The sequence below is a fragment of the Arthrobacter sp. T572 genome, from assembly GCF_056780115.1.
Window position 1 is genome coordinate 57487 of the sequence record NZ_JBRAZQ010000001.1, and the last position, 111892, is coordinate 169378.

Below are 111892 nucleotides of genomic sequence, written 5' to 3' on the forward strand. Positions count from 1 at the left end.
TGCTCGCATGAATAGCAAATGGAAGTTTCTACACGATGTCGATCCAGGTCGTGTCCGCAGCGAGGGCAAACGATAAAATCGAAGTCAACCATCCATTCGTCTGCCACTATCGATCGTGTGAGACGCTTTGAAAGGCTCACCAATTGACGCTCCAAGTCTAAGAGGTCATGAAGCTGCGCTTCATGTTGCCGAAGCTCGGCTTTATCGGCATCAATCTGCTTGCGTAGGTCCAGGACGCCAGCCCGCAACGCAGCGATCTCCTCTGCTGGCTCATGTTCGAAAGCACTACGCGTGTCACGCTGGCGGCTCTGAAGTGCGACCAGTGTCTCCTGCTCGGCCTCTAAAGTATCCCCTAGTTCCTCTTTGCTCCCGAACTCTGCCTCGGCCAGAAATGCTGCCACGACTTCATGCTCGGCCTCTGCTGCGCGGATGGACAGATCCACTTGACGGACTTGGGCAGACAGCCGCGCAAGCTCCTCGTCGTACAGGCCGTAGGCGATCTCAAAGACCCAACGTCGTTTGTGATCACGGAATGTCTCACGGTGCCCTAACACCTGAACGTCCAACTCGTCGCCGGTAACGATGCAATAGTGCAACCAGTCATTAATAGTTACCGGCGTTTGATCAAGGGTGGGTTCCTTCTTAGCGCGGGGAACAGAGACCACTGGCAAACCAAGTTGTTGCAGTACGAACTCTCCATAGCCCGCGGCACCGGCGGCCGGCAGGCGCAGAGCTATGCCCTCGACGTCTTCAGACAAATCCGCCTCTGCCACCTCAACTGGGACATCCTTAGTGGTGACCGTAGGACGGTAAACCTTCCACAATCTTTCGCCGAGCAGGACCTCGCCCGTTAGTGCCCGCACCTGCTCCATCTCCGGTGGCATGTGCTTAGGCATGTTCCCCAAGAAGCCACGGAGCAAGCGAACGAGTGTGGTCTTGCCCGTTGTGATGTCCCCACGAATGAGGTTCAAACCTGGCTTCAGGTCGACGGTCCTGTTGCCACCCACCAATTCAATTGAGTTGATGCGGAGTGTATGCGAACTCGCATCCCTTACATTCTCCTCAGTTGAAGGCTCAGTCATACCAGTTCCTTGTTCCATGCTGCACCGGCTACCTCAGGCAGTTGATAAATAATCTTTTTGAGACCTTCGCCCGTAAGGTCCAGATGCCGACGTAGTAACTTAATGCGGCCGATAAGATCATCAAAGGCGCCATCCTCTTCAAGAGCGATCGCAAGGCGCCGCCCTTCCCTCGTGGTCCGATATCCAAGTGCATTAGTGCCGGCCGCGGGCACAACTTCGACCAGCCCCCGGCCAATAAGGGAACCAAGAACAGCGAAGTGGCTGGGATCCCAAGGCCCATAACGGTAACGCACCATACGTGATTCAAGCGGGCTGTCCTGCCGTTCTAGCTCAATACGGGCTGCATCCCGAAGACCCCGGCTCGCAAGTATCGTTGCTAAATGCTTCGGATAACGGAGCAGGAAATCGAGTTTAGCGAGCTTTACCCTCCCCTCCAAGCTCCGTGGTCCAGACGTTTCCATACTGAATCCGTTGATTAGCAGGAGAATACGGGACTCTGCCTCGCGGCTACTCTTGAAGCGGTACGTATCCCGCCAACTTGTCGCTGATGGCAGCGGATATGAAGGCGTCACGAGAGACCCCAACTAAAGCGGCACTGATCCGAGACGTTACAAAGATGCCCCACAACCAAGCGGTGGTCACCGCCGTAAACCTGCGCGGCGTCGGTTGCGTTGACGTCAGTAGGCCGACTCATAAGGCTGTGGTAAATGAACTCAGCAGGACGATTAATACCTGTTCCGTTCAGAGCGCTCAGAGCTAAAAGTGAATCGGCCATGGACAGGATCCGTTGGTCCAGAGCATGGAAGCCGTCCTGGCCGGCATCGCCTGCGGCGAGAAAGCCAGTGGCTGCGACTTCTGCGTCCGCTCGGGCAAGCTTCGCGGCGGCGATTGTTCCTTGCTGCGCGCCGGCACGAACCAATTTCAATTCGAGTAATGAGGCTTCGCCCGAGGCGGCCCGCTTCAGTAGTTGCTCATTACTATCCGAACTAAGTGGAGGGCAAAGCGCACGAAGCTGTTCCCTCGTGAGAGCTTGGGCACGGATAGGTTCCCAGTGGTTGTCCTCCTCTGGGTTTAGACGCGCTGCCTCCACGGCAGCACGGACGGTAGGCTGCTGCACAGAGGAAGATTGCGCAGCCGTCGCCGCGCTGAGGAGTCTCTCATACAGGGTTTCAATCTGTGTATAAGCCAGTTGCGGCCAAACGGCACCTATCGCCTTCATTATCACGGCGTCTATAGATTCTCGAGAAGGCTGTCGGCACCGAATTTCCAGTCTGCCGAGGAAGTCTCTAAGCTTGGCACCCGCCAGGCCCATGTCACGGATCTTCTGTTTGATTCGCTCAGGGGCCTTACTTGGGTCCCTGAAGAATGCGACCGTGTCCGTGTCCTCACCCTGGGGCCCCTCGAGCCATACTTCAAATCTCGATATAGCAAGAATGCCCGCTGCTTTTGCCGCCAAGTATGAATTCACAAGGGTATTAACGGCGTGTCCGGGTTTGCAGATTTTCGACGCTGTCCAAGACCCCTTATCTCGAGTTTTGAGTTGAGCGAAACGAAGCTGGTCCCTTTCTACAACCACTAAGTCCTCCACATGCTCACAGACAACCGCTAGCGGGCCATTCGGAGCAAGAGTCACTAGCCAGTCCCGCACAGAAATTTTGGCCTGCCACACGAAGCGCTGGAAGGTTATGGTCCCGGTGGGGTCGGAAGGGAGACCTGCGAAGGCAGCAAGAGTGGCAGAGTCTAAGGACGTAGAAGAAACACCAGGACCGGCCCCGCTCATGTCAGACAAAACCCCACCCCCAAGCAAACAACTCTCGGAGCCAAATCTAGCCGTGAGGTCGCCAAAATGAGACATCCACCACGGAAGTCTCCACAAGGATGGCCTGTTTATACACTCATCGCGTGGCTCCGAGAAGGCATCAGCGTCTCTCGGAAGGATCTCCGTCAAGCATCTAAATGCGAAACGGTGATCTGGGGAGCCCGTGAAGCTCGTTAGGACACGCAGCGCTCCCTTGACTTTCGCTGCGTCCCGCGTTGGATCAAACTATGTTTGGCAGTGGAACTGGACTGACGGGTTTCGCACGTGCGTCCACACGATCAGTCCTTCGACAAGGTCGCGGAGATACTGCAACACGTTCTGTGAGAGGAAACCCGCAGTCATCGATGAAGGCCGCGATATTGCGAGCGACGGTCTCACTCACCGATCGGACCCGTTCCTCGGTTGTTGCCGTTGTGAGAGTTGCTCCTCATGTCATTTGCTTATGCGAAGCTACCACCTCGGATGTTTACGTCTAGCCGGGGCAGATGCTAGGACTCCGATTGTGTCATGTCGCGTATACCGCGGCCCTAGCAAGGATCCGCTACTAGGACGCCTGTCTCGTGACGACTCAGTGGAAGTCGGTCCTCCTGCGTCGGGTCAGTACTCCGCCCCCATGCTCTCGACCAACTTCCAGATATCACTTGAGGGGTTATTGTCCGGAAACTTTGTATCGTCCCCGTGGTGTTTGGCATCGAGTTTCCTGGCTCGATCGCGCGCATCATCAAATTTTCCTTCGAGTTCATCCAAGGTTGTAAGCCGCTTATCGTAGCCAGGGAGGTAACCCTGAAGTCTGCGTTTGGCGTCGTGACGATCAATGAAGCCCTGTTGGGCAGTGAAGTGGATAAGAAACCAAAGTTCGATGCATGGATTCGAGATAGCAAGCCGCACCTGGTTAGATTCTGCCTGCTGACGCGCCTCCTTGATCATCAGGTGCTGGTCAACGTCAAAGGCACACCACATCTCGTCAATCCTGACATTCGGGTCCTTCGTTTGGCGGAACAACTTCTCAGCGTTCTTCTTCTCCCTGCAGGCGCGCTCCACAAGTTGCTTAGGCGACGTAGCCGTTTCGTCGACCACGAGAAGTTCCACGAGCGCAGCCTCAGATTTAGCATTTATGAGCTTCAAATACATAGGCTCCGTTTTCTCGCCTTCACATACAACAACGATGCGCTTCTTCGGCGTGCGCGTCGCAACCTTGCGTTCTAGCCGCGAGCCACCTCTGCGATTCTTAGCCACGGATCTGCCCCTTGGGCAGTGCCTCAGCGGACATAGGAACCAGATGCGGCGTTCCCCCATACCTTCCTTGCAGGTAGCCCCGCACCAGGTCTTCGCCCTTACGAGGTTTGTATTCAGCTAAAGGAACGAGGACAGACCCGCCATCTCGCCCCTTCTCGGTTAGCCAAACTTGCCCACGCGAGAGGTGGTACCGGTCAAGGGCATCGCCAGTTCCACCCAGAAGAGTCACATCGTGGGTTGAGAAAATAAGCTGCGCCCCATTCGGGTTAGTTTCTCTTGACTGGAAGAGGCGAAGTGCATGAGCAAGCAAGAGTGGATGGATGCTGGCATCTAGCTCGTCAATCAGAAGAATTCCCCCGACTTCAATAATTTCCAGAGCATGAGCGACAAAAGATAGCCACGACTTTGTTCCATGACTCTCCTGATCAAAAGGCAATCTAACGGCCCTTCGTCCAGCCCGATGAACTAATTCAAGAGTAGGCTCTTCCTGAGACATTACTTTCATCATTTCCGCAACATGGACTTCCTTATCGTCATCGGAAAGATCATCCGGAAAATCAATGTTTCCAAATATGATAGAACGTAATCTTTCGTGTTCCTCCGGAGACCTGCCTTCGGTCTCCACGTAGGCATCGACGATCCCTAGGTCAGCCATCGAAAGAAGTTCGACAGCCTTGTCCCTTCGCTGCAGTAGACGAGTAACTAAGGCATCGTCCAACTGCCCGCGATTCGCGACATCAAGAACTTGAAGGTTGTTAACGAAGAATTGATAAATCTCCGAGAGAAGCGGATGTCCAGCACCAGCAGCGGAAGAAAGAAAAAGGACTTCGGGTCGCGTGGTATCAGCTAGAAACTTACCAAAACGCCCAAACCCCTCCTTTAATTGAAATTCATCAGTGTTCTGTCGATCAAATATATTCTGGGGGCGCTTATGAGGGAAGGTCTGAAGCCATTCCTCCATCACCCGTCCTTGTCGGACTTCGAAACCGTACTGATAACGCGCACCGTTCAGTACAAAATTAATCTCCATTAGCGTGGGCTGATCGCCGTATCTCGGATCAAGGAGGAAAGGCTCTATCTCGAAACTTCGAAAGACGGGTCGCGCGGCCGAATTCAAGACGAGGTCGCGCATCGCTGCCATGGCACGAAGAAGGTTCGATTTACCTGATGCATTTGCCCCAAGCACGGCGACAATCGGGAGCACGTCAACTGTGCTTCCATCGGCTGCAACAACGACTGGAACGCCGAAGCCCTTGTCTAGGCGCGTTGCAAGGGCTGAAAACTCCGCCTCCTCTCTGAAGGAGCGATAGTTGCTGACTCTGAACTTTAAGAGCATGATGCGGTCCCTTGTGTAGAAGGTGGCACGGACTCGTCCACTCAAAGCATTCTACGCAGAAGAACTGCAGAAACTAGCACCAAACCAGAACTTTGAGCCAGTTGAACCTTGCTGCCAGCTCAACGATGCTCATCCACGGATGACCTGAACCATGAGGAAGACCGAACTCCAAGCGATTTTTCGACACCCAGCCGCGGGACTACGGCAAAGGACACATTTCCTGTCTGCAGATTTCAACAGGTACACCGCCTGCCAGCCCCTCCATGGTCGAAGGACCCCAACCCCAACCCCAACCTGCGAACCTTCACCGTTAGACTTCCAGTCCTGAGAGCAGAAGTATTCGTTCTGAATCATCTTGGGGGGGGAAAATGAAGATGAATTTCCGCTGATGTGCGCGTGGGCTCTTACCGCGCTCATCGTGATATTTGGACTCTTGGTTGGCGCGTCCCTGTGGTCCGAGATGGAACAAGCGCTCGGCACCATGGAGACTGATTGTGTCAACGTGATCGGAGCCCACTAGGACGGCCCGAACGGTACCCACCAGCCGGACAGTGCGGAGGCGCTTTGGTCTGCTTTTTGGCGCTGTGAAACCGCTGCCACGGGTCGGGACGAAGTCCAAGGTCTGGAGGCTGGGAGCTGGCGTCCGGTGGAGGCGGGCGTCAGAGGTAGCTGCAGATGCGTCCGGGATCGCAGCTTGCGTCGGTCCCGGCAGCGGCGTTGGCGTGGAGGCCGGCGACGACGGATCGCAAGGCAATCAGTTCGGCAATCTGGTGGTCGAGGTCTGCCAGCTGGTTGGAGAGCAGGTCCTGGACGTGGGCGCAGGGGGCTTCTCCGGCGTCACGGAGGCCAAGAATTTCACGTATCTTCGTCAGGGCGAGGCCTGCGGCCCGTCCGCGGCGGATGAACTCGAGCCTGGCCACGGAGTCTTCGGTGTAGTCCCGGTAGCCGTTACAGGATCTCTTCGCTGCCGGGAGAAGCCCGCTGTCCTCGTAGAAACGCAGCGTCTTCGTCGTCATCCCTGCCGCTGCCGCGGCCTCACCGATACGCATCATGAACCCATTTCTTAGCAGGCCACCAGGACGGCGATTCCTTGACATTCCAGTCTAGGGGAAGGTTGAGAATGAGATGCAGAGCAGGTCTTCGGCTGAAGGCCCGCAACGGCTGAGCAGCAGTTGTGCTGGCGGCTGCTCCCCCTCGCATCTTTAGGAGTCCCTCATGTCGGCAACACCTTTCGATTATGACCTGGCCATCATCGGTTCCGGCGGGGGTGCTTTCGCTGCTGCCATACGCGCAACTAATCGCGGCAAGCGGGTGTTGATGGTTGAGCGCAGCACTGTGGGCGGCACGTGCGTGAACACGGGCTGCATCCCGTCCAAGGCCCTGCTGGCCGCCGCGGAAGCCCGCCATGTCGCCGTGGACGCTTCCGGGCGGTTCCCCGGCATCAGCAACTCCTCGGCGCCGGTGGATATGCCCGAACTGGTCGCCGGGAAGCGCTCCCTAGTCGAGGCCATGCGGTCAGAGAAGTATGTGGACCTCGCCGCGGATTACGGATGGAAGCTGCAGCAGGGGACGGCGGCGTTCGCCGGAACCGCGGCCGTCCCGGTTTTGAACATCACTTTCCCGGGCGGGACCACTGAGACGGTGAGCGCCGAACATTACCTGGTGGCAACCGGCTCCACCCCCTGGATTCCTGAAGTGCCGGGAATGGACCAGGTGGACTATCTGACGTCCACGAGTGCGATGGAGCTGCAGGAAGTTCCCTCTTCGATGCTGGTCTTGGGCGGAGGGTATGTGGCCCTGGAGCAGGCGCAGCTGTTCGCCCGGCTCGGAACGAAGGTGACCATGCTGGTCCGCTCCAGGCTCGCCTCGGCCGAAGAGCCTGAAGCCGGGCATGCCCTCACGGGTGTTTTCGCCGACGAGGGTATCCGGGTCCTCCGCCGGGCGACAGTGTCCTCGGTCCGGACCGATCAGTCGTCTGGGGATGTGGTCGTGGACGCTTCCGTCTCAGGAGGACAGGAGGAGTTCAGGGCCGCGCGCTTGCTCCTGGCAACAGGCCGACGCCCGGTCACGGAGGATTTGAACCTTTGTATGGTCGGTGTCGAAACCGGGGACCGCGGGGAAGTCTTGGTCGACGGCAGCCTTCGCAGTACTAATCCGAGGATTTGGGCCGCGGGCGACGTGACAGGGCACCGGGAGTTCGTCTATGTCGCCGCCGCGCACGGGGCCCTGGTGGTGGATAACGCTTTCGAAGGTGCCGGGCGCGAGGTCGACTACCGGCACCTGCCCCGGGTTACGTTCACGAGCCCCGCCCTGGCGGCGGTAGGGATGACGGACAAGGAAGCGAACCAGGCAGGGATCCGGTGCATGTGCCGGGTTCTGCCGCTCAAATTTGTCCCCAGGGCGCTGGTGAACCGTGACACCCACGGCTTCATCAAGATCGTTGCCGACGCGGACACGGGCCGGATCGTCGGGATCACTGCCGTGGGAAAGGAAGCCGGGGACCTCGCAGCGGCCGGGGTCTACATTCTGGAGGCCGGGATGACCGTTGATCAGGTCGCGAACCTCTGGAGCCCGTATCTGACCATGGCCGAAGGCATCAAGATAGCAGCCCAGTCCTTCACTACTGACGTCTCAAAACTGTCCTGCTGCGCGGCATGACATGGCAACGACAACCTATGTGTTCGTGGGGCGGCCGGATGCTGCTACGTCAGAGTGCGCGTTCCTCGTCAGGCTGTGGGCGAGGCGGTAGGAGTCCGTGCCGGTTTCGATGATGGTGCCGTTGAAGGTCAACCGGTCAACGATCGCGGCGCAGAGACGCGGGTCTGTGAATGTCTTGGTCCAGCCGGAGAACGACTCGTTGCTGGCGACAGCGATGGAGTTCTTCTCTTCGCGTTCAGTCAGGACCTGGAAGAGGAGTTCGGCTCCTCTGCGGTCCAGCTCCATATAGCCGAGCTCGTCAATGCACAGCAGGTCGACCCGGCCATATCTGGCGATGGTCTTGGCGAGAACTTTCTCGTCGGCGGCTTCGACGAGTTCGTTCACGAGCCGGGTGGCCAGCGTGTATTTGACCCGGTATCCCTTCTCAGCTGCAGCGGTGCCCAGCCCGATCAGCAGGTGGGATTTGCCTGTTCCGGAGTCCCCGATCAGGCATAGCGGTGCGCCTTTGCGGATCCAGTCGCCGGTAGCGAGGGTATGGATGGTAGCGGGGTTGATGTTCGGGTTCGCGTCGAAGTCGAAATCACCGAGCCATTTGTCCCGTGGAAAGTTCGCGGCTTTGACGCGTCGGATTGAGGAGCGACGGTCGCGGTCATCGCACTCGGCCAGCAACAGCTCGGCCAGGAAGCCTTGGTAGGAGAGTTGTTCTTTCCCCGCCACGCCCAGAGCTTCGTCCAGGACCGCCCGGATGGTGGGCAGGCGCAGCCGGCGGCATGCTTGGTCCACGGCCGCGACCGCGGCCTGCTCAGTCAGGCCGCGGCGCCGTCGCAGGGTTGGGGTGATGGTGGTGGCCGGTGCGGTGGGGCTCATGAGATGTTCTCCTTCGACGTGGTTCCTGCGGAGTGTTCGGTGCGTTTGGCCAGCAGCTCGTCGTAGGCGCTGATTGTCGGGAGCGGTCGCTTGTCTGGAGGGAGCCCGGCGATGACAGCGGCCGGGTCCATCAGCCGACGCTGGGTCAGGCTGACAACTCGTTGCACTTTCGCTTCAGCATGAGCACCGCGATGACGGTCAGGACGGGACCCACCAGCGGGGATGCTGGAGGCGTGTCTACGGGCTTCCACCGCTACGACGTCGGCGCTGACAGCACCTACTTCAAGGGCTGCGGTGATCCCTGCCTCGATGTCTTCGGCTTCCATCGAGCGGTGCAGCAGCAGGACGTCAATCAGTTCACGGGTTCCCTCGGCATCGCCGTTGACCCTGCGCGAGGCAGACCAGAAGGCTTCATGGGCGCTGGTGAAAGCACCTGACTCCCGCGCCCTGGCCAAAGCTGTGGAACCAGGCAAAGCGCCGGGCTTGGTCTTGAGGACCTCCAGATAATGGTCCAACTGGACCGACTGCCCGCCCTTGGCAATAATCCGCTGGTGCCGGGCCGCCACCGCGCGGCCGTCGAACACCACAACTTCGGACGCCCGCAAGGAGACCCGGACCCGCCGGCCAATGAACCGTGCCGGCACCGAGTACTTCACCATCCGCACGGTAATCATCGAGGACCGGTCCACCCTCGGGTTCAGCACCAGACCGGGATCGAACTCGTCCGCCGGCAACGGTGCCAGGAGCGGGGCCTCCGCGGCGAAGTCCTGGCCGATGGTGCGGATCCTGCCATCGATTCGCCGCTGATCGTCTTGGACCTCCCGGCTCCGGATCCGGTCGTTGAGGTCCTCAAGGGACCTCGTCACGGGCATCGGCGTAAGCCGGTTGCGGCGGAACCAGCCCACCTCGCCCTCTACCCCGCCTTTCTCGTGAGCGCCGGCAATACCTGGCTGGCAATAAAAGGCATCAAATCCATAGAACGAACGGAACAGCACCCACCGATCGTTCTCCAGGCGGTTCCGTCCCTGCCCGAACACCACGGACCTGACAGCACTGGTGAGGTTGTCATAACGGATGTGTTTGACCGGCACGCCGCCGATCTCGTTGAACGCCTCGATATGGCCTTCGAGAAATGCTTCTTGGGCCTGGGTGGGGTAAATCCGGTGGATGGCCTTGCCAGAGTGGGACAGCCGGAAGATGAACATGTGGCATTTCGTCTTTACCCCGTCCAGCACGATCCAGACTTCGCCGAAGTCCACTTCAGCTTCCGCGCCCGGGGCGTGTTCCTGGGGAACAAATACCTCAACCCGGCGGCCGGCCTCCACATCGATCTGCGCCCGGCGGACCCGAACGTAGTCACGCACCGTCGAATACGACAACTCCTCCGCGCCGTGCTCTTCGATGAGCCGGGCAAGAATCCTCCGGGCAGTGTGACGCTGCTTCCGCGGCGCCGTCGTGTCTTCGACGAGCATGGCATCGATCGCGGATCTAAAAGGATCAAGCCGCGGCGAGGATCGTTGAGGAGTTTTGCGCTCCGGCGGGACCGGGGAACTTAACGCCTTACGCACGGTTTTCCGCGCCACCTGGTGCCTGCGGGCAAGCTCCCGGATTGATGCCCCCTCCACCCGGGCATCCCTCCGAATCTGCGCGAACAACTCCACTCTTGACCCCATCCCGGCCCTCCCGTCGTTGATCCAACACTGGATGGATCAACGCTCACAGGTGGGTACCATTCAAGCCGTCATTAGGTTCGGCATGTCCAGCTGGTGGGTACCGTTCGGGCCGTCCTAGTGGGCTCCGATCAGACTGACATACTCAGGGTTCTGCTACGTTTCCGCGCAGGGATTTGTCACCGACTGAAAATCAAGCTTCGGATTGCTACTGCGTGAGAGTCACTTAGGTTGGCGCTTTATGAAGGCTGCCATCCCCGGGACTGTGAATGCAATGACGCCGTGCTCGGGGGCGTAGACGAGTCCTTTGGAGATGAGGTTCGCCCGGATGGGGCCAAAGCTGGCTGGTCCCCTGCCCAGCCGCGAGGCGATTTCCCCTGAGAAACTGCCGTTGTCGCCGTCCTCCGCCATGGCTCTTAGGTAGTTCTGTTCCGCTCTGGTGGCCCGGTCCCATCGTGCCCGGAAGAAGCCGCTGTCCAATGCCGCTCTGCCGTTGGCTGCTCCAACCCGGGCATCGTCGTATGTGATGGTTCCTCCTGCAGCGGCGTTCCATGTGTCCTGCCCGAATTGCTGCAGGAAGTATGGATATCCCGCGCTTTCATCGACTATCAGGGCGACCGCCGAAGCGTCCCATTCGACGCCGTCGTCGGCAGCGGGCTTGGTCAAGGCTTCGGAGGCCACCGCTCCGCGGAGTTCCTCGATTTTCTCGTAGTTGAAACGCTCCGCGTAGGATTTCGCTTCGGCGAGGACCCTGGGCAGGCTGGGCAGGCCAGCGAATGCGAACAGTACGCGCCAGTCATCTTGTGCAGCGGCGTGGGCTATGGCGCAGAGGGCCACGATTTCGGCTGTCTCGAGGTCTTGTGCTTCGTCGACGAGGATGGCTAGCCCAACATTTTCTTCTTCGGCGGCCAGCGCAAGGTCCTGGATGAGCTTTTTAAGGTCCGTTTCAAGGACACCGGTGTCCGCTCCCCCGCCTGAAGCACCGTCCAGATCCAATCCGAAATTCCAGGCTCCGCTCTGGTCATATGAGGCCTTGAAACTGACGGCGGTCTTCAGGGCCTTCAGCAGCCTCCTGCCCGCTGAGGGGCGGGCGAGGTCAGCAAGGGGGCCGTGGAGCGCTTCTCCCAGCGCTTCACGCAGGGATTTTCCTGCACCTGCTTCGACCTGCGCGACAAGCCAATCCCGGTCGGCAGCTGAACGCCGGAAATCCGAGAGGAGCACGGTTTTCCCGACCCCTCGGAGGCCGTAGAGGACGAACGGTTGGGCCGACCTGCCGGCTTCAACCCGTTGGATCGCGACTTGCCAGTCCCGTCTGGGACGATCCCTGCCGACCAGCGCGGCCGGTTTTCTTCCAGCCCCTGGCGAATAGGGATTGGCTACGGGATCCATGAAACACCACCTCTTAGGGTCTATCAATATCTAACAAAGTATAGGAAAACACTAAATCTTAGTAGATATTGATATTTTCCCACCCAGGGGTCACGTGGGCAGATGTTTGCGAGGACAGGACTGGGCGAGTGGAAGCTCAACAACGGTGGCGCACGCTGCTCGCGTCCCTAGGAGGCGCAGGACGGCTCCTCCTCAGGATCGGGACTCAGTCGGGGCTCGGCAGTCCAGGGCATCGGGGACCATGGTCACGCCCCCCCGATGCCCTGGGGTTACTGCTCGGCGTCGCCGGCCTGGGGGGTGATCCGGGCAAGGAGGGCGTTATGGGCTTCTTCGAGGGTGGATGCCCGGGCTTCGGCGATGGCCAGGGCACGGACTGCGTCGGTGGCCTCGGAGGCTGCGGTGCGTTCTGCTTTTTGCGACTCTTCCAGCTGCTGCCCCAGCTCGGCTATCTGGCGTTCCAGTCCAGCGCGCTGTTCCTGCAGACGGGCGAGTTCTTCTGCATGGGCCGTGGCGGTGGCGTCCTTTTCGGCGCTTGCTGCATCCAGATCCGTCACGAGCTCGGCGATCTCCTGGTCCTTTTCCCGGCGCTCCTGTGCCCACAGGGCCTCGATAGCGGCGTGCCGTTCGTTCGCGAGCGTGACCGCCTCGGCCCAACTTGCACCGGCGAGACGAGCGGCTGCTTCGAGCAAGGCCGGGGGTGTAGCGGCGACCTGCCCCCCAGCGGCCTGCCGTTCCTCGTTCCACTCCTTCAAGTACCGGGTCGCGTCGGCATTACTCACCCCCGCCGCGGCGCGGACCGTCGAGACCGTCGGCCGACGCTCAGCACTGATTTCCTCGGCGGCGGCGTACACACGGTCTTTCGCACTCAACATCATCGCAGCCTTCAGTAGTAGGAGTAGTACCAATACTACTCCTACTACCAGTCGCTTCCTAAGACCGCGCGGACACGGATTGCACCCCTCAGTCGGCTAAACTCTCCCACGGCGTCCAGATCGGCTGTCCCTCCCGCCAACCGGCTAAAACACCACCGATCAGAACTCACCGGGCAGAACTCACCGGGTCCAGCCCGTTGAAGACGGGCCAGTTGCACTTCGGAAGCTCGCATCCTCATCGAGGGTTGGAGGAACCCCTGGCGGGTACAGTGTGGGTTCGGTCCGGATCATGACGGAAAAGCCGGAGAAAACTTTCACCCCCGCAGGCGCGGCATAGACTCGGTTCCGGCCCTGGGAGTTGATGGGGCTCACTGCTCTAAGAATTAGGGGGAGGAAACTGGTCATGCGTGCGCTGGATCCTGAGTTTCTGACGTTCCGGTACAGCTGTGAGTACCGCGGCATTCCCGGCGCCGGTACAACCAGACGGACCCGGTCGAATGGGGTCTGGCCATCGAAACGGGCACGTTCGTGTTCGACGATGATGAGGACCCCGACGGGACGGTGCCTGTCGGTGATGCCCGGTTCTGGGTGGTTCCGGACGCCGGCACGATCGACTTACTCGATGCCTTGGACGCGGTCGACCAGGAAATGTTGAATGTCGCGGAGATGCTTGTCCATGAACGGCCGGACCTGTGTTTCGCGGCGCGGATGGATCTCGGCGGTGACTTGCTGGTCGTTCCCGAGATCACGATTGATCCACGGTTCCGCGGCCACAAAACCGGCCACGCTGTTCTAACGGCGATCCTCTCCACGGTGGCACGTAACACCACCCTCGTCGTTCTGGACGCCGCTCCCCTGCTGGAGGACGGCGTGCCAGAGGGCTCACCACAGTATGTGCAGGCGAGGGCCGCCGTGCGGCGCTACTGGAGGGAGTACGGCTTCCAGGAAGCAGCCGGTGATTACCTCGCCCTGGTCATCGGCGACAACCTCCCCTAAGGGGCACGCCAAAGGATCCCGGCCGGCCACGGTACGGTGGGCCGGACCCGTGTCCTCATTCCCCCGATGTGGGTGTCAGGCCGGCTTCCTGGCCGCTGAACTATACTGCGCGGAAGCACTGTGGTGTGCGGTTTTTTCCGGGAGGGTGAGGGAGCCGCTGTCGGTGGTGAAGGAAATGACACCCTCGGCGCGGAGTTGCGTGAGTGCGTGCCGGGTTTGGCCGCGGTCCCATCCCATGACGGTGCGGATTTCGGACCAGGCCGGTCCATGGCCGCGACGCTCCCGCGAGGCACGGATCAGGGTCGTGAGCTGGTCGACTGTAGCGGGAGTGAGTTCCACCGGTGCCGTACGCGCGTTGCGACGCAGGTAGGCGTTTTTGCGGGACTCGTACCGTGCGGCGACTTTCTTTATGGTGGGGGTTTCGTTGTTTCTGATCATCGCGTCGGCAATGGTCAGGAACTTGCTGTCGGGTCGGTATCTGTCCACGACAGCGGCCAGCTCGTTCACCCGCTCGTCGGTGATCCGTTCCGGCGGCACGAGCCGCTCCAGCCATTGACGGGCGAGTTCCTGCCGACGCGTGAAACTCTTCCGCTTCGGCTTGCTTCTCCGGCCAGCTTTCGCCGCTACCGGCATCGTTGACGTGTCGTCCTCACCCATGTTCCAGCCTAACTTTGAGTTCGCGTTGGTTAGCGGATTTCGCGCTAGCGGCTGGGGCCGTTCTTTGTCCGTTCGGCACCTGCTGTCATCCCGCGGTTGGTTTTGCGTGCTTTCGCGGCCCCTGCTGTAGTGACGGCGGCGCTGGGGTGGGTTCCTTCGCTGCGGGCTGCGGCGAGCCGGCCGCGGATTTGGGGTTCTGTTGCGCCGGTGGTGGTGAGGGTTTCGGCGAATTGCTGGTGGTGTTCGGCGGAGCCGTAGTCGGCCCCGGATGTGGTCTCCGCTTTGAGCCCCTGCTCTGTGAGGCGCGGACTGTCGTTGGTGCCGGTGACCTGCTTTTCGATGTCCCGGCCGAGGCCTTCGATGCGGGCGAAAAGTTCTTTCTCGGCCCGCTCGTATCGCTGTTCCTGGGTTGACCATTTGTCGCCCGTGAAGCCGCCTTCTGCCAGGAGTTTCGCTTCGTGCAGCTTCTTGGCTGCATCCACGAAGGCGGGGTCCTTGAAGTGTTCCTCGCCTGCGCCGTTGACGTTCGCGGTGGTTTCCTGCTTCAGCTGGTCGATGTCGGGTCCGTTGATGCCGTCCTTGCCGATCAGGAACATGCGCTCCTTTACGGCGGCGTCCGCTACCTCCAACGCTTTTGGCGTCTTGGCCTTGTGTACGTGCTGAAGTGCTTTGGTCAGTTCGGGGTTGGCGAGGTATTCCACGGGTACCTGATGGCGTTCCATCTCCGGCGCGAGTTTCACAGCTTGGGTACGGAGTTCTTCGGTGCGGGCAGCTGCAAGCAGTTGCATGGCTTTTTCGTGCTCGGCGGCTGCTTTCCGTGCTTCTTCCTGGGCGCTGGCAAGGGCTTCCTGCCGCGCCTGTTCGGTGGTGATGGTGTGGATGCCTGATTCGAGATAGGCGGCGTCGGGTCCGACGTCGTGGGCGTCGATGCCGTACCGTGTCAGGACTTCCTGACGGATTTTCTCCGACGCCGCCAGGGCTGCCGGGTCGTGGTCCTTCCATCCTTCGGCGACGGTGTAGGCGGTGGCGATGTCGGAGGGCTGGGCTTTGTCCCACCACAGATCTTTCTCGACAGCCGCTAGTGCTGCGCGGGCGGCGCTGCGCTCGACCGCCAAGCGCGCGGCAGCTTCGTGCTCGGCCTGTGAGTCGAGGTGTTCCTGCTGCCGCTGGTCTTCCTGGCGGTGCCGGGCCAGGGCCTCTGCGATGCGGGATGCGATCATCAGTGATTGCCGCAGTCCGCCGTCTATAACGTCGTCGATTCCGTCTGATTCACTCATGAGTGTTTCCCCCTTGCACTAGTGGTGTGTTTCTTATCGGTCGAGGCCCTGGCCGGTATCGCGCTGGCCGGGCTGATGGCTCTTTGCTTGTGTGGCGGGTGCCGGCGTGATTGGTACCACTGTTCCTGAGCGGATGGGCACCAGTCCCCGCCGCGCGATGTCAACCGCCCGGGGCGGCACATCCGCCTCCGGGGTTGTCTGTTCTGGGGCGCCGGGCGGGACTGGTTTGGGCATGGTGGCGGTGAAGGGTGCCAGCTGGTTTTCGACCACGGAGCGGAGGCGTTGGGCTTCGCGTGCTCGTCCGGACTGGGCGTGCATTTCATACACAGCGAAGGCGGTGTTGATCAGCTGGACCATGAGCGCTGTTTGGGCTGCGGTTTTGTTCTTGGAGGATGCTGCCATGAACAACATGGCCGTCCCGGCAATGGACGGCAAAGCCACAGGCCTACTGTCTGCCTTTGATGCGCGGAGCTGGGCTGTCCGGGACAGTTCGGCTGCGGTGGCTGCCAGCGGCCCGGGTGTTGGTTCAAGCCTGTAGGACCATGCGGCAAAGGCACCGGAAACCTCGCGCGCAGCTTTCGCCCAGGTGGCGTGATCGTCCCGGGGAATAGAGCGGAGTTGGTCGGCCAATGCGGTGGCGTTCCGGGTATAGTCCACCCACAGCTTCGGGGCCGGCGGGGCCTGTTCGGGGCCGCGGGTATTGGCTTTGCGTTTGTTGCGTGCCGCGGCGTTCCACTCGGCCGCTGCTTCTGTTGCCGCCTGCGGGGTGTCGGTCCATTCCTGCCGCAGTTGTCCAAGGCGGAGGTCGGTGGCGAGGGTGCCGCCCCCGAACCAGATGGGCCGCTCCCCCGGCTTCGGCCGCTCGGCAACGGAGTAGCCCACGATGACGTCGGTGGTGTTCTTCGCATACCGTGGCCTCACCAGCAGGCCAATGTCCCTGGCGCGGCGAACGAACTCGGCTTCGCTGCTGGAGGCGGTAGCGCTGGCACGCACTTTGCGGGCGAGGGATGCCCGATGCATCTCGCGCTGGTCGCGTGTCGCGGTGGCTTTTTCTGCACGGTCGTACCCGCGGGTGGCGTGCACGGTGGAGAGCTCTTCCAGCCCGTACTTGGTTTCGAGTTCGCGGCAGGTTTTCTGGGCTCTGTTGTAGTCGCCGTGGGTGGAGGCTTTGGTGCCGTCTTCGCGGACCAGGGACACGGCGATGTGGATGTGGTGGTTGCCGTTCTCACTGGTTCCGTGGTTGATCGCGACCCACCGGCATTGGGCTTTGCCGCTGGTCTCGGTAAAGCCCATCGCATCGACGAAGTCGTTGGCGATATCGCCCCACTGCTGATCCGTCAGGGCGCCTTCTTCGGCGCGCAGGCTTAGGGAGCAGTGCCACACGTTGGCGTCCTTGTACCCGGCGAAAACGCGCTGCTTCTTCACCGGATCCCAGACCATGTCCTTGACCCGGACTTCGATGCCGAACGCCTTGCGCGGCTGGTTCAGGTGCTTCGCGATCGCCGCGGCGTCGTCCTTGTCCAAGACACCGTCGTCGTACCAGGCCATGATCGCCGCGTCCCCGGCCACCAGCTGCGGGTCAGTGTGCGCGTTCTTCGTCTTATCCGCATCCGTCGACACCAGGTACACCATCAGGCCTGCCATCCTCGCCCCGCGGGTGATGTTCGGAATCATCCCTACATCAGCCCCTCAATGGTGCGGTCGATCCGCATCGCTACCTCGCGCACATACGCCAGCGCAGCCTTGGCGTCCTGAGGGAACTCGTCCCCGGCGTTGGCATGGCGGGCGATCTGGTTCACGTTGTTCGACACCCGCGCCAGCAGCGTGTGGATCGCCATCAGTTCAGCCATCGCCGCGCGCCGCTCGGTCGGGGTCTCCGAGCCTTCCGACAACGCAGCAGTCAGCAGCAGATTCGGGACCGTGACTTTCTGGCGGGCAGCCTTCGCGATAAGAAGTGCTTCTTCCTCCGCCGTGACCCACACATCACGGCGCTTCTTCGACCCCGCAGGTGCATTCGCCCGGCGCCGCCGGGAAAGGTTCGGGCGGCCAGTAGTCTCCTCTTCCGGCATGCCCAATCCCCTCCCAAAAAGCCCAGCGCAGCGACCCCGAAACCCGGGGACCACACAAGCCAGTGTCACCCACGAACCGCCAGCGGACCGTGAACGACACGCCATTTACACCCGTGTAAATGTATAGCTTGCTCCGCCCCGGACTGTTTTGCGGCACGCCCGCCTATATCCCAGGGTGGGCTGCTTTTGGTGGTTAGGGTGGGTTGCGTCTGAACCAGTCACAAGCCTTTGGGGGGACCATGCTGAACGAAGACACCAACGGCGCTCCGCGCCTGGCCGAAGCCCGATACGGGGAAGCGAACCAAAACCACCCTGAGCACGTCTATGTCAGGTTCGATATCGAACGCGGACCCGGCATGCACCTGCTCGACAAAGCCACCCAACTGCTCCACAGCTCCGACTACCTCGTCGGCGGTATCATCGACGACCTCGCCACCGAACACCTCCGCAACGCCACCGGAACCACGGCCGGCATCGGAGAAGACGGCTACGCCGTCTTCATCACCGCCACCATTCCCACGCACCCCGCGGGCACTGCCGCGCCGTCCGTGGACACCGCCGCCAGGACGGCCCCGGTGCCGTTGACACCGGAACAGGCCGCGGTCCTGCCGGCCATCGAAAAAGCCCTCACCGAAGCGCTTCCCGCCTCGCGTGTACAGCACGTCGGTGTGCTGGCCGAACAGGTCGCCAAAGAACTACCCACCCGCGACCAGGTCACCGCTGCCTACTACCGGCCCACCCTCGAGGAAGTCATCGACAAGTACGCCGAACAATACGACCCTGACGGGCGCTACCTCATGCCCAAGAGCCTCAGGACCGTCGCCCTCTCCTACCCCCAAAAGGCCACAGCAGCACCTGCTGCAGCGGTTTCCGCAACTGCAGCAAGCGGCGCCGCGCATAGACCAGCGATCAGTGCCGGTCACGGCCGCTGAACCAACCCAGCCACAGGAAAGGCAAAACGCAACATGCCCATCGATATCGAACGCACCAAAGACCAAGCCCGCGCCCTCCTCAACTCACGCATCAAAACAGTCGAAGAACTCGTCAAAGCCCGACAGCGCGTCACCGACCTCAAAGAACAACTCGCCAACGCAGAACGCGACGACAAACGCGCCTACGTCAAAGCCACCCGCGACGGCTGGAGCCCGGACGAACTCAAAAAACTCGGCCTCGAACCAGCCGCCGCCGGACGGCGCCGCAAAACGCAGACCAAAACCACCAACACCCCCGCCGCGGACACCGGTCAGGCAGGCAGCGAAACCGCCCAGCAGCCCTGAAGCCCCTAGCCCACCCGGGCACGGCAAAAGCTAAAAACCTCCGGGCTTTTCCCGCACCCACGTGGACGAGAGGACCCACCTGACCGGCTGCACACAACCACCACCACACCACCCCCTCAAGACAAACCTTTGAGGGAGCGGTGGCCGTGCACAGCCTCCACCTACGGGTGGTCACCAAAACGGCCAAGTCACCCATGGTCAACACCCGCCGCCGGCTCCCCCGGGCATCGTTGGCCGGGTTCTTTTCCGCCAGGACAACCACGACAAGAGCGCAGCTGCGGGCCCCCTTCGGACGGAGCCCGGTACGGAAGGGGGCCCCACAACACCATGGGCTGACCAATGTGTGCATGGGGTTCGGGACCGGCACGGTCCATGGCAGAACAGCCCGTACGGGCATTCGCTGGGACGATGTTGTCGGAAGGGATGTTTAGACTCTGCTCATGACGAAGATTGGAAGCGTTTTTCTCCCCGTCAGTGACACCCGGGCATCAGCCGAATGGTTCGCCGAAACCTTCGACATGCACCTCATCAGTGTTGAAAAACATGCCGCAGTCCTCCACGCCGGGGCCTCGGGTCACCGGCTCTCCCTGCTCGGACCAGCCAGCGGGATCAGCTCACCACCCGGCCTGCCCTGGGCGCCATTCAACCTCCTCGCAGAAGACCTGCACGCAACACACGACCGCTTGACCCGAACCGGCGGTAACCCCAGCGACATCAACGGCGACAACCAAACATGCTTCTGGTTCACCGCCACCGACCCGGACCAAAACACCCTGCTGATCGTCGACCGCTAAACACCCTCGACGGGGCAATAACCTGGCCAACCCAACAACCCACTAGAGTGTCAAGCATCAAGCCCCTACACCGGGGACCAATCCCACGACTTCTCAAAGCAAGAATGCTCCGCCCCACAGGGTGGAGCATTCTGACGTGTCGTCCTGCGAGATCCAGGTGCCGGATGCCTCAACTTCATCAACTTCATCCGCCCGTCTGACGCCCGGGCAAGCATCCGCGCACCGTGTGTACGGTGCCGGGTACGTGGGGAGTTAAGGCAGAGAAAGGGCCGGCAACTGCCGGCCTTTCTGTTCTTCGGTGAAGACAAAAATGCCATCTCACTCAAGGTGGCGATGCGTGGGCACCCTCCGGTGCGTCACCGGGGTTTATGAGTGGTCTTCGTGGGCTGCTGTTTCGGCGCGGGTCCGTCGTCCTGGCCGGAGGCCGCCGGCCTTGATGCCCTCCCATTTCTTCCCGCCGTTGTACTTCCGCTGGATCCGCCGCAACTCCCGCTTCACCGCGGCTTCGACGAAATCGTTCACCGAACCATAACCCTCCAGCACGCCCACGTTTTTCACGACAGCGCGGATCTGTTCCGCGTCATCCTGGGTGAACTTGGCCGTGATGGAGTTATCGTCCCGTTTAGCCCGCTGCACGGTCCTCCCGACGTCGTCGTTGTCGGTCACGCTCAACAATGACGCCCTGGAACTTCAAGGACACCGCCACGTCGTCCACGACCAATTCCTTCACTGTTTTGGGCTGCCCGTCTCTGCCTTGGAACGTGCGGGACCTGATTGTTCCGACGGCGATGACCCGGGCCCCTTTCGTCAGCGACGCTTGGGCGTGCCTTGCTGTTGCGTTCCAGGCACGTGCGCGCAGGAATACCGTCTCCCCGTCCGCCCACTGCGCGGTGTCGTCGTTGTAGATCCGTGGTGTGGAGGCGATGGTGAAGTTCGCGACCACAGACCCGCTGCCCAGTTCCGTCAGCCGCGGGTCGGCAACGAGGTTACCGACCACCGTGACCGACTCCCCCGCGGGTGCATCACCAGAGGTCGCCGGGGCCTCCATGGGCTCCCCTGCCGGATCCGCTGCGCCTTCGCTTCCTCTCTCAGCAGGCCCGGCACTGTCGACGTCCGTGGAGGGGTGGTGCGTGGCGGTGGTGTCGGTGAAGGGATATCCGAAAGTGGTGTCCATGGGCCAGTCCGGGAGACCCGGCATCACCAGAGAGTCACCCGCCTCCGCGATGTCGTGCTCGGCAGTGGTGGGCACATCGGTGTAGGGGTTGGTGACGGGGACGTTGATCCGTCCTGTGGGGTTGGCGGTGCGGCCGAACTCTTCGAGGTCGTCCTGCCGGCGTCCGCTGAGCCGGAACCGTTCGTTGGCCTGCCAGGCCTCGAGGGCGCTCATGCCGCTTTACGGCGCAGCGCCGCCTGAGTCAGCTTGTCCATTCGGATCCCGGACCAATGATTTTCACCATCGGCACTAACTACGACGGGCGCCTCCGAGTAGCCAAGCTCTTCGCTGATATACGTCAGCGCTTCAGGAACTTTGGTGATGTCGACGCCCTGGTAGGTGATGCCTTTGCGGTCGAAGTACTCCATCGTCTTGACGCAGTTCGGGCAGCCGGGCTTGGTGTACACCGTGTAATCAGGGGTTAAAGAAGTCATTGTCAGTCCTACGTTTCGTATCAGTTCTGGTTTCGTTCGTCTGGTCGACTTGATATCTCAATTCTACCGTTATTCAGGTAGAAAACAAAGCGTTTTAGCCCGGGTTTTAGAGGTTTTGATACATGTCGATTTCCCCGCAGACAGAACCGATGCTGGGCCCGGCCAGGGTGGACATATCCAAGCAAGCGCACTGCGGAAGCTCAGTTCTGAGGCAAACTCATGGGTGAGTCACGCCCCAGCACCCCACCGCCCGCCGCTCGCAGAGCAACCGCGTAAAGACTTACTGCCCATGGGGCAGTCGGCCAGCTTTTTGGTGGTTAAACACAGCAGGACCGGCGCGGGCCGGTCCTGCTGTGTTCCTCGGACAAAGGAAATCTGTGATCCAGCCTAGCGGATTGTGCCTGTAGCCCGGGTCCCGTCCTCGGTCCGGTGTGCGACAACGGGGACCAGCACGCCGTGCTCTTTGATGCTGGCTACGAACTCCTTCGTGAGTGCGGCGTCCTTGCGGACGTTGATGTCCACGGTCAGGGTGTTGGGGTCGAGCATTTCGAGCGTGGGTGCTGCATTCATGGTGTTGCTCCTTCTTGTCCGAGAAGTCGGTGGGCGGGGCATCGTTGGTGACGGCCAGCTCCCCATCTCCCCCAGTTGTTTTTGTTGCTGGCACGCAGTGCTCAACGGGGCCGACGGAGGCGTCTCCTCCCACCAGGGCAAGGTGCTGGAAACCTTCGAAAGGAAATAAGCGACACAGGAGCGCCATCGAAGAATTCCAGGGCCGCAGGGCCCCGGAGCCTGCGGAGGGGGCAGGAGCCTGAGCCGGAGCGGAACCGTATGATCCGCAGGACCGCCACAAAAAACGTCGTAGACACGACAGGTGATGCCGGGCCGGAGCTCTGCGACTAACCGGCAGCACCCAACAGCCGGCCACGGAGCGAAGCGGAGAGGACGCCCACGGGGGTGCGAGCCCTGCGAGCATGCTTTTCCTGGACCGCCCCCCTATTCCAAGGTCAGCGCAGGCTTGGGCTTGCCGCGCGCGCCAGATGACCATCGCAGGCCCTGACGCGGAAACGGCGGTCCGTCGCCGGCAACCACCCGCCCAGGCAGCCACACGCGGCGGACCGCCCGCCCACACAAGGCGAACGGCCCACCGATGCCAGTCGGCGCCAATGGAACCCCTTGCCGGGCGGTGGGGTTGCCGCCCGGCAACGGCGTCCGGCTGTCTAAGCTGATTGGTAGAGTCCGAAAAGCTGTTGCGCCGTGTCGATCAGATGCTCGGGCACGTCTGCTTCGTCGCCGTCGTCGGTTTCGCCGAGCACAACGACGTCGCCGCAGTACACATCTGCCAGAACCCCGGTTTCTTCCAGGACCAACAGAGCGGCGCGACGGTTCGGTGCAAGCTGCATGATTTTGCCTTCTTCGTCCAGGTAGAAGTGCCAGTCATCGACGGTCACGGCTTCGATGTTTCCGGACACGAGGGTTTGCAGGTTGTCCAGTCCGGCGTCGATGGTTTCGATGCGGGCCGGTTCGGCCAGGTCGGCGGGGATGACCAGGGCGGTGCAGGTGCTCATGGGTTTGTCCTCTCAGAAGATGATGGGGTGCCCCGCCCGTAGGCGGGGCACCGGTTTGGTGGTGGTTAGGTGGCGGCGGAGAGATTGCAGGGGATCCTGTACCGGCCGGGCAGTTCGGCGGCCGCTTCGGGCAGGTCGTCCGGGCCTTGGGCTTGTCCGTTCTTCCAGTGGTAGAACGCCTGCTCACTGATCGCGGTCCAGAAAGCGGCCTTGGTCCGGTAAAACGTGCTCCGTACGTCGCCCTCGCAGTAGGTGGTCATGCCGAACAGGTTGCCGATCTCATCGGCGGTGCGGATACCGGCGACCATGACATAAGGCCACTGGCCAAGGTCCCAGCCGTCACAGCCCCAACTGGGGATCACGGCCCACCCGTGTTCGCCGATGACGTCCATCCAGTCGTAGCCGTCGTTCACGCGGTAATCCACGAGCACAGGCACGTCGTGGATGGTTTCCTGTGTGTCGACGGTGGTCACGGTCATGGTGATGACTGCGTTCATGGTGTTGCTCCTTCTTGTCCGAGAAGTTGGTGGGTGGGGCGCTCGTGGTGACCGGCCAGCTCCCCTCCCCCCGTTCGTTGTTTTGGCTGCTGGCGAAGCTTGCGGAGCTGTGACCGACGCAGGCCTGTCTACCCTTTGGGCAAGGGACGGGAAATTCCCGAAGGAAATCAGCGACGCAGGAGCGCCGCAGGGAAATTCCCGGCATGCAGGCCCCGGAGTTCACGGAGGGGCTAGACGGGCCGGAGCGGGCACGTACAATCCGTCAGGACAGCAGCCAAAAACGGTAATACTGGAACAGTCCTTGAGCCGGCGTGACCCAGCCAAAAACTGACGTACCAGGCGGCACTGTCTTCCCGACGATCTGTCCGCCGGCTCAAGGTCCGTTAAAAGGGGTGTCGAGCCAGGCGGACATGACCTCATAGGAGCCTGATACGACCAGTCCCATTACCGTTTTGTCTGCCCACCTGGCCCGCGCCCGATCAATCAGCATTCGACGCGACTGAGGGGCAATTTCCATCTTGGCAAGCCAACCAACAAAAGTCATTGCGGGTATCGACACCCACGCGGACACACACCACGTTGCCGTCATCAACGAACACGGCAAACCCCTCGCGGACAAGGAATTCCTCGCCGTGGGATCCGGATACCGGAAAATCATCGACTTCATCACCTCTTACGGCACAGTCACCGCCGTCGGTGTCGAAGGAACCGGATCGTACGGTGCCGAGCTCGCGCGAACCCTTCGGGGTGAAGGGCTTACCGTGCTGGAGGTAAACCGCCCGAACCGGGCTGCCCGTCGGCTCAAGGGGAAGTCCGACCCGTTGGATGCGTATCAGGCCGCCAAGTCGGTGCTTGAGGGGCGGACGAAGGCGATCCCGAAGGCCAAGGACGGCCCGGTGGAATGCCTGCGGATCGTACGTTCCGGGCGGGCATCAGCCATCAAGGCTCGGACCGCGGCTATCAACCAGATCAAGGCGCTCCTCGTTTCGGCGCCGGACAAAATCCGGGCGAAATACCGAACACTGGCCACCTCCGCGCTGATTCCTGCCCTGCAGCGCACAAGACCTTCAGGCCATATGGCTGACCCGGAGTACGTGACCCTGATGACCCTCAAGGCGTTGGCAGCCCGCTGCCAAGCACTGGGAGCGGAAATTGAGGCTGCTGACGCGGCCCTCAAGGAAATCCTCGATAGCTACGCTCCGCTGCTCTGTGACCTCCCGGGAGTCGGGACTGAAGTAGCCAGCCAGCTTTTGATCACCTTCGGGGACAACCCGGACCGGCTGGGCAGCGAAGCCCAGTTCGCTTCGCTCGTCGGCGTCGCCCCAGTACCAGCCTCATCCGGCAAGACAACCCGCCACCGGCTCAGTAGAGGCGGCGATCGCAGCGCCAACAATGCCTTGCATCAGGTAGTCCTGGTTCGCATGGGCTCGTGCCAGCGGACTAAGGACTACGTGGCCAAACGCACGACCGAGGGCAAGGGAAAACGCGAAATCATGCGCTGCCTCAAACGCTACGCAGCCCGGGAAATTTACCGCCAGATCACCAACCCCCGGCCCGCACCGGACAACTCAGACCTCCGCCGCATGCGGACCGAACTCGGGCTCACCATCACGACCGTAGCCGGCGAACTCGGCCAATGGGTATCCATCCTCTCGCGTCTGGAACGCGGACACATCCGAAACGACGAGCTCGCTGCGACCTACCGACAATGGCTCACCGAGCAAAAAGCAGCCTAGGCCATTAGGCCCAGTAACGCCGAGAGTCGAACACATAACAGGACGTAAGCCATACTCACCCGTCAACCATTTGAATAACAGACAGCTGGATTTCGAGGACGGATGAATGCCAAGCGAGAGTGCCCGCTCTAGCCAGCGTCCCGGACCCGCTGGAGATACGTGACTAATTCCTGGAGCCGGTCCGCGGGCCACGGCAGCCGGGCGCTCAGCTCTGGGCTGTTGTCCTGCCACATGCCCCGCGCAGCAGCCTTGGTCGCGTCATTGCTGTGGAACTGGGAACCGAGGCCATCCCAACGCTTCGCAAAGTCCCGTACCGCGGGGTCGTCCACAGCCGTATTTGCCGACAGATAGCCCAGGCCTTCTTCGACCAGGCTTGCAAACGTGGCCTTGGCATCTTCGACCGCGGCTGGGCCGAGTTCAGCTCGGCGTTGCGCCAGTTCGATGCGCTGTTCCTCGGTGAAGTATTTCTCGTACATGGTCATCCCTTCCAGAATTGATATGAAGTGATCCACGCCCGGCATGGTGCTGCCCATGTTGTCCAGCAAGGTTTGGATCTGGTGCTGAAGACGCAGCGCCTGTTCGGCTTGTTGATGTAGTGCCGACAACTGGGCGGTGAACAATTGCCGCACGGCGCCGACGTCGTTCGGTGATGACGCCAGGACCTCGCGAACCTGATCCAGAGACAGGCCCAGCGCCCGGAGCGCCCTGATGCGGTAGAGGTGGCGGACGTCTTCCTCCGAATACCGCCGGTGCCCGGAGTCGGTTCGCCCTGTCGCGCGTAATAGTCCGATCTGGTCGTAGTGGTGCAAGGTCCGCACAGTGACCCCGCACAACCTGGCCAGTTCGCCAATGCTCCACAACTGCCCGACCGTCTCCAACATGTTTCCCAGCCTAGGACCTGACGCAGCGTCAGGATCAAGCCCCGTGCGCACTGGTCCTGATAGAACCGCCGCCCAATTTGACGCCTATAGGAGCATCGTCGCAGACATTACGAAGGGCCAGGCCGTGCAGGAGCCCTGCGACGAAACGGCCTGGCCCCAACAGCCGGCCACGGAGCTTGCGGAGTGGACGCCCGCTTCCCGGTTCACCCCGGCGAACCGTCCCTGCCGCATAAGGTGGGGGCATGAGTTATCGGGCAGACCGGTCCGGACCCCGTCGGGTTCCTCATTCCGGATGGTTCCGCTTCGGTGCGGTGCTGTTCACGGTTGCCGCGGCTGCGTTGTTGGTGGTCGTTGGCGTTGATCTGTTCATTGGCCGGCCCGCGGCGGGCGACCTGTTCAGCGCCTGTCTCAACGCTGTTGCCGCTGTGGTGCTGTGGAGATTGGTGGCCAAACAAACCGGCGCATGAGGAAGGACCGATGTCCTGAAATCGGCTCAAGGTCGAGGTCCCACCACCCCTCTCAGTCAGGGACAACGGCCGGTGCGACGCGCGGCCAGGGCCGTCGGGGACAACCTGTGCGGTGGGGGTCCGCCGTTGGTAGCCACACGCCCGGGCGGCCTTGATGGTGGGCCGCCGATCCCCTTGGATGGCGGAAGAGCCGGCACTCGGTGGTGTCGGCTCTTCCTGTTTTTCCCTCAGCAAAAGGAAAACTTGGGGGGCAGCGTCGTCGCTGCGGGGGGTTAGAAGTCTTGTGGGGTTTTCTCCCAGGAGATGTCCACGACGGTGGCTTTCGGGTCCATGGTGAGCATGCTCAGTTCCAGGTGGTCTTCGGCGTGGGTGTTGCCCGAGGGTGCGTCGTCTTCGGTGAGGACGTAGTCGTGGCTCATGGGGTGCTGCTCCCTGGCGTTTGTGGAACCGGTGGTTCTTCCACTGTAGCCCGGCGGCAGGATTGCTGGTGGTTGGTGGGGGGCTTCGCCCGCGGCAGCGTTATCGGCGGCCGGAGGAGCGCCAGCGGGGGAGGCCGCCGCCGCTGGCGGTGGGGCCGGAACCGTTTGCCGGTCCCGGCCCCTTGCTGGGTTAGCGCTTCTTGTAGCCGGTGGCCTCATCGGCCGCTACGGGGGCGATCTTTCCGTGGCTGATGAGTTCTTCCATCAGCCCGGCGAGCCGGTACCCGGGCACGTCCTCCAACGCAGCGGTGAAGTGCTCGGCCGCGACCGAGGATTGGCCTTTGAGGTAGTAGAGCCAGCCGATCACCGTCAGCAGCGGTGCCCGGTAGGTCTCCGGGGCTGCGGCGATCAGTTCACGGGCCGCTTCCTGGGCGCCGTCCACGCGGGTCCAGTCCGGGCGGATTCCTTCCCCGACGAGCAGGTAGCCGCTGCCCTCGGCGGTGGTGCGTTCGGGTTCGATCACGGTGCACATCAGCACATCCCGCAGGGTCGGGTACTGGAAGCAGGCCAGCAACTGCACGGCCGATTCCGGGCTGATCCGGCCGCTGCAGGCGATGGCCTCTGACCAGAGTTCGATGGCGTTAATCTCTTCGCTGTACTGCAGCACGTGCCCGGCGTATTCGATCTTCTCCACCGTGTCGGTCGGGCCGGTGAACGGGGCGTAGGTGGTGCCCGGTGCGTTCTTGTAGCTGCTGCCACGGAAGATCATTTCGGCGTTCAGCTGCCCGTCCGTGATCGACTCCAGCGACTCGATGGGGCAGCACCGGGGGTCATCGCAGAGCAGGTTCTTCCAATGCCCGGAGGTCACCAACCATGCGTCTTTGAGCGGGACACCGGCGGCGTCGAGGGTCTCGATGATCGCCTCGACGTGCCCGTGGAACGGGCGCGCCGTGCCCGTGGCTGCGGGCTGGTCGGAGTAGACGGCCAGCACTGCGGCGTTCGCTTGGGTGTCCAGTGCGATGTAGTTGGCCATGGCCCGCGCGAATTCTGCCGTGTTCGCGTCCTTGGGTGCGTCGACGCGCAAGGTAGCGCCGAGCATGTTCCCGCGCATGGTGATGAACACGAAGGATTCACGGGGTGCGAAGCCAAGGGTGTGCGGGATGAAGCTCAGGATGTCGGCGGGGCTGCTGATGCGCAGTTCGTTCGTCAAGAGTCAAGTCCTTTGCTGAGGATCCGGTGGGTGGGGCGCTCGTGGTGACCGGCCAGCTCCCCTTCTCCCCCGTTCGTTGTTTTGGCTGCTGGCGAAGCTTGCGGAGCTGTGCCCGACGGAGGCCTGTCTACCCGCAGGGCAAGGGACGGGAAATTCCCGAAGGAAATCAGCGACGCAGGAGCGCCGCAGGGAAATTCCCGGCACGCAGGCCCCGACGAAGGAGGGGCTAGACAGGCCGGAGCGGGCACGTACAATCCGTCAGGACAGCAGCCTAAACGTCGAAGACAAGAACAGGGCCAGGGCGTGCAGGAGCTCTGCGACGGAACGGCCTGGCCCCAACAGCCGGCCACGGAGCGAAGCGGAGTGGACGCCCGCTTCACGGTTCGCCCCGGCGAACCGTCCCCTCCAGCACCCCACGTGCGCCTAGGGGAGAAAACGGGCCGGTGCCACGCGCCACCCGGGCAACCCAAGAACCGTCCTGTGCTGTGGCGGTCCGCCTCCGGCAACCACGCACCCCAGCCGCCACGACGGCGGACCGCCCGCCCACCAGAGGCGATCAAACCATCAAAGCAGCTACCCGTGTTGGTGGCCGGGACCTCCGGAGGTCCCGGCCACCGTGGGGTTAGCTGGCGAGTAGCTCGGCAAGTTCCTGGGCTTCGGTGACCAGCGCGGCGCCGCCGTCGCGGATCAACCGATGACACCCTGCAGAGTTGGCGCTGTGGACGGGCCCCGGTACCGCCGCCACGTGGCGGGCGATGGTCTCGGCCTGGTGAGCGGCGTGCAGGGCACCCGAGCGCCAGCGGGCCTCCACGACACAGGTCACACCGGCCAGGGCGGCAATAATCCTGCCGCGCTGCAGGAACCGGTACCGGGTAGGTGCCGTGCCCGGGGGCTGTTCGGAAACGATCAAACCGTGGGCCCGGATCGCTGCTGCGAGGTCGGCGTTCCCGGCCGGGTAGTCCCGGTCAAGGCCACCGGCGACGACCGCGATCGTCGCCGGTCCCTCACCAGCAAAACCGGAGAGCGCTGCCCGGTGGGCGTGCGCGTCGATGCCGTAGCCGAGGCCGGAGACGATGCAGATGCCACGGCCAGCCAGCTGATGGGCCATCTGACCGGTCACGGCCGCGCCATAGCTCGTCGAATCCCGCGACCCGGTCAACGCCACAGCACGCTGCGGGGCCGGGATCCCGTTCGCGATGTCGCCCCGGTACCAGAGCCCGTACGGAGCATCAGGCAGGTCATCCAACCCGGTCGGCCAGTGCTCATCCCCCGGGATGAGGAACCCGCCGCCGAGGCGCTCAATGGTCGCGAGGTCCTTCTCGGCGTCGATCTCGGGCAGACGCTGGCGCCAGCGCTGCAAACCCTCTGTAAGGTCGGTCTCGGTGATGTGGGCGAACGTGTGGAGTGGCTGTTCCCCGGTGACGATGCGGAGGGCGGCATAAGCGCCGAGGGTGCCGACAAGGGCGCGGCCAGTGGTGTCCTGCGGGTCGAACAGGCGGGTCAGGGCTGCGCGTGCGATGCGGTCGTTCATGATGTGCGTCCTTTGCTGAGGATCCGGTGGGTGGGGCGCTCGTGGTGACCGGCCAGCTCCCCTCCCCCGTTCGTTGTTTTGGCTGCTGGCGAAGCTTGCGAAGCTGTGACCGACGGAGGCCTGTCTACCCTTTGGGCAAGGGACGGGAAATTCCCGAAAGGAAATCAGCGACGCAGGAGCGCCGCAGGGAAATTCCCGACCCGCAGGCCCCGACGAAGGAGGGGCTAGACCGGCCGGAGCGGGCACGTACAATCCGTCAGGACAGCAGCCAAAACAAGAAAAGAGGCTTTTACAGCCCGAGCGCAGCGAGGACCGGTTTCGGTGCGGTACGCCGCACCGAAAACTCTGTCGGCCCCTGCGCGGCGCCAGGCGACGCCCTGGAAGTGATTTCTTTGACTCCTGAGGCAGTGCGTGGATAAGTTGGCCTTCCGCTGCAGCAAACCGGCGATTCGAATGACGCCAGAGGTCTTTGCAGTGACGACAAACCACCACGACATCCCAAGCTTCCTCGAGCAATGCGTCTCCCTGAACGACACCAGCGACAAGGGCCTGGACATCACCACCCTCTACGGGCGGTACCAGTCCTGGGCCCTGACCGCTGGCGCTGAGCCCATGGACGCCAGTGATTTGGCCATCGCCCTGCGGCACGCAGGCATAGCCCACGACGACACTCAGGGCCCGGTCCGGTTCTATCCCGGACTGGAACTGAAGGACGCCTCCCAGCCCAACATCTTCAAGCACGCGAATTCATGACAAGAAATAGACGGGCTTCTAAAATTGATGGCGTGGAAACGGTTGAGCACCGTGACGTCCTCCAAAGGCTCCACCAACTCCTAGAGTCCGCACCCCATCTCGGGGCATTCCTGGAAGGGATGGCCCAGCAGGCGGCTGCCACTCTGAGCCGGGCCTCTGATGCGCCGGTCGAGTGCGCGGTGACACTGCACCGGCCTCAACAAGCGGGCCTGATGGCGGCGACCACCAACAACCTGCCCCTGCTCGACCGCGCCGTGAGCGTTCCCCTGGATCCAGGGCCGGATGCGGCCGCCGTGCTGAGTTTTTTCGCACCCGGGAACGAGCTGTTCCCCCAGGCCGTCACCGACCAGGCACGGGCCTTCTCCCACGTGGCAAGCCAGGCCCTTGGCCTCGCCCTGCGCGTCTACACTGCAGAGACGCGATGCACGGAACTGAAAACCGCGATGGAAGCCCGCACCGTCATCGGTGTGGCCTGCGGGATCATCATGGCCAAAAACAACTGCACTAAAGGCGAAGCCTTCGCATACCTGCTCCAGACATCACAAGCACAGGACAGAAAACTGCTCGACATCGCCCAGCAGATCGCCCAGACACCCTGCCCCGGAACAGCACCGAAAACATACTTCGACGACTAACCAGCAAGCCCCGGTAAGTGCGGGCACACACGGAATTGTCAGGCGGGACGGCTACGGTGGGCGCGTCCCGCCGGAGTCATCCCCATGTTCCCGGCGGGACACCTGTTCGAAAATGAAAGGCCATCTGCCGGGACCGGGAGCGGGCGGCCACCATCGACGGCCTTTACGGGGGGGACAATCCAGCCATATGTAAGGCAAAACAGGCTTTGACAGGCCGGAGCGCAGCGGAGGTCCGTTCTGGTTGTTGGTCCTTTAGGCTGGGCGCATGGACGAGTCCATTCCCCAGGCGTTGCAGCCACCGGTTGCTGTTGCCCTGGCCAAGCTCGTCAAGACATTCCCCGGCCCAGGAGCGTTGCCGGGCACGTTATATTCCGAGCCCAAATGGGATGGCTATCGGGCCATCGTCCTCAATGATTCAGGCCGGGTGACGCTATGGAGCCGCCAGGGCAAGGATTTGTCGAGGATCTTCCCTGACCTCTGCGCCGCGGTTCGGGACCACGTCCCACCCGGTGTAGTGCTTGATGGTGAGGCGGTCATCTGGAAGGCGGGCCGGCTGGACTTTGAGGCGCTACAGCGGCGCATGGTCACCTCCAGGGTGGCTTTGCCGGCCCTGGTCCATGAGCTGCCGGCCGCGTATGCGGCTTTCGACGTGCTGGCCGTTGCCGGACGGGACGTCCGGTCGGTGCCGTTCACGGGACGGCGCCAGCTGCTCGAGGAACTGGCCCGGGACTGGACCGCCCCGCTGAACCTCTCCCCCACCACCACCGACATGGACCTGGCCAAAACCTGGCTGAAGGACCTGGCCGCTACCGGGGTGGAGGGGCTGGTGTTCAAGGGAGGCTCACAAACGTACGAAGCAACACGTTCCTGGTTGAAGCTTAAAAGCAAAAACACCTTTGACGTGGTGTGCGCGGCCGTCATCGGCCCGATAACCCAGCCCCAGGCCATCATCGCCGGCCTGCCGGTCGATGGTCAGCTACGGATCGTCGGCCGGTCCACGGTGCTCTCCACCCGCGTAGGTCGGGAGCTGGCCCGCCACCTGCGCCCGGCGCAGCCAGGTCACCCCTGGCCGGAAGAAATCAGCGAATCATCGCTGAACAGATTCAGCAAGGACAAAGGCCCGGTCCGCCTGACACTGGTGGAGCCGATCGTGGTCGAGGTCGCGGCCGACGTCGCGTGGACCGGCAAATCCTTCCGGCACCCTCTTTCCTACCTTCGTTCCCGGCCCGAGCTGGATCCCTCCGCTGTGCAACTCCCACAGCAGTTATTTCGTCGTACCTCTCCCCCATACTGATCGGCGGCGGCATCGGTTGGGTACCGCCACACTTTTTGTGTGTCATTCGAACATATATTCGGATAGGTGTGGTAGTGGGTCCTGAGCAGGCCAAGGCTCTGCACACTCGGTACTCCAGGCGTGCGCAGCCCTTTGGGCTCACGCTCGAAGAGCTTGATTTCGGGAACAACCCTGTCCACAACGAGTTTCCGGGGATCCCGGTTAAGGCGTGGTTGCGGTTCCCGAACTGCGCCGAGCTCGTTGACGGTGAAGTGTTCGCCTGGACCGCGAAAGCTGTTGAAGTGCGATGGCAGGACGGGCCCATGACCTACCGGACATGGGTGTGGGCTTCAGCGGTCACCCGCCGCGATGAAGCCAACAGCAAGAACTTAGGAGAGCGTGTAAACCGTGACAGTAACAGCAGCCAGTGAAACCACCCAGACCGTGGTTGAGGTCAGGTTCAGCCCCACCGGTCGGCCCCTGGCCGTCAGGCATGAGGGCCGGGTGTGGGTTGTGACCGAGGAACCGGTGCACTGGTTCGAACGGGATTCCTGGTGGCAGACCCGCTTCACCGCCCCTCGGGGGATAGGAAACATCGTTGACATCGAGTTCTGGCAGGTCCAGGCCAAACTGTCCGCCAACGCCGCCCTACGGACGTTCCTACTGCGACGCAATCCCACAACCACCCAGTGGGTGCTGGATTCGATCAGCTGATGCCAGCGGACCTGTACCGCTCCCCCGTCCCGCCCAGGCTCTGGGAGCAGATCCGGGCAGAATTCGGCCTGCCCACCCTTACACAGGTGCAGGACAAACTAGCTGCTCACGTCGAGAAAGGCGATGGAGTTGCGGATCCCACATAACTACTTCGGGCTATGGATGATGGTCCCGTCCCCCGCCAAGGAAGTCATCCAAAGGAAACCACCACTAGTCCGAGAGGTCCTCTCCTTCGGCCCGATACTAGTGCCCGAGGCTCTTCCCCTGCGGCGTCAGCCGCAGCCAAAAGCCCTCACCCATTGGTCGCTACTCCAGCGCGTCAAGTGCCATCTCTGACCGAATCACCCATAATTCTCGGACATCCTTTTCCGACAGCTCCTGCAAGCCGTGGACGAAGGCTTCCATATTTGCTCTGCAAGCGGATCCTCCGTCTGCCCAGAACCTGATCCACAGGTACAACAAGGCGAAGCTACCATTCCAAGCCGCTCCGGATCTTCTGAGGTAGGTCATTGATTTCCGTCGCCGGCGGCCGAACGCTACGCTTGGCGTTTCTCATCCGCCACGTGCGCCTGCCGCGTGGGCCCCCGAAAAAATGATGCTAAAAGCATTGCTCAGGCATCCGTCTTTACAGATCCACATTCAGGGCAGAGAATTCGACAGAACTGCTGGGCCTGCCCGTCCGGTCGTCCCTGCACTGTCGTCTGCTGCTTCATCCTGGATTCATGGGCTTGGATGCGTTGCTCCCCGTCTGCGGACAGGCTATAGATCATGTGCCGTCCAAGTTTCTCGGTATTGACGAGCCCGTGAGCGTTCAATTGAGCCAGCCGGTTGCTGATGTATCCCTGTGATAAGCCGAGTTTCTCGGCGAGGGCTTTGGGATAACTGGACCCGTGTTGCAGGATCCGAATTATGGATTGCGTCGTTCTTCCGTCCAGCAAAGGGGAAACTTGTGCCTTCACGTGGTTTCCTTACCAACAATCGCTCCCGACAGGGAGCAAACCTTTGTCCTTGATAATGACCGGGAGTGTGTCCCGGCCCGTGATTGGGCCGGGACACACTGACACCGCTGGTGTTATCCCTTGAGCATGGTCTCCAGGTCCGTTTTTGCTGCGGCCATTGCAGCCTTGGCGGTGACGGTGCCTGATAGTGCCGCTTCGACGTGTTCGTTGAATCGGGTTTGGGCTGATGAGGCGCTTGGGAAGTTCCAGAACGGGTTGCGGGTCGCCGTGGCAGCGATCTGCTTGTCGAATTCGCTATGGAACGAGTTGTTTTTGAACCAGTCCGATGCCAGGTTCGCCTTTGTTGTTGGAGGTTGCCCTGCAGCCTCAAAGAGCTTTTGGGCGGCTTTGGTGTCGGTGCTCATGAACTTCATGAATTTTGTTGTGGATTCCTCATCGCTGAAGCGCACCAGTGGCTGGCTCCAGACCAGAGCGCGCGGCTGATTCCCCACAGATTTCGTAGGACGTGCGGCTGGCTTCATCTTGGATGCAATATTCGGGTCCTTGGACTGGCCAGGAATGATGCCGACAGCTTGGGGAGCGTCATCGTAAATGGCGGCTTTTCCTTGGGCGAAGAGGGTCCGGGCGGAGTCGCGGACGACTCCGGCCTGGATTAGCCCTTCATCCAAAAGAAGCTTCCAGTAATCCAACGCTTGGATTGACCCGTCGTCACCCAGGGTTACCGTTTCGCCGTCCACAACCGGAGAGCCGAAGGTCCACATCCAGGGAATGATGTCCTTGAGCTGTTCGACCTTGGTGCAGGGGGCGTAGGGGATGAGATTGCTGTCGGCTCTCTTCAACGCCCGAAGCGCCGCTGTGAATTCATCGGTCGTCCGAACCGGGTTTGAGACTCCAGCATGAGCGAGGATTTCGGTGTTTGTGATGATTCCGATAGCAGACTGCGTCCAGGGCATGGCATATCTCTTGCCCTTGTAAGTGCCAGCATTATTCACCGATTCCGGGTACAGAGACTGGTCGAATATTCCTGAGACTTCTTTGAGTGCACCGGTCAGGGCGAGGGTGGAAAGCCATTCTTCGTCGATGTGGGCTACTCCAGTAAGGCTCTTGCTTTTGGCTTTAAGGACCAGCTGGTTGAGGTACTGCAGGTATGGATAGGTGTTCTCTTCGGTTTTGATTGAGGTGGATGTTCCGAAGTCCGCCACGACAGTTTTGAGTGCTGTTCCTGAGTCCTGCCCAAAAACCCAGGACGTGACGGTCAAGGGTCCGTTGGCCGCAGGGCCGCCTGATGTAGAAGCGCAGCCAGTCATGGTGAGGAACCCCAAGGCCGCGGTGCCCGCCCCGGCTCTGAGAAATGTGCGTCGGGACAGGCCGGTTGTTGAACTTGGCGTCGTTGCCATCTCGTTTTCCTATTCGTTAGTTTTCTTGTTCGGATGTCATTTGACGGAGCCGGCGAGGGCTCCGCTTACGAAGTGTTTTTGCAGAAGGAGAAAGACCGCGACCACGGGCAATGAGGTCACCAGAGATGCGGCCATCATCTGGCCGTAGGAGTTCTGAAACTCACCTAGGAAAGTCAGTGACAGGCCAGCTGGCAGAGTTTGGAGGGGCGTGTCTACCAGGGTGAGCGCATAGGCGAGGTCATTCCACGCCCTAATGAAGGCGAAGAGTCCGACGGCGATCAAGGATGTCCGGCAGACCGGAAGCAAGACCGTAATCATGATTCTGAATTCGCTTGCTCCGTCGATGCGCCCGGCTTCCATGAGGTCGTTGGGGATTGCGTCAAAACTGTTCTTCATCATCCAGACCGCGAGCGGGAGCGTGAAGGTTGAATACGAGAGGATGAGTGCCCCGTAGGTGTTCAGCAGACCAAGAGCGTTGAAGGACGCATACAGCGAGAGTAGGAGTAGGACCTCAGGAACCATCTGGGCCACGAGTATGAGGTACATCAGGGGGGTGCGGCCATAGTAGCGGAACTTGGAAAAAGAGTATCCGGCCGTAAACCCGAGGAAGAGACTGATGATTGTGGTGGTGGTCGCCACTATCAGGCCGTTCACCATGAATTTCAGGAGCGTCCCGTTGGTGAGGACTTCGGTGAAGTGGTCCAGGGTGAACGAACGCTGGAGCGAGGGCGGGAACTGGAAGATGTCTTCATTTGAGGTGAAGGCCGTCAGTGCCATCCAGGCCACGGGGAAGAGGGCAAACAGCAGCAGTACTGCGACGGTGACATGCGCGGTTGTTGATCGCCGCTGCCCTGGAGCGGAACCGGGGGCTGATTGGCCGGGGCGCGCCCTTACTGGCGTTTTCAGGGTTGCAGACATCTACTTAGTCCTTTTCCTGCTTGATGGTATATACGACGTAAATGGCCACGAGGAGGCTCATGAGGATTGTCCAGATGGCGCCGATAGCGCCGGCCTTCCCGAGGTCGAAGTCGCTGAAGGCAGCCTTGTAGAGAGCGATGGAGAACGTCGTCGTGGATCCGACCGGTCCACCGCTGGTCATGACGTAGGGGATTTCGAATTGCTGAAGGCCCCAGATCGTCTCGAGCAACAGCGTCAGGGCCAATGCCGGTTTGATCTGCGGAAGAATGACGAAGATCTGTTTCTTCCAGGCGGAGGCCCCGTCCACGGCTGCCGCATCGTGAACCTCTGAGGGGATCCCCTGCAGTGCCGCTAAGATCAGGATCGTCATCCACGGGAAGGAGTGCCAGATCTTTGCCATGATGATCGCCGTCATGGCGAGGTGGGGGGAGTCCAACCAGTTAGTGTTTCCCTCTCCTAGGCCGAACATCTTGATCGCGCCATTCAGCACACCGTAGTTGGTGTCGAAGATCCACAGCCAGACGAACGAGACGACAACACCAGGGAGGATCCATGGAATGAGGAAGCCAGTTCGGAGCGCTCCAACTGCTGCCATCCGTGTGTTCAAGGCCAGCGCGAGGGCAAGTGCGACAACAAAGGCTCCGAGCGTGGACGCCCCGACGAAAACGATGGTTTGCCACAGGATCGGGCCAAATGAGGGTGCCGAGATGAAGGCTGCGATGTTCTCAAATCCGACGAAGTTCTCCTCTGTTCCGAGCAGGCTCCGGTCGGTGAAGGCGAAGGCCAGAGACTGGACAAAGGGGTATCCGATGACGAGGACAAAGAGAGCCAGGGCCGGGAGTACCAGCAGATAGGGAAAAGACGTCCCGCGCCTGGCTTTGCGGTTCCGTGCAACCAGACCCTTGCTAGGCTTGCGCCCGCTAATGCCGGGGCCAACCTCAGAAGGTGCTCGGGTATGAAGCGACATGATCTAGCCGACCGTTGAGCAGAGAGGGGACTCGTAGCAGCGGATCTCATAGACTCCTGCCGCGGGATCGCCGTTGGTCGCGAAGACCGTCAGGCGGATGCTGTCGGCCGTGGTACCTTCGGGGAGATCGTGCACGACTCGGGTCGAATAATTGCCTTCAACCCGTGCGACTTCCTTCCACTGACCCCCGGCATCCACTTCGATGACGTAGTCCCGGGCACACTGGGGATCACGATAGAAGGCGGGGTAGGCGTGGTATTCGCGCAGTAGGTGTCCGGCAAACGTGATCTGGATCTGGCGGACGCGTTGGGGCTGTTCCCAGGACAGTTGGAGCCACTGAGGAAGCGGTGCAACCGGATCTGACCTCCACTGGTTGGTGCCCTGATGCGGACGTGTGACACCCGTGAGGACGTTCCCGGCGGCATAAGCCTCTTGAGCCGGTTCGATCTGGAAGCTCAGCGTTGAGCCTCCACCGAAGCGGCGGTAACGACCAGGACTGTATTCATACCCTGCAATCTGGCCCGGCAGGACAGCGCTGGAGACGTGCCATTCAACGTCTGGTGCCGCGTCAAGGTCTACCCGAATGTACCCGCCTTGCGCCAAATCCTCCCCGGGGATGTTTACGGACCATTCGACCCAATGCGGCCCACCGGGCGGAACGACAAGGACCTCTTTGCCCAAAGCTCCCCCCGGTTCCGTCCTGTAGTCCCAAATGTCGTCGACCTTGTGGACAGTGGCGGTCACTTCGCGGGCTGAATCTCCTTCATTGGTCAGCGCGAGACGAAGAACGTCAACACCTTGCCCCGCGCCGACGGCGACCCACTGCGCCGTCCTCCGCTCTAGGCGTCCCGTGAATGGGTGAACAGGGTGGTCCCGCCAATGGTCGATCCCACCGAGCCAGTTCGCACTGTTCGGCCCGACACCGCGGACCTTTTCAGAACTGCTGGCGGCGACAGTAGCCGTGAGGGAGAGGTCGTCCGGATCCGAGTTCCGCACATGGGGCAGGAAGCAGCCGTCACGCAGCAGAGTCTGCTGGAGCTCCCTTACCTGCAGAGCGAGCACGGCCTCGACCCCTTCCGTGTCCTTGGCCATGGCAGCGGCCGTGCCTGCGGCCTGGCCCATGACTGCGGTGGTTCCCATTACACGTAGGGCCCCCAACGCCGCATGGGTGGAGCTGACGTTCCTTCCGGCAAACATCAGGTTGGAAAGATCCTTGCTCATCAGCGCACGAAGTGGGATGCCAAAAGGCCCGACGTACTTGGAAGAGCCGAAACTTGACTTCGGATTAGCGAAAAGGGCAGTACTTACGGGCTCTGCATCCTCGGCCAAAAGTCCGCCGAGAGTGTGTAGATCGACGTACCACCCACCGAAGGCTACTTCGTCCTCGAACTCCCCGTTTTCAATGAGGTGATTCTCAGTGAGCACCAGTTGCCCGAGCAGCCTCCTGCTTTCACGTTTTCCGGGCACTTGCCCGATCCAATCCAGCGCCAGGTTCTGGGCCTTGTCGGACCAGTAGGGGTCCCTGTTTTTCAGGTAGTCCCAAATCCCCAAGACATGCCTCGTGAGTTCGTGCCGGATAGCCTCGTTGTCATGGATCGAATCCCATGGGGTACCGATTTCGATCCACCAATAGCCGCTGGAAAGGGTCTTGGGGAGCCTTGCACCCTTACGGAAGAAGGACGGGTCGTCGTATTTGACCGCCCAATCAGGCGCCTTGAAGGGCACCGGGCTGCCAGTATCAACGGTCTTGAAATGAAGGGAACTTCCCATCGTTCCATCCGTCGCTTCATTTGGCGCATCAGGTTCACCATACTCCGAAGCTGACTCTGTGCCGGAAAGCCATTCGGCCCCTGCCAGTGCGCCAAGCGTCCCATCACCGGTGCAGTCGATGAACGTCTTTCCAGTGATTTGGATAATCGTTTCGGCATTGGCCACTCTGGCCCTGACCCTGGTGATTCGCTGTTCGGTGACGTCGACTTCCTCAAGCGCTGTATTCAGATGCAGAGTGAGGCCCTCGGTGCGTACTGCAATGTCATAAAGAACGAGGTCCCACACACTGTTGGTCCAGCCGTTCTCCTCAATCTTGGCGTGGTTTATCGCCCGTTCCTGGATCAACGCTTCCGAAATAATCCCTGTCTCCCGGGCATAACCGTGGAAGGCTGCGGCACCATGCGGGGTGACCCGTACCTCGGATGAGGAATTTCCGCCCAGAACCGGACGGTCCTGGATTAGTACCGCTTTGGCTCCGTGCCGGGCTGCCGCAACTGCTGCGGAAAACCCGGCTAAACCGCCGCCTGCGACCACTACGTCGTAGTCTTCTTCGACAAACTTCACTGATTTATCCCTTCAAGCTTCTTGTGCATGGCGCAAGTTCACGTCTCTTGCGATGTTTGCGTGATGCCGCCGCTTCGCAGAACTTAAACGTTCTAGTAGAATAAGTATGTGATCGGCATGGAACCATGTCAATACATAGTTTCCAAGAGAGGCAGATAATGGCATCCCCAAATCCGAACGGTCGACGTCCGACCATCGTCGATATCGCCAAACAGGTCGGGGTGTCACCGGCGGCCGTTTCAATGGTGCTCCGGGATCTGCCGGGCATTGGGGAGGAAACGAGACAGAAGGTGCTTGCCGTCGCGGCGGAACTGAATTATCGGCCGGATTCACGAGCCAGGTTGTTGCGCAGCCGCAGATCCAAGATGCTCGGAGTCCTTTACTCGCTGATGTCGCCATTTCACGCCGATGTTGTGCAGTGGCTATACGAATCGGCAGCTGAACGAGGCTACACCGTGATGCTCGGCGCCTTGACGGAAAACATCTCCGGATCGCGCGCGGCAGAGACTCTGCTCAGCGCCCGCTGCGATGGCATCATATTGATTGACCCCGAGTCAACTATGGACGAAGAGGCGATTTCCGTGGCATCTCAAGTTCCTACTGTGGCTATCGGTCACATGCAATCCCGTGAGGGAACGGATCTCGTCCAGGCTTCGGGTGCCGAAGGCGTTGCCCAGGCGATGGGGCACCTCGTCAGTCTCGGGCATCGACGAATTGTCCACGTCTCGGGCGGAGCATCGCTTGCGGGGCTCGAAAGAAGCCGTGCATATATGAACTCGATGGAAAGACTGGGGCTGGCCGAAGAGGCCAAGGTTATCGAAGGAGATGGTTCGGACCTCGCAGGCGTTCTCGCTGCCCGGATGTTTCTAGAAAGTGAACTACCCACCGCCGTCTTGACGTACAACGACACCACAGCCGTTGGTCTACTGTTTGAACTCCTCAGGGCAGGTATCTCCGTACCCGCCGATGTGTCCATCGTTGGCTATGACGACAGCCACGTCGCATCTCTGCCCCACATCGGACTAACGTCAATCGCACAGGGATCGCGTCGACTAGCGAAGGCAGCAGTTGAACGAATGGACTATAGGTTGAATGACATCGCCAGCCCTATCACTCCAACGCTTCCGTCTATCGACGTGCTCACACCGCATCTAGTGGTACGGAGTTCAACCGGCCTTCCCCGCGAGATGCCAGACTAGTCCCTTTTCCCGGCGCCGGCGCACTGAACAACGGGTGCTCTGTCTTGCTGGAGAACCTGGCCGCGATCGACCCCGCTGCCAGGTTGGCAGGATGCACTGTCCCACTTCCTTGGAACTGGGACACTCAGGCATGGACCACTGTTGTCATACAGCTGATACGCACCATCTGTATGAGGGTTTCCGAGCCGATTCGGCCTCGCGCGCGCCTATCCTGATGACAAAAGGCTCGGGATCATTAACGGTGAGATCCCGAGCCATTTGTGGGTCTAGACGGTGACGCCGAGGCGACGGTTCGCGAGGACGGGGATAACCTGCCGGGCCTTTTCGACGGCTTCGATGTCCGCTGTCACCACGAGTTGGCCGGTCTTTTCGTCGAGTTCTTCGAGTACAACGCCCATGGGTGATACGACGAGGCTGTGTCCGACGCCGAAGCGGGGTCCTGCTGGTTCTTCGATGCCTGCGGTTGAGGCGTCAGCTTGGTCGCAGGCGATGATCCAAGTCGTGGAGTCGATGGCGCGTGCTTGATTGAGGAGCCGCCAGGCGTCGACTTTGCCTTCGCCGGCGCCCCAGTGTGCGGTGACGATGATGATTTGGGCGCCGTGGTCGGCCAGTTCTCGGAAAAGTTCGGGGAAGCGTACGTCGTAGCAGGTTGCGACGCCGACGGTGATGCCGTCGACTTGGAAGGTGAAGGGCTTGTCGCCGGGCTCGACATCTGCGGATTCGGAGAATCCGTAGGCGTCGTAGAGGTGGATTTTGTCGTAGCCTTCGTGGATTTCTTCGCCGGTTACCAGAATCGTGTTGCGGACGCGGCCGCCAGCGGCTGGTTGAAAAGTTCCGACCAGGACAATAACTCCGAGTTCGGTAGCAAGTTGGCGGACGGCAGAGGCCCACGGGCCCTCGATTAACTCCGCAGCGGCCGCCGGCGAGACTCCGAAACGCGACAGTGAGGCTTCCGGGAGGACAACCACACGGGCGCCGGTAGCCGCGCCTTCGCGGACTGCGCCCAGGACGAGTTCCAGGTTCCGGGCGGGGTCTGTGGTCGTGGCAATTTGTTGGACGGCGACTTTGAGGCTTGCAGAAGTCATGGGGGTTCTCCTCTTTCTAGTGATTTTGGGGGCTCAGTAGATGGTGTGGTGGGCGGTTTCGCGGGCGTCGGGGTTTTTGGCCAGTGCGACGCCGATCAATGTGATGACCGAGACGAGGACGATGTACAGGGCCAGCGGCACCCAGGAGCCGAAGGCGCCAAGGAGCCAAGTGAACAGCAGTGGTGCGATGGCTCCGCCGAATACACCGCCGATGGTGTAGGCGAGGGAGCTTCCTGCGTAGCGCAGCCGTGGGCTGAACTGCTCAGAAACGAGTGCTGCTTGAGGGCCGTACATGAGGGAGTTGCAGAGCAGGCCGAAGATCACTGCGAGCACGACACCGATGTATCCGATGCCCATGAGTGGAAAGAAGATGAACGGGAAGGCGATGGAGCAGGCGGCGCCGATGGCTGTAACCAGGCGTCGGTTCATGCGGTCGGAGAGGTAGCCTGCGGCCGGGACCATGAAGGTTTGAAACGCGGAGCCGATGACGACGGCCAGGAGTGCGCCTCCGGCAGGGAGCCCGAATTGGCGTGTGGCGTAGGTGAGGATGAACACCGTTGACAGGGCGTACATGACGTCCGGGGCGATGCGGGACATGGTTGCCGCGAGGAGTGCCTTGCGTTCGGTGCGGAAGACGTCGGCGATGGGCGACTTCGGAGTCAGGCCCTGTTCCTTGATGGCCTCAAAGACGGGCGTCTCTTCAATCTTGAAACGGATGATCAGGCCGATGACGACGAGGACAGCAGAGAGCAGGAAGGCGACCCGCCAGCCCCAGGACAGAAAATCCTTCTGAGGCATCAGGGCCAGGAGCGCCAGAGCGCCATTGGCCATCAGGTTGCCAAGGGGCGGGCCGATCTGGGCGGCTGAGCCGAAGAGGCCACGCTTGTTCGGATCGCCGTGCTCGCTTGAGATCAAGACCGCACCGGCCCATTCGCCGCCGACGCCAACACCTTGGCAGAGCCTGAGGAAAACCAGCGCAATGGGGGCCGCGACCCCGATGGTGTCGTAGCCAGGCAAAAGGCCAACGGCAAACGTGGCCACTCCAATCAGAAGAAGGGTCCATACCAGGACCTTTTTGCGGCCGATCCGGTCACCGAGCCGGCCGAACAGGACACCGCCCAAGGGCCGGGCCACATAGCCGACGGCATAGGTGGCGAAGGCTGCCAGTGTTCCGGCGAGGGGGTCGTCCGCGTGGAAGAAGACCTGCCCAAACACCAAAGCCGAGGCTGCCGAATAGATGGCGAAGTCGTACCACTCCAAGCTTGTACCGGTGAGGGCGACGATGAATCCGCGTTTGCCTTGCGCTGGACGTTGAGATGCGGCTTGCTGTGCCGCGGAGATTTGTTCAGTCAACGTGTGCCTCCTGAATGAACGAAGTGTGGATGATGCCAAGGACCGCTGCAGGCGGGTGGCTTAGACAGTGCTGTGACGATCAATGAACAACTTTTCGGCTTCGTATACAGAAGCGTATGGGCTGTGTATACTCACACTATACTGTGATGCAGATCGCAGCAATACCCCCTTTTGAAATATCTAGGAGCTCCCATGTCACTGAAGTTCAGCCTCCCCGATGGTGAAATCGTCGACGTTGAGGTCACCCACCTGTTGAACGGCGGATATGCAGGCCGTCATCAGGAGCACGTCCGGGCCCACATCGAAGAACTGGCCCTGCTGGGCGTGCCGGCCCCGACGGAAACCCCCACGATGTACCCCGTTTCCCCCTACCTGGCACAACAGACCACTGTCGTGCCCGTTCAGCACGGCAAGACTTCCGGCGAAGTGGAATGGGCCATCGTGGTGGCCGAGGGCGGCCGCATCCTTCTGACACTGGCCTGCGACCACACGGACCGTGAGCTGGAAGTACACGGAATCGCCTGGTCCAAGAACGCCTCTCCCGACGTTCTGGCAACAGATGCCTGGCTCCTTCAGGAGGTCGAGGACCATCTGGACCAACTCACGCTTACGGCGTGGGTCACCAACGACGGCGCAGAAGAGAAGATCCAGACCGCCACCCTTGGCGATCTGCTTCCGCCTTCGCACTGGGTGGAAGTCCTGAAGGAACGCGAGCTGCTCAGCCCCGGCACGGTGCTGATTTCCGGGACCGTGAACATGATCGAAGGCGTCAATCAGTTCGCCGATGGCTGGCGGGCCGAGCTGGGAGACCCGGTCCTGGGGCGCACCATCAGCCTCGCCTACGACGTTGTTCCCATGGCGACGCCAATCGGGTAGTCCGTGGATAGGGCGGGGCGCGCCCACTAGGCGCGCCCCGCAGTTCCCCAGTTCTATGTATGCGGAGCGTATACTGAAACCATGCCCACGCCAACACAGTCCAATCGTGACCGAGTCTACGACTTCATCCGAGATGTCATCCTGCCCGATCCCGCCTACCATGGCAGCTTTCTGACTGAGGAGCAGGTCGCCGAGCAGGTCGGCGGCACGTCGCGGACTCCTGTGCGGGAGGCTTTCCTTTTGTTGGCCTCGGAGGGGTTGCTGCAGTTGGTTCCCCGGCACGGCGCCTACATACCTCCGGTCACGCGCCAGGAGATCAGTGAAGCCCTGGAGTTCCGGACGGTCCTTGAGACCACCGCAGCAGAGGCCGTCATCCAGCGCGGCAGTGTGCCTCTGGACGCGATGAAGCTTGCGCTGAAACATCAATCCGAGTGCTCTGATGCAGGTCATGAACGTGAGTTCGTTGACTGGGACAGCGAGTTTCATATCGCACTGGTCCGGGCGGTCGGGAACACCTTGATGACGAAGGCCTACACGGACCTGCGCGCCCGCCACGTACGTATCGGCGTCCGCGCATTGATGAACACCCCGGCGCGGCAGGCAGCAGTCATCACCGAACACCAGGCCATTGTCGATGGTCTTGAATCGGGCGACATCGAACAAGCGAAAGCGGCACTTGTCAGCCATATCCGCACCACCGCCTCGGGTTTGTCTGAGATCTGAAGCACCACGTACCAACCGGCATCCGGCGCTCGTTTCCGGGTGAGAGATGGGCTTTTGTGCTCCGTCTGGAGAGGCATGCATGCATCAGGACCGCTCCCTCAATGTGGCCTCCGCGGACGTTGCCTACCGCTGGCTGACCAACTTCATTGCCGGGATCCCCGCCGAGGAAGAGAGCTTCCTCAACGAAGCGGCCCTGGCTAAAGCCACGGGCACCTCCCGAACCCCCGTAAGGGAAGCGCTGTTGAGACTGGAAGCCGAAGGCCTTATTCGGCGTGTTCCCCACAAGGGGGCCTACGTGCCCCTTGTCACCGATGCGGAGATCCGCGCGAACCTGCAGGCACGTGGCCTTGTTGAAGGTTGGGCGGTTACCGCGAAACCCCGGCTCGACGCACTAACCCTTGAGCGGCTCCGCGGGATCCAGCAGGAACAAGCAACCGCAATCACCGACTCCCACCGGTTCATTGAACTTGATACCGACTTTCACACCATGATCATCGCAGCCGCCGGCAACAAGGTCCTCGCGGACTTTTATGCCTCTCTAAGGAACCGGCAGCTCCGCATCGGCGTGCGGGCTGTGAAGGACGGGAGTCCCCGTGCCTTGGAAGTCATCTCCGAGCATCAGACGATCCTTGATGCACTGGCCAGTGGCGACTCCAATGCCGCCCTGGCGGCCGTGGAAGCCCACCTGGAATGCACCCGCAAATCGCTGCTGGGCGATTAGTGCAAAGCGCGCTAATGAGAGAAGGCCGGCGGCGGGCAACGCCTGCCGCCGGCCTTCATGTCAGGGCCGCTCAGCGCAGTCGCCCCCCGGATGTTCAGCTGTTTTCAACTCCAGCTTCCAAGCAACCTGGCGGCCCCGGAGCGGCGGCATCAGCACTCCTTCAGGCACATGCCGAAACGGTGTGGTCTCACCATCGGGCCGCCACCAACCGCTGACCGGGGCGTGATCACCGGTGCGAATGAGAACTGTCGATGGCCGCAGCTTTTCACGCCCCAGGCCTTTCATCACCGTTCCCTGTTGGCTGCATGGTCCATGACCGGACGGTTGGCGATCACAGGGAGGCTGCCCGTATATCCGTCGCGTTCTTTGGCTGCTGCACGGATGCCGTCACGGGCAGCAAACCACCCGATGACCAGTGCCGGGATGAGGACAAGCAGCGAGGCCAGCACCCATCGGCCGGTCTCGGAAAAGGCCATGGAACCCAGTACGAACAGCAGGAAGGCCAGCGTCAGGTAGGCGGTGTAGGGCGCGCCGAAGAGCCTGAACGCCGGGCGTTTGATAAGACCATCCCGGGACATCCGGTGCAGCTTCATCTGGCAAAGAATGATGGTGGCCCAGCACCCGATGATGCCCAGGGCGGAAATCTCCAGCACGATCTCGAACGCCTGCGAGGGCACCAGTGCGTTCAAGCCGATGCCGAGCAGTGCAACGACCGTGGTGAAGAGGATTCCCCCGTAGGGCACTCCCCTGCTGTTCATTCTGCCGGAGAACTTGGGTGCGGAGCGGTTGACGGCCATGGAACGCAGAATCCGGCCGGTCGAGTACAGCCCTGCATTGAGGCTGGATAGGGCGGAGGTGAGAACGACGAAGTTCATGATCGTCGCCGCGGTGGCTCCTGCGCTGGGGTCCCCAAGGTGGGAGAAGAACGTAACGAACGGGGACTCACCCCCTTTGTAGGCGGTGAAAGGCAGCAGGAGGGAAAGCAGCAGCACCGATCCCACGTAGAAGACAGCGATGCGGAAGACGATGCTGTTGATGGCTTTGGGCATGACCTTTTCTGGGTCTTTGGTTTCACCGGCTGCAGTGCCGATCAGCTCAATGCCTGCATAGGCGAATATGACCCCGCTGGCGGCGAGAAGAGGAGCGAGGCCTCCATTGGGGAAAAAGCCGCCATTGTCGGTGAAGACCGCAAGCCCTGTGGGTCCAACATCGGTCGCGGCACCGCTGAGAAGGAACACGACACCGACCACGAGGAAAGTCACCAGTGCGATGACTTTGACCAGCGCGAACCAGAACTCCATCTCGCCGAACAGTTTCACCGATACCAGGTTCAGTGACAGCACCACGACAAGGGCAATCAGGGCCAGCAGCCACTGGGGTGTCTCACGGAGGGGCTGCCAGTAGGGCGCCCAGAATTTCAGGTACAGGGCCGCCGCGGTGACGTCCACGATCGAGGTCATGGCCCAGTTCAGGAAGTAGAGCCACCCGGCTGCGTACGCCATTTTTTCGCCGTAGAACTCCCTGGCGTAGGAAACGAAGGAGCCCGACGAGGGCCGATGGAGGACAAGTTCACCGAGGGCCCGAAGGATCATGAATCCGAAGAAACCACACAGGGCATAAACCAGAACCAGGGCAGGGCCACTGCCATTGAGGCGGGCGCCGGCTCCCATGAACAGACCGGTTCCGATGGCCCCACCGATGGCGATCATCTGGATTTGCCGGGGTTTGAGCGCTTTGTGGTAGCCGTGCTCTTCGCTTGAGAAGTCGCGGACAGCTGCGGCTACGTCGCCGGTGCGCTCTCTTTCGTTTTCGAGCTCGTCGGCGCGGTCGCGTGAGGGTATTTTCATGTTTTCTCCATAGGAACAAAGCCGCACCCCTTCGTGCGGCTGGATGAGCAACTCCGTCACGATCGGGACGGGACGGGAGCGCGGGTTAGATGCTGGAAACGCCAGCCCGGGGTGTGCGGAGCTGGAGGTCCCGTGGGCTGATCCAGACCTCGTATCCCTCGTTGCGGGCGAAGGCGCGGCGGGGTTGCACGCCGTTGCTTTGGAGCCAGAGTGTTGAGGAGTCAGCCATGGCGTGCTCGACGATTCCGTTTTGGACAGGGACTCCGTTGTGCCGGACCTGGACATAACCGCCGATCAGGGCCGTCCAGTCATCATGGCGACGGAACTGCCGCGGCGGATCATCACGGCGCTTCATGCCTGCTCGCTCGAGTGAAAGAATGCTTCAAGCCGTGCCCACATCTCCGGTGCGTTCGAGTACATGGGGAAATGACCGCTGTGGGAAATCTCGGCGAGCTCGACGCCTTTTTCGGCAAGGGCCGGCAGATAAGACAGCGTGTTGTTCTGCACCCCGTACATGTACATCCGGGGAAACGGCAGGGCCAGGAACCGGTCCAGGAGGTTCCCGTTGTCGGACAAATCCACCATGGACTCGAAGATGGGACGCACAGCGCCGGGCCTTACCTTGTGGGGAAGACTGGCGGCGTAAAGGGCGCTTGAGTAGAAGCGGGATCCCCACACACGGTCTTGGAAGTCCTTGAAGAAACCTTCCGGGTCAGGGTGGGAGTGACTGATGATCTGCCGGCTCAGGAAGCAGTCCTCGGGCGCGACGTTGCCTTCGATGTCAGCGAAACTGACAACCCTGGCCGGGTCCCGATCCGCCAGCAGCAGTGAGGTAAGACCGCCCATGGAGTGGCCGATGAGATGGAAGCGTTCGATGCCCCGGGCGGCAAGGACAGCCTCGGCGACGGCCACGAGGAAGCGCACGGAAATCGCGTCCAAATCCGAGCACACGGTTGCTCCGCAGCCCGGGGCGTCATAGGCCAGAACGGGACGGTCGGCGAGTCCCGGCTGTTGGATTACGTCGGCGTAGTCTTCCTTGGTGGAACCAAAACCGTGGAGAAACACCAACGGCACGCCTGTGCCGTTGCGGAACATACCAGCGACTTCGACCTGAACGTTTTCGATGGTGAGCGGGAGGGTGAAGGGTTCAAGTTTGGTCAACCCGGGCACGTGTCTGTCTCCTCTGTTGGGGTTTTGCTTCAGGGGCGCGTTGGCGTCTCAGCTGAGACTGCCCACGCGTGGTGGTTGGCGACATGGCGCCGGTTGGTGCTCGCCATAGCAAGCTGATACAGCTTCGCTGTATCGAGTGCGGCCAAGGAGAGTCCTCTATTCCTCAGGGCCCCTTCGATGAGGTCAAGTGAGTTGTTGCCCAGGCCAACGACTTGGGCCAACAATTCCTGACGGGACCATGTGGCCAGAACTTCAAGGGTTGTGATGCCGTGCCTGGCCAGTGCATTTTCGGCGCGGGCGGGCAGGCCGAGACCGGACACCGGGGTGCCCGGACGCGGCGGGGTTGTCACGGGAAGGCCTTCACGGCCGCAGCAAACCGGCGCAGCCCTTCTTCAAGGCTTGCGATGTCGGTGGCGAAGGACAGCCGTACGTGCCCTTCACCGGAGGGCCCGAATTCGCTGCCCGAGCGGACCAGCACGCCAGCTTCGGCGAACCGGGCCACCATCTGGTCTGAGGTCAGCGAGGTGGTGACGCGCGGGAAGGCGTAGAACGCTCCCTGGGGGGCGAGCATCCGGACACCGGGGATCCCGCTCAGTGCATTTTGGACCAGGTCACGGCGCTCCTGGTACGAAGCCGTCAACATGGCAAGGTCCGCTTCAGGGGTTTCCAGTGCGGTAAGCGCCGCATCCTGGACAAAGGTGTTCAGAGGCCCATTGAAGGTGCGGTGGATGAGGTTGATTTTCGCCGCAAGCGCCGGTGGTGTCACAACGTAGCCCAGCCGCCATCCGGTCATGGCGTAGGTCTTGGAGAGTGTGCTGCAGTACACCACCTGCGACGAGACGTTCTGAAGGTCCAGAGCGGAGACGAACGGAAGTCCGTCGAAGACGATGCTTCCGTAGGCTTCATCGGAGAGCATCAGCAGCCCGGGATGGTCGGCGAGAACAGTCTCCACCCCTGCCAGTTCGGCTTCGGAGTAGACCCGTCCGGTCGGGTTTCCGGGGTTGCACAGGATGACCATCCGCGCCCCGGGTGCTTCACGCCGGAGTGCTTCGATATCGAGCGAACCGTCCGCAAGGGGTGCGATCCAGACAACGTCGGCGCCGATCATCGCTGCATGGTCCGCATACAGGGAGTACGTCGGCTCCGGGATTAGCACTTTCTCGCCCGGCTGAACCAACGCCAGCATGGTGGCAGCGAGCCCGGCGCTGCCACCATGGGTCAGCACCACCTCCTCCGCAGTGGTGGGACGGGGGTGCCCGGCGGAGATCTTCCGCGCGAGCACCTCCCGTAAGGCCGGGGCACCGGTCATCGGCGAGTACCGGGTGCGTCCCTTGGCCAGGGACTGCACGGCAGCATCGATGATCGGGGTGGGTGTTCCGGCGTCGGGCTCTCCCATGGCTAGTGAGATGGTGCCCTGGGGTGCCGCGCCCAAGGTGGCGGGGCGGCGGCTTGAGGCGGCGATCCGTTCAGGAGCGCCCAGCTGTGGTGAGTAGGTGATGGTCATGTGTACTTCCGGTCAGAGCGAGTAGAGCTCAAGTGTGGACTTGCCGTCGCGGATCTCTGCGAGGATGCGCTGTTCATCGGCGACCCGTTGGTCGGCTTTGTCCAGGACCGCGTCGACTGCGTCGCGTGGCAGGACCACAACGCCGTCGGCGTCGCCCACCACCAGGTCCCCTGGGCGGACGGTGAGACCCCCGACGCGGACCGGTGAGGTGAAGTCGCCCGCGTAATCCTTGGCTGTGCCAACGACGGTGACGCAGCGGGAGAAGACGGGGAAGTCCATTTCTGCCATTTCGTCGGTGTCGCGAACACCGCCGTCGATGACCAGGCCGAGGATGCCCCGGTGCTGGGCTGCGGCCGCGAGGATCTCGCCCCAGTGGCCGTGTTCGGCCCCTTGCATGTCCACGACCAGGACGCTGCCGGCAGGTGCGTTGAGCACGGCGTGGTGCAGGGCCAGGTTGTCTCCTCCAACGCCGCGGACGGTGAAGGCGGGCCCGGCGACTCTGGCGCCACGCCAAGCCGGTTTGATGCCGGGGTCGCAGGCACACGGCAGTTTGGAGGCTTCGTAGAGGGTCGCGGAGGAGTGCCCGCGGGCTGCGTTGGTCACTTGTTGCCCCACTGGAGGTCGTGGTAGCCGAGGTCTTTGCGGGCCTGGACCAGGGTCGATCCTGCCTTGACTGCGGCGACGATGCGGTTTTCGGTGTCCTCGATCTTCTCGGCAAGGGTTGCTACTTCGGCAGCACGGTTGGCGGGAACGGCAAGAGCCCCGTCGGCGTCTGCGCAGATGATGTCGGAAGGTTTGACGGTGACGTCGTTGATGGTCAGCTCGGTCTGGACGGCGACGAGCTGGACGCGGTCTTTGCCGGTACGCATGAACTTGCCCCGGCTAAAGAGCGGGTAGTTCTGCTGCAGGGATGTGGAAATGTCACGGCAGACGCCGTTGATGACGGTTCCGGCGATGCCCCGGTTTGCTGCGACTTCGGTCATGATTCCGCCCCAGACGGTGACCTCGGTGCGTGCCTGGTTGTCGATCACGATGACAGCTCCCGGCGGGACGTCGTCCAGGAAGTCGCCAACGCTGCCCCGGGTCTCCCCTGCCGGTGCGTACTGGACAGTGAAGGCAGGTCCGGTGGCACGGAAGTCGTAGGTCAATCCGGCGATGCCGTGGAGGGTGCCGTGGATGCCGAGGGCGTCCATGGCGTCGGAGATGGACGCCGTGGGCAGTGCTGCCAAGCGTTCGATGACGGTGGTGTGGGTAGTGGTGCTCATTAGTGTTCCTCGGTGATTCCTGCCAGGCGCGCATCGCGCATGGCTTCATGGAGTGCGACACCGTCGCGCAGGTCGGCGGCGATGGCTTGTTCGCGGGCGGCGACTCCTTGGGCGTGTTCGAGAGCGGCTTCGAGGTGGCTGGCGGGGACCACGACGACGCCGGTCTCATCAGCCAAGACAAGGTCTCCGGGGCTGACTGTTACTCCGCCGAGTTGGACGGGCTGACCGGTGGAGCGTTGCTGCAAGCGGCCACGGGCTGTGGCGGGAATGCTGCCCTTCGCGAAGACGGGGAAGCCGATTTCGCGTGCTTCGTGGACGTCGCGGCAGGCACCGTCGGCCACCACACCGCGGACCCCGTTCAGGGATGCGCCGAGGCTCAGCAGCCCGCCCCAGCACGAAACATCGGTGCGGCCATCGTTGGCGACAACGATGACGTTCGTGTCATCGGCTTCGGCGACTGCGGTGGCTCCGATGTGGGCGCCGGACGGGCCGGGGACATGCGGTTCAAGCTGGACGGTCACGGCGAAGCCGACGATCTTCGGAGTCCCCCACACCGGGACGAAGCCTGCCTGTCCAGGGGGCAGGCCGAGGGCGTCCAGCGCGTCCGAAACGGCGGCTGCATCAAGGGCCGCGTAGTGCTCCAAGAGGTTTGTTCGGGAAGTCATGCTTCCAGTACAACGGACCGCGTCTATATAGTGAAGGTCTGATTAGGTTTAGCTGAAAGAGGTTTTACGACTCGATGATTGAAGTGCGACAGGCCAGGTACTTTCTTGCGGTTGCTGAAGAGCTGCACTTCGGCCGCGCGGCGGAGCGCTTGTCGATGTCACAACCGCCGCTGAGCCAAGCGATCCTCCAATTGGAACGACAGATAGGAACCGAACTGCTGACCCGATCCAGCCGATCAGTCGCGCTGACGGAAGCCGGCAAGCTCTTCATTGAGGAATGCCGCCGCCTGGTGCAGGCATCCCAGCGGGCAGAAGAAGTAGCAACACAAGCCAAGTCCGGTATGGCCGGCACGCTGCGCGTGGGGTCCGTGACGTCCGCGTTTCAGCGCGTTCTGCCGGAAGTCATCAGCTTATTTATGAGTGAATGGCCAGGGGTGGAGTTGGAAGTCTTCGAAATCGATAGCCACCTTGGCCGTGACAAGCTACTCAGGCGGGAGTTGGACGTTGCGATCATCCGGCAGGGCGGATCCGGCAAAGGGCTGAAGTCCATTCCGCTGCGGCGGGACCGGTTCGTTCTGGCTTTGCCACCCACCCATCCTCTGGCCTTGGAAGGCGGGCCGGTGGAATTGGCCAGTGTTCAAGATGAGAATTGGGTGTGGCTTCCCCGGGCGATTTCGCCTGACTACCACGACGAAATGGTCGCGGCCTGCCGCCAAGCAGGTTTCAGTCCGAACGCTAAGCACTTCGCAAACTCCATCCAATCACAGCTCGCGATGGTTGGTTGTGGATTGGGGGTTACTCTTGCCCCGAACTCCTCCACCAATGCCGATACCAGCGCCGGCTACATCGCACGGGAGCTATCCCAGCCCGTCGACCTGGTGGAGCTATCGATGGTCAGCCGCGCCGGCGGCACGGAAACCATCACCGAAAACTTCATCCGGTGCGCGAGGGAGGTTGTCCGAGAAGCCCGGCATCACCAAGGGTTGGCGTAGAGGCCTGCCCCTTACCGCATACGTGCCTATGGTGTCCCACTTCCTTAGAAGTGGGAAACTGCCCTGGGACACCTCCACCCATCCGAATCCGCGAAATCCCGCGAACTTACCCGACCCGTATGTAGTCCCAAAAGTCATGCAACAGTCCCTGTTACCGAGACAACTTTGGGTACGGTTCAGACTCTGATTTTCGGGGGTAAATGGGACCTTTTCACGGCACCATTTGTCGCATCGTGCAGCCTGCTAGGGGGTCGGTTGTCGGTCTTCACATGCTGCCCCACAACATCTCCGGCAGCGTAAGACGGACACACCGACAGCGATCGAACATCCCACACCTTCAATTGAGAATTCTCGAGAATGTGGGAATGAGCGCATACATAACAACAGAGGAAACACGCCGGCTAGTGAAGGTCATTGGGAGGGACGAGCTGGGAGAAGTGGTGCATCCAGGCCACAACTTTGGATCCGTGCACGCCGTCTATTGTGTAGGCGTTCGGTTCCCTTCGGACGGGTTTTGCGGTTTTTACGACCAAAACATGGTGGAGTTCGTTAGCCCAGGAAGCCAGGTTTCCGGGAGCTGAGAACTCAGTATAGACACTGAAGTGCAGGTTAGCTCCGGCCCGCGGGCGTCGTTGTCCGTGCACACGGCCAGACTGATGGGCAGAGACGAGATGGCTGGCTCCGGTTGTCGGGAGGAGGCTAAAGAAGCCTTCTCCCGATCAGCGTCTCTTACTTGGTGCTCGCCACCGTGTTTTGGACTCAGTCCTGAACCCCGATTTCTAGGCACCAGTTCCGTCGTAGTCTCCCGGACCCGACCGCGATTCAGTATCGGCCTGTTGGATAGCCCACTGATGCATGACGTCGGCGTATGCCTGCTCGCCAATGCGCATCGTCACGATACTGCTCGCTAAAATCTTCTTCAGATGCTCAAGTGTGAATTGTTCGATGATCTGCTTTCTATCGCTCTCGGGGACGTCTTCGATTGAAACCGTTGCAACGTCACCAGGTGTGTTCTGCCTGGTTTTGTAACGCAGAGCGAGTATGACGCCAGGGTTGGTCTCGTGGGCTCCGAACACCCAGCGGGAATGAACGATCGTATTCCTGGCGGCTTGCTCTGAGCGGACCCTGCAGCGGAACTGTTCAACTTTCCTGACTCCCATCGTTTCATCGGCCGGAAGGTGACTGAGGCGTTCCTTCAGATACTCGATCCTCCCGTGAGCCGAAAGAATCCGGCCAAGAACCTCGTAGAAGCCCGAAGGGACGCGATCGCCAAAAGCAGCAACCGGCATCCCGTATGCATCGACTTCCGTCTCATAATCCATCAGTGATCCTCACGAAGCAGCTACCGGCATCGGACTAGGCCACCGCGGGCTCTTACTCTTGGTTGTCTGGCTCTTTGGTTGATAGAGCATGCAGGCTTCTGCCCTGCCATTGCTTGGTCCACCAGCTTGTACCGTCTTCGTTGAGAGCGTCATATTCTGAAGCCTGTTCCGCAATTGATGGCCTCAAAGACGGAATCACAAAAGTCCCTGAAGATTCCCGGGCAGTAAAAGAAGGAGACCCCTCCGGTCTCCTTCTTTTACGTTGGATAGCGGTTAACTTGAGTGCCGCGGGCCATCAGTCAGAACCGGCGCTCAACACTGCTGTTTCGCGTTACCCCTTTGGCGGGTTGGGGTCGTTTCCGTATGAATTCTTCCCACCGATCTGTCCGTTGAGATTGCGGATTGTGTGCTCAACTCCGCGATGACGAGCCATGTCTCTCCCTATGGCCTGTTGTTCTGCTTTTGTGCCGCCCGTGTGAGCGGCACGCGAGCTCCCCTCGACCTTGGATTTCCAAACGCCGTCCTCGTTATATGTACTGATGTCACCCTTTGCCATGCTGCTTACCTTCCTAACCATCTTTGATTTGCCTACTTCAGTGCGCTTCCGTTCGCGAACGGCAGCCAGGCTAACTAGGTCCTTTGAACTGGACGCCTCTGGACTCCAGTCCATCCACGAATGAAAGTACTTCCTGTCTAGACCACTGTGGTGAGCAGCGGCACCGACTAGATCATTGGAACCTGGGAATTGTTTGTCGATTGCCCGCCGGATCCAGACAGCAGATTCGTTTGCCACGCTGACGGGTTCTTGCTTGTTCCATTTGCGCGCAGAGATCTGTTTGTAGAGGCTTCGCGCCTGATCGTCATCGATCACTCCGAGCTGCTGGAATCGAACGACGAATGCTTTGATCGAAAGTCCCCACTTCTCCTTGAGTCTTGCAAGGTTGGAGAGGGTGACTCTGCCGCCTAACGCTGCGAGATCATCGACGACCGCGTCCCCTGGTGTCAGAAACGCCGACGCGAATCGATGAGCTTCGCGTTCCATCTTCGTTGCTGCCGCGGGGTTGGCTGGCTGGGGGGAAGCATGATGAAGGACCAGATGGCCAAGCTCGTGAGCGACCGTGAATCGTTGGCGGTCACCTGGGACCGCGTGTTCATGGCTCAGAGAAGATCTACTTACGCGAAGCACGGGCACGTCGTCCACCCGCATCGACATGCCAAGATGGCGCCCGAGTTCACTGTCCATAGGTAGGACTAGACAACCGAGCCGCTCTGCTGAACGAATTGCACTATCGACGATCCCGTGTGCAGACAGCCCTGCACGGGTTCTGATCTCGCCAGCAAAGCGCTCAATGGCGTCATCGTCGTTCAAGTCCTCGTCATAGTAAAGAAGTGCGTCAGGGACGCGCTTCAGCGAGAGATCCTCTATCGCCTCAACAGCGGTAACTATGTCCGAAGACAACGTGTCGACCAATTTCTTTGGCGCATCGGCGTAGGCGCGCAGTAATGGGCGAGTGGTTGCTGGCTCAGCTCGATGCCGAAGAAGGTAAGACTCCGTCACCCCTAGGGTGTGGGCAAGTTGGCCCACATGAGCATCAGGAAGTGGTAGCGCCCCGGTCTCGATCATCGAAACCGTGCCAGACGCTATTCCAATACGCTCGGCTAATTCCACTTGCCCAAGTCCGGACGCTAAGCGCAGCCGCCGAACTCGATTTCCCACACTTTGAATATCCATTACCTGACCACTCATTACCTTGACCACACTACAAGTCGCCCCAAGCACCGGATCATGCGGCACCTGAAGCTGAGTCGTCGGATTCGATCTCGTCGAATCCGGGAAGGTCGTCATCCACTACAGGCTCGAACGATCCACCACCGATAGGGCCCCGGCCACCGAGAAGCACTGCACGGCCAAGGACAAGTTCGCCCGGATTGCCTTCGGTTACTCCGTTGACCTTGGCGAAAAAGATGTCGTCAATCTGGTTATTGCTGAGCGTGTACCCAAGTACGTAGGGCTCTTCAGCAATCAGGGTGTACTCATCAGTTTCTCCCCACGAAGAAGAACTGCTGGTGACGACCCTGTAAGAACCGTTTGCTGTCTTTTCTGCCTTCTTCAGGCGGAATAACCCGAACGAGTGGCCCAGGGTTGCCCGGAACTGCTTAGCTCCCCAAGCCCCGGAGTCGAGATCGAACCCCACGCGAGACGCGCCAGCGACAAATGCTTCCGCGATGAGATCACGGCTGAGCGAAGAACGGCTACGTCCGGATTCCCTAAATGCCGAATCCTGACCCAAGGCCGAGTCCACGTTGTGGCCGCGTTCTTCGTAAACTTCGCGGATTTCAAACGCAACCTGCTCAAGCATCTCGGTGACAGAGTCAGTAATCATAGACTGAGAATATTATCTAAAATGTCACACTGTCAAAGCGCTGCGCATGTACCCAGGAAATTCCGCTAGGAGGACACCGGCAGTCTGCCACCAGACGACTCTTGACCACCCAATCACCGGTGGAGGATAACTCAATCCAGTGATGTTCATTTGGTGGAAGTACTCTTGGTAGGGGGAGTCGCAGACGCTAAGACTCCATGGCCAGGTAGCGGTATACGGTGGCACGGCTAGCTCCGATGATCTGTCCGATGTCCGATGGCATGAGGCCCCGAGCTTTCAGTTCATGCGCCCTCTTGACCTTCTCGTGGTCTGTGGTGATCTCCCGGCATCCTGCTTTCCTTCCGTTTGCAGCTGCTGCCGCCATGCCGGCTTTAGTGCGTTCGGAAAGCTAGTCTCGTTCAAGTTGGGCGAAGGCGGAGATGATGGTGACCATTGCCTGGGCCATCGCTCCCCCGACCTCGCTTGCCGGGTGAGCGGCGATGCCAACCCTTAGGGAACGGATCTTAATTCCCTTCGCCTTGAAGTCATCTAGGAGCTCGAGCAAGTGACGAGTATTGCGGCCCAAACGGTCCAACTTCCACACCACGAATTCATCGCCCTCACCGAGTCGGTCCAGCATCCGATCCAGCTCTGGACGGGTGACCGGGGTCCCGCTGATTCCCTGGTCCTTATAGATTCGTTCTTGATGCAACGGCGCAGTGAGACTTTGCCCGACGGGCCGACCATCAAAATGCATCGAGCCTCGAGACGCGCAGATCCCTAGCCCGACAAGTACAGTCGCACCATGGATCCGGAATTCTGGGTAGCTGTTGCAGCTGTGCTCCTATCGGCCCTTGCGCTCGTCCGGGGCGAGCTGCATCAGCGACGCCGACTCTCGCAAGACGCGCAGGTTCGTGCTGTCGATAAGGTGATTGAAGCGCTGCAGCCCGTGCGGCTCCTGCTTGAACATGCAGATACCCGACTTCACTCTGCTTCTGAGATTAGTGACGTCATGCATGATTTCGAACGGGAATGCCAACGTTGGGAGCCCACACTGCCCCCGGGGACCAAGCACCTGCGCATCAGTGTCCGCCAGGCTCTTGCGAACTGCTTCGGCTCCCCGGCAGCAATTGCCGTGGATCCCGAGGCCGAAAGCCGACCCATGCGTCCCTTTGATGGATACTGGTGGGATCTGGCCCGCACCTACATCGAACATGCCCTCCACAGTCTGGGAGCATGGCAAGTTCAAGAACGACGGCAGCCCATAAGACTCGTGCATTTCGCACAATGGCGCAAGGAAGAAGATGACCTTCACTGGCGCGTCCAAAACGGATGAACCTGTACCGAACTTTCCTCGGCATCAACTGAACGTATAGGGCACCCCGGCGTACATTTTCAGCGTACGGGCTAAACGTACATGAACACTGCCCGTCCCAAATTGAGTTGTGAACCGCAGCGCTATTTGGCTTGGAACTTGTTGAGCTTAGTGGCCGATCAGGAGTGTTTCTCGTGCTGCGTCGACGACCTCGGGGGTTAGCGCGTCGACGTGGTTGAGTGTTTGGATGCGGTGTACTTGGGTTAGGAGCCGGTCGACGAGTCGGAAGTTGCCGCCCGTTATTCTGGCGATTGTCGCGACTGCTGTTGTGTATCCGAGGTTTTCATCTGGGTTTTGGGGGCCTGAAGGGATCCGTTGTGAGAGTACTGCCGTGAGCTCGTCGGTGGTAAGTGGCCGGAATTCGTGGGCGAACCCGATTCGGCTGTAGAGCTGGGGGTAACGGGCAAGCCGTTTTTCGATTCCGGGCATGCCGATGAGGATTACTCCCATGGTGTGGCGGTCGTAGTAGTCCCGTACTTGTTCCAGGCCTGTGGCTTTGAGGCGGTCGGCTTCGTCGATGATGAGGAGTTGGGTGTGTGCGCTGGATCGGGATTCGGTGTGTAGGAAGGGGTCTATGACTCCGTGTTCGGCGTAGTCCACTGCGTAGGAGATCTGTTGGCAGGCAGTGGGTAGTCCCTGGTCGATCTGCCGCACGGTCGCTGCGACTGTGGGTGTGTAGAAGGCAGTCCGCGCGTCAAGGATTCTTTGCGGGACGGGTTGGGCTTCCTCGGTGAGTGTGGCTTGCCAGGCATCCCATTCATCCACTGCTGCGTAGTGACGTGCCGAGAGTGTTTTGCCGACGCCGGCTGGTCCCCAGCAGAGACCGATGTAGCGGTGGCGACGGACCGTGTTGGCGAACTCGGTGAAGCGTCGGTGTTCTCTGGTGGCCAGGAAGGCAGGTTTATCTGCTGGCGGCGGTGGGGCTGCGCTGTTGATTTCACCGAACTTGTCGGAGAGGAACCTTCTGCCGTCGTCTTTTCCATCCAGCAGTGTCATCTTGATGGGTCTAATCGGTTTCATATACACGCAGCTTGTGTTGTGGGGTGGGTTCGGTGGCGTGTGCCGGGTCGTCGGCGATTGGAATGACCGCGTTGGTTGAAGGGGTGTAGCGGGTATCGGCTGGGAGGGCATCGGCCAGGCTTCGTCGTTCCCGTAGCTGCTGTTTGAGCTCGCGTCGTCTTTGTGTTCTGGCGTTTTGTAGTTGCTCGAGTGTTATCGACTCGCTCGCCAGCTCGGGGGCTATGGCGCGGCAAAGAAATTCGTCGTTGAAGTAGACACGGATTTCACCTGCGTCGCGCGGGTCGTATCGGACAGTGACGTTTTCGCCGACATAGGCGGCCAGTACTGGGGAAACGTAGCGAGTGGACGCGAACCGGATGCCATCGCGTTGCACCTTTCTGGCTGCAGCCACGGTCAACAGCAGCAGATCGAGGTCTTCCGGGTGCTCCGGTGTTCTCGGGATGAATCCTGATGCAGACCATCTTTCGGCCGGGGCCTGGTTCGTGGATGAGTGAGGGCGATGGTTGTATTCGGTGACGATGAACTTCTCAAGGATCTGATCGAGATGCTCCAGCGTCAGCTCAGCTGGCCGGCTTGGTCGGCCACGTGTGCCGTGCGGGATGTAACCAGGAAGGTACGGCAGCAGTTCGGTAGTGATGGTGAGCTAGAAGCGTTCTATCTTCCCGCGACCTTGGGGTACACCGGTTTTGGAATGGATCAGCTGGATGTGGGTATCGAGGCAGACGCGTTCCAAACGGGCAGAGGTGAAATCGCTGCCGTGGTCGCTGTAAAGCATGTCCGGTAGTCCCATCACTGGCCATGAGGGGTTTGTCTTTCCTCGGATGGCTTGGTGGAGTGCCAAGGCTGTTCGCTCCGCACTGGGTGCGCCGACGAAGACTGTGTAGCCAGCGGCGGCCCGGGAGTAGTCGTCAAGGATGATGGTCAGCCACGGCCGAACGGCGTGGCCTTTTGGGTCGATGATTTCGAGATCGAGGAGTGTGTGGTCGGCCTGCCATTGCTCGTTGGGCCGGGTCGCGTCGCGGCGGTAGACCAGTTCGAAGGTGTCCCGGTACGCGGCGTCTCCGTGGTGGGCGAGCATCTTCAATCCTGGATCGATGCCCGCAATCACAGCCCGGACGGTGGAGTATCCAGGGACGGGGTGGCCGCGGGCTGAGGCTATGTCGGCGATCCGGCGATGGATGAACGCAGCTGTCGGAGCGGGTCGCCGGAGCGCCAGTCCTTCGATTGCTTCAATGAGGTCTTGCGGAATGGCACGTTTGCCACGATCCGACCTGGGCCGGCGTTCCAGGCTTTCGACAGTTCCGTTGGCGCGATATTGGGACATCCAGCGGCTGAGTGTGCGGACGGGAATGCCGAAATCGGCGGCCAGCCGGGTGAGCGGGATCCCCTCATCCAAATGCCGGCGCAGCAGGATCGCGCGGTCTTCGGCTGTGAACCTTCGCCGTGACACCGCGCATGCCCCTTGCTTACCGCACCGCTCCCGGCGCGCCCGCCGAGGACTGCAGATGCCGGTAAATGGTTGGCCGGGAAACGCCGAACGTGTCGGCAATCTCTTGCACCGTGTGGCCGCCAGCGTCGTACATGGCCCGAGCCTGGGAAATCTTGGTTGCCGTCATCTTGAACTTACGGCCACCTTTACGACCGCGTGCCCGTGCGGCGGCAAGACCATCATGGGTTCGTTCCACGATCAGATCATGTTCGAACTCTGCGATCGCTGCGAGCATGTGGAAGAAGAGCCGGCCGCCGGGTGTTGTCGTATCGATCCCTTGAGACAGTGCGCGCAGACCGATGCTGCGTTCTTGAAGTTCCTCGGCGATCTGTTTCAGATTCCTGACCGAACGACCCAGCCGATCCAGCTTTGTCACAACCAAGGTGTCGCCCTCACGGACATACTCAAGCATCTGGTCAAGAGCCGGACGCCGCGCGAGCGTACCGGAGGCGTGGTCAACAAAGACCTTCTCGCACCCGGCAGCCTCCAGGACGTCCGTTTGCGCTTCCGTATGTTGATCCCGTGTGGATACCCGGGCGTATCCGATCAAAGCCATGCTCAAATGTAACGCAAACGCAGCTCCTGATACATAGATTGCGGACACGGCTTACGAGACGCGAAACGCCGTTCTTGGCGGATTGTGCTCGATCTGTCTCATGAACGGTGGTTTGTGGCTGCCACAGATAAGGAACCTTCCCAAGCGCACACCTCCACCACAATGTCGCTCCAAGCCCCTGGAACAGCTGCCTAATCATCGACGAACGGGGTGTAGTCGGCGGACCACCGCTGCTGATTGAGTGGGCTGTGTGCGGTGAAGGACCGGCTTACGGGCATCAGATCTGGTGGGCCTCAACCCTATCTTTGGCGATGAGTTGCTTTATCTGGTTGAGGTGGTCGTTTTGGTGCAGTCTCTGGCCGTGACAATTTCCTCGTGGATAATCAGGGCATGCTTATCCGAGAAGCCAAGGACCGATTAGAGCGGATGCTCGCGGAAATAGAGGCAGGCGAACGCAGCGGCGCTTTAAACCCCAGAGCGGTGGTGAAGGCCTTCCAGTCGTTCACGTCCATCCCAGTCAGCGACTGCGCTCCCATAGACGAAGACGGCGACGGCGTTCTGGCCCAGTTCGGAACTTACGCGTTGCGTGGCACACAGGAATTCAGCGCGGACCTCTCGCGTCAGTTCATTGAGGCCGGCGACGATGGTCCGACATGGCAGCTGTCGTGCACCCTTTACTGGGATCCAACACCCGATACCACGGCACTTGGTAGCGGCAGCCTGTGGTCCTTTGACACTTCACCCGAAGACTTCTTCAGGAGCGCGGTCCTCCTTCCCGGATGGAAATGGGCGCTTGGCACAAGCCAGCGACCCAACTCACTGGACATCACGCTCGACCAGGTTTGAGAAGGCAGCTGTCCGTAGAGGATGGATACCCGCGCGCTCCCCGGCTACAGTTCCGAGTCCGTAACCAACAGACTTTAGCATGTGGTGTCGAGCGCGAACCCTAGGATTCCTCTATGGACTGGGGAACAGCGAAAGACGCTTTAGGCGTGATAAAGGACATTGCGACGATCGTGTTGCCGTTGGCAGGTGTGCTGGTTGGCGCTCAGCTAGCTCGCCGCGCTGCTGACGAACAGTGGCTAAAGAAGGAACGATTGGCCGCATACCTTGAATTAATTAAGCAACTGCGGGATATGGTCCAACGCTTTGCTGTAGGGCTTCGTGTGAGCAAGTTCCGCGCTGATGCAGCTGACCATGGGCATGACTTCGAGGGAGTGACGCTGGCTTGGCAGGACTCGATGGACGAGTTGGAGGACATCGAGATTTCCGTGCGGCTGCTGGGTGGCCAGCTGGGGAAGGTGTACGAAAGGAACGCCCACGGGATCATTCTCGACATGCTTGAAGCAATCGAGGATGAGGAGATCAACGAAGACGAATGGAACGAGCTGCTAAGTCGCGCTGAGCACTTAATCACAGCCCTTGAAGAATCGGCAGCCCGAGACCTACAAGTTCCCACAGCCCGCGAGCCCTTTTTTCACAAGGTCCGAAGAACAGCTCGACTGTAGATTCACGGGTAAGACGCGCCCGAGCCTATATGCCCATTGGTTCTGGTAAATGCCATGACCGCTACCGGCCTGGATCTGCCCCCCGATGCGCGGGCTCGTCAGCATGCGGTGCGTTCCTTACCCTCCATGATTAAGGCCTTGGCGCCCGGTGGAGGATCCTCCAACGCGCATCAGATCAACACGGTCTACCTTGTCGTTTGGCAGGAGCTGGGCGGAGTCCCCGATCGCTCCCGTAGAGCGGTGGTCCTCCCGGACCTGGCCTGGCTCGAACAGGCAACCACCCTCACCAAACTACGGGCAGGACACGCACTTACCGGGTATACGCATCTTGGGCAGGTTCGTACTGAGCCTATGTTGCGTACTTGGAGATGTGAAGTGAGCGCCCCAGTGGCACAGGGAGCAGTCAGGTCGATAGTGTCGACCAGAGTAAGCAAAAGCCTGGGGCAGAATAGTTCTATGGCACACAACGATGGATCAGCGCCGACTCTGGCCGATGTGATGGAACAACACCCGCAGCTCAACAACGTTGGGATCGGCGCATTTGACGCCCAAAAAAAGACCCAAGCGCAGCGGAACACGGAGATCGCAGCGGGACGCGATGCTCTTCTGCGCAACGAACATATCGTGAAGCAGATCGTCGAGTGGCTGGAGGAGAACGTCTCATCAATCCAGACACCGACGCAGGACAGCTACAGAGTCAAGGGTCTCATCGAGCGATCGCGAGGTGAGTACATCACCAATGGTGATCTGATCGCCGCGGCACTCATAGTCGGTTATCCCTACGAGTACGACGCCCCGAACGTGCTGTTCGGGATGAGCCAGCGCGACTTGGACCGGGCCGTAAAAGCTCAGTAGCAGTTATCAACTTACGACGCGCATCTGTGAGTTCGGATCTGTGATTCGAGCTTTCGAAATTGAAATACAACCGCGCACATTCGTAAGTCGGTAGTGAAGCGATAGAACTGAAGCTTTGGCCGGACTATCGGCCAGGTCAGCTGTGGACGACTCCGCTCGATGTCGTCGTTCTCGCGCTACTTCGCGATCGGCCCGCGTCACACAAGCCGGTCGGCTAACGGGCACGTCATGAGGCGGCATCTGCCGTGACTGTTATGGTCAGACCATGAAACGCGCGTTCGCGAGAGGTGGGCTGCTTCTGTTGCTGACCCCACTGCTAGCTGGCTGCGTGGGCGACTACTTCGCGTCCGACGACTGCGACGGTCTTGCGAACGAGCTCTCTCCGGTCATCGAGAAGTCCATCGGGTCCGCGCCATCCATAAACAGCACTTGGGGCGACGGCGGGATGATGCCTTGGTGCCGAATCGAATTCTCGACGAACAAAGAGTATGCGCCCGACGATGAACGCCTCAGCGCGCTGAAATCCGAAGTCGGGGACGGAATGGCGGACTGGTCAAGCGGCGTCGTTGTGACAATACATTTGGGCACCAACCGCAGTATTGAAGTCCTTTCGCCTGACGATAAGCGCTGAAACAACGCGTCATGCGATGCAGTTAGAGCCCCCGGGAGCTCTAGCCCTATTGCTTCCCACAATAAAATGGCTTCACATCGTCTTCGCCGCGATCCTAAGGCGCAAGCGGAGGCCCCTCGGCACCCGAAAGCCCAAACGGAGGACACTTAAGTGTCCGGTAAGGGATCCCCTTGCGGGCTACACGTGCGCCAAATAGCGCTGTGAGAAGACCGCCATTTACCGCTGAAAGTCACAAAATTGAGTCGCTTCCACGGCCGTGAGTGTACGGTGAGGGACCGGCTTACGGGCAATTACCCGCAGATGCCCGAACGCCTGGAGCTCGGTAAGATCCGCGGGCGGATGCCCAGATGAAGAACCTCGGGCGTTTGGCATGTACCGGCGTGCCTGTCGCCTTACCTGCAAACCGCCATCCGCACATGTCATATGACAGCGTCTTACAATTACGTAGCAGGTTTTGTAACGAAATAAACAAGATGGGAAAGTGCGGCCCCGGCAACAGTCAGCAACATATAGCCTCAAGTAGGGACATCCTTTGGTCCCCGTTAAACCGGTCAGCGACAAAAGCAAGTCGCCTGACGATTTTTTGTAAATTGGGGGATTCAATGAAAAAGGGCTTAAAGAAACGTGCCGTCTGGGCAATCTTTGCCGCAATGGTACTCTCGCTACTCGCACCCGCAGCGGCAAATGCCTATTCCTATCGCTATTACAGCGGCTACTCCGTCCAAGGAGAGGTCCGGTACTCCGCTGGGAGTGGGCCCACTAGCGGAGGGGCCGCTCTCCTGTTCACATCAAGTGTGTACCCTGTGTCAATCGCGATGAACATTGGCACTTACGGCAGCGTCTCCGGATACAAATACGGAGGTTCGAGTGGTGCCGGGAAGCAATGGATCTATCTCAATCACGTTCCTGTCGATGGCACTCATAGCCGGTGCTGGTGGAGTTCCAACTACGCCGTCGCGGGAGCACCCGAGATGTGGTGCGACCACTACGTTCCGTAGACCTGACCGAACCAACGACCACAGGATTGGAGAATCCATTGAAAAAGACTCCAAAAACCATCGCTCTACTAACGCTCTCCACGGGACTCCTGGTACCAGCAGTTGCAATTGCGGCATCACCAGCCTTTGCTGAATCCGGCGGGTCAGTACAGGCTAGCCACCTAATCCCTGAGATATCACGGGCTCAAACAGCCGATGATAGGTCCCTACTGGCGACTAACCTTCGGAACCTGGGCGGCAAAATCGACAAAGATTCCATCAGAAAGATTGACTCCGACTCGGCTGGCACTTTCTACACATCCACAGGGTCGGCGGGCAAACAAATATGCCTCATCATCAAACTAGACGGCCCAGATGAAGTAGTAGGAGCCAGCTGCGCTGAACCCGCAGATTTCGCCAAAACAAGGGCTGTCCCTGAAAGTTGACCAAGCCGCCGCGGTAACCAACGATGCTGGAGCATACCTCCTTCCAGCAAACGTGGACATCAGCAGCCTTCAGAGGGATGCCAAGGCCGGCCAATCTAAGCTGGTTATTGATCGTAAGGAATCCAAGTTGCCAGAGAAGGCCGACTTGAAGCGCACCGACGCCCCTGCCCCCTTCACTTTCGTGAAGAATCTGAGCGCCGCGGGCTAAGCGTGGGTGCAAATCTGAAAGCCGCTTGCGCGGTCATTCTTCCAGTCATCGCGACATCAGTTATCGGATACTTGGGCATCCATGCATCAGCCATAGTGGCTGGTCTGCAAATCGACCCATTAGGTGCGCCAGTATCTGTAATCACGCCTCGCTCCCCCTGGGAGTTGACCGCAGCTATGGTCGCCGTCAGCTTCGCTCTTGCATTTGCAGAGTTCGTACTTCTAGAGCGATTTAGCCCCAAAAGACGATTGGTGACCCTAGGGGCTCTGCTTATTGTCCTTCTTGCGAGCGTAGTGGCTGGCCTAAGCAGTGGCGTCCTGTTGGAAGATAGCGACTTCCCGCTACTCGTGCGTGCCTACCTCACCGGCTCGGCATCGACTTTCGCCTACCTCTTGGTCGGCTTCGTGGCCGCTGCCATCCTCTTCCTCCTCCGCGAGGATGCGGTCTCCCGGCCACGAGTGCGCGAGCAAGCTCTATAACGGTAAGCAGGTTGCTCAAAGGGTATGAGCCTCTAGCACGAAGGGTGCGGGCCTTACGGGACCGCACCCTTCGTCTTGTTAGCAGGTCTTCTACTGAGACACCTTAGTCCGACTCTTCGGCGACGTTCTGTCCATAGACGCGGCCTAGTCGCCTCATGCTGGCAGCTGTGGGGTCACGCACGGTGGAGGATCCCCTACCGGACAAAGGTCACCTGTAGCTGGTCATGCGTGTCCCCTCTCCCCTAGCACAAACCTAGGCAGGAGTGACAGAACCCGTGAGATGCGGTTGGGGCTCTCTTCCACGGGTGACTCACGTTTAGGTCGCACTTTTGCCCGGCGTGTCGGAAGTCGTTCCGGTAGCGGGTCCTCGCCGCGACGGAAACGACCGTTTCTGAGAAAGGCTCTTGCAGCGCCCCTAAGTGGTTGGCGACATCAGGACGAAGCTGCTCTGGTGGGCTGGTTATCTTTCTGCCAAGGCCAGCGCCCGGTGATTTCCAGTTCAAGGGAGAAGCTGAGAAATGTCCTGATGACCACGATGACGGCCAGTACTCCCACGCTGGTGAAGGTAGGGGTAACAGCAACGGTGCGAATAATGTCAGCGGCAACAAGAAGTTCCAGGCCCAGCAGGATGGAGCGGCCAAGCAGTTGACGGTACTGCCGGTAAACCGATGATCGTTCGGCCCCTCCACCGCTTCGTGGGAAGCTCTTGCCCATGACCGCTAAGGGTATGGAGACCACTGCTCCGATGACCATGATGGCCACGCCTGCGAAGTCCATGTACTGCCCGGCCGTCTCAATGAGTTGCTTAAAATCCACTGGTCCTCGATCCCTTGACCACCGCTTAGTGCTCGACAGTCTAACTGCGCGGTAAGAAGCAGCGTGATAGACCAGCGCGGCCGTGTTGCTTGCCGGTGACAGGCCCCTACGGTGTGCCAGTTGCGGTGACCGGTTTGTATACGTGCGGGAGCAGAAGCGATACTGAGGCGGTCGTGTAGCAGAGCGCGGGCAGTGCCTGGGGTTCCCGACGCTGCGGCTACCAGTAGCCAAGCGGCTGGCCCTGCAATTCCGAGGCCTCGTTCTGGATCCGTTGCCGCTTCCTGGATACCCTCGCCGTAGTCCATATGTACGAGCACCGATTCGGTCCGCCCCAGCAGCCCACAAGCTTCCGCGCCTAGGACGGCGCGTGGATCGGGCAGTAAGCCTGCGCCTAGTAATTTTGTCTCGGGCTCAAACCGTGCATTTCGTGCATTTCGTTATGGCCCTCCGTGGCAGCGCCGCAAGGACTCCCGCCCGAAAACCTGAGATACCTGACCGCGTTCCTTTCAAGGAATCACTCCGGTAAATTACGAGATTCCGGATCGGCCACGGTCGGCACGCCTTGGGTCGGGCAACGTCCCAATTCGGAGGCGGTGGCGTTCCCTCGACCTCGTTGGTCTCGAACTGGCTCAACAGGTCGCTCGTCGCTTTGGACATCATGTAACGCCGGCACAAAAGCCCATTGTTACGTATTCGCTACTGTCTGTCCCAGCGAGGGCATCTTTTCCTTTGGCCTGCGTCTTAGTGTTTGGTGTCTTTTGCTGCGGACTCATTCCTGGATCCTGAGTCGCTGTCGCCGAACTTTCCGTCCCGGTTCTGGATCCGGGTCTCACCGTGACCCCGTCCCGTGTTTTCGACGATTTCCTTGGCCCTTACCTCGGCTTCCTTCTTCGTCGGTTTGTGGGCAGAGGCCCGTTGGGCGTCTTCCTTCTTTACGTCCCACCCACCGCGGTCCTCGTTCGGAACCACATAGCGGTCGTTGTCATTGCCCCTAACCATCATCGGCCTCCCTCTCGCGACTTTTGCTCTTAGCGGTAGCTTCTATTGTCCTGATCTGTTCCCGAGAAGAAGCCGATCAAACAGGCCACTGTTGTCCGTTCACGTAGGGGGCTGAGAGATTTAACCGGGGTTTTCCTTCCTGACTACCGAGCACCAATCAGCGTAACTTCAGCTATGGGGCCGGACTAAGTGCCTGACAAGAACGACCTGGTCATCGTTACGGGCGTACCTCAGGGAAAGCGCATGACCGTCGATCCAGGACATGCTGAGAGCCTCGCCGATGCCGGTCCAGTCGTGGCCCTTATGGCCAGGCGGATAGCTGAGGCTAGTTCACGGCGTGCTTGGTCACCCCGGGCGGCCTTGTCTCTTACCAGTGCCAACGGGTCCTCCAAGTGGAAGCCAAGGCCAAACACTTCGTCATCGCCGCGGTCCTCGAATGCGTCTGCCAGGTATCTGTAACTGGTGACGAGCTCCGAGGCTTGCTCGGGATTTAGCCCCTCGAAGTCATTGCTGTTGTCCGGGCCGGTGTAGGGGTGATCTCTCATGGAATGAAATGCGGAATCTCGAGTATTACATGCTTACAGGGTTACAAGCTTACGGAGGAGCGGAATTCCTCTTCGGTTGATCCCGTGAGTTCGTCGTGCTGAGCAAGGAGAGAGTCCACGGCTACCCGAATGAGGGTGTTGTCGGTGATCCTCCCCCACGCCGGGTCTCCGTGCGCGCCCGCGGAAAGCGACACCAGAACTACCGAAGGCCCCGCGCGACCGCGCTACCTCGATAAGCAGGCCAAAGGCCGGACAGGCTTCTGGTTACCGCTGTCCGGCCTTGCCGGCAGGTAGAGCAGCTACAGCAATTTGGGGGTTATTGCCGTCTGCCGTGACCCGCTGCATTCAAGTGAACCCGTCCGGACGGGTTGATGACACGAGTAGTCGGTACTCGACTTTCGCTCGTTGCTCTCCCCCGCTACTTGGTTTGGGCGTGCGATCCTCCAGGAAGCCCACCCCGTCCCCTTCGCGCGGGTAGGTAACTTTTTCCTTCAAGTCATACTTCCGGGGAGCGACCCGATTGCCGACCATCGGCACCCTGCCGGTCTAGTTACTAGTTACCGCTCGGCGGAGCCTCCAAACTTCGGACTAATCCTGAGGCAACCTTTATTGCGGCGAGAAGCGGACCTTCCAACTGTCAGCTCAGGACGTCATCACGGTCCACGTACAAGATCAGGGCACCTGCATACCGTCTATATCCGGTCCATAGCCTTGACCCATCCGTTAGGGAACGGTGTGCCTTAGCGTTCGCCGTGAACCGCTATTGGTGTACGTAGCATTGAGGCTGAACGAGTATTGGGGGTAGCAATGAATTTGAGTCCGGCCTTCGGAACCATCGGAATTCTGTATGTCATCTTCGTAATTGTGGTGGCCGTCCCGGCGGTATATGCGTTGGTTTTGTCCATCATCTTCCTACGGCTGCGGATCGCTGAATTGAGGAGAACTGCACGGTCGGGGGAAAGGTGACCGCCGCCAGAGTCTGAGCGCCCGTTCAGGGATCCCTCAGCGTGCAGCTCGTCAAAATCACTCGCTACACCCTTTCGACCAGTCCTTGCGGGGTTTTCCATCCCGTGTCTGTTGAGGGTTCTGCTGCTCGGCTGTCTATTCCGACTGAATGAGGGAATACTTCATAGGACCGTTGCATGTGCACGGTTCATTGTCCTTCAGGGGCCTCCAGCCAACGGGGTGTTTGCCAGGGCCCTGGGAGGAATGAGGCCGTTGTGGCTGATGTAGTGCGTCCGTTGCCCTCGAGCGTTATCGTTGACCAGTTGCAGGACCTTGTCCTGAAGACGGCGGACGTGAAGGAGATGCTCGATCACCTGGCGGAATTTACCGCCGTGACTCTCGCTGACCCGACCGCTGCTTTCTGCAGTATCACCTTGATTCAACGGAAAAAGCCGGTCACCGTTGCCAGCAGTGAAGACAGCGCGGTCCGGCTTGACGAAACGCAGTACAGAGCCGGGCATGGTCCATGTCTGGCTGCGATCCGTGAGGAGGCACCGGTCCATATCCCGGATGTGGATGGTGAGCGCCGCTGGCCCGACTACACAGCAGCGGCACTGGCGACGGGAGTACGCTCGAGTCTCTCCGTACCGCTCCTTCTGGAAGGGGAAGCAGAAGCGGGCCTGAACATGTACTCCACCCGCTCCCATGGTTTCACCGCCGAGGACATTGAAAAGGTTGAAGCCTACGCCTATCACGCATCGAAGGCCCTTCGCCTGGCGGTAAGGATCAGCCAATTGGCCGAAACGAAATCCCATCTCACCGCGGCCTTGGAATCACGGACCACCATCGATCTCGCGACCGGAGCGATCATGGCCCAAAACCGCTGCAGCCAGGAAACAGCGGTCAAGATCCTCAAAATCGCCTCCAGCACCCGCAACGTGAAACTTCGGGACATTGCAGCATCCATCGTCGCCTCAGTAGGAAACGATCCCCAAGTGCGAACACACTTCGAGCCGTGATCTTCAAGCGGATCCTGCGCAGCCTCAACCTCGGACCGAGGAACAGCTGCCACGGCGATAAAGGTGTTTCGGGTGCTGAAATCTGGGCACGGTTCAGTAAGACCCGACCTGATTAGGCCCGGCACTTAGCGGGCTTGTTCACGTCGGCATGCTGGAGAGCGGAGAGACACATGACGGCGCTAAACGTGGCGAGGTTCCAAGGCAGCCTCAACGTCGCCAGCGGGCTGTGGCCGCTGGTTCACATGCCCAGTTTCGAGGCTGTCAGTGGCTCGAAGACGGATAAATGGCTTGTCCGAACTGTTTCTGGCCTTTTGGTGACCATTGGGGCGGAACAGCTCCGGGCAGTATCCGGTGCAGGAGGACGCGCCGCGGCGAAACAGCTGGGCATTGGGACAGCTGCCACCTTGGCTCTGATAGATCTGGTGTACGTGGTCAAAGGCCGGATCAGCAAGATCTACTTGGTGGACGCAGCCGTTGAGCTGGCGATTATCAGGGCTTGGCTGCGGACGCGGTAGCCAGGGATCGGGGGTGGAGAGGTGCCGTCCCTATCTTGTTATGACCCTGCTGGTCGTGGGCTACCGCCCCGGCGGCCCTTGCGGCGTTGATCAAGTTTGTCCGTTCTGTTCGGGTCCGGCCCTTGGGTTTGACGGCCTCCGGATGCGGGTCCCCCGCTGTGATCTCCTGTTCGTTCCGGTCGGTTGTCCCGTGGGTAGGCTTGAGCGATGGAACGGGTGCTTTGGGAATGCGCGGCAGGTAGACAGGGTCGCCGGTTTGGGAGGAAGCCGCTATGAGGAACGGGCGCCGTGTTTCGGCTGAGGATGTCCGGGTCTCGCTGTGGTTTTGGCCTGTGGTCTCAGCGGCTGCTTTTCTGTTTCTGACCCTGATCCTGCTGTTGGTTCGTCCGGGGGCCGGGATGGGGTGGGCTGAGGTTATTTGGCCGGCCGGGACTGATGCTGCCAGCGCGCTTCTCCAGACCGTGGCAACGGCGATCATGTCCGCGGCGACTGTAACGGTGTCGTTGACTGTGGTGGCCCTGCAGTTGGCCTCGCAACAGTTTTCTCCGCGGCTCTTGCGGCAGTTCGCGCGTGATCGGTTCACGCAAACAGCCCTTGCGCTGTTTATTTCCACTTTCGTTGTCGCCCTTGTGGGTCTGCAAGGCTTGGACCCGGACCAGCCGGTCCCTGTCCTGGTCGTACTGCTTGCCCTGCTGATGGGCTTGGCTTCCGCGGCAGGGTTGGTGGCGTTCGTGGGCCATATCGTCAAAGCCCTCCGGGTCGACACGATGATGGTGTCTGTACATGAAGAAGCGGCAGGGAGCATCAAAGAGTTCTACCCTCCGTACGGGGACAGGTCGAAGGACCCGCAGGAGGGCTTGCCTGGCCCGGCGGGAGGGACGCTGATTTACTCCTCACGCAGCGGTTTCGTCCGCACGATCGATCCTGTGCCCCTGGTCACCGCTGCGGCTGAACGTGGTCTTTTCATCCGGTTGGGTATCAGGCCCGGTGACCATGTGGTCGCCGGCTCCCCGCTCGGGAGCATGTGGGCCACGGAGGGGACACCACCGGCAGCCGGGTTGGAAGGGACGATCCAAGAATCCATAGAGATGGGCTTCGAACGCACGAATGAGCAGGACGCGGCCATGGGGTTGCGGCAGCTGACGGACATCGCCGTCAAAGCGATCTCCCCCGCCATCAATGACCCTGTCACGGCAGCGCACGCTATCGGTTACTGCGCCGATCTCCTCACTCAACTCCAAAACAGGCATCTGGGCCCTCAACAACACAATGATTCCAGCGGGCAACCACGGCTGGTCCTGCCGGACCGGGACCACCGCTATTACCTGGACCTGGTATGCGCCCCGATCAGGCGCTACGGCCAGGCCGAGCCGCTGGTCCTGGCGGCACTGCTGCGCATGCTTCGAGACTGTGCTGCCGCAGCCCGGGACGACACCCAACGGCACGAGGTTTCCCGGCAGACCCGTCTGATACTCGAGAACGTCTCAGAGGACCTCCTTGAATACGATCGCGAGGCAACCATCGAGCTGGCTGAGAGGGTGGAGGCGGCCCTGAGAGGCAACACAGACGATGCCTACCGCGACCGGGCCGGAGAAACCAGATCAGTCTGAGCTCTCCGTCACGCTGACAGCCCCTGCGCAGGCCGGTGGCAAAGCCGACCGTCACCGGGCAAGCAGCCCGGGACTTCCGCGCCGGTCCCCGATGTTGTTCCCCGTCACTTGCCGGTGGTGCAACAGACCCAGGTTCAAGAGGTTCAGTTCCAGGGCGTCAGCAGCTGCGGTGTCACCGGTGAGGTGTTCGCCGTGGCTGACGGAGGCGCTCTGGCCAAGTGGCAGTTACTGTCTGGTTTGTTCTGTTCAGTAGTAGCGTGAGGTGAGATCTGCTCCCGGCACGCGGGCAAGAAAGGGCGGGGTTGGGCATGGGCATCACAGAGGTCTGGGACGGGCTTGAAGCCGACGTCCGGGCGTGGTTGGTTTCAAACACAGGCTGCGTTCTTATTCCAGCCGCAGTCTCCACCAGAATCCAGGCGCAGGCCCGGGGACATTTCGACGTTGACACCCATGGTCAGATCATGCTTACTGCAGCGGACAGAAGTTTCATCCGGGAAAAGGCAGAAGCGGCTGGCATGATCCACGGGCCCGACCAGGCAGAAACACAGGAGTTCTTTGGTCCTGCCGGCCCCTGCCGCGGCGTCGATGAGTGACGGGGGCCCTACCAGCAGGTACAGCCAGCAGACGGCGCGGTGTATGTCCTCTGCTCGTCAGAGCTGACCTTCGTGGGCGTCAGGGGGTTCCGCCCGTCGGCCAGCCTGGTTGATGATGTCTGCGGCGACGAGGTGAAGCTTCTGGTTGCGGGTACTGGAGGCCCGCCGGAGAATGCTGAACGCCTCCTCCTGGCTGCAATGGTTCTGCAGCATGATCACTCCACAGGCCCTGTCAATGGTCGTGCGGGTTTCCGTAGCCGATTTCAGGTCGGCAAGCATATCCGTCGCGGCAGCCATTTTCACCGCTATTTGAAGGGCACGCCCGGCCATACTGATCAGTGCTGCCAGTTCCGTGGTCGTTTCCGCGGTAAGAGTTCCCGGGCTCCCAGCGAAAAGGACAAGCAAGGCCTCACCACGATCTCCCAGACCGATGGGCACAGTCAAACCGTTCGCGTACCCCGCCAAGGCCAGCGTTTCACTGCGAAGATCCTCCCCTTCCCCGGTTCCTGAGCCGGTCAACAAAACCTGCACCCCGGCGACCTGGGCTTCCAGATAAGGCCAACCGTTCAATTCCTGCTCAGACCTGACCAGTTCAGTAGCCATGGCGCTGCTTCCAGCGAGCAACGGCGGCCGCTTGAACCGGTGCACGGACACTGCACAATCAACCAGGTCACCGGTCTCACGGGTGGCGGCCCCGGCAACCACCCCGCTAAGCCCATCCAGGAACACCTGCAGGGCCCCGCTGCTGATAAGCAGGTCCTGGATCCGCTCGATATCCCCGGCGTAATTGGGTGGCACGCTTACAAATCTAGAAAACCCAGGCCAGATCCTCAACAGCTCCAACAACCAAACCCGGCACCAGCGCATCCGCCCATGCACCCGGACGATAAGACACTGCACTAGTCCTCACGCTGCGCCCGGGAGGTCGCGGAGAGCAAGGGAAAAACGGCGCCAGTCCCTGAGAAAAATTCACGGCCCTTCCAGAACCTATCGTCACTGTTTGGCAGGATGGCTCGACATCGCCTTGGTCTCCTAAGACAGCCCACCGGTCAGGAAAGGTCCGTTACGTCCGTTGCCGGATCAGGTGAAGGGGATGGGGCCGGTCGTGCGCGCGCGTCTACAGGAATCCTTTGGTCCTTGGACTCTAGGGGTTCACCTCCGGCCAAGATCGGCCCGACGAACATCCCGGCCTCTGCGCCTCACCGGTACGGTGTGAACGGGCCGGCGCGTGCTTGTGAACTGTGAGGTTCAGCCCTCGAAGTGGATAACGGGGGTGGTTCCGGGAGTTTTCTTCTTGACGATTTTTTCGGCAAGGTCGCTGATTTTTTGGCTCCGGTGTTGTGAAGCTGTCAATAACGCGGTGAAGGCCGGCTCCTGGCTGCAATTGTTTTGTCCCATGATGATCCCGCAGGCCATGCCGATAAGAGTGCGGCTTTCGAGGGCACATTTGAGGTCCGCTACCAACAGCTCGGCCGTGGAGATCCGTACCGCCAGGTTCAGCACTTGGGCGGCCATGCCCGCGAAGGCGGTTGCTTCCTCGATGACTTCGTCCGTGAACAGCCCCGTTGCGGGAGCGAAGAAGTTCAGCGCGGCTGAGGAATCATCACCGAGCTCGAGCGGGACTCCGAGGACGCTCTTGGACCCGGCCGCCGCGAGGGCCTTCAAATAGGCCGGCCAGCGGTTATCCGTTACTGTCTCGGTCAGCAGAACCGGTGAGAAGGTTTCTAGTGCTTCCATGCAGGGCCCGTCGCCCAATTGCTGCTCAATGTGGTCAAGTTCCACCGCCGCCTCACTGCTGCCAGCGATAGTTGCCCGACGTTTGCGCCGGCGCAAAGTTACAGCGCACTCAATCCGTGCACCTGTCACCCGGCTCAGGATCTCAGCAGCGTGACTTGTCATGACGTCAAGGAAGCCTTTGACGTCCCCGGTACTGACGACCAGTTCCTGCAGTCGCTGATAATCCTCGCTCTGCTCCCCGGTATCCATCACTTCATCCTAGAAGGACCACTGTTGTCGACCACGGCAACCAGCACACCGGGAGCCAGGTGTGACCGGGCCAAGCGCCCCGTCATACCCCGCTGGTATCAACGGCCGTTGACCGTCCATTGATCGTTGGCTGGCCGCCTGACAGCTCAACGGCTTTAGCCGCGTGCCCTCCGAAGAGGCCAGTGCGGCCGATGCCCTGCCCATAGTCTTAGTCCGTGCCCGACCAGTACCCCGGACGTGGTTGTGTAGCCTTAAGAGAGTCCCGCCGGAGGCAACCCCCAAAGTCACCGGCGGGACACCGTTTCTGTCCTCCCCTGTTTTATTCGGGCAGGTCCCCGGTGGCGATGCGTTCGGCGGTGCGGCGGTATGCCTCGGTGATGAAATCTTCAACGTCCCCTGTGCCCATGCGTCAGATGTTCCTCCCACCGATCTGGCTGCCGTTGAGCTCACCGGTTTTCAGCAGCGCCTTAACCTGGATCACGGTGACGTTCAGTTCCCACGGTGACGTTCAGTTCCTCGGCTGCCTGCTCGACGGTCAGGTATCGGGGTTTCTTGCTCTCATCGGCCACGACACCATCCCAGGGCTGGTCAAGGTGCTAGGGGTTTAGTCTTGGCCTGGTTCGGGCGCTTTGGCCGGTTCGATGAGTTCGGGGCCGTTGTTGCGGACACTGTTGACCCGGTCGCTGACAATCCTGGGCGTCAGGGTCGGTTCGGGCAGGCAGTCCAGCAAGTGCTTGACCTCGTCCTTGCTCGTCAGGTCCGGGTTCAGCCAGTCATTGAACAGGTCCTTGGGAATGATGACCGGGGACCGGTCGTGAACATGGCCCAGCGCGTCTTGCGCGGTCGTGGTCAGGACCGTGCAGGACAGCAGCCAGCGGTGCGGGTCATCCTCGGGCAGTGCCGGGTCGGGCCAGAACTCGTACAGCCCGGCGAAGCCCAGTAACGGCTCTTCCTCGGAGAAGAGGTAGTTCGGGATTTTCTTCCCGTCCCCGGTTTTCTGCCACTCGTAGTACCCCTCGGCGGGGATGATGGCTCGGCGGCGGACGGCGGCCTTCCGGAAAGAGGGTTTCTTCAGGATGCTTTCGCTACGGGCATTGATGAGCTTGTTCCCGATTTTGATGTCCTTGGCCCAGGACGGTACCAAGCCCCACCGGGCGATCAGCAAGTGCCGCTCGATCGCGCCTTCATCCAACCGCTCGGCCACGATCGGCACGCCTTGGGTCGGGGCAACGTTCCAGCTCGGAGGCGGCGGAGTTCCCTCGACCTCCTTGGCCTCGAAATGGCTCAACAGGTCGCTCGTTGCCCTGGACATCACGTAACGGCCGCACATGTGCCTATTCTTCCCCCGCACCGTCATCCGAAGCCCCACTGTGCGCAGGGCGTCCGCTATTTGCGGTTGGATCGGTTCCCGATGGTCCAGGGTTATATCCAAATCTGAAGCCGATCTAGCTGGCAGAAAAGCGTTTGTTCCCTTCCTCGGGTTCGCCACTCCCCCGCTATCGGCGGAGGTCGTAATGAATGAGGAGTGGTTGCTGCCCGCCCGTCAAACCGTCGCGACGGAGGCCCTGCAAGCGGCCCAGCGTCGGCTTGCTGCCGCCGGAATAGGACTTTCCAGCGCCTGTGGCTTTAGGACGATCTGCCGGGCCTCTCGTGGGCGTCTATAGCATCAGCGCTAGGAATCACTCGACAATCAGAGCCATGGCCGATGGGGCGCCCAGAAGTAGTAGGTGGCCCGACCGTAACGACATCGGGTGTGGTAGGACTCCGCACTACACCTCAAACGGCAGCTAATGCCATAAATTATGCCATAAGTCCTATGTGATAGATTACGAGGAGGCCAATAGCAACCACCGCCATTTACCCCGCCTGTCGAACCATGATTAAAACAACCTTCAGACTGGCTTTACTTCCCATTTACCGCTCAACGGTGTCCCCGGCAGGACCCGCAACATCTAGCCTCATAGGCATACGAGCCAGCCAACCCATACGGCGCCGAACACTAAGCGCAACTTTACCTGCGGCATGACCACTGGTTTATGCGCAGGCAAGCGTCCTCACTTCACTTGAGGCGTGACGACGCACTGAACAAACAACAACAAGTCAGGTAGAACAAAGAACTTGACACCAGGCATGACTAAAAACGCGTGTCGTAACAGCAGTACAAATAAGACGGGCCATAAGCTGACCTACAGAAAGTAAAACCAGTAGGGGAGTCAGAACCAATGGCACGATCGTCGCTGCAAGCCACGGGTAGCCCGCACGTGAACCAAGCACAAGCCATAGATCGAGTAATTTCGTTTGCCAATGGCAAAGGGGGAGTGGGTAAAACCACTACAGCAGCCAATGTGGGTGGCTACGTAGCACTTGCTGGCTCACGTGTCCTCATGGTTGACCTCGATCCCCAAGGGGATCTTGCCAGGGACCTTGGTTTTGAACGCCAAACGGGGCGTGAACTGTTTCAGGCACTTATTGCCGGTACCGCGCCTTTAGTTCTCCGGAACGTCAGGGAGAACCTCGACGTGATTCCTGGGGGACAGGACTTGGAGGACATCCAAGGTCTCATGGTTTCCAGGTCAAGTCGTTCAGACGCCGCTGATTTTGGCGACATGCTTTACTCCGTACTGGCACCTCTTGCAGATGACTACGACTTGATCCTGATCGATACTCCGCCGGGGGAGAGGACGCTTGTAGAAGGCGCCTTTGCCATATCAAGCGCCGTAGTAATACCGACCAAGTCGGACGACGCGAGCATCGACGGCGTTGAGCGTATCGCCCGGAGGTTCATGGCAGTCCGGGATCGGAACCCCTCTTTGCAACTAGCCGGCATAGTGCTCTTTGGCGTTGGACCCAGGTCGATGCGTCTAGAACGCAGCGTTCGTGAAACTTTGTCCGAGATGCTGGGCGAGGTCGCCCCCGTCTTCGAAACACGGATTCGAAACCTCGAAAGCGCCAGCGCAGATGCACGCCGTAAGGGCCTGCTCTTCCATGAGCTAGAAGGAGCTGTCACCGACGCCCAGAAGAAGCGTTTGAAGGCACTACGTGCCGGAGAGAAACCAGCCGACGGCTTTTTCTCCCGGAATGCTGGCGGTCTAGCCGAAGAGTTCGAGCAGCTGACAGGCGAAATCCTCGCTCGACTGAACTCCATTGAAAGCGAATAAACCTGATGAGCAACGACCGTCCTAATCTTTCAGGAGCGTTTGCCCCTGTTTCTCCGCGAGGGGCAAAGCTGGAAGGGCTCCTGGCCCCCAAACGCAGGAAAACTGACGAGATCCAGCCAGACGCCTCAGCAGCTCCGGCTCGCCAACCCATATCTGTCGTCCCCGATTTGCCTGAGGCGACCACTCCTGTAGTCACCGATGTCGAAGCGCTTGGCACGTCTAGTGCTAAATCGCAGAAAAGGAATGACCAACCACAGCGGAAACAGGGGAACCATTCAAAGTCTAAAGCTTCCGATTCCGTCCCTGGCGCACTACGCAACGTAGGTGTCTACTTGGCACCAGACTTACTACTCACGGTCAAGGAAGCAATCCACGCCGAGCGAACAACCTATGCCGACTTGCTCCTGGATGCCTTCGAGGCGATATCAGCCGAAACTATTGCTAAAGAATTTAGAGCTGAGAGCATCCCTTCAACGTCCGGCATGCCACGACGGGCCCCCCGCCGAAGGGGAGAGGCCGGCATTCAGATTCAGGTCCGTCTAGACGGACATCAGGTTTCTTGGCTTGATGAGAAAGTCAGCGAGTTCAATGCGCCCTCACGTAGTGCTCTCGTGTCGGCTGTCTACAGGCTATACCTCGCGAAATAAACTGGCCTTTGGGTGGGGGAGAAGCATCTTCTGACCTCTGCTGCGCTTCCACTCCCTAAGGCCTGATGGTCAATAGTAATTATGGCATCGCTTATGGCACGACTTATGGCTTTATTGTCAGGCGGGGAAACCTGTTGGACAGCTAGTTGAAATATTCTCCAAGGTTTTCAAGATGCATGTGAGAAAGCCATATTTGCGAGGGCCCACTCATCTGGTGGGCCCTCGTATTCTTCCCATGGGTAATCATCGGTGGGGGAGAAGAGCTCGGAAACCGTATTAACATTCTTCGAGAGCCATTCTCGCCAAATCGTCCGTTCTACTCGGTATCGCTGAAGCTGAGCAGCCACTGCCTCCAGAACCCCAAATACCTCGGCAAGTTCCCTCAACGACGTTGTGGAGACCACTGACCATGAACGCCGTGAATCACGCGACACCATATTCCACGCTGCCATTAGGTCCAGGGCCTCACTAACAGCTGTTCGTGACAACCTAGTAACGGCTACGATTTCTGCGGTAGTGAGACCCCCCGCGATACGTTCCAGAGCCTCGTAAACAAAAGCGGCAGGCAAGCCCAGCTCCCTGAAGACTGGGCGCAAAGCATGGAGCTTTCCTTTCCGCCAGGACAAATCCTCAGCAGCCGATTGAAGGGCCTGGGGGATCGACAACATGTAAAGATCGCCCTTTGTCCCTCTGCCGCGTTCCACCAGCGTAACCAACGGATCCGCCTCAGTACGCAGCGCCCTTAAGTGGGAACCTACAGTCGTGTGGTCGAGTCCCGTAGCGACTGCCAAGGAGCGGTCTCCAAACTCGATGAATCGTGATGCCGTCATATGAGCGGCTTCACCTAGCGCCCGCAAGACCATCCTTCTGGCAAGTCCATTTCGGGAGTCAGCGTAGCTCTGTTCCCTAAGTGCAAGAGCACTTCTCCAGGTCCGAATGTAGCGGTGCTCTGCACTTGAGTCAGAACTTAGAGGCCTAGTTAGCGGGGGCTGTGTATTTGGCTGGCTTGTGGGGGATATACGGGCATTCTCATTCGTCTTCCTAGAGCCCTGCGTTTTTTGTAGGTAGAGGAGAGCGTTCGTCCAGTCGCGTTTCATCGCCGGCAGTCTGTGGCGCGCCGGGTACCGGGCGTAGAATGACGCCAGTCCCGGCCAGATTCCTTGGAATATCCGGCGTTCAACGTCTACGAGCTTCATGCCCGCCGCTGCTGCTGCTGTCAGGATTGCCTGACGAGCCTCGGAATCTGAGGCGTAGCGGTTCGCATCGTAAAGGCCGGACTGCGCTATCTGCTGCATAAGACGAGACATGCGCTTGAGTGGTTGGGGGCTCTCAAGTCCTTCGTCGGAAGCTGGAAGCGACTCATTGCGCCTAAGGGCCTGGATGCCGGCGATCTCGTGCTTCAGCTCCAAACGCATGGTTTGCCATACACGCTCGCTATTCGGGCGGCGTGCGACGTCGTAGGCCATACTCAGACTCATGGCCAGTTCTTGATACCCGCCACGTTTGTGAGGAGAGCCTGGTGTTCTCATGCACCCGTGCATCAGGTTCTGGTGCGGTGTCTTGTCCAAAGTCCGGTAGCGGGTACCAAGGGCCTCAACAAAATCCCTCGCTTCGGAAAAGGAAACACGCTTCTTGAGCGGAACGTAGATGTGACGGCCGCCATTTGGAGATCGGTCCTCGATCCAGCGAGCACCACAGTTGTGCAGCCAGGACTGAAGTGCACGCACTTCGGCATCAACGGAATCGATACCAGCTACGGAAGAGTCGAAGTCGAGGAAAATGGCCGCGCAGGTGCCATCTTTGCCGAAGATCTTCACGGCAGCTGGAAATGTGGGAAGCGTCTCAGTTAGGCCGCGTTCGTGCTTTTGCGGATAGGTCTTTCCTCCGTCGCGCGACAGTCTAACGCGGGGTTGACCTGCGAGAAGAGGCGCAAGTGCTGCCCACGCCTGTGCGGCATCGGAGCCGGGGGAGGAGTCGCGAGACACGCCAGCAGGTATGAGTGCTGGCAGCACGCGAGCGTGCTGATGTACGATGATTTTGTTCCTGCCAGGGAATACTTAGGGACCGATCCTGCAAGATCGGTTTTTGCAACAAAAATGGAGACCTGTCCAAGGTCTTTGATTTCGATTTACGATCTGTTCGCCGGCAAGCTTTCCGGATCGTGAATCTACAGCTTTGAAGGCCCGCTTCGTGCGGGCCTTCCTTGTTTATGAGGCCATGCGTATCGGTAACTCGTCTTGCTGGCTGAACTGATCCAGCAGTGCCAAGTCCTCGCGCAATGATCGGTCGACTGCAGAAGCGACATAGTCAGTGACAGTCATGCCTTTGGCGGCAGCGATCTTATGAACATCCTCCGCGGTCTTGGCCGGGGTGCGGAAGCCAATGTATTTGCGGAGGCCCTTGCTGGGTCTACCGCCTCCACGATTGATTACTGCGCTCATTGTCATGTCCTTTGAATCTCGTGCAACGCGTGGTTGCAACTGGTTCATCGTTAGTGCCACATGCAGCCGATGGGTGCGGAGTTTCTGTTTACAGCTATCGACTGCCTTGAACCTAGCATCGTTCCGAGGTTGTTTTTGGGATTTGTTTACAGAAAACCAGTCAGCGTGTCGTGCATAATCGGGTCGGCATGCGGCGTGTGCCGTCGACTCTTCAGCGCTCCTGAGACGTGGGAAGCAATTTTAGTGTTACGGCACCCCCGCGGGTCCGCACGCGAACGTCCCGGCGCGGCCGGCGTGCTCACTTCCCGGCCGGCACACGTCAAGGCCGTCCCGCAAGTACCAGAGCAATCCTTTCCAGGTTCGTGACAAGCGCGAGTGGGGACGCCTTGATAAGGTTGCCCCGATTTGCTCGCCGCAGGGAGGCGGACCTATCACTAAACTTGTTTGAAACATGTTTCAAACATAGCCTAGCTGACCCAAAGATGTTAAGGAGATGTCTCCTGTGACGCAGATCCCGCCTGGACTGTCCCTAACGACGTCCCAGCGAGCCTTCCAAACAGCGTCGCTAGCCTTTGAAGCCCTGGGACTCCCGGAACGGCTAGATCTCGAACTGGTCGTGCGCGCTGTCGAAAAGATTCGGGGACGCCGAATAAGCATCCGCGCCACCGAAAGACTAGTTGGCACTTCCATCTGCGGGCTATGGGTACCGGGGGAGCGCCAAGAATGGGTCTTTTACCCTCCTACTTCTTGGGAACTGCAACGGCAGCAGTTCATATTGCACGAATTGGCGCACATGGTTCTACGGCATGATGCTCATCCTGGCGCAGGAGCTCTTCTCCATAAGAGCCTTCAAAATTTGTCGCCAGAACTTGTCCGAAAGGCTCTTATGAGAACCGAATTCAGGACCGTAGAGGAAGCATCCGCGGAGTACTTGGCGGACATGATGGCTGAGGCACTTAGAAAGTCGCCGGAAGAACCGGGCGCGTTCGAGGAGGTTTTTGGTTAGTGGAGACTTTTACTGCAACCATCATGATCGTCTTGACGCTCGTCATGGGCGTGACTCGGCGTCAAGGGAAGGACACCAGCATCCTTTGGTCGTCCGTTCTCATTACAACCTCTCTAGTCCTTAACCTGGACCAGGTATACAGATACGTGGACGAGAGATCCGGTGGACGGAACTATATTGATCTGGCAGCTAACCTTCTGCTGCTTGGGGGCGTCTACTTCCTAGCAAGGGCGATTCACAGGGCGGCAAGTCCTGCGTCAGCTAGAGCGTCATCCCCACGTCTATTGGGAAGGAGCGGCGTGGTAATAGCGGGCGTCCTAACGGCTCTTTTCTTCATGCTTATAAACGCCCCTTCCACCTCTACGGCCTTCATGCGCGACTACGGAGCACAACCTTCAGCGGCACTCTACTCGGTCGTCCAATATGCGTACATCGGTTGTGTCATGGCTACCGCCGGATTCACTTGCTTGAAGTTCCGAAAATCTTGGAGCACTGGCGTCTACACTTGGGCGTTCGGCTTGATAGGTTGCGGCTGCCTCTCTGCCCTCCTCCTTGTTCTACAAGTTCTGGTGTTCGACGCATTACACCTATTGGGTGAGTTGCAAATGATGTCCGCACTTAACGGCCTGTACAGTGCGCTGAACGCCACAACTTTTGCCCTATTGTGCACGGGTCTGGCACTTCCCCCGGCTACTCGAAGGATTCTTGCACTCGTCCGGACCGCCAAGACGAAGTCCGTGCTGAGGGGCCTCCAACCCGTCTGGACGAAAGCAATCCAGGGCAACGGAGGGCTGACTCTAGATCTACGAGTAGTACCTGATCATCCTGACAAGCCGCGTCACCAATTGCATCGGATGGTAGTGGAAATTCAGGACTCCTTGGTCCGGGATCCATCCGCTTATGTCCGAATAGGTACGCCTGGGGTGGAAAAGTTATCTGAGGCGGCTGCCTTTCTGGAGAGCTTGGCATGGCGCCAAAAATGACAGCCCCCATCACTTTGCTCCTCGGATCAATATCAGCTGCGGTCGGGTTGATGGCCTGGGCTTTGCGCCGAGCTGTCACACCTGGCTACAAACGGCGCTACGACCTGATTCCAATCCGAGTCTCAAGCGATGAGATTGAACTTCCGGCCACAACGCGCACGACATTGCCGGGTACCTTCGGGCTTCACTCTCGCGAAGGCGATGAACCAGCCGTTGTTGGTGAGATCATCTCTACCACCCCATCCGTAGTAAGGCGGCGGCTACTTTATCGACCCACCTCTCTGTCTGAAAACTCGCAGTGTTCTTGGAGCGGCATAACCAGATTCACACCCGAGTCTAAGTACGAGGATGTAGTTGTTGAGACGGCTCTCGGGCCAGCTCCCGCATGGATCGTTAATGCAGGCTCAGATTTTTGGGCGATCCACATCCATGGTCAGGGCTCGGACAGGCGTCAGACCCTGCGCGGAGTGACAACTGCAAGCTCCCTTGCTCTCACGTCCTTGGTCATCACCTATCGAAATGACGGCGAAGGACCTCGCAGCCATGACGGCCATTCTCATCTTGGCGAAACTGAATGGCAGGATCTGGAGGCAGCGCTTCGATTCGTTGCAGAACAAGGGGGAACACAGTGCATTATTTTCGGGTGGTCCCTAGGTGCCGCAATTGCTGTAAATGCCCTCCAACGATCAAATCTCGCAAGCATGATCAGGGGCCTGGTCATGGTGGCACCCGTTTTGAGCTGGGAAGCAGTCTTTCGAGCTAACGCGCGCCACCAAGGGATGCCCGATATCGTCGGATCCTGGGTGGCAGCACTACTTGCTTCGAGGGGAGTAAGCCGGCTGATAGGCCTAAGGGCTGCAATCGACGTCAAGACATCGGATGCCTCAAGGGTGGCAATGCAGTTTGATGTACCAACGTTGATCCTTCACGGTGCCAATGACTGGTCGGTCCCCATCAAGACATCCAGAAACATCGCCGATGGGCACAATGGACAGATCGAACTCGTTGAGTTTGAATGCTCGGGCCACACGCAGGAGTGGAATTCGAACCCGGTAGGGTGGGATTCGGCAGTTCGTCGTTGGTATGGAAGGTCATTCCCTACCTTCACGGCTCAAATCAAGTCGGCGAGACCTACCGACTAAGTTCCGAATGGGGTTTAAATAGTGGCTGGCGGTGAGACTGCTCGAGATCGGCTTGCTCGAGCAGAAACCCTTGCGCGCAAGGTGAATCTGTTGCTTGACGTCGTTGTAGCCGAGGGCGGCAAGCCGTACGAGTTCGCGGACATCCAAGCTGGTGTCCGGCAGCACGGTTACGAGCTGTCAAGAACTAGGTGGTGGAGGATTAGGACCGGAGAGTCTCCGGAAACGGTGCCTGCTGAAGCGCTAGTGGCACTCGCAAAGTTCTTCGAGATTGATCCTGTCTATCTCACTAATGAGACCGGGGAGCTACCAGAACGCATCGAAAAGGAACTACAGCTCCTTAGAAGCATGCGGCGTAACAAGCTGAAAAACATAGCGGCGAGAACCCTAGGTGATATCGACGCCAAGACCTTGGATGCAATTAACGCCCTATTAGACGATGTTGAAGATCTCGAGAAGGACAGTTCAGAAGAAACCTGAACCATGTTCGAAACATGTTTCAAGGCTGCTAGTCTTGGTCCATGGCTATCAGGCTGAACCGATCAGACCCGTCGACGTCAACGACCCTCCACGTAGTCCAGGTATGCTCGCGACAGGCTTCGGATTCTCGATTGCTGCACTTCGTAGGTCACCTCGCGCCCCTGCCGCAAACCCTCGGGAGGATCCGTCACGACGAGGCCCAGCAGCGCAAGGCTTTCCAAGAGACGATTCAGGCTCGGCCGACTGATCTCAACTACGGTCTGCAAGCGGCCAATAGTCGAGGGGCCGAGGATGGTCAGCTGACGCACGACATCTGCCTGCGCCCGACTACCCATGAAGCTAATCGCCATCTCTACGTCGGATGGCAGCTTCGGTCTAATCAGTCGCGGCATGCATCCATATTGCAGGACAGTGCACGCCCCCAGCGACAGCAAATTTACTTAACTCTATTACTAAACAATAGAGTTATCATCGGTCTGCTTTTGGCTTCAGACTCAGAGACGGTCGTCGAGTCCTGATGAGACCCCAACAAGTCATGGCCTTAGCCGCTGTATTTCTAGGCCTCACGAGTTCGCCTCTCACCCTCTTGTTTCTCATTGCGCCTCAGAGTCCGGCGTCGACCGCCTGCCAACCTAGGGCAGGGTCATCTTCTTCGTACACGACTGTCGAGGGTTACTCACGGGAGCAGTTGCAGAACGCAGCCGCCATCATGGGCGCCGGGAAGGCCCGGAATTTGTCGGTGAAGGGCCAGACCATCAGCATCATGGTGGCCCTAGGGGAGTCAGGGCTTCGTGTTTTGGACCGTGGCGACGGCCCCGGACCGGACTCACGTGGCTTGTTCCAACAGCGCGTCAACGGCGCATGGGGCTCCTACAAGGACCGGATGGATCCGAGCATCAGTGCCACGAACTTCATCAAAGCGCTGCAGGCTGTACCGGGCTGGGAGTTACTGGAGCCGAGCATTGCCGGGAACAAGGTCCAGCGCAACGCTGACCCGTACCACTACCAGAAGTACTGGCCCGATGCGGTCAGGATCGTTCAGGCCCTCTCGGACGGCAAGTTTTCTGTTGAAGGCGGCGGCTGCGGGATGCCGGGGGAGTCCGGCGCGGGGGATGACTACCCGTGGAAGAATTCTCCGACCTGGAGGCAGGTCGGTGCAGGATCTGCCGCGGCGTCGCCTTTGGGTATGTTCTACCGCGAATGCGTTGACTTCGCCCTGTGGCGGGTCAACCAGCAGATGGGGTCCACCAGTGCCCCCTTCAAGTTCCTCAACGGGAACTTCCGCCCGGACGGGCAGGGCCTTGGCTCCGCTGTGACGTGGAAGGCCGGCTGGGACGCCAAAGGCTGGCCCTCCGGGAAGACACCCCGCGTCGGTGCTGTGGCCTGGTACGCCCCCGGTGTGGGCGGATCGGACGCGACGTTCGGGCATGTGGCCGTGGTCAAGGAAGTCAGGGATGACGGGACCTATGTCGAGGAGGGCTACAACGGCAACCCGCCCCCGGATGACCACAACTACTACACCCGGATCGTGAAAAGCAGTGTTCCCTCCGCGTTCCTGTACCTGCCCAACCACGAGGAGAAGAAGTGAAAAAGCCCCTGGGCCTCATCGCAGCAGTGGCTCTGCTGTGCGCCGGATGCGCACCGGCGTCGAACACCACACCGGCACCCACGGAGACAAGGGCCACGCCTTCCGCTCCGGTTTCCCTCAGTGCGGACAGTGGTCCGCAAGCACCGGGCGGGACCGTTCCTCCCACTATTGGTATCGCGTGGGATCAGGACAGCAGGGATCAGGCCGTGGACGTCGCGCAGAAGGCCATGGCGGACTTCGCCCGCCCAGCGGTCGGGGACCAGCAGTGGGCCAACGATCTTGCCCGTTGGCTCACCCCCCAGGCCACCGCCGAGTACTCAGCGGTGGACCCGGCCAACATCCCGGCCAGCCGCGTCACCGGCCCGGCGAAGCTGACCGTCGATGAATCCAATGGCTACGGCGTCACGGCCGCCGTTCCGACCAACGCCGGGACCTACACGGTGCAGTTGCTCCGCACAGGCAAGGACGCCCCGTGGAAGGTCAACCGGCTGGCACCACCAGCGTCCTAATCGCCGGCCCCCGTTACTCGCACACGTAAAGGAAGAAGTTCATGAGTAGTCCATCAACTGAGGTCCTGGCCTTTCCCAGCATCAAGGCCACCGTCCGTGACAACGGAACCGCCGAAGTCGTCGTCGCCGGCAACTCCCGCGTCGTCCCCGACGGGGGATCCCTGCAGGACCTTCGCAACAGCGCCCTGGCCGTCGTCGTGGGTGAGGCGAAGACGCTGCAGCGACCGGTCCGGGTCCACATCGAGGATCCCGAAGGACACGGGGAACTGATCGTGCACCCGAACAACAAGATCGAATCCGTCTCCTACGAACCCCGCCCGGCCCGCCGCCGTCCGCAGGCCCCGGCGACCACGTCCAAGACCGCGGCCCCGGCTGTCATTGAAACCGTCCCGGTAGCAGCTCCTGCGCCGACAGCCACTCCCACGCAGCCGGTCCAAGTCGACGGGGCTGCCGTGGCAGTGGACCGCAGTCCGTGGCCGCCTACTCCTGTAGAGGCTGAAGGGACGACGGATACCCAGGGCAGCTCCGGGCATGGCGGTCCACTCAAGCAGCGGATTATTGATGCAGACGAAGCGCAGGCGGCTGTGGCTGGTCTGGAGGCACCTGCAACGCGGCGCAGCTTGAAGGAAACCTCGTTCCTGGTCAGCGCCCCGGTACTGGAACCGGCCACCCAGGGCTGGCGCGGGACACTCACCCGTCTCGGGTTCCGCATGGATCCCTCGGCCGAAGAACTTGCAGAGCGCGAGGACATCCGCACCGTGAGCCAGCACTGGCCCGGCCCCCGGACCATCGCCGTCGTCAACCGCAAAGGCGGTGCCAACAAGACACCCACCGTCGTGATGCTCTCGGCCATCCTCGCCCGCTACAGCGGCGCGGCCACCGTCGCCTGGGACAACAACGAATCCCAAGGCACCCTCGGCTGGCGCACCGAAAAAGGCGCCCATAACCGCAGCGTCCTGGACCTGATCGATTCCTCCACCGAACTTCTCTCACCGTCCACGAACGCAGCCGAAATCGCCAAATTCGTGCACCACCAGACCGCTGACAAGTTCGATGTGCTGCGCTCAGATGAGAACGAAGAAGGCGACCACGAAGTCACCGCCGAGGACGTCGACATCGCCCACCAGGTCCTGACCCGCTACTACCGGCTGGTGGTCATGGACTCCGGCAACACCGCCAGGGCCGCGAACTGGCGCAGGATGATCGAGCACACCAGCCAACTCGTCGTCCCCGTCACCGCCATCGAAGACCGGGCCGAAGCCGCCCGCCTGACCCTGCAGACCCTCGAATCCCGCGGCGGGCACGACGCAGAACTGGCACGCAACGCCGTCGTCATCGTCTCCGAATCCACCGACGCCAAACGCAGCATAACCGGCGACGCCCTCAAACGGGCAAAAGCCGAAGCCCAGCGCATCGCTGACGGTTTCGAACCGTTCGTCCGCGCCGTCGTCCGGATCCCCTACGACCCGGCACTGGTCAACGGCCCCATCCGCTACGACACCCTCCAACCAGCCACCCGACGGGCCTGGCTGGCCGCAGCAGCCGCCGTCGCCCAAGGCTTCTAAACCACCCACCACACAACCACGGACAGAAAGGAGGGGCTATGCAGGTGTCGTTGAACCCTTGGATCAGCAGCCCCACCGAGGACGACGAACCCGCCACAGGCCTCGTACACGTCCCACCGGCTGCCGTGATCAGTGCCCCGCTCAAGGGCATGGTTGAACCCGACACCGCCGACCGGCTGGCCAGCCGCACCATGACCGGCCCCGCAACCCTCTGGGTCGTCGGCACCCACGGGGGAGCAGGGGAGAGCCGGACCGCGGACCTGTTGAAAGGGGCACGGCCTGCCGGGCACTGCTGGCCTGTCCTGCAGGACGGCACCAGGCCGCGGGTGTTGCTGGTCTGCCGGACCGACACGCGCGGGCTCACCACCGCCCAAAACGCGCTGACCCAATGGGCGTCCGGCGCCGCACCTGCCGTGGACCTGCTCGGCCTCGCCGTCCTCGCTGACGCGCCCGGCAGGACACCCAAAGCCCTCCGCGACTTCACCGCCATCGTCGGCGGGGGAGCACCCCGCCTCTGGGCCCTTCCCTGGGTTGAAGCCTGGCGACACCAAGGCCCGACGATGACACCACCGGCACGCGACTACCAACGCTTCATCATCAACATCACCGCCCTGACCACCGAATCCAACCCAAGCACCACTGAACTGAAAGGCCTCTCATCATGAACCTGGTCACCGCTATCACCACCAGTGTCATCCCCGACCCGACCCCCGTCGTTCCGCCCGAAGCCGGCGGTCTGCTCACCGTCCTGAACTGGGCCTCCGGTATCGGCCTCGTCCTGGGGGTGCTCGGCGTGATCCTCGTCGGCATCGGCCTGGTCATCCAGCTCCGCCGCGGCGAAGGCGGTGAATCAATCTCCAAACTTGGCTGGGTCCTGCTGGGCTGCATCATCATCACCGGCTCCTCCGGCATCGTCCGCGCCTTCGTCTAAACCAGCACCAACAACGGGAGGTCCACCCATGAACCAATCACCAGAGACCACCACCGAGACCAATCCCTTCACCACACCCGGCTTCATCATTGCCACCGCACTGGTCGTCGCCTTGATCGCAGCAACCGTCATCATCTTCCTAATACCCAAAGAACAAGGGAACGCCCAACCAGCCCAAACAGGGTCGAACATCCCGGCCACGGCCAAACCCAGCGGTTCAGGTGCGGCGGGCAAGAGCGTCTGTGGGCTGCCTTCCTCGACCGAGACGGCCTTGGGAAAGGCTCCGGCGACGAAGTGGGAACTCGTTGGCACGATGGCGGCCCCGACAGACCCCAAAATCGGTCCGGGCAAGACTGACAGTCAAGGCATAAGGTCGTGCTTCGCTCACTCACCGGAAGGAGCGCTGTACGCAGCGGTCAACCTCTGGGCCCTTGGCAGCGACCCTGCCAAAGAACGGGCCATCGCTGACCAGCTCGCCGCTAAAGGCCCAGGCCGTGACGCCGGCATGAAGGCACCGCAAACGGCTGCACCGGCGAGTACCGTCAAAGTTCAAATTGCCGGATTCAACGTCTCATACACGGCGAATCAGGCCGTTGTTGAGCTGGCCTTCAAAGCAAACACCGGCGCCCTTGCGTCCGTCCGTACAACCCTTCTCTGGCAAGACGGGGACTGGAAAGGTGTCGTCGCCGACAGCGGCGCGCCACTGGAGGAACCGAGGCAAATCCGTGACCTCTCAGGGTTCATCCCCTGGAGTGGTGCATGAGGCCGGGATGGAACCCGGTCGGTGATTGGATCTCGGGCCTTGCAGACGACGCCATGGGCAACATGGCCAAGGCCATCCTTGAGGGCATGAGCCAGATGGTAACAACGTTGTCGACCTTCTGGGTCTCCACACCGACGGTGAACCTGGCCAGCCACAACGGAACGGCAAGCCCCGTTGTATCTGTCGTGAACAGCGAACTGATGCCGTGGACAATGGCCCTTGCTGTCTTGGCAGTCATTCTTGGCGGCACCCGACTGATCTGGGAGCAGCGCGGCGCGCCCCTGAAAGACCTGCTGAGATCCCTCATCACCCTAACCCTGGTCTCCGGGCTGGGACTCGGCGTGATTTCTCTACTGGTGATCGCCGCCGACGCCTTTGCTGCGGAAATCATCAAGCGCTCCACGGACGGCAAAGGCTTCGCCGAGTCGATGAATCTCCTGGTCATGACGAATCAAACCGGCGTCGGCGTATTCATCCTGATCGTCCTTGGGCTGATTGGCCTGATCGCCTCGCTGGTCCAGATCATCTTGATGGTGGTCCGCAGCGCCATGCTGGTGATCCTCGCAGGGATCCTGCCCACCACGGCGGCGTTCACCAATATCGAGATGGGCAGACAGTGGTTCCAGAAAGCAGTGGGTTGGACCATCGCTTTCATCCTCTACAAACCAGCCGCTGCCGTCGTGTACTCGGTCGCGTTCCTGCTAATGGGCAAGGGGGGCGGCGACAGCGCCAATCTGGTTCAGCCCATCACCGGATTCACGTTGATGGTCGTGGCCTTGTTCGCCCTTCCTGCCCTGATGCGGTTTGTCACCCCGATGGTCGGTGCCGTGGCCGCCGGTGGCAGCGCCGGGGCAGGAGCAGCTGTCGGGGCGATCGCCACCGGTGCCGTCTCCCTTGGCCCGGGCGGCAGCGGCAAGGGCAACGCCTCACCCACGCCTTCCTCGTCTGCGACCACCCAGAACACCAACAGCCCGCAGGGCGGCATATCACCGAAGGGCACCGATGGACCCGCAGGACCCCGGAGTAGGGGAAGGCAACCAACCCCGGGAAGCACCGGCCCCGGTGGAGCAGCAGGAAAGACCGCAGCAAACAGTGCCAGTCCGGCAGGAACAACCAGCACGGGAACAGCTGCAGCAGCCAAGACAGGCGCGGCAGCCGGGCCGACCGGCGCGGCGGTAGCTGCCGGAGCGCAGCTCGCGTCGAAGTCGTCCCAGGCGATCGAGAAGACAGTGCAGGATTCAACGGGGGAGGTCCCCAGTGGCAGCAATTAACACTGAGTACAAAGAACCGTCCTATGGCAACTGGCGGGTGCCGCGCTCGGCCGGGTTGGCCAACCTCGGTGCGATCGGCACTGTCATTGTCTTTGTCGGACTCCTGGTGGGCATCGTGAGCTTCGCGGTGTGGGGTTTGCTCGCAGGTCTGGTTGTGCTTGCCGTTGCCGGTGTGATGGCTTTGCTGTTGACGGTTAAGGACAAGCATGGCCAGTCCGCCGTGGACCGGTTCGGTACCCGGATGGCGTTCAGGCTTTCCCGGTCTTCCGGGACGAACCTGTATCGTGCGGGCCCGCTCGGAGTCACTGAGTGGGGCATGTACCAGTTGCCGGGTTTGGCGGCGAAGTCGACCCTGTACGAGTTCACCGACTCCTACAAGCGCCCCTTCGCGTTGCTGCATGTGCCCGCCACGGGCCATTACACGGTGATATTCTCCACCGAGCCTGACGGGGCCTCGCTGGTGGATCCCGAGCAGGTCGATGCGTGGGTGGCGAACTGGGGCGGTTGGCTCGCCTCCCTGGCCGACGAAGCAGGCCTGGACGCCGCAGCCGTCACGGTCGAAACGGCCCCGGATTCGGGGTACCGGCTGCGGAATGAGGTCATGGCCAACATCGACCCGGCAGCACCGGCGTTCGCCCGGGACATGCTGACAGAAGTGGTGGAGACGTATCCGGAAGGATCGGCCACGGTGCGGGCGTGGGTGTCGTTGACGTTCAACGCCGCGATCCGGGCTGGCTCCAGGAAACGGGTCCCGGAGGATGTTGCCCGTGACCTGGCTTCGCGGGTCCCTGGTTTGTCGGCACGGTTGCAGTCCACCGGGGCCGGGATCGCCCGGCCCATGACGGCGCAGGAGTTGTGCGAGGTCGTCCGGGTCGCTTACGATCCTCCGGCTGCGTTGATCATCGACCAGGCCCATGTTGCCGGGTCCCCGGTGTCCCTGACGTGGGGTGAGGTCGGTCCGACCGCGGCTCAGGCCGGCTGGGATGATTACCGGCACGATTCTGCGTTTTCTGTGTCGTGGACGATGACCGGCGCCCCGCGCGGGTCGGTGAACTCCTCGGTGCTGTCCCGTTTGCTGGCACCGCACGGGGACATTGACCGCAAACGCGTCTCGCTGTTGTACCGTCCGATGGACTCGGCCCGTGCCGCCGCGGTGGTCGAACGGGATCAGAACAACGCCAACGTCCGCATCACCGCCGGCACCCGGCCCTCCGCGCGAGCCTTGGTTGATGCCCGGTCGGCGGCGCAGACCGCCCAGGAGGAAGCTCAGGGTGCCGGGTTGGTGAACTTCGGCATGGTTGTCACCGCCACCGTCGTCGATAAAGCACGCCTTGCTGATGCCGTCGCCGCGATCGAGCAGACCTCAGGCACCGCGAGGGTGTTGTTGCGCAGGGCCTACGGATCCCAGGACACCGCCTTCGCCGCGTCCCTGCCGCTTGGTTTGGTGTTGCCGAAGCACAGCATGGTTCCCTCCGAGATCAAGGACGCCCTCTAATGCCCCGTCTCAGGTTGTTGACAGCAAAGACGTCAACAACGGCAAAGACAGTAAAGCCCGCAACAACGCCCGCCTCCAAGGAAGCCAGGAGGCAGGTCCGTGAGGTGGGTCCGGGTGCCCGGGGCTGGCAAGGTCGCGGAGGGGGCATGGCCCGGCTGGTCCCGTCGGTGAGGGAGTACCGGGGGACGACGGTGCAGGTGTGCGGGTTGTGGCCGTTCTCTTCCGGGGCGTCCTCGCCCATGGTCGGTATCCCGCTGGGACGGCACGAGGAAACCCAAGCCACGGTGTGCTGCGACCCGGTCAGCTGGTTCCAACGGGCCCGGCTGATTTCCAACCCTTCGGCCTTCATTCTGGGCAAGCCCGGGCTGGGGAAGTCCACCGTGGTGCGGCGGATGTTCATCGGGCTCTCCGCCCAAGGAGTCCGCCCGCTGATCCTCGGTGACCTCAAAGGCGAACACGTCAAAGCCGTCAGGGCGTTGGGTGGTCAGGTGATCCGGCTCGGCCGCGGCGTCGGGTACCTGAACATCCTCGACCCTGGCCAGGCTGTCGAAGCCGCCCACCTTCTGGAAGAGAACGGCCACCATGAGGACGCGGCCCGGGTCCGGGCCGATGCGCACGGCCGTCGCCTGGCCATGGTCGTTTCCCTGATCACGATCAGCCGCAACAGCCCGCCCACCGACCAGGAACAAACCATCCTCGACCGTGCCCTGCGGATCCTCGACGAACGCTTTGAGGGCGTGCCGGTGTTGAAGGACCTGCTGGAGGTGATCGTCTCCGCCCCCGATGAGCTGCGGCAGGTCGCCCTCGACCGCGGGGACATGAACATCTACCTGCAGGAGACCAGGGCGTTGGAGGCCACCCTGCTCGGGCTGACTGGGGGCGGGAAGCTCGGAGAAATCTTCTCCCGCCACACCTCCGAGCCGATGGTCCGGGACCGTGCCGTGGTCTTCGATGTCTCCTGTATTGATGAGACCGAAACGGACCTGCAGGCCGCGGTGCTGCTGGCGTGCTGGTCCTACGGTTTCGGCACCGTCAACGTCGCCAATGCCCTGGCCGACGCCGGGCTGGAACCGCGGCGCAACTACTTCGTCGTCCTGGACGAGCTCTGGCGGGCGCTCCGGTCGGGGAAGGGCATGGTGGACCGGGTGGACGCCCTGACCCGGTTGAACAGGTCCGTGGGGGTGGGGCAGATCATGATTTCCCACACCATGTCCGACCTGCTGGCCCTGCCGGCAGAAGACGACCGGATGAAAGCCCGCGGCTTCGTCGAACGCTCCGGCATGGTCATCTGCGGCGGCCTGCCAGCCTCGGAGATGCGGCAACTGACCTCCGCCATCCCTATGTCGCGTCAGGAGCAGCAGAAACTGATCGGCTGGCAGGACCCACCGGCGTGGGACTCCCGCGGGGCCGATGTTGAGCCCCCGGGCAGGGGGAAGTTCCTCATCAAGGTCGGCGGCCGCCCGGGGATCCCCGTCCAGGTCTCCCTCACGTCCTTGGAGACGGGCCCGGAAGGCATCAACGACACCAATGCCAAGTGGAGCACCATCCCTGAAACCCCGCTCGAACTGGCGGCCCCGGTCCTGCACAATGAAGGAGCACCAGAATGAGTGCACCCAACCGTAAAGGAATGGGCGTCGGTGATGCGGTGTTGGTGTGGCTGGCCATCGGCGTCATCGTTGTTGTCGGCGGTGGCACGTACGCTGCGGTGCATCTCGGGTCAAGGGTGGCAGGCATCCCCTCCCCGCCGGTACACCCCATTGACCTGGTGGCGGACCTGGTCAAAGGCCGGGTGCCATGGCCTACCGAAGCGACAGTCATCCTCTGCCTCCTGGCCGGGGTCGTGCTCACCCTGGGGATTGTCGTGCTCATGGCGTGGCGGAAGGGCGCTTCCGGGCGGGCGCGGGTCGATAAAGCGGCCCGGTACCTCGGACGCGGCAAAGCCCTCGACGCTTTCTCAGAAAAAGGCGCGGCGGCCAAAGCCGAGCGGCTGGGCATCGCGGACAACCCCGGCATCGTCGTGGGCAAGGTTGTTTCCACGGGGCAGAAGTTCGTCCAGTCCTGGGAAGACCTGTCCCTGGACATCTGGGGGCCCCGGACCGGTAAGTCTACGTCCCGGGTGATGCCGGCGATCCTGGACGCACCCGGCGCGGTGGTGTCGACATCGAACAAGCGCGACGTTGTGGACGGCACGCGCGGGGTCCGGGAAACCGTGGCTCCGGTGTGGGTGTTCGATCCGCAGAAGATCGCCCAGGAGGAACCCACCTGGTGGTGGAACCCGCTGTCCTATGTCACGGACGAGGAGAAGGCGTACAAGCTCACCCAGCACTTCGCGGTCGGCTCCCGTCTCCCCGGGTCCAAACCCGATGCCTACTTTGACCCCAAAGCCGAAGACATCCTCTCCTCCTACTTCCTCGCCGCAGCACTCGGTGGCCTGCCGATCACCAAGGTGTATTTGTGGGTGACAGAGCAGGTCAGCCAGGAACCCATCGAAATCCTCCGCGAGCACGACTACGAACTGCAATACAAGGGCCTGGAGTCCACGCTGAAACTGGCTGACAAGCAACGCGACGGGATCTTCGGCACCGCCGAGAAAATGATCCAATGCCTCAAAAGCCGCAACACCCTCCGCTGGGTCGCCCCCACCCAAGGCGCCACCGTCGCCACGGACGGGCGCCGGCAGTTCAACCCGCACGCCTTCGCAGCCTCACGGGAGAGCATCTACATCCTCTCCAAGGAAGGCGCCGGCTCCGCCGCCCCACTGACCACGGCACTGACCGTGGCCATCGCCGAAGCCATGGAAGAACGGGCCGAACGCTCCGGCGGCCGGCTCCCCAAGCCAGCCTTGTTCGCCCTGGATGAGCTGGCCAACGTTGTTCGCTGGGCCGGGCTGCCGGACCAGTTCAGCCACTACGGCTCCAAGGGCCTGATCGTCATGGGCATCCTGCAGTCCTGGTCCCAAGGCGTCGAACTGTGGGGCGAGGCGAACATGCGGAAAATCTGGTCCGCGGCAAACGTGAAAGTCTACGGCGGCGGTGTCGCCGAAGAAGGCTTCCTCCGCGCCCTCTCGGACCTGATCGGGGACTACAGCTACATCAACGTCTCCGTCTCCTCCGGCAAAACCGGGTCCAGCCGCTCCCGGCAGGAATCAAAGGAGCGTATTTTCGACGTCTCCAACCTCGCCGAACTCGACCGCGGCCGCGCCGTCGTCCTTGCCTCCGGCGCACCCGCCACCCTCGTCCGCACCATGCCCTGGTACACCGGCCCCCACAAGGACGCCGTGGAAGCCTCCATCACCACATACAGCCCACAACCAGAGCACAACGAAGAACCCGCACCCGTGGCAACGGCGGCGGCGGCGAATCCGTGGGTGTCGGGGTAGGGGAGCGGGGCATGACGATCGAGATCGGACGCTTCAACGAGTCACCCGGGCCGGAAATAGAAGACACTGCGGCTGAGGGTGGTGAGCAGCCGACGCCTCCGCAGCTGGTGTACGGCTCCGCTGAAGAATTCCTGCACGAACAATTGCTGCCCTTGTACGTCCGCGACGTCGACGGCCGGTCCGCGAAGTGGTGCACCGAATGGTACTTCCACCCTGAAGCCGTCTGCCGTGTAGAGGCGCTATGGCGAGCCTGGGAACACCTCCGCCTCGACGGAGCCACCGGCATGAGCGTCTGGTTCAGAGACCACGCCGACCACCACATGCACGTCCTCCTCGACCCCCACGGCCCCTTCTACAAATGCGACATGCAAAAACACCGCGACCCCGAACACCTCGAACCCCGCAAAGCACCACACGGCTGGTTCCCCGACGCCAGAACCATCCAGCCATAACCAAGCTCTGCCGCTGGAAGTGACAGGAACCCAATTGTGCAACAGCTTGTTCTCGGTACCGGTTTCTGTCGGAGCCTTGGGATTGTGCGCCCGGGACGTGCGCAAGTGGTCTAACAAACGATGAACCTATACGGATTGGCGGTAGGTTCAGTCGGTTGAGGCTTGCTCGGGGTTGTCTCGATGCTCAGTCGTATTTCCGAAGTCGAGCATTTCCAGCAAGTCGCGGAGGGATTCCAAGAGATCCCAGTAGTGTGCCGCGTAAAAGAGTTCGGTCATCTCCGCGGGGCGGGTTGAATCCAGCGCCTCAAGGACCTGGGCTGCATCTTTTATTCTGATGAGGTCTTCGTCGGAGAGGATGAAGTGGTTCTTAGGTTTGGTCATGGCGCGCTCCGTTGAGTTGTTTGAAAAGGTCGCTGTTGACTCGCCTGACGGCCTCAAGTTGTTCGTCGCGTTCAGTGAGCGTGTCTTCGAGTTCTCGTATCCTTTGCTGGAGCGCGGTCATCTCCGATTCGTCGATCGTGTTGCCGGTCAGAGTGCCGATTCCAAGGTTCGCTTCGGCTTGGTAACCGAGGATGGTGGATAGTTTGCGTTCGAGTTTGCGGATCTGTTCGCGGAGTCGCCGGTTGGCTGCCGTGCTGTTGGCGAGGTCTGCTTTAAGGGAGAGCGTTGTCGTGATGGCTTCATGAGCGTTTCTCTGCTCATTCCCGGTGGTGGTGCGTGCTGTGGCCCGCCGGTAGAACGTCAGGGGTCCGCCTCCAAATACTGTTTGGCAGAGGTCGCAGTCCTGCTTCTCGTGGCGATAGAGAAATGTTTCCGAGACTCCAGCTGCCCGTGCGATGCCCGCGGCCGAGGTCTGTTCAGCACGTGCCAGGGATCGTTCAATGGTTGTCCGGACGCTTTGGTGTTTGGTGGAGCTTGTCGCGCGGCGAGTGGCGCGCATTGCCGCCGTTCTCGTGTTCATCGGACTGTAACTCCTGCAACCCCGCCCGCCCTAAGGGCGTTGGCTTCTGGCCCGGTAGGTGCAAAGTCTGGGTCGCTGACGCGAACGGTCTTGGAGAGCATTAATGGCACTGCCTTGCTCATGGAACCACGGCTCCGTCGCAGTTGGGAGATGTAGCCATCGATTTCCTCCCGTTCGTCAGGGGTCAAGGTCGCCAGGGATTCTTCGCATCGTCGGATGAGATGGCGGACTCGCTCGATTTCCTCTGGCCGCGGCGTCGCAGCTTCGACTGCCCATGGCTCAAGAATCCCGGTTTCGGTGTTGATCCGTTCGCGGCTGACGAGGAGTTGCGTGAGGTATTCGCGGAGGTCCGGGAGGTATGAGGGGTCCGTTCTGAAGTGGGAGCAGCCCAGACATCGCATTCGGTAAGGGCAGCTGTGTCCGCCGGACTGGACGTTGCTGGGCTCGACGCACTGGCCAAAGGGAACAGCAGTGGCGCCGATGATGGCCCGGTTGGATTCCTCGCGGCTTCCTGCCGCGGTGCCGGCCTCGACTAGCCCGCCGAGGTTGTCCACACGCATCCGGGCCAGGCGGGAGACCGCTTCGTGGCGCCGTGCACTGGTGATCCGGTAGTAGATCTGCGTCGTTCTTGGACTCGCATGGCCCATGAGGTCTTGAAGCACCTCGAGCGGCGTTCCTGCGTCGGCGTGGTTTTGGGCCCAGGTATGGCGGAACGCATAAAGATAGATGCGATTCTTTGGGAAAGCGCGCGAGCGACCTGGCTGCGCGGACTGGTCCGGCTTTGCCCGGCCGTCCTGATCAATTCCCGGCGCCGCCAGCTCCGGCAACCGGTCAAGCCATTTCCTTAGGCATACTCCGAGCTGGTTCGAGTTGATCGGAATCCGCCCGTCGGGATTGTTATGAATCGAAGGAAAGAGCGGGAGCTGTTCCTGCTGGGTGTGCGGAAATGCCTGCAGCACCCACGTTTGCTGCTCGGATATGGCCGATGCCGTCAGAGCATCGATCGGCAGACGATACCCAATAATCCCGACCTTGGGCATGTTGTGAACGAGTACGGCATGTTCGCTGTGTTCCCCTGTGCTGTCGCGGTGCATGTTGTAGTCCAAGCAGTTGGAGGCCCTTAGTCGCAGCAGTTCGCCGGGACGCCGACCAGTCCCAAGGCCGATCTTGACGTAGTTGACCGCGGTAGGCCCGCCGACGGAGATCAGCTGTTTCAGCGAAGTGTCCGAAAGCAATTGACGCACGACCGTGTGTGGAAGAGCATGGCTCGCGCGGTCTGGGGAGTCCGGCCGCGCTCTCGGCGTATCGGATCTTCTGAGGGCGAACTCAGACGGCAATGACACCGGTAGCCCGTGAACCTGACGAATGGATCCGGAGTGGACTTCATCGAGCACCATGGAGACCAACCGGATAATTCGCGCTGCGCCTTTGTCGGAGATCTTGCCCGCTTTCTGGAGCCGTCCGACGCCGATAATGAATCCGCTCATGTCGGCGCGTTTCAACCGGAGGCAATCATCCCCCCGATCCGGCCGGCCCCGCAGGGACGATGACAGCAGGGCCAGTCCCATGACGACATCGTCCATATAGCTGCCGCTGAGTTGTCTGAGCGCACCTCTGAAGACCCATTCTCGGGCGATGGCTCCTAGCCATGGTTGGCTGATGTGCGTGGCGCCCAATCCGTTCATGTCACGGCGGTCGGCGAATCTGGCCCACGTCGGGACCTGGTAACCGAGGGGCCGCAGGTCCCACCTGTCGTGATCCCACTGGCGAAGGAACGACGCGGCGAAACCGTCGTCAATCTCTTGACCGTCCGCTCGGACTAGGTGAAGCGTCATCGTTGGCTCTCTGCCAGATTGGCGGCCACACGTTCCACGGCTGCGCGTTTAGCCTCGTTAGACACATGGATGTAGGGTTCCGCTGACCGCATAGTGCTCCAGCCGAGCAGGACCTGCAGTTCATCACGGCTTGTTCCCTGGGCAAGATGAGCCGAGGCCGTGAAATGCCGGAGCATGTGGGGATGAATGTGCCTTATTCCGGCTCGCGCGGATGCTCGCTCAAAGAGTTTGTTTGCGTTGCGGGCAGTCATCGCCCTGCCACGGGTGTCGCCGACGAGGGCCACCACGAGCATGTCGTTACAGTCGGCTTCGCGGCACGCCTCACGCTCAGCCGCGAAGTCGTCATAGAGGGGAAGCAGTCCGGCCGGGACCGGCACGGAGAAGTCGAATCGGCTCTTGGACCAAGCACCGTTCGGATTGGACCGCCGCACCACGTGAAGGTGCTCTCCAGGAATCCGGCAAAGGACGTTGGTGACGGGGTCGGCTAAGCCCAAGAATGAGGCATCCGGAACCAAATGCACGTCTTGACGTCTCAATCCCAAGAACTGACCTATGCGCAAACCCGTAACGGCAAGCGCAAGGACCATGAACCTGTCCCTGGCCGTCGACATCTGCCGCATGAGCGAGACTACTTCGCCGGCCGCTGCGGCATCAGGAGATTCCGTCCGCTGCGGCTCGCGACGCCGGTGTCGTACTCTCGGGCTGACCCAGCGCCGGGCTTCCGGGTCGACTGCTTCAAACAGATGACCCAGCACAGCCGTGGGAAGTCTTTGTTCGGCTACCGCCCATCGAAAAAACTCCCTCACGGCAACAAGGATGCGGTTGATTCTTGACGCAGCACGAGGCTGCTGCCCGCATCGCTCGACGGGTGTCGTGGCAAGGAACGCTACGAAAATATGGATATCCGCGGCTGCTTCCACGGCGGTCCGCCGGGTCCGTTCAGCCCAGCTCAGAAATAGGGAAATCGAACTCGCGTACTGGGCACTTGTGGACTCGGAATGTGCGCCTGAAAAAAACCGTGATTCCAGCCATAGGCTCGCCAGCTCGTGCTGCTCATAGTCGTCATCGATGACGCAGTAATAGCAACCCATGCCTGGTGTCCTGACGGCCTGACGGCGGAACGGCATAAACCCAAGCTAGGTGACGAATGCCACAGGTTCCGGGAACGGCTGCCGCATGTCGTTTATCGGTGGAAAAAGCCAGTACTTGCCAGTGATTCTGCGGTACCGAGAACAACCTGTTGGACAATTGCCCTGGGGCCACATCACAGTGCTGTTGGACAAACTCGACAACCGGCGCGACAGGGACTGGTACGCCGCTGCCGCCGTTGAATACGGGTGGTCCCGCAACGTGCTGCTGAACATGATCATGAACCGGACCCTCGAAAGGACCGGCGCGGCACCATCGAACTTTGTCCAACGGCTTGTTGGACCAGATTCCGAGCTGGCCCAACAGGTCGCCAAAGACCCCTACAACTTTGAATTCCTTGGCCTGTCCGGAGAGGTCGCCGAACGGGACCTGGAACTGGCTCTGACCAGCCGGATCACCGAAACTCTGCGGGAGTTGGGGCCCGGGTTTTCCTTCGTCGGCCGACAGGTCCACTTCGACGTCGACGGCGACGACTACTACGTCGACATGCTGTTCTTCCACATGGACCAGAACCGGTACGTCGTCATCGAGCTAAAGACCGGAAAGTTTCAGCCCGAGTATGCCGGCAAACTGAACTTTTATGTCGCTCTTGTCGATGACATGCTCCGCCGGGAGCACCACAACGAAACCATCGGTATCCTGATCTGCGGCACCAAGAATGACCGCAGCGTACGGTACAGCCTGGGCCGCTCCACCTCTCCGATGGCGGTCGCCGCTTACACCTACGACAAACTCCCCCCAGCAGAACAGCAGGCACTGCCCACTGAAGGAGACCTGGTTGCAGCCCTTGAATGGGCTGAAACCGACAACGAGCACAACGGCGAATAGCTGCCCGGAGCCAATTGTCCAAAGTTCTTTGGACCAAGCCCGGGCAGCGTCCACCCGAATTTGTTCAGACAGTGTCTGGTTAACGAGGGCGGCCGCAACCTCGCTCCCGGCTTAGCCTGGATATCGCGCTTGCTCCATCTCTTGAGATCCCCTTCGCGTCGCCGTACTCTGCAGCGCAAGGTGATCGGGATACAACTCAAGGCGTGGAGGCAGGTTCATGAATCTTCTGAGTCAGATCTTCGCCGGGGCCACGGCCTTGACGCTGATCAGCGTGGGTCTACTTGAGATCTTCTTCCACGCAGACCAGCGCTTCCACCGAATCTTCCTCATCAAACCCTCGGATGTGCGGGCCGTTCGCATGTGGGCTATGAACGTGGGCGCCTACAACATCGTGTTTGGGGTTGGTCTGGCTATCGGCCTCTGGATGTTAAACACTGGAAGCGCTGCCGGTGGTGTTGCTCTTGTGCTTTTCTGTTGCGCAAGCCATGTGTTCCTAGGCTTTTGGCTCTGGGTGACAGAAAAGCGTCTTTGGACCAGCGCGATCGGCCAAGCACTGGTCCCTGGGCTGGCAATCGTCTTTTACCTGCTGCTTCACTGAACGTGAGCTGTTGCGGGAGGAGCGCGCCACACGTTACCGCTTCGGGACCGGGCAACCGACCTGTTCACCCGTGTGCAAACCATCGGTGGGTGGCGGCGGTACCGGTGTCAGAGGTGGCTGGGGCCCCTCCAGCTAACAACGCCGGCCAAGCTGCGTCCCTTCATTTCGAGTGCTGAAGTCCTGCAGCGCTCTACACCAGCATCGGTGAAAATGTAGCAGCGGGACACGGCCTGCAACACGAATAACGGCGGCAGCCAAACGACCATGGCGCCTAAACGACCCTGGCGACTCTAATGGCTGCGACGATAAACCAAACCAACTATTGCCGGTTCCATCATCGCTGTCCGCTGACACAGCTACTTCGGTGCTCATCTCACGAATAGCCGTAAAATTAAGTCAGAGGTGCATGGCGATGTCTGTGGCAGCCGTTGTTGTGTTGTTTTTGCTGGGTCTGGCGTCCCTGACTGCCGCGATCGGCGCCGTGGTCATGGTTATCCGCGACGGCCATGGACGGATTCCGCTGGAGCCCTCCGACCATCCGTGGACCGCCTGGCATCTCCCAAGCCGCCCGTACTCAACACTCCGCCGTATCTAACGCCGATAAGCGCACGTTCGTCAGCCTGGGGGAGCGGCCCCCGTTTGTCTTGATGGGATCTTGAGGAGCAACTGGCATGGTAGTGGGGTCTCGCATGGGCGCGTTGGAAGGCCTGTTCTGCAGTGTGCGAGCCTTCCGGGTTCCCTGGATCTCCCGCTGGCCTTTAGTCCTCCGAATTGGGTGACAGCACCCTTCTTGGTGGCGTTGTGCTCGGATACGATGCTCGGTGCAACATCATGCAGCTTCTGGTTGCGGTTCTGCGATGCCAATGGAGTAGGCGAAGCCTGCGACGGGTTGCAGTTGCGTTCGGCCATGATGACCCCGGTCGAGGAATCGATGACGGTCCGGCCTTCCATGGCGGTCATAAGGTCTTCGGCCAGCAGGTCGGCTGTCGTGATGCGTAGGACGAGCCTTAGCGCCCGACCGGAGGCATCTTTGCCGTTCTTCCGACGAAGTTAGTCACCTGAAAATGATCCGTGCTGCCCGCTTCATACAAGAAGGGCCGATGGAACCAGCATCCGCCCAGGGCGGTTCCCAAATTGGGCACACTGATGGACGCCAATGCGGAAATCAAGGGCTTCACCCTAGTGCGGGGCTGTGCGAGACGCGGTTCCTGCCGAGTGATTTTGCCGTGTACATGGCATGGTCGGCTGCGGCGATGACGTCAGCGACCTGTGAGGCTCCGACCCGGTAAGGGGCGATGCCGTAGCTCGCTGTCGGGAGAGGAAACCCGGCCGGTGGTGTTGCAGCGAGGTTCTTGCTGATTTCGGCGGCGATGGTTTCGGCCTGTCCGGGGGTGGTGCCGGGGAGTAGGAGGACGAATTCCTCTCCGCCGTAGCGTCCCACCAGGTCCGTGGGGCGGACTGTGGTGTTGCACGCCTGCGCGAAGGCTTGAAGGGCCGTGTCCCCGGCGGCATGGCCGTAAGTGTCGTTGATGTTCTTGAAATGGTCTAGGTCGACCAGGATCAGCACCCCGGTTCCCGGAGTGACGGAGGGGTCCGCAAAGTGCTCTTTGGCCAGGTCGAGAAAGGCTTTACGGTTCAGCAGCCCGGTCAGGTCATCGCGGGTGGCCACCACGCGCAGGGCGCGGGTTTGCTGCTCGCTGCTGAGCGCGGACATGCTGAAGGACACGACCACCAGCAGGACCATGGTGACCAGCGTAGTGATGGCAGAGCCGAAGACTGTGACGAAAGCAAAGCCGTCTTGGCCTACTGCGAGGAACGCGATCCAACGGAAAAGATAGAACGTGGCCAGTGCCGCGGAGGCTATGACCATTGGTACCCGGACCCGTGAATAGCCAGGCTCCAGGCGCCATAGTTCAAAGGAGGCCAACCCGATGCCGGCACTCATTGCCGCCAGGAACACCGGCCCGCCGGCCCAAGGGTTGGTCGCCGGATCATCCAACAAGGAGCTGATCAGGGTCAAGGCAGGAAGGGCTGCTGCAGCCCAAACGGGAAGATGCAATGTCCGCAGCGACCGGGCGCCCGCCCAGACAGCCACCGCCCCACCAACGAGCAACGTATTGCCTAATGGGTTGGCCCAGCCCTGATGGTTGCTTCCGGCCAGCAGGTAGAGCAACGCGCCAGACAGGAACCCCAGCAATGCCACACACCACCAACCGCTGTACGCAGACCGCGTAGGACGGTAAGCGGAAAAGTAGAACAGGACCGCCAGAACCAACGTCATCACTCCGAAGACAACCCGGAGGCTCGTGGTATCGAGGACCATACTGCGCTACCCCTTCTGCTCGCAGACCTGAACGATTAGTATCGCACCGGACGCGTGGCTCTGCCGGTCATCAGCACGATCTACCACCATCGACCCCGGACAGAAATCCTTCAGCCACCGCGGGAACGAAATAGGTACCCATGTGTGATGTGAGCACTGGCCGTCGCCTCGATCGAACGCCGATAAGCACCCATACGTGGTGTTTGCCTATTGACCCGGCATTAAGACAGAGCAGCATTTGTCAGGAAGGCGCGGCATGCCGGAGGTATTGATACACCGTTTCCCGGCTGATCCCATAGTCCTTCGCGAGGGTAGATTTAGGTGTTCCGCTAGCTGCCCTTCTTGCCAATTCGTTTGCTTGTTCCAGTGTTAGCGCCCTTCTCCGACCGCGGTAGGCGCCGCGTTGTTTGGCCAGAGCGATGCCTTCCTTTTGGCGTTCTCTGATGAGTGAGCGTTCGAACTCCGCGAAAGCGCCCATGACGGAGAGCATCAGGTTGGCCATGGGGGAGTCTTCACCGGAGAAGAGTAAGCGCTCCTTAACGAACTCCACCTGTACGCCCTTGCCGGTGAGAGCTTTGACGAGAGCACGAAGGTCATCGAGATTCCGAGCCAGCCGATCCATGCTGTGCACCACGACAGTGTCTCCCCCGCGGGCAAAACGCAACGTCTCGGTCAGTGCCGGGCGATTGGTGTCCCTGCCCGAAGCCTTATCCGTGAAGGTTCTGTCGAGGGCTTGCCCATCGAGCTGGCGTTGCCCGTTTTGGTCCAAGCTGCTGACCCTCTCACATACCCGATCCGCTGACCACCCATGGCACACCCCCAAATAAGTGTCAGGTTTGAATCTAGGAGCCGTGCAACACGCCGTCAAGAAGGTCGAAAAATGATCCTATTCTGACGCATCTTCGCCATCAGGCTGACGTCAGGTTGAGGTGTGCCCGAATTGCACGGACCTTTCCAGGACTAAGTAAGGCAGAAGGGCCTGCCACGCTGAACCTCGAGTTGGCTCGGCTATAAGCCGTCGTATAGGGAGGACCCGGGAAGGAGCTGGACCATCGCCGCAGTGCCAACACTGGTTTGAAGTCATCTCTCGCGTTCCTACCGAGACCTTCGCAGATCCGCGATGGTTGGTCGTCAGCTCCTGCTCAGGACAGTCAATTGCACGGCGGTCGTGGAAGCTCACGTGGCAGGCTCCAGCCGCTTTATGAAGTAGACCCGGCGAAATCCATCTTCAATGTCTCGGTGTGTCTCTTGATAGCCACGGCGCCGGTAAAAGGTCAGGTTTTCGAGCATCGCCTCGTTCGTGTAGAGGCGGAGTTCATCACGCCCTGCGCGACGGGCGAGCTGCTCGGCTTCGATGAGCAACGCTGATCCCAAACCCAGGCCCTGAACGTCGGGGGATACGGCGAGGTTATGAATATGAAGTGCCGCGTCCTCTACACGGGTGATAAGCATGCCGACCAACTGGTCATCGCTCCAGGCAAGGAGGGCGTCCCCGGAGGCTGCAATCGCAGCATAATCGAATGTCATCGGAGCGGGTTCCTTCCCAATCCGCTCAACGTAGATTGCGGACGCCCTGCGGGCGAGGACACGCATGAATGAGCTGTCAGAGGCACTTGCAGCCGCCAGTTTTATCCCTGATTTTCGGAGCATGTTGGAAGTGGGCATAGCCAGTGCTGGGCCCCGGCCTTGCCTTTTCTTTCTGTGACGGTGCGACCGCACCAGGCTGACCAGACGGCTTAGCCGTTAACTCGCCTGGACGGCGGCGTCTACTCCCCCATTGGAGTGTGCAGTGGCGGGGAGATAGGCAGCAACATGATGGGTCAGGGCATGCTCGGCCAGCTCAGGATCGCCAGCTTCGAGGGCGTCAACAATTGGTCGATGTGATTCGGCTGCGTCATCTAATGGGATGTCGCTGGAGGCCATTGCCAAGATCGTCATGACCTCGATTCCCAGGGCGTTCCAGGCGCGCAGCAGAGAGGCGTTTTCGGCCGCCCGTACGACGGATCGGTGGAACGTGGTACTGGCTGCAGCGAAAACCCTGCGGTCACCCCCTTCCGCTGCTTCCTTCATAGCCTCGAAGCTTCCACGAACCTCCTCAGCGTGATTGTGATAGTTATTGGCGGCTAAGCGGCCGGCTATGCCTTCAAGGGCAGAACGGATGGGCACCGCCTCAACCAAATCCTTTTCGGCTAGTTGTCGTACACGGGTGCCGACGTGGATACGGGATTCGAGCAGGCCAAGGGCGGCGAGTTCACGAAACGCCTCACGCACCGGCGTCTGACTTGTCCCGAGCTGTGCCGCTATTTCCATCTCACGAACGGGGGCGCCCAAAGGTAGCCTTCCCTGTGCAATTTCCATGACGATGAAGTCTCGCACTTGGCTGGCGACGGTCGTTCTCGTCAGCCGCTTAGAGGTAGCGTCCATGGTTCCTCGGCCTTTCTTGGTGCGCCCGGAAGGCAAGCACGAGCTTTCTGGTCTCGCCGGGCTTTGCACTCACCCTACGCGGGGCAAGGAAAAAAAGAAAGTTTTAGGCATTATCGATAATGCTTGACTTGTGGGTGATCGCGGTCATACAGTTGCTGCTCGAACAGGCCGCCGAGACGGTGCGGTTTCCGCTTCGGCGGGCGTCACAACGAAGTGAGATGAGGCTTTCGTGTTAGCACTTGAAGTACGGGGAGTGAGCAAATCATTCTTCGGATTCCCGGTACTGACCGGCGTAGACCTTGAGATAAGGCCGGGAGAGGTGCACGGGCTCGTAGGAGAGAACGGCGCCGGGAAATCTACATTGATGAAGATTCTTGCGGGAGTCTACACAAGGGACGAGGGCAAGGTTGTTCTAGGTGGCAAGGATGTTATGTTCAGCCATCCTGTGCAAGCTCAGCTGGCAGGCATTTCCACGGTATTCCAGGAATTCAACCTGTTGCCGGACCGGTCCGTAGCCGAAAATATCTATCTCGGCCGCGAACCGCGTGTGCGAGGTTTCATCTCGCAACGAAAGATGAACGCAGCGACTGCAGAGCTTTTTTCATCCCTTGGAGTTGACTCCATTAACCCGGCAGCGCATGTGCGGACACTATCTGTGGCGCAGCAACAGCTCGTGGAAATCGCCAAGGCCCTCAGCTTTGACGCCCGGGTCATCTCCATGGACGAGCCAACCGCTGCGCTTGCGGATCACGAAGTGGAGCTCCTGTACAGCATCATTGAAAACCTCAAGAAGCGCGGCGTTGCCGTTCTCTACGTATCCCACAGATTGCGGGAAATTTTTAAGCTTTGTGACCGCATCACGGTTCTCAAGGATGGCGCCCTTGTAGCCACGAAGCCGGCAGAAGAACTCAACGAGCAGGAACTGGTCCGGCTTATGGTCGGGCGCCCCCTGTCCTCATTCTTCCCGCCCAAGACCGAAGGAACAGTAGTTGGAGACACAGCGCTCTCCCTTCAAAACGCCGGGAACCATGTAGTAAACAACGTGACGCTGCAACTCCGTCGCGGGGAAATCCTGGGAATAGCCGGACTGCAAGGGTCAGGCCGCACAGAAGTTTTGGATGCTATCTCCGGATCGGCACCATTCACCCGCGGCGAGATACACGTCAAAGGGGCACCCACGACCATCAAAACAACCCGCCAAGCAATTCGAGCCGGGATTGCTCACGTCACGGAGGACAGGAAAGCTACGGGACTGCTCCTGAATCAATCAGTCATCGATAACGCTCTGACAGTAATCCGAGCCTGCTATCCCAAACGCACTTCAACTGCCCGTCAGGCTGCAACCGACCTGTTTCTGGAGCTGCAACTCTCAGCACGGGGACCGGATCAGGAGATCAGGTACCTTTCCGGCGGCAATCAACAAAAAGTGATTCTCACCAAGTGGCTGCTTATGGAACCACAAATCGTCCTTCTCGATGAGCCAACCAGAGGGATTGATGTTGGTGCGAAGTTTGCCCTGTACGTCCTAATGCGACGTTTGGCTGCCGCCGGACACGCCATCCTCATGGTTTCCAGCGAATTGCCTGAACTCATCGGGATGGCCGACAGAGTTCTCGTTATGCGTGACGGGGAACTGGTCTCCGAGCTTCCTGCCGGGTCCAGCGAAGAAAGCATTTTGCAGGCAGCGGCCGGCATAACCGACGCGGCGGTGGCAGCATGAACGCTCACAGATACAAGTCCACTTTGAACAACACCCTCCGGTCCAATACAGGTTCGGTATATCTGGTCTGGATCCTCGTCCTCTGCTGCGGTGCGGTTCTCACAGGGCTCTCCGGCCGCAGCTTTTTTACCGAAGGGAACATCACCGACCTTCTGACCAGCACCACCGTCCTTGGCCTGGTTGTCGTCGGACAGACCCTCGTCATTCTCCTTGGAAGCCTTGATCTGTCCGTTCCATTCGTGCTCAGCCTTTCCAGCGTCCTGGCCGCAGGAGTCATGGCAGGACGATCAGAAAACTTTACCGCCGGTATCGTCACAGCGATTTTGGTATCCCTCGCCATTGGACTCATCAACGGCCTGCTCGTCGGTCTGGTCAAGATCAATGGCTTTATCGCCACGCTCGGTACAGGTCTCGTGGTTTCGGGATACCTCTTCACCAACTACCGCGGAAGCACTGGCAAAGCATCCCCTGAGCTTGCCGCCATCGGGTCAGCCTCCTGGGGAGTGGTGCCATGGACGACAGTTGCCATGGTCCTATGCCTGGTGGCCACAGCCCTGTTTCTGAACAGGACCCGGACAGGGCTCCACATTTACGCCGTGGGCGGGGATCCCGCCGTCACAAGGATGTCAGGAATCAGGGAATCGTTACCCGCAATCGTGGCTCACTCCCTTTCCGGACTCTTCGCGGGCCTCGCCGGACTGGTCATCGTCGCGCGTCTGGGCGTCGGCAGCCCCGAGGTCGGCACCCAGGGTGGTTATGACCTGCTCTCCATTGCGGCCGTCGTGGTGGGCGGAGCAGTCCTAGCCGGCGGAAAAGGATCGATTTGGGGCTCGCTCGGCGGCATCCTCATCTTCGCGACCATCGACAGCCTGCTGGGAATCATGGAAGTCAACCCCTACCTGAAGGAAGTAGTCAGGGGCCTCATCATCATCATCGCTGTCGCTGTCTATGCGAAAAGAAACCAGCTCAAACGATCCGCGCGCTTCGACTCACTGCGGACGACATCAACCAGTTCAATGAAGGAGGGAAGCATCCGATGACCACAATCAGGTATTCCGCCCAAAGGCAGCCCCTGTTTTCACGAACCCTGCGTTCCTTCGCCACACCTGGTGGAGCGATTTACTTGCTCCTCCTCGCCCTCCTTATCATCCTGACCTTCTACAATCCATCCCTCGCAGAACCGGACCAGATGACCCGGTTCATTGGGAGGTCAGTACCAATCGCGGTCGTGGCAATTGGCCAGTACTTCGTCATCGTCGCAGGGGAATTCGACCTGTCAATGGGCGCCGTCATCTCGGCTCAGGTCGTTCTTGCCGGAAATCTGATTGGCCAGGAGCCATCCCGCATCCCGCAGGTTATGGTACTCATGATGGTGCTGGGAACCGTCGTAGGCATCGTCAACGGCGTACTGACCTCTCTGCTCAAGGTACCCAGTTTCATCACAACGCTCGGAACGGCACTGGTCCTGTCCGGACTGACTTTCTACTTCACCGGGGGCGCTCCCAGCGGAAACCCGGCCGATGCATTCCGCGCCATTGGCCGCGGCGGACTGCAAAATGTCCCCCTTATAGGATTCGTGCCCTACTCCGTTCTGATTCTGCTCTTCGTAGCTATAGGCGCGGCCTGGCTCATGAAAAAACCGTTCGGACGAATGCTGATTGCAGTTGGTGACAATCCTGCGACAACAGCCCTTGCTGGCGCCAGCCCCTGGTGGATCCGTACTAAAGCCTTCATCCTTTCATCTACGGCAGCCACCGTGGCAGCAGTTCTCATGGTCGGCTACGCCGGTGTCAGTCCGGTTGTCGGACAGGGCTATGAGTTCACGGCCATCACGGCCGTCGTCCTCGGCGGCGTCGCCCTGGGAGGTGGACGCGGCGCAGTCCTGTCCGCGGTAGCAGGGGCATATGTCCTGGAAACCCTTGTCAGCATCCTCAACTTTGCCGGCGTCCAATCGACGTGGCGCCCTTCAGTTCAAGGCGCAATTATCATCCTCGCTCTCGGCATCCCACTGCTGCGCATGAAGCGCCCAGCATGGCTGACGAGAAGGCCGATAAACCGCAACACCCCGGATGACCAGTAACAAATAACAACAACCCCTGGCCACAGCAGGCCACTTCGAAAGGACCAACGTGCCTACACAAGGGACCAAAACAAAGATGTTTGCGGTACTAGGTGCAGCCGCCATGATGATCACCGCGTGTGCTCCCGGTTCGACCGCTGGTGCGGAAACCTCTCCGGGTTCCACCACCACAACCAACGACTGGTTCGACCAGGCACAATTCGATCTGGAAAACTCGCAACGGACTGCAACCTTTGCCGGGGACCCATCCACCCCCTATCTTCAGCACCTCGACGGGCCAATGGTAGACGCCACAGCATTCAAAAAGAACGCGCCGGCCAAGGTCTGTTTCTCCAACGCTGCACTCAGTAATACGTGGCGGCAGACCGGCTGGATCACCATGAACGAACAGCTCAAGGAGCTGCAAAAGCAGGGTGTCATCTCGCAAATGGAAACCCGCAACGCCCAAGACAGCGACAACACACAGGTTGCTGACATCGACTACTTCGTGAACCAGCAATCCTGTGACGCCTTCATCATCGCCCCCAATTCGCCACAGGCAACGGCACCGGCAGTGGAAAGAGCCTGCAACACAGGAAAACCCGTCATCATCTTCGACCGTGGGGCCG

The 111892-nt window shown here is 60.6% G+C and carries 111 protein-coding genes and 4 pseudogenes (2 of these 115 running past the window's edge); 48 read left to right on the forward strand and 67 right to left on the reverse strand.

The genetic code is table 11. The features are described from left to right. The 7 genes and pseudogenes from ACUYMZ_RS00250 to ACUYMZ_RS00280 all read right to left on the reverse strand — a co-directional run. Positions 1-1082, reverse strand: the 5' portion of a protein-coding gene (locus tag ACUYMZ_RS00250) for an ATP-binding protein (protein WP_481601668.1). 856 nt of this gene lie to the left of the window's left edge; only the first 1082 of its 1938 coding nucleotides appear in the window; its start codon is at positions 1080-1082; its stop codon lies off the left edge, out of view. After that, entirely contained in the window at positions 1079-1543 is a 465-nt protein-coding gene (locus tag ACUYMZ_RS00255) for a hypothetical protein (RefSeq protein ID WP_481601669.1), read from the reverse strand. The genes ACUYMZ_RS00250 and ACUYMZ_RS00255 overlap by 4 nt, the downstream gene beginning before the upstream one ends. A 107-nt stretch (positions 1544-1650) precedes the next feature. Then, complete coding sequence (locus ACUYMZ_RS00260; RefSeq protein ID WP_481601817.1) at positions 1651-2301, reverse strand: hypothetical protein; 651 nt, start codon at positions 2299-2301, stop codon at positions 1651-1653. Positions 2302-2544: 243 nt separating this feature from the next. Then, positions 2545-2937, reverse strand: a pseudogene (locus tag ACUYMZ_RS00265) (dsDNA nuclease domain-containing protein); the annotation flags it as partial. A 561-nt stretch (positions 2938-3498) separates the two neighbouring features. After that, complete coding sequence (locus tag ACUYMZ_RS00270) at positions 3499-4137, reverse strand: RloB family protein (RefSeq protein WP_481601670.1); 639 nt, start codon at positions 4135-4137, stop codon at positions 3499-3501. Continuing rightward, entirely contained in the window at positions 4130-5473 is a 1344-nt protein-coding gene (locus ACUYMZ_RS00275; RefSeq protein WP_481601671.1) for an AAA family ATPase, read from the reverse strand. Before ACUYMZ_RS00275 ends, ACUYMZ_RS00270 begins: the two co-directional genes overlap by 8 nt. A gap of 659 nt (positions 5474-6132) precedes the next feature. Beyond that, on the reverse strand, positions 6133-6522 hold the full coding sequence (locus ACUYMZ_RS00280; protein WP_193593627.1) for a heavy metal-responsive transcriptional regulator: 390 nt from the start codon (positions 6520-6522) through the stop codon (positions 6133-6135). A gap of 166 nt (positions 6523-6688) precedes the next feature. On the opposite strand from ACUYMZ_RS00280, the gene merA reads away from it, so the two are divergent. Continuing rightward, positions 6689-8131, forward strand: a complete 1443-nt coding sequence (gene merA / locus ACUYMZ_RS00285) for a mercury(II) reductase (RefSeq protein WP_062096303.1) — start codon at positions 6689-6691, stop codon at positions 8129-8131. Positions 8132-8146: 15 nt separating this feature from the next. On the opposite strand, the gene istB is transcribed toward merA, so the two are convergent. The 4 genes from istB to ACUYMZ_RS00305 form a co-directional block, all read right to left on the reverse strand. Next, positions 8147-8998 carry an IS21-like element helper ATPase IstB gene (gene istB / locus ACUYMZ_RS00290; protein ID WP_481601672.1) on the reverse strand — a complete coding sequence of 284 codons (852 nt, stop codon included), beginning with the start codon at positions 8996-8998 and terminating at the stop codon, positions 8147-8149. After that, a complete protein-coding gene (gene istA, locus ACUYMZ_RS00295; RefSeq protein ID WP_062096294.1) occupies positions 8995-10671 on the reverse strand; it encodes an IS21 family transposase in 1677 nt (558 codons plus the stop codon). The genes istB and istA overlap by 4 nt, the downstream gene beginning before the upstream one ends. A 219-nt stretch (positions 10672-10890) precedes the next feature. After that, positions 10891-12057, reverse strand: coding sequence for an ATP-binding protein (locus tag ACUYMZ_RS00300; RefSeq protein WP_481601673.1), 1167 nt, complete (start codon positions 12055-12057; stop codon positions 10891-10893). Positions 12058-12326: 269 nt separating this feature from the next. After that, positions 12327-12929, reverse strand: coding sequence for a DNA-binding protein (locus tag ACUYMZ_RS00305; protein ID WP_481601674.1), 603 nt, complete (start codon positions 12927-12929; stop codon positions 12327-12329). Positions 12930-13457: 528 nt separating this feature from the next. Between ACUYMZ_RS00305 and ACUYMZ_RS00310 the strand changes: the two genes are divergently transcribed. Further along, on the forward strand, positions 13458-13925 hold the full coding sequence (locus tag ACUYMZ_RS00310) for a hypothetical protein (protein ID WP_481601675.1): 468 nt from the start codon (positions 13458-13460) through the stop codon (positions 13923-13925). 75 nt (positions 13926-14000) lie between these two features. On the opposite strand, the gene ACUYMZ_RS00315 is transcribed toward ACUYMZ_RS00310, so the two are convergent. Genes ACUYMZ_RS00315 through ACUYMZ_RS00330 form a run of 4 tightly spaced genes read right to left on the reverse strand, consistent with a single transcriptional unit; the run spans position 14001 to position 17928 of the window. Next, positions 14001-14582, reverse strand: a complete 582-nt coding sequence (locus tag ACUYMZ_RS00315) for a hypothetical protein (protein WP_481601676.1) — start codon at positions 14580-14582, stop codon at positions 14001-14003. A gap of 44 nt (positions 14583-14626) precedes the next feature. Continuing rightward, positions 14627-15859, reverse strand: a complete 1233-nt coding sequence (locus ACUYMZ_RS00320; RefSeq protein ID WP_481601677.1) for a hypothetical protein — start codon at positions 15857-15859, stop codon at positions 14627-14629. 33 nt (positions 15860-15892) lie between these two features. Then, positions 15893-17533, reverse strand: a complete 1641-nt coding sequence (locus tag ACUYMZ_RS00325; RefSeq protein WP_481601678.1) for a relaxase/mobilization nuclease domain-containing protein — start codon at positions 17531-17533, stop codon at positions 15893-15895. 2 nt (positions 17534-17535) lie between these two features. Further along, positions 17536-17928, reverse strand: a complete 393-nt coding sequence (locus tag ACUYMZ_RS00330) for a MobC family plasmid mobilization relaxosome protein (RefSeq protein ID WP_481601679.1) — start codon at positions 17926-17928, stop codon at positions 17536-17538. A 239-nt stretch (positions 17929-18167) separates the two neighbouring features. On the opposite strand from ACUYMZ_RS00330, the gene ACUYMZ_RS00335 reads away from it, so the two are divergent. From ACUYMZ_RS00335 to ACUYMZ_RS00345, 3 genes are all read left to right on the forward strand, one after another. Continuing rightward, on the forward strand, positions 18168-18860 hold the full coding sequence (locus ACUYMZ_RS00335; RefSeq protein ID WP_481601680.1) for a hypothetical protein: 693 nt from the start codon (positions 18168-18170) through the stop codon (positions 18858-18860). A 33-nt stretch (positions 18861-18893) separates the two neighbouring features. Then, the gene (locus tag ACUYMZ_RS00340; protein ID WP_481601681.1) at positions 18894-19205 is read left to right on the forward strand and encodes a hypothetical protein; all 312 of its coding nucleotides are present in this window, start codon (positions 18894-18896) and stop codon (positions 19203-19205) included. Between the two features lie 440 nt (positions 19206-19645). Continuing rightward, positions 19646-19999 carry a VOC family protein gene (locus ACUYMZ_RS00345; RefSeq protein ID WP_481601682.1) on the forward strand — a complete coding sequence of 118 codons (354 nt, stop codon included), beginning with the start codon at positions 19646-19648 and terminating at the stop codon, positions 19997-19999. A gap of 366 nt (positions 20000-20365) precedes the next feature. Here the strand turns inward: ACUYMZ_RS00345 and ACUYMZ_RS00350 are convergent, their stop codons facing one another. The 6 genes and pseudogenes from ACUYMZ_RS00350 to ACUYMZ_RS00375 all read right to left on the reverse strand — a co-directional run bounded on the left by ACUYMZ_RS00350 (position 20366) and on the right by ACUYMZ_RS00375 (position 23708). Then, positions 20366-20635 carry a ParB family protein gene (locus tag ACUYMZ_RS00350; RefSeq protein ID WP_481601683.1) on the reverse strand — a complete coding sequence of 90 codons (270 nt, stop codon included), beginning with the start codon at positions 20633-20635 and terminating at the stop codon, positions 20366-20368. Next, positions 20622-21386, reverse strand: coding sequence for a single-stranded DNA-binding protein (ssb, locus tag ACUYMZ_RS00355; RefSeq protein WP_481601684.1), 765 nt, complete (start codon positions 21384-21386; stop codon positions 20622-20624). Before ssb ends, ACUYMZ_RS00350 begins: the two co-directional genes overlap by 14 nt. Further along, positions 21383-21646, reverse strand: coding sequence for a glutaredoxin family protein (locus tag ACUYMZ_RS00360; protein WP_481601685.1), 264 nt, complete (start codon positions 21644-21646; stop codon positions 21383-21385). Before ACUYMZ_RS00360 ends, ssb begins: the two co-directional genes overlap by 4 nt. A 411-nt stretch (positions 21647-22057) precedes the next feature. Then, positions 22058-22216: pseudogene (locus ACUYMZ_RS00365) on the reverse strand (ParB/RepB/Spo0J family partition protein); the annotation flags it as partial. 647 nt (positions 22217-22863) lie between these two features. Beyond that, entirely contained in the window at positions 22864-23211 is a 348-nt protein-coding gene (locus ACUYMZ_RS00370; RefSeq protein WP_481601686.1) for a DUF3846 domain-containing protein, read from the reverse strand. Between the two features lie 65 nt (positions 23212-23276). Further along, the gene (locus tag ACUYMZ_RS00375; RefSeq protein ID WP_481601687.1) at positions 23277-23708 is read right to left on the reverse strand and encodes a hypothetical protein; all 432 of its coding nucleotides are present in this window, start codon (positions 23706-23708) and stop codon (positions 23277-23279) included. Positions 23709-24226: 518 nt separating this feature from the next. Here ACUYMZ_RS00375 and ACUYMZ_RS00380 point away from each other — a divergent pair. Beyond that, positions 24227-25444 carry an IS110 family RNA-guided transposase gene (locus ACUYMZ_RS00380; RefSeq protein ID WP_481601688.1) on the forward strand — a complete coding sequence of 406 codons (1218 nt, stop codon included), beginning with the start codon at positions 24227-24229 and terminating at the stop codon, positions 25442-25444. 128 nt (positions 25445-25572) lie between these two features. Here ACUYMZ_RS00380 and ACUYMZ_RS00385 read toward each other — a convergent pair whose 3' ends face one another. Next, positions 25573-26325 carry a MerR family transcriptional regulator gene (locus ACUYMZ_RS00385; RefSeq protein ID WP_481601689.1) on the reverse strand — a complete coding sequence of 251 codons (753 nt, stop codon included), beginning with the start codon at positions 26323-26325 and terminating at the stop codon, positions 25573-25575. A gap of 242 nt (positions 26326-26567) precedes the next feature. Between ACUYMZ_RS00385 and ACUYMZ_RS00390 the strand changes: the two genes are divergently transcribed. Continuing rightward, positions 26568-26792, forward strand: coding sequence for a hypothetical protein (locus ACUYMZ_RS00390; protein ID WP_481601690.1), 225 nt, complete (start codon positions 26568-26570; stop codon positions 26790-26792). Between the two features lie 272 nt (positions 26793-27064). Here the strand turns inward: ACUYMZ_RS00390 and ACUYMZ_RS00395 are convergent, their stop codons facing one another. The 3 genes from ACUYMZ_RS00395 to dprA all read right to left on the reverse strand — a co-directional run bounded on the left by ACUYMZ_RS00395 (position 27065) and on the right by dprA (position 29952). Beyond that, entirely contained in the window at positions 27065-27211 is a 147-nt protein-coding gene (locus tag ACUYMZ_RS00395) for a hypothetical protein (RefSeq protein WP_481601691.1), read from the reverse strand. Between the two features lie 190 nt (positions 27212-27401). Then, on the reverse strand, positions 27402-28421 hold the full coding sequence (locus tag ACUYMZ_RS00400) for a DUF4192 domain-containing protein (protein WP_481601692.1): 1020 nt from the start codon (positions 28419-28421) through the stop codon (positions 27402-27404). A 622-nt stretch (positions 28422-29043) separates the two neighbouring features. After that, complete coding sequence (gene dprA / locus ACUYMZ_RS00405) at positions 29044-29952, reverse strand: DNA-processing protein DprA (protein ID WP_481601693.1); 909 nt, start codon at positions 29950-29952, stop codon at positions 29044-29046. Between the two features lie 474 nt (positions 29953-30426). Between dprA and ACUYMZ_RS00410 the strand changes: the two genes are divergently transcribed. The 4 genes from ACUYMZ_RS00410 (at position 30427) to ACUYMZ_RS00425 (ending at position 33327) form a co-directional block, all read left to right on the forward strand. After that, positions 30427-30705 (forward strand): hypothetical protein, encoded by a 279-nt coding sequence (locus ACUYMZ_RS00410; RefSeq protein ID WP_481601694.1) that lies wholly within the window; start codon positions 30427-30429, stop codon positions 30703-30705. Between the two features lie 32 nt (positions 30706-30737). Next, the gene (locus ACUYMZ_RS00415; RefSeq protein ID WP_481601695.1) at positions 30738-31340 is read left to right on the forward strand and encodes an ANTAR domain-containing protein; all 603 of its coding nucleotides are present in this window, start codon (positions 30738-30740) and stop codon (positions 31338-31340) included. Between the two features lie 265 nt (positions 31341-31605). Continuing rightward, a complete protein-coding gene (locus ACUYMZ_RS00420) occupies positions 31606-32634 on the forward strand; it encodes an ATP-dependent DNA ligase (protein WP_481601696.1) in 1029 nt (342 codons plus the stop codon). A 387-nt stretch (positions 32635-33021) separates the two neighbouring features. After that, a complete protein-coding gene (locus ACUYMZ_RS00425; RefSeq protein WP_481601697.1) occupies positions 33022-33327 on the forward strand; it encodes a hypothetical protein in 306 nt (101 codons plus the stop codon). Between the two features lie 611 nt (positions 33328-33938). Here ACUYMZ_RS00425 and ACUYMZ_RS00430 read toward each other — a convergent pair. The 5 genes from ACUYMZ_RS00430 to ACUYMZ_RS00450 form a co-directional block, all read right to left on the reverse strand. Beyond that, positions 33939-34286, reverse strand: coding sequence for a winged helix-turn-helix domain-containing protein (locus ACUYMZ_RS00430; RefSeq protein ID WP_481601698.1), 348 nt, complete (start codon positions 34284-34286; stop codon positions 33939-33941). Between the two features lie 113 nt (positions 34287-34399). Further along, a complete protein-coding gene (locus ACUYMZ_RS00435; RefSeq protein WP_481601699.1) occupies positions 34400-35683 on the reverse strand; it encodes an ABC transporter substrate-binding protein in 1284 nt (427 codons plus the stop codon). 36 nt (positions 35684-35719) lie between these two features. After that, positions 35720-36601, reverse strand: a complete 882-nt coding sequence (locus ACUYMZ_RS00440; RefSeq protein WP_481601700.1) for a carbohydrate ABC transporter permease — start codon at positions 36599-36601, stop codon at positions 35720-35722. A 4-nt stretch (positions 36602-36605) separates the two neighbouring features. After that, the gene (locus tag ACUYMZ_RS00445; RefSeq protein ID WP_481601701.1) at positions 36606-37568 is read right to left on the reverse strand and encodes a carbohydrate ABC transporter permease; all 963 of its coding nucleotides are present in this window, start codon (positions 37566-37568) and stop codon (positions 36606-36608) included. A 3-nt stretch (positions 37569-37571) separates the two neighbouring features. Beyond that, positions 37572-39902: an FAD-dependent oxidoreductase gene (locus tag ACUYMZ_RS00450; protein ID WP_481601702.1), complete on the reverse strand. Its 2331-nt coding sequence runs from the start codon at positions 39900-39902 to the stop codon at positions 37572-37574. A gap of 158 nt (positions 39903-40060) precedes the next feature. Here ACUYMZ_RS00450 and ACUYMZ_RS00455 point away from each other — a divergent pair, with 158 nt between their 5' ends. Next, on the forward strand, positions 40061-41101 hold the full coding sequence (locus tag ACUYMZ_RS00455) for a LacI family DNA-binding transcriptional regulator (RefSeq protein ID WP_481601703.1): 1041 nt from the start codon (positions 40061-40063) through the stop codon (positions 41099-41101). Between the two features lie 266 nt (positions 41102-41367). Here ACUYMZ_RS00455 and ACUYMZ_RS00460 read toward each other — a convergent pair whose 3' ends face one another. Next, positions 41368-42186 carry a carbon-nitrogen hydrolase family protein gene (locus ACUYMZ_RS00460; RefSeq protein ID WP_481601704.1) on the reverse strand — a complete coding sequence of 273 codons (819 nt, stop codon included), beginning with the start codon at positions 42184-42186 and terminating at the stop codon, positions 41368-41370. 33 nt (positions 42187-42219) lie between these two features. After that, on the reverse strand, positions 42220-43539 hold the full coding sequence (locus tag ACUYMZ_RS00465; protein WP_481601705.1) for an MFS transporter: 1320 nt from the start codon (positions 43537-43539) through the stop codon (positions 42220-42222). 192 nt (positions 43540-43731) lie between these two features. On the opposite strand from ACUYMZ_RS00465, the gene ACUYMZ_RS00470 reads away from it, so the two are divergent. From ACUYMZ_RS00470 to ACUYMZ_RS00480, 3 genes are all read left to right on the forward strand, one after another. Beyond that, positions 43732-44415 (forward strand): DUF2848 domain-containing protein, encoded by a 684-nt coding sequence (locus ACUYMZ_RS00470; protein WP_481601706.1) that lies wholly within the window; start codon positions 43732-43734, stop codon positions 44413-44415. An 81-nt stretch (positions 44416-44496) separates the two neighbouring features. Continuing rightward, positions 44497-45138 carry a GntR family transcriptional regulator gene (locus ACUYMZ_RS00475; protein WP_481601707.1) on the forward strand — a complete coding sequence of 214 codons (642 nt, stop codon included), beginning with the start codon at positions 44497-44499 and terminating at the stop codon, positions 45136-45138. 79 nt (positions 45139-45217) lie between these two features. Then, positions 45218-45859 carry a GntR family transcriptional regulator gene (locus ACUYMZ_RS00480; protein ID WP_481601708.1) on the forward strand — a complete coding sequence of 214 codons (642 nt, stop codon included), beginning with the start codon at positions 45218-45220 and terminating at the stop codon, positions 45857-45859. A 284-nt stretch (positions 45860-46143) separates the two neighbouring features. On the opposite strand, the gene ACUYMZ_RS00485 is transcribed toward ACUYMZ_RS00480, so the two are convergent. The 8 genes from ACUYMZ_RS00485 to ACUYMZ_RS00520 form a co-directional block, all read right to left on the reverse strand. Beyond that, positions 46144-47706: an amino acid permease gene (locus tag ACUYMZ_RS00485; protein WP_481601709.1), complete on the reverse strand. Its 1563-nt coding sequence runs from the start codon at positions 47704-47706 to the stop codon at positions 46144-46146. Positions 47707-47791: 85 nt separating this feature from the next. Next, a complete protein-coding gene (locus ACUYMZ_RS00490) occupies positions 47792-48061 on the reverse strand; it encodes a hypothetical protein (RefSeq protein ID WP_481601710.1) in 270 nt (89 codons plus the stop codon). After that, positions 48058-48876, reverse strand: coding sequence for an alpha/beta fold hydrolase (locus tag ACUYMZ_RS00495; protein WP_481601711.1), 819 nt, complete (start codon positions 48874-48876; stop codon positions 48058-48060). The genes ACUYMZ_RS00490 and ACUYMZ_RS00495 overlap by 4 nt, the downstream gene beginning before the upstream one ends. 29 nt (positions 48877-48905) lie before the next feature. Further along, positions 48906-49226: a DNA-directed RNA polymerase subunit alpha C-terminal domain-containing protein gene (locus ACUYMZ_RS00500; RefSeq protein ID WP_481601712.1), complete on the reverse strand. Its 321-nt coding sequence runs from the start codon at positions 49224-49226 to the stop codon at positions 48906-48908. Continuing rightward, positions 49223-50380, reverse strand: coding sequence for a pyridoxal phosphate-dependent aminotransferase (locus ACUYMZ_RS00505; RefSeq protein ID WP_481601713.1), 1158 nt, complete (start codon positions 50378-50380; stop codon positions 49223-49225). The genes ACUYMZ_RS00500 and ACUYMZ_RS00505 overlap by 4 nt, the downstream gene beginning before the upstream one ends. Positions 50381-50392: 12 nt before the next feature. After that, positions 50393-50983, reverse strand: a complete 591-nt coding sequence (locus ACUYMZ_RS00510) for an RraA family protein (protein ID WP_481601714.1) — start codon at positions 50981-50983, stop codon at positions 50393-50395. Continuing rightward, positions 50980-51645, reverse strand: a complete 666-nt coding sequence (locus tag ACUYMZ_RS00515; protein ID WP_481601715.1) for an RraA family protein — start codon at positions 51643-51645, stop codon at positions 50980-50982. Before ACUYMZ_RS00515 ends, ACUYMZ_RS00510 begins: the two co-directional genes overlap by 4 nt. Further along, complete coding sequence (locus ACUYMZ_RS00520; RefSeq protein ID WP_481601716.1) at positions 51645-52310, reverse strand: RraA family protein; 666 nt, start codon at positions 52308-52310, stop codon at positions 51645-51647. Before ACUYMZ_RS00520 ends, ACUYMZ_RS00515 begins: the two co-directional genes overlap by 1 nt. Before the next feature lie 74 nt (positions 52311-52384). On the opposite strand from ACUYMZ_RS00520, the gene ACUYMZ_RS00525 reads away from it, so the two are divergent. Further along, positions 52385-53302, forward strand: a complete 918-nt coding sequence (locus tag ACUYMZ_RS00525) for a LysR family transcriptional regulator (protein WP_481601717.1) — start codon at positions 52385-52387, stop codon at positions 53300-53302. A 779-nt stretch (positions 53303-54081) separates the two neighbouring features. Here ACUYMZ_RS00525 and ACUYMZ_RS00530 read toward each other — a convergent pair. From ACUYMZ_RS00530 to ACUYMZ_RS00550, 5 genes are all read right to left on the reverse strand, one after another. Further along, the gene (locus ACUYMZ_RS00530; RefSeq protein ID WP_481601718.1) at positions 54082-54624 is read right to left on the reverse strand and encodes a hypothetical protein; all 543 of its coding nucleotides are present in this window, start codon (positions 54622-54624) and stop codon (positions 54082-54084) included. Positions 54625-54955: 331 nt separating this feature from the next. After that, entirely contained in the window at positions 54956-56470 is a 1515-nt protein-coding gene (locus ACUYMZ_RS00535; protein ID WP_481601719.1) for an ImmA/IrrE family metallo-endopeptidase, read from the reverse strand. Further along, positions 56409-57008, reverse strand: a complete 600-nt coding sequence (locus ACUYMZ_RS00540) for a hypothetical protein (RefSeq protein WP_481601720.1) — start codon at positions 57006-57008, stop codon at positions 56409-56411. Before ACUYMZ_RS00540 ends, ACUYMZ_RS00535 begins: the two co-directional genes overlap by 62 nt. A 187-nt stretch (positions 57009-57195) precedes the next feature. Further along, complete coding sequence (locus tag ACUYMZ_RS00545; protein WP_481601721.1) at positions 57196-57372, reverse strand: hypothetical protein; 177 nt, start codon at positions 57370-57372, stop codon at positions 57196-57198. Positions 57373-57396: 24 nt separating this feature from the next. After that, a complete protein-coding gene (locus ACUYMZ_RS00550) occupies positions 57397-57744 on the reverse strand; it encodes a recombinase family protein (RefSeq protein ID WP_481601722.1) in 348 nt (115 codons plus the stop codon). A 48-nt stretch (positions 57745-57792) separates the two neighbouring features. Here ACUYMZ_RS00550 and ACUYMZ_RS00555 point away from each other — a divergent pair, with 48 nt between their 5' ends. Continuing rightward, complete coding sequence (locus tag ACUYMZ_RS00555) at positions 57793-58323, forward strand: hypothetical protein (RefSeq protein ID WP_481601723.1); 531 nt, start codon at positions 57793-57795, stop codon at positions 58321-58323. Positions 58324-58470: 147 nt separating this feature from the next. Here the strand turns inward: ACUYMZ_RS00555 and ACUYMZ_RS00560 are convergent, their stop codons facing one another. The 4 genes from ACUYMZ_RS00560 to ACUYMZ_RS00575 all read right to left on the reverse strand — a co-directional run bounded on the left by ACUYMZ_RS00560 (position 58471) and on the right by ACUYMZ_RS00575 (position 61427). Next, positions 58471-59382: an AAA family ATPase gene (locus ACUYMZ_RS00560; RefSeq protein WP_481601724.1), complete on the reverse strand. Its 912-nt coding sequence runs from the start codon at positions 59380-59382 to the stop codon at positions 58471-58473. After that, positions 59369-59773: a Mu transposase C-terminal domain-containing protein gene (locus ACUYMZ_RS00565; protein WP_481601725.1), complete on the reverse strand. Its 405-nt coding sequence runs from the start codon at positions 59771-59773 to the stop codon at positions 59369-59371. The genes ACUYMZ_RS00560 and ACUYMZ_RS00565 overlap by 14 nt, the downstream gene beginning before the upstream one ends. Before the next feature lie 252 nt (positions 59774-60025). After that, a complete protein-coding gene (locus ACUYMZ_RS00570; protein ID WP_481601726.1) occupies positions 60026-60832 on the reverse strand; it encodes a DDE-type integrase/transposase/recombinase in 807 nt (268 codons plus the stop codon). Between the two features lie 16 nt (positions 60833-60848). Further along, positions 60849-61427, reverse strand: a complete 579-nt coding sequence (locus ACUYMZ_RS00575; RefSeq protein ID WP_481601727.1) for a recombinase family protein — start codon at positions 61425-61427, stop codon at positions 60849-60851. 375 nt (positions 61428-61802) lie between these two features. On the opposite strand from ACUYMZ_RS00575, the gene ACUYMZ_RS00580 reads away from it, so the two are divergent. The 5 genes from ACUYMZ_RS00580 to ACUYMZ_RS00600 all read left to right on the forward strand — a co-directional run bounded on the left by ACUYMZ_RS00580 (position 61803) and on the right by ACUYMZ_RS00600 (position 66531). Continuing rightward, positions 61803-62273 (forward strand): hypothetical protein, encoded by a 471-nt coding sequence (locus ACUYMZ_RS00580; protein WP_481601728.1) that lies wholly within the window; start codon positions 61803-61805, stop codon positions 62271-62273. A gap of 113 nt (positions 62274-62386) precedes the next feature. Beyond that, positions 62387-62935: a hypothetical protein gene (locus ACUYMZ_RS00585; RefSeq protein ID WP_481601729.1), complete on the forward strand. Its 549-nt coding sequence runs from the start codon at positions 62387-62389 to the stop codon at positions 62933-62935. Positions 62936-63391: 456 nt separating this feature from the next. Beyond that, complete coding sequence (locus ACUYMZ_RS00590; protein WP_481601730.1) at positions 63392-63790, forward strand: hypothetical protein; 399 nt, start codon at positions 63392-63394, stop codon at positions 63788-63790. A 265-nt stretch (positions 63791-64055) separates the two neighbouring features. Next, a complete protein-coding gene (locus ACUYMZ_RS00595) occupies positions 64056-64421 on the forward strand; it encodes a hypothetical protein (RefSeq protein WP_481601731.1) in 366 nt (121 codons plus the stop codon). A gap of 1951 nt (positions 64422-66372) precedes the next feature. Then, complete coding sequence (locus ACUYMZ_RS00600) at positions 66373-66531, forward strand: hypothetical protein (protein ID WP_481601732.1); 159 nt, start codon at positions 66373-66375, stop codon at positions 66529-66531. A 432-nt stretch (positions 66532-66963) separates the two neighbouring features. On the opposite strand, the gene ACUYMZ_RS00605 is transcribed toward ACUYMZ_RS00600, so the two are convergent. The 3 genes from ACUYMZ_RS00605 to ACUYMZ_RS00615 all read right to left on the reverse strand — a co-directional run bounded on the left by ACUYMZ_RS00605 (position 66964) and on the right by ACUYMZ_RS00615 (position 68891). Then, positions 66964-67347 carry a DUF1622 domain-containing protein gene (locus ACUYMZ_RS00605; RefSeq protein WP_481601733.1) on the reverse strand — a complete coding sequence of 128 codons (384 nt, stop codon included), beginning with the start codon at positions 67345-67347 and terminating at the stop codon, positions 66964-66966. 741 nt (positions 67348-68088) lie between these two features. Beyond that, positions 68089-68349, reverse strand: coding sequence for a DUF2188 domain-containing protein (locus tag ACUYMZ_RS00610; protein ID WP_481601734.1), 261 nt, complete (start codon positions 68347-68349; stop codon positions 68089-68091). A gap of 227 nt (positions 68350-68576) precedes the next feature. After that, positions 68577-68891 (reverse strand): hypothetical protein, encoded by a 315-nt coding sequence (locus ACUYMZ_RS00615; protein WP_481601735.1) that lies wholly within the window; start codon positions 68889-68891, stop codon positions 68577-68579. Positions 68892-70111: 1220 nt separating this feature from the next. On the opposite strand from ACUYMZ_RS00615, the gene ACUYMZ_RS00620 reads away from it, so the two are divergent. The 4 genes from ACUYMZ_RS00620 (at position 70112) to ACUYMZ_RS00635 (ending at position 73573) form a co-directional block, all read left to right on the forward strand. After that, positions 70112-70855 (forward strand): GAF and ANTAR domain-containing protein, encoded by a 744-nt coding sequence (locus ACUYMZ_RS00620; protein ID WP_481601736.1) that lies wholly within the window; start codon positions 70112-70114, stop codon positions 70853-70855. Positions 70856-71025: 170 nt separating this feature from the next. Then, positions 71026-71370, forward strand: a complete 345-nt coding sequence (locus ACUYMZ_RS00625) for a hypothetical protein (protein ID WP_481601737.1) — start codon at positions 71026-71028, stop codon at positions 71368-71370. 272 nt (positions 71371-71642) lie between these two features. Continuing rightward, the gene (locus tag ACUYMZ_RS00630) at positions 71643-72980 is read left to right on the forward strand and encodes a DUF2254 domain-containing protein (RefSeq protein WP_481601738.1); all 1338 of its coding nucleotides are present in this window, start codon (positions 71643-71645) and stop codon (positions 72978-72980) included. A gap of 308 nt (positions 72981-73288) precedes the next feature. Beyond that, on the forward strand, positions 73289-73573 hold the full coding sequence (locus ACUYMZ_RS00635; protein ID WP_481601739.1) for a hypothetical protein: 285 nt from the start codon (positions 73289-73291) through the stop codon (positions 73571-73573). A gap of 57 nt (positions 73574-73630) precedes the next feature. Here ACUYMZ_RS00635 and ACUYMZ_RS00640 read toward each other — a convergent pair whose 3' ends face one another. Both ACUYMZ_RS00640 and ACUYMZ_RS00645 read right to left on the reverse strand, forming a co-directional pair. After that, positions 73631-74371, reverse strand: coding sequence for an ANTAR domain-containing protein (locus ACUYMZ_RS00640; RefSeq protein ID WP_481601740.1), 741 nt, complete (start codon positions 74369-74371; stop codon positions 73631-73633). A 450-nt stretch (positions 74372-74821) separates the two neighbouring features. Further along, on the reverse strand, positions 74822-75559 hold the full coding sequence (locus ACUYMZ_RS00645; RefSeq protein ID WP_481601741.1) for a GAF and ANTAR domain-containing protein: 738 nt from the start codon (positions 75557-75559) through the stop codon (positions 74822-74824). A gap of 404 nt (positions 75560-75963) precedes the next feature. Here ACUYMZ_RS00645 and ACUYMZ_RS00650 point away from each other — a divergent pair, with 404 nt between their 5' ends. Beyond that, complete coding sequence (locus tag ACUYMZ_RS00650; RefSeq protein ID WP_481601742.1) at positions 75964-76167, forward strand: hypothetical protein; 204 nt, start codon at positions 75964-75966, stop codon at positions 76165-76167. Here the strand turns inward: ACUYMZ_RS00650 and ACUYMZ_RS00655 are convergent. Further along, on the reverse strand, positions 76164-76889 hold the full coding sequence (locus ACUYMZ_RS00655) for an SOS response-associated peptidase (protein WP_481601743.1): 726 nt from the start codon (positions 76887-76889) through the stop codon (positions 76164-76166). The genes ACUYMZ_RS00650 and ACUYMZ_RS00655 overlap by 4 nt on opposite strands. An 892-nt stretch (positions 76890-77781) precedes the next feature. Here ACUYMZ_RS00655 and ACUYMZ_RS00660 point away from each other — a divergent pair. Continuing rightward, the gene (locus ACUYMZ_RS00660; protein ID WP_481601744.1) at positions 77782-78717 is read left to right on the forward strand and encodes a ParA family protein; all 936 of its coding nucleotides are present in this window, start codon (positions 77782-77784) and stop codon (positions 78715-78717) included. 814 nt (positions 78718-79531) lie between these two features. Here ACUYMZ_RS00660 and ACUYMZ_RS00665 read toward each other — a convergent pair. Next, positions 79532-81181, reverse strand: a complete 1650-nt coding sequence (locus tag ACUYMZ_RS00665) for a MarR family transcriptional regulator (protein ID WP_481601745.1) — start codon at positions 81179-81181, stop codon at positions 79532-79534. A gap of 390 nt (positions 81182-81571) precedes the next feature. Further along, positions 81572-81805, reverse strand: a complete 234-nt coding sequence (locus tag ACUYMZ_RS00670; protein ID WP_281452832.1) for a hypothetical protein — start codon at positions 81803-81805, stop codon at positions 81572-81574. A gap of 2039 nt (positions 81806-83844) precedes the next feature. Here ACUYMZ_RS00670 and ACUYMZ_RS00675 point away from each other — a divergent pair. Then, complete coding sequence (locus tag ACUYMZ_RS00675) at positions 83845-84936, forward strand: alpha/beta hydrolase family protein (RefSeq protein WP_481601815.1); 1092 nt, start codon at positions 83845-83847, stop codon at positions 84934-84936. A 90-nt stretch (positions 84937-85026) separates the two neighbouring features. Continuing rightward, positions 85027-85413, forward strand: coding sequence for a hypothetical protein (locus ACUYMZ_RS00680; protein WP_481601746.1), 387 nt, complete (start codon positions 85027-85029; stop codon positions 85411-85413). A gap of 77 nt (positions 85414-85490) precedes the next feature. On the opposite strand, the gene ACUYMZ_RS00685 is transcribed toward ACUYMZ_RS00680, so the two are convergent. Further along, positions 85491-85805: a hypothetical protein gene (locus ACUYMZ_RS00685; RefSeq protein WP_481601747.1), complete on the reverse strand. Its 315-nt coding sequence runs from the start codon at positions 85803-85805 to the stop codon at positions 85491-85493. Positions 85806-86101: 296 nt separating this feature from the next. Between ACUYMZ_RS00685 and ACUYMZ_RS00690 the strand changes: the two genes are divergently transcribed. The 11 genes from ACUYMZ_RS00690 to ACUYMZ_RS00740 are packed head-to-tail and all read left to right on the forward strand — an operon-like array spanning position 86102 to position 97366. After that, positions 86102-87001, forward strand: a complete 900-nt coding sequence (locus tag ACUYMZ_RS00690) for a CHAP domain-containing protein (protein ID WP_481601748.1) — start codon at positions 86102-86104, stop codon at positions 86999-87001. Next, the gene (locus ACUYMZ_RS00695) at positions 86998-87510 is read left to right on the forward strand and encodes a hypothetical protein (RefSeq protein WP_481601749.1); all 513 of its coding nucleotides are present in this window, start codon (positions 86998-87000) and stop codon (positions 87508-87510) included. Before ACUYMZ_RS00690 ends, ACUYMZ_RS00695 begins: the two co-directional genes overlap by 4 nt. Before the next feature lie 41 nt (positions 87511-87551). Beyond that, positions 87552-89075, forward strand: coding sequence for a MinD/ParA family ATP-binding protein (locus ACUYMZ_RS00700; RefSeq protein WP_481601750.1), 1524 nt, complete (start codon positions 87552-87554; stop codon positions 89073-89075). Between the two features lie 38 nt (positions 89076-89113). Further along, positions 89114-89740, forward strand: coding sequence for a DUF6668 family protein (locus tag ACUYMZ_RS00705; protein WP_481601751.1), 627 nt, complete (start codon positions 89114-89116; stop codon positions 89738-89740). Continuing rightward, positions 89737-90006, forward strand: a complete 270-nt coding sequence (locus tag ACUYMZ_RS00710) for a hypothetical protein (RefSeq protein WP_481601752.1) — start codon at positions 89737-89739, stop codon at positions 90004-90006. Before ACUYMZ_RS00705 ends, ACUYMZ_RS00710 begins: the two co-directional genes overlap by 4 nt. Before the next feature lie 28 nt (positions 90007-90034). Beyond that, on the forward strand, positions 90035-90769 hold the full coding sequence (locus ACUYMZ_RS00715) for a DUF8175 domain-containg protein (protein ID WP_481601753.1): 735 nt from the start codon (positions 90035-90037) through the stop codon (positions 90767-90769). Beyond that, positions 90766-92040 (forward strand): TrbL/VirB6 family protein, encoded by a 1275-nt coding sequence (locus tag ACUYMZ_RS00720; RefSeq protein WP_481601754.1) that lies wholly within the window; start codon positions 90766-90768, stop codon positions 92038-92040. Before ACUYMZ_RS00715 ends, ACUYMZ_RS00720 begins: the two co-directional genes overlap by 4 nt. Then, entirely contained in the window at positions 92027-93535 is a 1509-nt protein-coding gene (locus ACUYMZ_RS00725) for an SCO6880 family protein (RefSeq protein ID WP_481601755.1), read from the forward strand. The genes ACUYMZ_RS00720 and ACUYMZ_RS00725 overlap by 14 nt, the downstream gene beginning before the upstream one ends. Beyond that, the gene (locus ACUYMZ_RS00730; RefSeq protein WP_481601756.1) at positions 93535-95142 is read left to right on the forward strand and encodes an ATP/GTP-binding protein; all 1608 of its coding nucleotides are present in this window, start codon (positions 93535-93537) and stop codon (positions 95140-95142) included. The genes ACUYMZ_RS00725 and ACUYMZ_RS00730 overlap by 1 nt, the downstream gene beginning before the upstream one ends. Continuing rightward, on the forward strand, positions 95139-96914 hold the full coding sequence (locus ACUYMZ_RS00735; protein WP_481601757.1) for a type IV secretory system conjugative DNA transfer family protein: 1776 nt from the start codon (positions 95139-95141) through the stop codon (positions 96912-96914). Before ACUYMZ_RS00730 ends, ACUYMZ_RS00735 begins: the two co-directional genes overlap by 4 nt. Before the next feature lie 11 nt (positions 96915-96925). Further along, complete coding sequence (locus ACUYMZ_RS00740; protein WP_481601758.1) at positions 96926-97366, forward strand: DUF4913 domain-containing protein; 441 nt, start codon at positions 96926-96928, stop codon at positions 97364-97366. Between the two features lie 147 nt (positions 97367-97513). Here ACUYMZ_RS00740 and ACUYMZ_RS00745 read toward each other — a convergent pair whose 3' ends face one another. The 4 genes from ACUYMZ_RS00745 to ACUYMZ_RS00760 all read right to left on the reverse strand — a co-directional run bounded on the left by ACUYMZ_RS00745 (position 97514) and on the right by ACUYMZ_RS00760 (position 101289). Next, positions 97514-97747: a hypothetical protein gene (locus tag ACUYMZ_RS00745; RefSeq protein WP_478221953.1), complete on the reverse strand. Its 234-nt coding sequence runs from the start codon at positions 97745-97747 to the stop codon at positions 97514-97516. After that, entirely contained in the window at positions 97734-98327 is a 594-nt protein-coding gene (locus ACUYMZ_RS00750) for a hypothetical protein (protein WP_481601759.1), read from the reverse strand. The genes ACUYMZ_RS00745 and ACUYMZ_RS00750 overlap by 14 nt, the downstream gene beginning before the upstream one ends. Then, positions 98324-99910, reverse strand: coding sequence for a tyrosine-type recombinase/integrase (locus tag ACUYMZ_RS00755; protein WP_481601760.1), 1587 nt, complete (start codon positions 99908-99910; stop codon positions 98324-98326). Before ACUYMZ_RS00755 ends, ACUYMZ_RS00750 begins: the two co-directional genes overlap by 4 nt. Before the next feature lie 248 nt (positions 99911-100158). Then, positions 100159-101289, reverse strand: coding sequence for a tyrosine-type recombinase/integrase (locus tag ACUYMZ_RS00760; protein WP_481601761.1), 1131 nt, complete (start codon positions 101287-101289; stop codon positions 100159-100161). A 103-nt stretch (positions 101290-101392) separates the two neighbouring features. On the opposite strand from ACUYMZ_RS00760, the pseudogene ACUYMZ_RS00765 reads away from it, so the two are divergent. The 3 genes and pseudogenes from ACUYMZ_RS00765 to ACUYMZ_RS00775 all read left to right on the forward strand — a co-directional run. After that, a pseudogene (locus tag ACUYMZ_RS00765) lies at positions 101393-102139 on the forward strand (PDDEXK nuclease domain-containing protein); the annotation flags it as partial. A gap of 217 nt (positions 102140-102356) precedes the next feature. After that, positions 102357-102737 carry a DUF1304 family protein gene (locus tag ACUYMZ_RS00770; RefSeq protein WP_481601762.1) on the forward strand — a complete coding sequence of 127 codons (381 nt, stop codon included), beginning with the start codon at positions 102357-102359 and terminating at the stop codon, positions 102735-102737. Positions 102738-103149: 412 nt separating this feature from the next. After that, complete coding sequence (locus ACUYMZ_RS00775) at positions 103150-103332, forward strand: hypothetical protein (protein WP_481601763.1); 183 nt, start codon at positions 103150-103152, stop codon at positions 103330-103332. Positions 103333-103352: 20 nt separating this feature from the next. Here the strand turns inward: ACUYMZ_RS00775 and ACUYMZ_RS00780 are convergent, their stop codons facing one another. From ACUYMZ_RS00780 to ACUYMZ_RS00800, 5 genes and pseudogenes are all read right to left on the reverse strand, one after another. Further along, positions 103353-103697 (reverse strand): ANTAR domain-containing protein, encoded by a 345-nt coding sequence (locus ACUYMZ_RS00780; RefSeq protein WP_481601764.1) that lies wholly within the window; start codon positions 103695-103697, stop codon positions 103353-103355. Positions 103698-103911: 214 nt separating this feature from the next. Next, positions 103912-105060, reverse strand: coding sequence for a GGDEF domain-containing protein (locus tag ACUYMZ_RS00785; protein WP_481601765.1), 1149 nt, complete (start codon positions 105058-105060; stop codon positions 103912-103914). Between the two features lie 241 nt (positions 105061-105301). Further along, positions 105302-105870, reverse strand: a pseudogene (locus tag ACUYMZ_RS00790) (recombinase family protein). Positions 105871-106236: 366 nt separating this feature from the next. Next, a complete protein-coding gene (locus ACUYMZ_RS00795) occupies positions 106237-106725 on the reverse strand; it encodes a GNAT family N-acetyltransferase (protein WP_481601766.1) in 489 nt (162 codons plus the stop codon). Between the two features lie 78 nt (positions 106726-106803). Beyond that, positions 106804-107484: a GntR family transcriptional regulator gene (locus ACUYMZ_RS00800; protein ID WP_481601767.1), complete on the reverse strand. Its 681-nt coding sequence runs from the start codon at positions 107482-107484 to the stop codon at positions 106804-106806. Positions 107485-107737: 253 nt separating this feature from the next. On the opposite strand from ACUYMZ_RS00800, the gene ACUYMZ_RS00805 reads away from it, so the two are divergent. The 4 genes from ACUYMZ_RS00805 to ACUYMZ_RS00820 all read left to right on the forward strand — a co-directional run. After that, positions 107738-109204, forward strand: a complete 1467-nt coding sequence (locus ACUYMZ_RS00805) for a sugar ABC transporter ATP-binding protein (protein WP_481601768.1) — start codon at positions 107738-107740, stop codon at positions 109202-109204. Next, positions 109201-110244, forward strand: a complete 1044-nt coding sequence (locus ACUYMZ_RS00810; protein ID WP_481601769.1) for an ABC transporter permease — start codon at positions 109201-109203, stop codon at positions 110242-110244. Before ACUYMZ_RS00805 ends, ACUYMZ_RS00810 begins: the two co-directional genes overlap by 4 nt. Beyond that, positions 110241-111284, forward strand: a complete 1044-nt coding sequence (locus tag ACUYMZ_RS00815; RefSeq protein WP_481601770.1) for an ABC transporter permease — start codon at positions 110241-110243, stop codon at positions 111282-111284. Before ACUYMZ_RS00810 ends, ACUYMZ_RS00815 begins: the two co-directional genes overlap by 4 nt. Before the next feature lie 103 nt (positions 111285-111387). Further along, a protein-coding gene (locus ACUYMZ_RS00820) for a substrate-binding domain-containing protein (protein ID WP_481601771.1) crosses the window boundary here: on the forward strand, positions 111388-111892 show its 5' end (the start). Its footprint extends 647 nt past the window's final position; only the first 505 of its 1152 coding nucleotides appear in the window; its start codon is at positions 111388-111390; the stop codon falls past the right edge of the window.

Excerpts from the sequence above, each read along its gene's own strand:
- ACUYMZ_RS00320 (WP_481601677.1), bottom strand. The coding sequence starts at position 15,859 with ATGAGTGAATCAGACGGAATCGACGACGTTATAGACGGCGGACTGCGG.
- ACUYMZ_RS00615 (WP_481601735.1), bottom strand. The coding sequence starts at position 68,891 with ATGAGAGATCACCCCTACACCGGCCCGGACAACAGCAATGACTTCGAG.
- ACUYMZ_RS00280 (WP_193593627.1), bottom strand. The coding sequence starts at position 6,522 with ATGCGTATCGGTGAGGCCGCGGCAGCGGCAGGGATGACGACGAAGACG.
- ACUYMZ_RS00420 (WP_481601696.1), top strand. The coding sequence starts at position 31,606 with ATGGACGAGTCCATTCCCCAGGCGTTGCAGCCACCGGTTGCTGTTGCC.
- ACUYMZ_RS00435 (WP_481601699.1), bottom strand. The coding sequence starts at position 35,683 with ATGGCAACGACGCCAAGTTCAACAACCGGCCTGTCCCGACGCACATTT.
- ACUYMZ_RS00560 (WP_481601724.1), bottom strand. The coding sequence starts at position 59,382 with ATGAAACCGATTAGACCCATCAAGATGACACTGCTGGATGGAAAAGAC.
- ACUYMZ_RS00300 (WP_481601673.1), bottom strand. The coding sequence starts at position 12,057 with ATGGATCCCGTAGCCAATCCCTATTCGCCAGGGGCTGGAAGAAAACCG.
- ACUYMZ_RS00480 (WP_481601708.1), top strand. The coding sequence starts at position 45,218 with ATGCATCAGGACCGCTCCCTCAATGTGGCCTCCGCGGACGTTGCCTAC.
- ACUYMZ_RS00255 (WP_481601669.1), bottom strand. The coding sequence starts at position 1,543 with ATGGAAACGTCTGGACCACGGAGCTTGGAGGGGAGGGTAAAGCTCGCT.
- ACUYMZ_RS00505 (WP_481601713.1), bottom strand. The coding sequence starts at position 50,380 with ATGACCATCACCTACTCACCACAGCTGGGCGCTCCTGAACGGATCGCC.
- ACUYMZ_RS00595 (WP_481601731.1), top strand. The coding sequence starts at position 64,056 with ATGAAACGCGCGTTCGCGAGAGGTGGGCTGCTTCTGTTGCTGACCCCA.
- ACUYMZ_RS00515 (WP_481601715.1), bottom strand. The coding sequence starts at position 51,645 with ATGAGCACCACTACCCACACCACCGTCATCGAACGCTTGGCAGCACTG.
- ACUYMZ_RS00545 (WP_481601721.1), bottom strand. The coding sequence starts at position 57,372 with ATGGCGGCAGCAGCTGCAAACGGAAGGAAAGCAGGATGCCGGGAGATC.
- ACUYMZ_RS00700 (WP_481601750.1), top strand. The coding sequence starts at position 87,552 with ATGAGTAGTCCATCAACTGAGGTCCTGGCCTTTCCCAGCATCAAGGCC.
- ACUYMZ_RS00395 (WP_481601691.1), bottom strand. The coding sequence starts at position 27,211 with ATGAGCCACGACTACGTCCTCACCGAAGACGACGCACCCTCGGGCAAC.
- ACUYMZ_RS00775 (WP_481601763.1), top strand. The coding sequence starts at position 103,150 with ATGTCTGTGGCAGCCGTTGTTGTGTTGTTTTTGCTGGGTCTGGCGTCC.
- ACUYMZ_RS00730 (WP_481601756.1), top strand. The coding sequence starts at position 93,535 with ATGCCCCGTCTCAGGTTGTTGACAGCAAAGACGTCAACAACGGCAAAG.
- ACUYMZ_RS00535 (WP_481601719.1), bottom strand. The coding sequence starts at position 56,470 with ATGACGACCTTCCCGGATTCGACGAGATCGAATCCGACGACTCAGCTT.
- ACUYMZ_RS00590 (WP_481601730.1), top strand. The coding sequence starts at position 63,392 with ATGGCACACAACGATGGATCAGCGCCGACTCTGGCCGATGTGATGGAA.
- ACUYMZ_RS00685 (WP_481601747.1), bottom strand. The coding sequence starts at position 85,805 with ATGCCGCGACTGATTAGACCGAAGCTGCCATCCGACGTAGAGATGGCG.
- ACUYMZ_RS00485 (WP_481601709.1), bottom strand. The coding sequence starts at position 47,706 with ATGAAAATACCCTCACGCGACCGCGCCGACGAGCTCGAAAACGAAAGA.
- ACUYMZ_RS00660 (WP_481601744.1), top strand. The coding sequence starts at position 77,782 with ATGGCACGATCGTCGCTGCAAGCCACGGGTAGCCCGCACGTGAACCAA.
- ACUYMZ_RS00735 (WP_481601757.1), top strand. The coding sequence starts at position 95,139 with ATGAGTGCACCCAACCGTAAAGGAATGGGCGTCGGTGATGCGGTGTTG.
- ACUYMZ_RS00780 (WP_481601764.1), bottom strand. The coding sequence starts at position 103,697 with ATGACCGCCATGGAAGGCCGGACCGTCATCGATTCCTCGACCGGGGTC.
- ACUYMZ_RS00520 (WP_481601716.1), bottom strand. The coding sequence starts at position 52,310 with ATGACTTCCCGAACAAACCTCTTGGAGCACTACGCGGCCCTTGATGCA.
- ACUYMZ_RS00610 (WP_481601734.1), bottom strand. The coding sequence starts at position 68,349 with ATGATGGTTAGGGGCAATGACAACGACCGCTATGTGGTTCCGAACGAG.
- ACUYMZ_RS00525 (WP_481601717.1), top strand. The coding sequence starts at position 52,385 with ATGATTGAAGTGCGACAGGCCAGGTACTTTCTTGCGGTTGCTGAAGAG.
- ACUYMZ_RS00795 (WP_481601766.1), bottom strand. The coding sequence starts at position 106,725 with ATGCCCACTTCCAACATGCTCCGAAAATCAGGGATAAAACTGGCGGCT.
- ACUYMZ_RS00440 (WP_481601700.1), bottom strand. The coding sequence starts at position 36,601 with ATGTCTGCAACCCTGAAAACGCCAGTAAGGGCGCGCCCCGGCCAATCA.
- ACUYMZ_RS00740 (WP_481601758.1), top strand. The coding sequence starts at position 96,926 with ATGACGATCGAGATCGGACGCTTCAACGAGTCACCCGGGCCGGAAATA.
- ACUYMZ_RS00630 (WP_481601738.1), top strand. The coding sequence starts at position 71,643 with ATGAGGAACGGGCGCCGTGTTTCGGCTGAGGATGTCCGGGTCTCGCTG.
- ACUYMZ_RS00325 (WP_481601678.1), bottom strand. The coding sequence starts at position 17,533 with ATGATTCCGAACATCACCCGCGGGGCGAGGATGGCAGGCCTGATGGTG.
- ACUYMZ_RS00810 (WP_481601769.1), top strand. The coding sequence starts at position 109,201 with ATGAACGCTCACAGATACAAGTCCACTTTGAACAACACCCTCCGGTCC.
- ACUYMZ_RS00710 (WP_481601752.1), top strand. The coding sequence starts at position 89,737 with ATGAACCTGGTCACCGCTATCACCACCAGTGTCATCCCCGACCCGACC.
- ACUYMZ_RS00585 (WP_481601729.1), top strand. The coding sequence starts at position 62,387 with ATGGACTGGGGAACAGCGAAAGACGCTTTAGGCGTGATAAAGGACATT.
- ACUYMZ_RS00575 (WP_481601727.1), bottom strand. The coding sequence starts at position 61,427 with ATGGCTTTGATCGGATACGCCCGGGTATCCACACGGGATCAACATACG.
- ACUYMZ_RS00635 (WP_481601739.1), top strand. The coding sequence starts at position 73,289 with ATGGGCATCACAGAGGTCTGGGACGGGCTTGAAGCCGACGTCCGGGCG.
- ACUYMZ_RS00675 (WP_481601815.1), top strand. The coding sequence starts at position 83,845 with ATGGCCTGGGCTTTGCGCCGAGCTGTCACACCTGGCTACAAACGGCGC.
- ACUYMZ_RS00655 (WP_481601743.1), bottom strand. The coding sequence starts at position 76,889 with ATGTGCGGCCGTTACGTGATGTCCAGGGCAACGAGCGACCTGTTGAGC.
- ACUYMZ_RS00770 (WP_481601762.1), top strand. The coding sequence starts at position 102,357 with ATGAATCTTCTGAGTCAGATCTTCGCCGGGGCCACGGCCTTGACGCTG.
- ACUYMZ_RS00385 (WP_481601689.1), bottom strand. The coding sequence starts at position 26,325 with ATGTTGGAGACGGTCGGGCAGTTGTGGAGCATTGGCGAACTGGCCAGG.
- ACUYMZ_RS00715 (WP_481601753.1), top strand. The coding sequence starts at position 90,035 with ATGAACCAATCACCAGAGACCACCACCGAGACCAATCCCTTCACCACA.
- istA (WP_062096294.1), bottom strand. The coding sequence starts at position 10,671 with ATGGGGTCAAGAGTGGAGTTGTTCGCGCAGATTCGGAGGGATGCCCGG.
- ACUYMZ_RS00750 (WP_481601759.1), bottom strand. The coding sequence starts at position 98,327 with ATGAACACGAGAACGGCGGCAATGCGCGCCACTCGCCGCGCGACAAGC.
- ssb (WP_481601684.1), bottom strand. The coding sequence starts at position 21,386 with ATGAGCGCCCTCGAGGCCTGGCAGGCCAACGAACGGTTCCGGCTCAGC.
- ACUYMZ_RS00650 (WP_481601742.1), top strand. The coding sequence starts at position 75,964 with ATGCGTCAGATGTTCCTCCCACCGATCTGGCTGCCGTTGAGCTCACCG.
- dprA (WP_481601693.1), bottom strand. The coding sequence starts at position 29,952 with ATGAACGACCGCATCGCACGCGCAGCCCTGACCCGCCTGTTCGACCCG.
- ACUYMZ_RS00785 (WP_481601765.1), bottom strand. The coding sequence starts at position 105,060 with ATGGTCCTCGATACCACGAGCCTCCGGGTTGTCTTCGGAGTGATGACG.
- ACUYMZ_RS00540 (WP_481601720.1), bottom strand. The coding sequence starts at position 57,008 with ATGATTACTGACTCTGTCACCGAGATGCTTGAGCAGGTTGCGTTTGAA.
- ACUYMZ_RS00305 (WP_481601674.1), bottom strand. The coding sequence starts at position 12,929 with ATGTTGAGTGCGAAAGACCGTGTGTACGCCGCCGCCGAGGAAATCAGT.
- ACUYMZ_RS00555 (WP_481601723.1), top strand. The coding sequence starts at position 57,793 with ATGGATCCGGAATTCTGGGTAGCTGTTGCAGCTGTGCTCCTATCGGCC.
- ACUYMZ_RS00760 (WP_481601761.1), bottom strand. The coding sequence starts at position 101,289 with ATGCCGTTCCGCCGTCAGGCCGTCAGGACACCAGGCATGGGTTGCTAT.
- ACUYMZ_RS00670 (WP_281452832.1), bottom strand. The coding sequence starts at position 81,805 with ATGAGCGCAGTAATCAATCGTGGAGGCGGTAGACCCAGCAAGGGCCTC.
- ACUYMZ_RS00490 (WP_481601710.1), bottom strand. The coding sequence starts at position 48,061 with ATGAAGCGCCGTGATGATCCGCCGCGGCAGTTCCGTCGCCATGATGAC.
- ACUYMZ_RS00340 (WP_481601681.1), top strand. The coding sequence starts at position 18,894 with ATGCCCATCGATATCGAACGCACCAAAGACCAAGCCCGCGCCCTCCTC.
- ACUYMZ_RS00800 (WP_481601767.1), bottom strand. The coding sequence starts at position 107,484 with ATGGACGCTACCTCTAAGCGGCTGACGAGAACGACCGTCGCCAGCCAA.
- ACUYMZ_RS00720 (WP_481601754.1), top strand. The coding sequence starts at position 90,766 with ATGAGGCCGGGATGGAACCCGGTCGGTGATTGGATCTCGGGCCTTGCA.
- ACUYMZ_RS00470 (WP_481601706.1), top strand. The coding sequence starts at position 43,732 with ATGTCACTGAAGTTCAGCCTCCCCGATGGTGAAATCGTCGACGTTGAG.
- ACUYMZ_RS00460 (WP_481601704.1), bottom strand. The coding sequence starts at position 42,186 with ATGACTTCTGCAAGCCTCAAAGTCGCCGTCCAACAAATTGCCACGACC.
- ACUYMZ_RS00345 (WP_481601682.1), top strand. The coding sequence starts at position 19,646 with ATGACGAAGATTGGAAGCGTTTTTCTCCCCGTCAGTGACACCCGGGCA.
- ACUYMZ_RS00455 (WP_481601703.1), top strand. The coding sequence starts at position 40,061 with ATGGCATCCCCAAATCCGAACGGTCGACGTCCGACCATCGTCGATATC.
- ACUYMZ_RS00335 (WP_481601680.1), top strand. The coding sequence starts at position 18,168 with ATGCTGAACGAAGACACCAACGGCGCTCCGCGCCTGGCCGAAGCCCGA.
- ACUYMZ_RS00755 (WP_481601760.1), bottom strand. The coding sequence starts at position 99,910 with ATGGACGATGTCGTCATGGGACTGGCCCTGCTGTCATCGTCCCTGCGG.
- ACUYMZ_RS00815 (WP_481601770.1), top strand. The coding sequence starts at position 110,241 with ATGACCACAATCAGGTATTCCGCCCAAAGGCAGCCCCTGTTTTCACGA.
- merA (WP_062096303.1), top strand. The coding sequence starts at position 6,689 with ATGTCGGCAACACCTTTCGATTATGACCTGGCCATCATCGGTTCCGGC.
- ACUYMZ_RS00475 (WP_481601707.1), top strand. The coding sequence starts at position 44,497 with ATGCCCACGCCAACACAGTCCAATCGTGACCGAGTCTACGACTTCATC.
- ACUYMZ_RS00260 (WP_481601817.1), bottom strand. The coding sequence starts at position 2,301 with ATGAAGGCGATAGGTGCCGTTTGGCCGCAACTGGCTTATACACAGATT.
- ACUYMZ_RS00330 (WP_481601679.1), bottom strand. The coding sequence starts at position 17,928 with ATGCCGGAAGAGGAGACTACTGGCCGCCCGAACCTTTCCCGGCGGCGC.
- ACUYMZ_RS00360 (WP_481601685.1), bottom strand. The coding sequence starts at position 21,646 with ATGACTTCTTTAACCCCTGATTACACGGTGTACACCAAGCCCGGCTGC.
- ACUYMZ_RS00530 (WP_481601718.1), bottom strand. The coding sequence starts at position 54,624 with ATGGATTATGAGACGGAAGTCGATGCATACGGGATGCCGGTTGCTGCT.
- ACUYMZ_RS00370 (WP_481601686.1), bottom strand. The coding sequence starts at position 23,211 with ATGAGCACCTGCACCGCCCTGGTCATCCCCGCCGACCTGGCCGAACCG.
- ACUYMZ_RS00275 (WP_481601671.1), bottom strand. The coding sequence starts at position 5,473 with ATGCTCTTAAAGTTCAGAGTCAGCAACTATCGCTCCTTCAGAGAGGAG.
- ACUYMZ_RS00745 (WP_478221953.1), bottom strand. The coding sequence starts at position 97,747 with ATGACCAAACCTAAGAACCACTTCATCCTCTCCGACGAAGACCTCATC.
- istB (WP_481601672.1), bottom strand. The coding sequence starts at position 8,998 with ATGAGCCCCACCGCACCGGCCACCACCATCACCCCAACCCTGCGACGG.
- ACUYMZ_RS00390 (WP_481601690.1), top strand. The coding sequence starts at position 26,568 with ATGAGTTATCGGGCAGACCGGTCCGGACCCCGTCGGGTTCCTCATTCC.
- ACUYMZ_RS00550 (WP_481601722.1), bottom strand. The coding sequence starts at position 57,744 with ATGCATTTTGATGGTCGGCCCGTCGGGCAAAGTCTCACTGCGCCGTTG.
- ACUYMZ_RS00645 (WP_481601741.1), bottom strand. The coding sequence starts at position 75,559 with ATGGATACCGGGGAGCAGAGCGAGGATTATCAGCGACTGCAGGAACTG.
- ACUYMZ_RS00375 (WP_481601687.1), bottom strand. The coding sequence starts at position 23,708 with ATGAACGCAGTCATCACCATGACCGTGACCACCGTCGACACACAGGAA.
- ACUYMZ_RS00625 (WP_481601737.1), top strand. The coding sequence starts at position 71,026 with ATGACGGCGCTAAACGTGGCGAGGTTCCAAGGCAGCCTCAACGTCGCC.
- ACUYMZ_RS00445 (WP_481601701.1), bottom strand. The coding sequence starts at position 37,568 with ATGTCGCTTCATACCCGAGCACCTTCTGAGGTTGGCCCCGGCATTAGC.
- ACUYMZ_RS00705 (WP_481601751.1), top strand. The coding sequence starts at position 89,114 with ATGCAGGTGTCGTTGAACCCTTGGATCAGCAGCCCCACCGAGGACGAC.
- ACUYMZ_RS00315 (WP_481601676.1), bottom strand. The coding sequence starts at position 14,582 with ATGGGTGAGGACGACACGTCAACGATGCCGGTAGCGGCGAAAGCTGGC.